This is a genomic window from Pseudomonas sp. App30, assembly GCF_047947025.1.
Classification (GTDB): Bacteria; Pseudomonadota; Gammaproteobacteria; order Pseudomonadales; family Pseudomonadaceae; genus Aquipseudomonas.
In genome coordinates this window covers 228,936-341,262 of sequence record NZ_CP133165.1, presented here as the reverse complement: position 1 = coordinate 341,262, position 112,327 = coordinate 228,936, and the positions used below count along the sequence as shown (strand labels likewise).

Here is a 112,327-nt window from a genome sequence, read left to right as displayed (position 1 = left end):
AAGTCAAGGGCACCGGCCGCCTGCAGGCCCAGCGTTTCGAGATCGATGGCGGCCTGTCCAGCCAGTACGTCTCGGCCCTGCTGATGGTCGCCGCCTGCGGCACCGCGCCCATCGACGTGGCCCTGACCGGCAAGGACATCGGCGCCCGCGGCTACGTGGACCTGACCCTGGCCTGCATGCGCGCCTTCGGTGCCCAGGTGGAGCAGCTGGACGACGTCACCTGGCGGGTGCAGCCTACCGGCTACGTGGCTGGTGACTACTTCATCGAGCCCGACGCCTCGGCGGCCACCTACCTGTGGGCGGCCCAGGCCCTGACCGGCGGGCGCATCGACCTGGGCGTGGCCGACGACGCCTTCACCCAGCCGGACGCCAAGGCCCAGGACTACATCGCCCAGTTCCCGCACATGCCGGCAGTGATCAACGGCTCGCAGATGCAGGACGCCATTCCGACCCTGGCAGTGCTGGCGGCGTTCAACGCCACGCCGGTGCGCTTCGTGGAACTGGCCAACCTGCGCGTCAAGGAATGCGACCGCGTGGCGGCGCTGGACGACGGCCTGAACGCCATTCGCCCGGGCCTGTCGACGGTGGAAGGCGACGACCTGCTGGTGCACGCCGACCCGGCCCTGGCCGGCACCACCTGTGACGCGCTGATCGACACCCATTCCGACCACCGCATTGCCATGTGCTTTGCCCTGGCCGGCTTGAAGGTGGCGGGTATCCGTATCCAGGACCCGCTGTGCGTGGGCAAGACCTACCCGCGCTACTGGGACGCCCTGGCTTCGCTGGGCGTGACCTACACCCACGGTTGAGTCAGAAGGTGCCGAAGCCACGCGCCATCAGCGTGGCCATCAACGGCACCAGCACCAGCAACGCCAGTTCCAGGCGGATGACCATCGTCATCTGCCGCACACTGGCCGCGCTCACGGCCGGTGCCCTGCCGGCCTTGACCGCTGCGCGCCAACCCAGGAAGCGCACGGTGGGCAGGATCGACAACAGGCCGATCAGCACGAACAGCGCCACCTTGGCGTGGAAGAAGCCATTGTGCAGATAGTAAGTCGGCCCCTTGGCGAACCACAGCAGGCGCGCCAGCCCCGTCAGCAGCACCAGCCCGGCAGCAATCCCGAACAGCATGTCCACGCGAATCAGGCTGCGTGCCTGGGCCAGTGTCGGCTCGGGCTTGAGCAGCACATGCTCCAGCGACAGCAGGGCGAACAGCGCGAAAATCGACAGGTAATGCAGGTAGGCGGCGATGGCTTGGCTCATGGCAGCGACTCGGCAACGAGGACACCCTTCACCGTAGCAGCTGCCGCAGGCTGCGTCCGGCCGCGCCGCGACATCCCTGCTGCACCGCGTAGGCCATGACGCGGCCGGTGGCCGCTGCTACAGGGATGTGTTGCGCTACGCCGCGGTATGGCTGTCATCAGCGGCTGGCGAGGAAGCTCAGCAGGGTGTCGGTGACGAACCCGGGGTTCTCCAGGTTGGAGATATGCCCTGCGTCGGGCACCAGCACCTGCGCGCAGCCAATCAGCCGGGCCATTTCCACCGTTTCGTGAGGTGGCCGGGGGATGTCGCGGTCGCCGCACATCACCAGGGTCTTGCGCGGGTCCAGCTCATGCAGGCGGTCGCGCAGGTCTTCGCGGCCGAAGATGATGCGCCCCAGGGGCGCGATGCTCTGGCGTGCCACCTCGGCGGGCATTGCCGCCAGCGCGGCACGGAACGCCCGGCACAGCGGCGACTGCAGGTCGGCGTCGGGGTGGAAGTACATGGGCACGACGATGTCCAGCAGCGCCGGGCTCATGCCGCCTTCATCCTCCAGCTGGCGCAGCAGCGAGAAATAATACTGGCGCTTGGGCTCGTCCTCGGCGCCCACGTAGGTGTCCATCAGCACCAGCCGGTCGATGCGTTCAGGCGCGTCCATGGCCAGCTTCGCGCCCCACATGCCGCCTACCGACAGGCCCACCAGGTTGCAGCGCTCGATGGCCAGGTGGTCTAGCAGTGCCATGACCTGGCGGGCCAGGTCGGTGAGCGAGCGGGTGCTGGCGGGCAGCGGCCCGGAGGCACCATGGCCCCAGAGCTCGGGCACGATGACCCGGTAGTGGCCCTGCAGGGCCTGCACCTGGGGCGCCCACATGTGCTGGTCCCACAGGTAGCTGTGGGCCAGCAGGATGACTTCACCCGTTCCCTGGTCGGTGTAGTGCAGCGGCTGGCCGTCGATGATGAAGTGGGGCATGGGCTATTCCTTCGTCCTGAAAATAATGCGCCCCGGCAAGGTTGCTCAGGGCATGTCCAGCCTATGCCGAAGCCGGCCGTTTTCCCAACGCACGCGCAGGCCTTTGTGTTTCACCAAGTAACCCAGGGCCACCGCCGCCGCCAGCAGGCCCGAGGCCGCGCCGATGCCCAGGGCCCAGCGAGGGCCGCAGACGTCGGCCACCCAGCCGACCACGGGTGCGCCCAACGGAGTACCGCCCACGGCGATGGCCAGCAGGATGGCCATCACCCGCCCCCGCATGGCCGGCTCGGTGGACAGCTGCACGGCGCTGTTGGCGGTGGTGGTGAAGGTTTGTGCAGAAATACCCACGGCCGTCAGGGTCAGGCCGAACCACCAGTAGCCGGGCATCAGCGCCGCCAGGCCGGTGCCCAGGCCAAACAACAGGGCGCCGGCCAGCAGCGCGCCCATGCGCGGCGTGGCGCGGCTGGCCGAGAGCAGGGCGCCCAGCACCGAGCCCACGGCCATGCACGAGGTGAGCACGCCGTATTCGCTGGCGCCCTGGTGGAACACCGTGACCGACATGGTGGAAATGAAGATCGGGAAGTTCAGGCCGAAGGTGCCGATCAGGAAGTACATCCACAGGATCGCCAGCAGGTCGGGCCGCCGCCACACGTAGGCGAAGCCCTCGGCCAGGCCGGCGCGGCTGCTCTTGGTGCGTTCCAGCGGGCGCAGGTCGGCCACCCGCAGCCAGCGCAGCGACACCAGCACGGCGCCGAACGAGGCAGCGTTGAGCAGGAACACCCAGCCGCTGCCGATGGCGGCGATGAGCACCCCGGCCACGGCCGGGCCGATCATCCGTGCGGCGTTGAAGGAGGTGGAGTTGAGCGCCACGGCGTTGGACAGCTCCTTGTCGCCCACAAGCTCAGCGACGAAGGTCTGGCGGGCGGTGGAGTCGAAGGCGCTGACGCAGCCAAACAGGAAGGCGAAGACGTACACGTGCCACAACTGCACGACGCCAGTCAGGGTGAGTATCCCCAACGCCAACGCCAGGGCGCCGGACAGCGCCTGGGTGGTCATCACCAGCTTGCGGCGGTCGAAATGGTCGGCGGCAAGGCCGGTGAAGGGCATCAGCAACAGGTAAGGGCCGAACTGCAGGGCCATGACGATGCCCACGGCGGTGGCGCTTTCGTGGGTCAGTTGCACCAGCACCAGCCAGTCCTGCGCCGTGCGTTGCATCCAGGTGCCGATGTTGGAGATCAACGCGCCGCTGGCCCAGACGCGGTAGTTGTAGATGCGGAGCGAGCGGAAGGTGCCTTTCACAAAACCGGTTCCCGAAGACTGGAGCGAAGACAGAAAGCCGTTAGCTTCCTATCTTCGATCTTCAGTGGCCCGGCGTCAGGCTGTCAAGCGCCGTGCTCAGTGCGCGCTGCTGGCCTTGTGTTCCAGGCGGCCCACCGGGCCCAGCCATTGGCCGGCCTGCTGGTCGAGCCATTGCTGGGCGGTGGGTGCGTGCTTGACCGTGGCGTCGAGCCAGGCGGTGCTGATGGCGGCCACGCTGGCGGCCTGGCGACGGTCCACGCCCAGGTCCACCGGCTTGGCGCCGCCACGGCCTTCGCCGCCAGGCCCGCCCGGGCCACCGCCTTCGGGGCCGCCACCGTGGCGGCGCTCACCCTTGCTCTCGCCGGGTTTGCTGCCGCCGCCGGCGTGCGCCACGGTGCCGGACAGGTCCTTGTGGCTGGCGTCCTGCAGGCGCAACTGGTAGCCGCCCTGGGTGCGCAGGCCGGCGAAGAAGGCGAAGCGCTGCTGGGCGCTGGCCACCCAGCTGAAGGGATCTTCGTCCATCGGGCCGGTGACGCTGAGCACCGGCGTGTCGACCTGGGCGAAGCGCGCAGGGTCGGCGCCGGCAGCCACGTAGGGGCTGAGGACGATGGCACCCAGCGGCCGCCACTCGGTCAGGCGCGGCTGCCCTGCGTCGCGCTCGCCGGCCAGGGCGGCGGCGGTCTGCGCGCCCAGGTCGTAGCCGGCGACCACGGTGCGCTGCACGTCCACGGCGTTGAAGCCGGCTTCACCGGCCAGGCCGCGGCGGCGCACCTCGGCGAGCACGGTCACCACCTCGGCGACCCGCGCCTGCAAGGCCTGGTCGCCGTAGCTGTTGGCGGCGATGCCACGGAAGGCGCCGGCCTGGGCGTCGGCCGATTTATAGACCGATGAGTCGTAACGGGTCGGCTGCACGGTCAGCACGGCGTAGCCGGCGTTGGCCCAGCTCTGGCGCCACAGCTGGCCGGCGCTGTCGTCTTCGCCGAGGCCCGGCAGGTAGACCACCAGCGGCACGTTTTTCTGGCCGGCGGGCACCAGCAGCGACAGGTTGACCTGGTGGGTGCCCCAGGTCCAGCGCGTGGCCCAGCCGTCGAGCTTGTTGGACTGGCCGGGGTTGTAGGCGGTCTTCAGGTATTCCTGCAGCGACACCATGCCGTCGTCATCGGCGGGCGGTGGGCTGGAACAGGCGCCCAGGGCGGCCAGCGCAACGGCGGCGGCCAGGGGGCGGAGGAAGCGGGCAAGGGTAGAAGGCAGCATTGACATAACGACTCTGCTTGAACAGGAAACGAAAGCGGCGATTATGCAGAACCCGCGGGCCAGATAGGGCGCGGGGCGGGTAAAAGCTGGGTAAATTTTTGCTACATGAACCGGGGATGTTGGATACATTCCTGTAGCCGCTGCCGCAGGCTGCGCTGGCCCTGTGCCTCGGCGAAGATCCCCAGTGCACTCGGGGGCCAGCGCAGCCTGGCGGCAGCGGCTACGGAAATCGCGGTGGCCGTTTGGCTTGCGTGTCGGCCCGGCTCGCCTAAGCTACAGCCGAGCCTGTTGAAAAAACTTACAAATTCAACGCCATAAGTCGGACCTTTCGCCCAGTCCTGTAGTCATTAGGGCGTCAATATGAAATGGAGGTGTACATGCTCATTCGGTCTCTGGCCCTGGCTGCCCTTGTAGCGCTCGCCGGCCCCGTGCTGGCCGCCGACAGCGACTCGCCGTTGGCGCAGGAGCAGGGCAAGACCCGGCCCTTGATCATCATCGCGCGCAGCTCGGTGGACCCCACCCTGGTGCATTTCCAGGACGCGCTGAAGGACCCGGCCAACAAGCAGGCCTTCGCCCAGCGCAGCCTGGTGCTGTACACCGTGGTCAACATGATTGGCCAGCGCGACGGCAAGAACCTCGACCCCCAGGCCACCATGGCCCTGATCCGCAGCCTGAGCCTGGGCGCCGGCGAGCTGCCCAAGACCATCCTGGTGGGCAAGGACGGCACCAAGAAGCTGGAGAAAAGCGGCCCGGTTGAGCTCAAGGAAGTGTTCGACACCGTGGACGCCATGCCCATGGCCGAGAAGGAAGCGGCAGCGCCAGCCCCGGCGGCGCCAGCGGCAGAGCCGGGCAAGCCCGCCAAGGGCGCCAAGGCGGGCAAGGCAGCGAAGGCTGCGGAGCCGCAGTCGCTGGACGATTGATGGCATGTGGGAGCTGGCTTGCCAGCGAGTTTTTGACAATCAAAGGCTCGCTGGCAAGCCAGCTCCCACAACTCGTTCAGGGAATCAACCGCTCCGCCCGCAACTGCGCGAACACATCGAAGAACGCCTGGTCACTGGCCTGGAAATCGACGAAGCCCAGCCGCCGGCTCTTGGACATGTCGGTCACCACTTCCACCGGCCGGCCCAGGTCGGCGTCGGTGTGCCACGGCGAAATCAGCCGCTCGATATCACGTTCCTGCAAGCCATGTTCCGCCGCCAGGGCGCTCCAGGTGGCCTGGTCGCCGGCCATCTGCGCGGCCAGGGGCATGGGCTGCTCGGGGAACGGCGCGGCCTCCAGGCCAAACCAGTCGGCAATGCGCCCCCACATCCAGCTCCAGCGGAACACGTCGCCGTTGGTGACGTTGAAGGCTTCGTTAGCTGCCGCCGGCGTGGTGGCGGCCCACAGCAGCTGGCGGGCGAGGATGCGCGCGTCGGTCATGTCGGTAAGGCTGTCCCACTGCACCCGCGAGCCGGGGAACACGAACGGCCGGCCCGTGGCCTTGCACACGCTGGCGTAGACGGCGAGGGTGGTGGCCATGTTCATGGCGTTGCCCACGGCCACGCCGGTGATGGTGTGCGGGCGGTGCACGCTCCAGGTGAAATGGTCGCGCTTGGCGGCGGCGAACAGCTCGTCTTCCTGGGCGTAGTAGAAGTTTTCCACGTCCAGGCGGCCCTGGCTTTCGCGGAACGGGGTCTGTGGCAGGCTGCCCTGGCCGTAGGCCTCGAACGGGCCCAGGTAGTGCTTGAGGCCGGTGACCAGCGCCACGTGGCGCAGGCTGCGGGCGCCGCGCAGGGCGTCGAGCACGTTGCGCACCATGCCGGCGTTGACGCGGATGTTTTCCGCCTCGCTGGCCTGGCGCGACCAGGTGGTGATGAACAGGTGGGTGGGTGACAGGCCGGCGAGGGCACTGGCCAGGGCGGTGGGGTCTTGCAGGTCGGCGGCAATGGGGATGATGCCCGGCGCCAGGTCCGGGTGGCGCGACAGGCCCGCCACCTTCCAGTTGGTGTTCTCGGCCAGCACGCGGGTCACCGCGCGGCCGACGATGCCACTGGCACCCACTACCAATGCAATTTCTGTCATGTCTGCCTCTGTGCAACAACAAATGTTGTTACACCTTAACGGCAGATGGCGTGCGATCCAACCCGTGCGGCCCTGGGACGCAGCCCCGTAGCAGCAACTGTCTCTGTGGGAGCTGGCTTGCCAGCGAGTTTTTAGGGCCTCAACAGCTCGCTGGCAAGCCAGCTCCCACAACAACGTCGCGTCCGGGCCTTCAATTCACCGCAACGGCCGCCCCCGCGCGCTGCAACAACTGCTGATTGCGCGCCGACAACTGCTCCAGCACAAACCCCTTGCCAGCCTTCTCATACCGCGCCGCCAGCGCTTCCAGCGCGGCAATCGCCGAATGGTCGGCCAGGTGCAGGTGGCGGCAGTCGACGATGACCTCATCCGGGTCGTTGCGTGGGTCGAACAGCGCCTGGAAGTGCGTGGTCGAGGCGAAGAACAGCGTGCCGTGGGGGGTGTAGCGCTTGCGCCCGGGCTGGCTGGCGTCGGCATCGGCGCGGATTTCCCGGGCGTGCTGCCAGGCAAACGCCAGCGCCGCGATGAGGATGCCGCACAGCACGGCCGTGGCCAGGTCAGTGAACACGGTGATCACGGTCACCGCCACGATCACCACCGCGTCCTGGCGCGGCACCTTGCCCAGCACCCGCAGCGAGCCCCAGGCGAAGGTCTGCTGGGCCACCACGAACATCACCCCGGCCAGGGCGGCCAGCGGAATGCGCTCGATCAGCGGCGACAGAAACAGAATGAACAGCAGCACCATGATGCCGCTCACCACCCCCGACAGCCGCCCACGGCCGCCGGAGCTGAGGTTGATCACGGTCTGGCCGATCATGGCGCAACCGCCCATGCCGCCGAACAGCCCCGACGCCACGTTGGCCACGCCCAGCGCCACGCACTCGCGGTTGGGCTGGCCCTGGGTCTCGGTCAGCTCGTCGGTGAGGTTGAAGGTCAGCAGGGTTTCCAGCAGGCCGACCATGGCCATCAGCACCGCATAGGGGGCGATGATCTTCAGCGTCTCAAGGTTCATTGGCACGCTGGGCCAGTGCAGGCTGGGCAGGCCGCCGGCGATGTGCGCCATGTCGCTGAGGGTGCGGGTGGGCAGGCCCAGGGCGTACACCAGCAGGCTGACGCCGACGATGGCCACCAGTGCCGGCGGCACCGCGCGGGTCAGCCGCGGCAGCAGGTAGACAATGGCCATGGTCAGCGCCACCAGGCCCAGCATGGTCGCTAGCGGCGTACCTTGCAGCCAGCTGCTGCCGACCTTGAAGTGCTCCAGCTGCGACAGCGCGATGATGATCGCCAGGCCGTTGACGAAGCCCAGCATCACCGGATGCGGCACCATGCGGACCAGCTTGCCCAGGCGCAGCAGGCCGAACAGCACCATGATCAACCCGCCCAGCACCACGGTGGCCAGCAGGTACTGCACGCCGTGCTGCACCACCAGCGCGACGATGACCACGGCCATGGAGCCCGCCGCGCCGGAGATCATCGCCGGGCGGCCGCCGAACAGCGCGGTCAGGGTGCAGATGATGAAGGCGCCGTAAAGGCCCATCAACGGGTTGAGTTGCGCCACCAGGGCGAAGGCGATGCACTCCGGCACCAGGGCGAACGATGACGTCAGCCCGGCCAGGACGTTGCCGCGAATGGAAGACAGGGACATGGGTTTCCTTGCGTGAACAGCCAAACCCGCCTGGGGACAGGCGAGCGCGTGAAAAGGGAATGGTGGCCATTTTAAAGAGAAATGGACCGGACCGACCACTTATTTTGACCGTCGGCGGTTGTCGTACCTCCGCCTGGATGGTTTAGACTCAGCCGTCCACCTTGCTGCCTGTCCATAACAACAAATCCCGATTGCAACAGGAGTCGCACCATGGAGCACCTTTCGCTGGGCCTCGTCGGCTACGGCAAGATCGCCCAGGACCAGCACGTGCCGGCCATCCTCGGCAACCCGGCCTGGCGCCTGCAGGCCGTGGCCACCCTGGGCCAGCCGTGCCCTGGCGTGGCCAATTTCCGCAGCCTCGACGCGCTGCTGGCCGACGGCCCGGCCGTGGCCGCCGTGGCTTTCTGCACGCCGCCCCAGGGCCGCTACGCCCAGGTGCGCGAGGCGCTGCTGGCCGGCAAGCACGTGCTGGTGGAAAAACCGCCGTGCGCCAGCCTCGGCGAGGCCATGGCGCTGGTGGACCTGGCCCGCGCCCAGGGCGTCAGCTGCCTGTTCGCCTGGCACTCGCGCTTCGCTCCGGCGGTGCAGCCAGCGCGCCAGTGGCTGGAGGGGCGGGTGCTGCGCAGCGTGGCCATCACCTGGAAGGAAGACGTGCGCAAATGGCACCCCAGCCAGGCGTGGATCTGGCAGGCCGGTGGCCAGGGCGTGTTCGACCCGGGCATCAACGCCTTGTCCATCGTCACTGCGCTGCTGCCCGAACCGCTGTTCGTCACCGCCGCGCAGCTGGACGTGCCGGCCAACCACCAGGCGCCCATCGCCGCGCGCCTGCAGATGGCCGACGCCCGTGGCCTGCCGGTGACCGCCGAGTTTGACTGGGACCACCCTGAGCCGGACATCTGGCGCATCGTCATCGAGACCGACGCAGGCGTGCTGCGCCTGGAGCAGGGCGGTGCGGCGCTCTTCATCGATGACCAGCCCCAGGCGCTGCCGCCGGAAGCCGAATACCCGTCGCTGTACGCGCATTTCGCCCAGCTGATCCAGCGCCAGGCCAGCGACGCCGACCTGCAACCGCTGCGCCTGGTGGCCGACGCCTTCATGGCCGGCAGCCGCACGCTGGTTGACGAGTTTCATGATTAACGCCGCATTGGTAGCCGCTGCCGCCAGGCTGCGCTGGCCGTCCCGCACGCCGGAGATCTTCGGTATGCTCAGGGGCCAGCGCAGCCTTCGGCAGCGGCTACAGGTTGTCTCAACATCCGTTCACATCGAGGGAGTCCCGTATGTACCCGCAAGTGCAGCTTTACATCAACGGTCAATGGCAGAACGCGGCGGACGGGCGCAGCATCCCCGTGGTCAACCCCGCCACCGGTGACACCATCGGCAGCGTGGCCCACGCCGACATCGCCGACCTGGACCAGGCCCTGGCCGCCGCCCAGCGTGGCTTCGAGACCTGGCGCAAGGTCAGCGCCTTCGACCGCTACAAGATCATGCGCAAGGCCGGCGAGCTGCTGCGCGAACGCGCCGACCACATCGCCACGCTGATGACCCTGGAGCAGGGCAAGCCCGTGGCCGAGGCCCGCGCCGAAACCCTGGCCGCCGCCGACATCATCGACTGGCTGGCCGAGGAAGGCCGCCGCAGCTACGGCCGCATCGTGCCGTCGCGCGCCCAGGGTATCGAGCAGCGGGTGATCAGCGAGCCGGTGGGCCCAGTGGCCGCCTTCACGCCGTGGAACTTCCCCATCAACCAGGTGGTGCGCAAGCTGTCCTCGGCCCTGGCCGCCGGCTGCTCGATCATCGTCAAGGCCCCGGAAGAAACCCCGGCGTCGCCTGCCGAGCTGATCCGCGCCTTTGCCGACGCCGGTGTGCCGGCCGGGGTGATTGGCCTGGTGTATGGCGTGCCGGCGGATATTTCCGGCTACCTGATCCCGCACCCGGTGATCCGCAAAGTTACCTTCACCGGCTCCACCCCGGTGGGCAAGCAACTGGCGGCCATGGCCGGCCTGCACATGAAACCGGCGACCATGGAACTGGGCGGCCACGCGCCGGCCATCGTCTTCGCCGACGCCGACGTGGAAAAGGCCGTGCAACTGCTGGTGGCTTCCAAGTTCCGCAACGCCGGGCAGGTGTGCGTATCGCCGACGCGTTTCCTGGTGCAGCGTGAAGTGTTCGAGACCTTCCTGACCCGCTTCGTCGAGCTGGCCGGCAAGATCAAGGTCGGCAACGGCCTGGAAGAGGGCACGCTGATGGGCCCGCTGGCCAACGACCGTCGCGCCCCGGCCTTGCAGGCCCTGGTGGACGACGCACGCAGCCACGGCGCTACCGTGCACCTGGGTGGCAAGGCCATCGACGGCCCGGGCTACTTCTTCGCGCCGACGGTGATCAGCGGCCTGAACACCGGCATGCGCCTGATGAACGAAGAGCCGTTCGGCCCGGTGGCGCTGATCGTGCCGTTCGACACGGTGGAAGAAGCCATTGCCGAGGCCAACCGCCTGCCGTTCGGCCTGGCGGCCTACGCCTTCACCAGCACCTCGAAAACCGCCCAGGCCCTGAGTGACGGAGTGGAAGCGGGCATGCTGTCGATCAACCACTTGGGCATCGGCCTGCCGGAGATTCCGTTCGGCGGCATCAAGGATTCCGGGCACGGTTCGGAAGGCGGCACCGAGGCGATCGAGGCGTACCTGGTGACCAAGCTGGTCACCCACCTGGGTTGACCCCCACCCCCGTAGCAGCTGCCGCAGGCGGCTGCGTCCTGTGGGAGCTGGCTTGCCAGCGAGCTGTTGAGGCCCGAAAAACTCGCTGGCAAGCCAGCTCCCACAAAAACAGTTGCTGCTACGGGCGCGTTTACAGCCCGTACAGCTCGCGGTACTCGTCCCAGCTCATGCCGGCCATCTCGGCCACTTCCTTATGCACCTCCAGGCGCTGCGCCTGGAATTCCTCTGGCGTCGCCGCCGTCAATTGCAACGTCAGCTCCCAGGCGAACAGGCCCTGGGCCTCGGCTTCCTGCTCGAACGCCTCGTGCAGGCGCTCGGCGCGGTACTGCGCGGCGGTCATGCCGGCGGCCTGGGCTTCCAGCGGGTTGAGGTGGTCCAGCTGCTGGCGGAGCTCGTCGTGGGCGGCCAGGAAGCGTTCCAGGGCGGCGGGGTGACGCTGTTCGGGGTCGATCATCATGTACCTGATGGGCAGTGGCAGTACCCCTAGTCTACGCCAGGCTTTCTTCCTGATGCACCGCCAGCGTGCCCTTGAGCAGGTCGCTGCGGCTGACCACGCCAATGACTTCGCGGCTCTGCGCATCACGCACCACCGCCAGGCTTTCCAGCCCCAGCGCCACCATCCGCCCAGCCACGGCGCGGCAGGTTTCCCGGGGCAGGGCGAACGCCTGGCCGGCCGCCAGCGGCACCTGCGCGTGGCTCATCACCTCGCTGACCTCGTGGCGCTCCAGCGGGTCCACCGAATATTCGCGGTAGATGTGCAGGCCGCGCCGGGCGATTTTCTCGGTCATGATCGAGCGCTTGGCAATCACGATGGTCACCGTGTACGCCACGGTCACGGTCAGCAGCAACGGCAACAACGCATTGAGGTCGTGGCTCAGGCCCAGGGCGAACACCACCGCCGTCAGCGGCGCGCCCAGCACCCCGGCCAAGGTAGCCGCCATGCACACCAGCGGCCACAGCGCGCCGTGGTCGCCGGGCAGCACATGGCCCAGCGCCGCGCCCAGGCCGGCGCCGAGCATCAGCAGCGGCGCCAGGACGCCGCCCGACGTGCCGGAGCCCAGGGCGATCACCCAGATCACCGCCTTCACCAGCAGCAACGCCAGGGCCGCGCCGAGCAGCAGGTGGTTGTGCAGCAGGTCGCCGATCACATCAAAACCGATGCCCAGCGCCCGTGGCTGGAAATAGCCGCCAATGCCGATGGCCAGGCCACCCAGGGCCGGCCACCACATCCAGTGCAGCGGCAGCTTGCCGAACAGGTCTTCCACGCGGTACAGCGACCACGACAGCAGCGTGCACAGCAGGCCGCTGGCGATGCCCGCGACCAGGCAACCGAACAGCGCCTCGGGGCCCACCGGCGCGGTTTGCACGGCGAACAGCGGCTCGCTGGCGATCAGCAGCGGGCGCAGGAAGCCGGCCACCGCGCAGGCGATAGCCACCGGCACCAGGCTGCGCGGGCGCAGTTCGAACAGCAGCAGCTCCACCGCCAGCAGCACCGCCGCCACCGGCGTGCCGAACACCGCGGTCATGCCCGCCGTGGCGCCGGCCACCAGCAGGGTCTTGCGCTCGGCGGCGCTGAGGTGAAAGCGCTGGGCAATCAACGAACCCAGTGAGCCGCCGGTCATGATGATCGGCCCCTCGGCGCCGAACGGGCCACCGCTGCCGATCACGATTGCCGACGACAGCGGCTTGAGCAGCGCCACCCGCAGGGACAGGCGGCTCTGGCCGAACAGAATCGCCTCGATGGCCTCGGGAATGCCGTGGCCACGGATCTTGCTGGAGCCGTAGCGGGCCATCAGGCCGACGATCAGCCCGCCCAGCACCGGCAGGCCGATCACCCACAGGCCCAGTTGGTGCTGCGCCGGCGAGCTGTTGGCGAACGAGAAACGCTGGTAGAAAAACAGGTTGCTGCACAGGTGGATCAGCCCCAGCAGCACCGCCGCCGCACCGACTGCCAGGGCGCCGATCACGGCGGCCAGCAGCACCTGGCGGAACAGCCGCCGGTCCACGGAAAAATCAGCCTTGTGCTGCATGGGCTTACTCCTGCTCGAACGGCACGCGCAAGCGCTTGCCGGCACTTTTCAGTTCTTCGCGGTGCAGGAAGGCCAGCTTCGCCAGCACCTCGTTGCCCTTGGCGGTGAGGCTGACGCGCACCTCGCGGCGGTCCTCGTCGCTGCGCTGGCGCTGCACCAGGCCTTGCGCCTCGCAGCGCTTGACCAGCGCCACGGCGCCGTGGGGCACCATCTGCAGGCGCTCGGCCAACTCGCCGACGGTGGCCCAGTCGCGGCCATCGAAGCCCATGGTGTGCAGCATCAGCAGGTACTGCTGGGGCGTGACCCCGTGGGCCTGCACGGCTTCCTCGGAAAAACGCAGGAAGCGCCGCAGCTGGTAGCGAAACTCCGACAGGGCTTCGAAATCGGTCTTGGCCAGGGCATCGCTCATGGGCGTGGCTCCGAATGCAGGCGGGCGAGGGTGGCGGTGACGATGGCTTCCAGGTCGTCGGCGTCGACGTCGATGAATTCGTCGCGTTCGTCCAGCACGGCCTGCAGCGCCTGGTGCAGCTGTTGGCTGGCGGGCGACACGGCACGGGCGGCGGCGGGCGCCGGCACGTGGCCGTGGGGGTAGCGGTGGCGGCTGAAGCTGTGGAACACCAGCGCCACGCCCAGCAGCACCGCCGAATTGAGCAGCACCGGGTCGAGGACGAAGGCGTAGCCGGCGGCATGAATACTCGGGCCGCCCAGCACGGCGGTCAACGCCACCGCGCCCGAGGGTGGATGCAGGCAACGCAGGGCCAGCATCAGCGCGATCGCCACTGCCACGGCGACGGCGGCCGCGATGATTTCGTTGCCGATGAACGCGGCGCAGGTGACGCCCACCAGAGAAGCCACCAGGTTACCGCCGATCAGCGACCAGGGCTGGGCCAGCGGGCTGGCGGGGGCGGCAAATAGCAGCACGGCCGACGCTCCCATGGGGGCGATCAGCAGCGGGATATCGGCGCTCAGGCCCAGGGCCCAGGTGCACAGGGCGGCGGTAAGGCCGATGCCCAACAGCGCGCCGAAGGCGGCACGCAACACTTCACGGGGGCTTAGGTGCAACGGCGCGGGACGCAGGCGTTGCAAAAGGGAGGGGAGCTTCACGGGGCGGGTACCTTGGCTGAAAACGCGGGCATTTATATCACGATGTGATGTATTTCCCAAGCGCACTTCGGTTGTCAGCCGCCGGTGTTGAAAACAGTCATGAGCATAAATGCATAGGTTTCAGTAATAGAAAACCTTTGTACATCAGTAGTTTATTCAATTTATTCCTGCTACTTACTTTCTGTCGGCAGTTTCTTCTGCTTAATGTTGACTCTTGTTGAGGTATACCCCATGACTGTCACGCGCGAACAAATCAATGCGTTGCTCGATGCTGTGCCCATCGACAAATATCCCGAGGTCTTCAATCTCCTGCAGCCCTTGGCGCAACCAGCGCCAGCGACGCCACCCGAGAACAGCGGCGGCGAGGTGAAGTTTGAGTTTCAGGCCAGGGACACGCTATAGCGGCACAGGACGGCAACCCCGTAGCAGCTGCCGCCAGGCGGCGTCCGGCACGGCGCGGTGTGACGCGGTGCGCTTGGACGCGGCCTCACGGCCGCTGCTACAGCACCACCACCTGTAGCAGCGGCCGTGAGGCCGCGTCCCTAGCTACACCGCGCAAACCGCAGCAAACTTCAGCTGTTGCTCCAGCAACATCACTTGTTCACTTTGCCCTGATCACGACGGCTCATCCCACGCAAACCCCTGTAAACCGGGCCTCCCACACCCGGCACGGGTTGTGCAATCACCCCCTCAGGATCATTCGCCGAGGGACGTCCGTGCATTCAACCTTCAAGACTTTCACCCTGGCCACGCTCTGCGTGGCGCTGGCTGCCTGCGACCGCAGCGCCCAGGTAGCGCAGCGCAGCAGCACGCCGGTCAGTGGCGGCACGCTGGTCTACGCCACCGACCGCGAGCCCACCTGCCTGGACCCCCACGTGGCGGGCGACATGCCCCAGGTGTTCATCGGCCAGCAGTACCTGGATTCCCTGGTGTCCATGGACGAGAACGGCAAGATCGGCCCCTGGCTGGCGGAAAGCTGGGAGGTGTCGGCCGACGGCACCACCTACACCTTCCACCTGCGCAAGGACGTGCACTTTACCGATGGCACGCCGTTCACGGCCGCGGCGGTGAAGGCCAACCTCGACCACATGGCCAACCCCAAGACCCAGTCCAGCACCGCCGGTGGCTATATTCGCCAGTACCGCAGCACCGACGTGGTCGACCCGTACACGGCGGTGGTGCACCTGGCCACGCCGTATGCGGCGTTCCTGGAGGTGCTGGCGCAAGGTTTCCTGGGCATCGAGTCGCCCACCGCGCTGCTGCGCTCGCGCGATGAGAACTGCGAGTCGCCGGTAGGCTCGGGGCCGTTCAAGGTGGTGCGCTGGGACCGCCAGAGCCAGGTAGAGCTGGTGCGCAACCCCGACTACCACTGGGCGCCGCCTACGGCCAAGCACAACGGCCCGGCGTACCTGGACCGCATCCTGTGGAAATTCATTCAGGAGCCGTCGGTGCGCTTCGCCTCGCTGCAGGCCGGCGAGGTGGACGTCATCGAGGCGCTGCCGCCCGAGTCCCACGAGGCTGCGCGGCACAACCCTGACCTGAGCATCCTGATTGCCCAGCGCCCCGGCAACCCCACCAACGGCACCCTGAACATCACCCGCGCGCCCTTCAACGACGTGCGTGTACGCGAAGCCTTCGTGCGCAGCGCCGACATCGACGGCGCGCTGAAAAGCGTGTACTTCGGCGAGTTCCCCCGCGCCGGCGGGCCGCTGAGCGTGGCCACGCGCTTCTACAGCCCCGACTTCGAACACGCCCAGGACTACGACCCGGCCCGCGCCGCCCAGCTGCTGGACGCCGCCGGCTACAGCCAGCGCGACGCCGAGGGTTACCGCATTAAGGACGGCAAGCGCCTGCAGGTGCACGTGGTGATGGGCAACCGCACCGCGCCGTCCGAGCAGACCCTGTGGGAGCAGGTGCAGGCCACCACGCGCGCCGCCGGTTTCGAGCTGATCATCGACCAGATGAGCGACACCCAGGCCACGGACCGCCAGTCCAAGTGGGACTACGACGTGCGCCTGGGCTACTGGAACACCAACACCGCCGACGTGCTGCGCATCATCTTCAGCTCGCAGTTCCTGGCGCCCGCCGGAGTAGGCGGGTACCACCAGAACACCGCCGGCTATAACGACGCACATTTCGACCAACTGGTCGAAAGTGCCCTGGCCACCCAGGACCCGGCCCAGCGCCAGGCCCTGTACTACCAGGCCCAGGCCCAGGCCAGCAAGGCCTACCTGGAACTGACCACCTACCCGCAAAGCACGCGCCTGGGCATCTACAAGACCACCCAAGGGGTGCGCATCGAGCCGTCCCTGGCGGTGACCTACCTGTATGACGCCTGGGTGGACAAAGGCCAGAACAAAGGAGTGAAGCCATGAATGCCATCGTGACGCTCGACAACCCCCGGCGCCAGCGCCTGGTTCACCTGGGCCAGCGCGCCGCCTGGCGCCTGGGCGGCGCGGTGCTGGTGCTGTGGGCCGTGGCCACCCTGACGTTCTTCGCCCTGCGGCTGATGCCCGGCGACCCGGTGCTGGCCATTCTCGGCGGGCCCAGCGGCAACCCCACGGCGGAAACCATCGCCGAGGCTACGCGCGAGTTTGGCCTGGACAAGCCGCTAGCCGTGCAATACGGCGTGTACCTGTGGAAGCTGCTGCACGGCGACCTGGGCGTGTCCTACTCCCAGCACCAGCCGGTGACCCAGGTGCTGGCCGAGCAGAGCGGGCCAACCCTTGAATTGCTGGTGCTGGCCCTGGTGCTGGCGTGGCTGCTGGTGCTGGCCTGGACCCTGGTTACCGCCGGGCGCCGCTCGTGGCTGAGCCAGCTGGGCTCGCTGGCCGAGACCCTGGCGGCGGCCTTACCGCAGTTCTGGCTGGGCATCGTGCTGCTGGCGGTGTTCGCCTTTGGCCTGAAGTGGTTCCCGCCGGCGGGCAGCGACGGCTTTGCCACCCTGGTGCTGCCGGCCTTTGCCCTGGCGTTTCCGCTGGCCGGGTTCATCGGCCAGGTCACCCGCGAATCGCTGGAATACACCCTGGAGCAGCCCTTCGTGCTCACCGCCCGCACCCGCGGCCTCAGCGACCTGGCGGTGCGCTTCAAGCATGCGCTGCGCCACGCCGTGCTGCCGGGGGTGTCGCTGTCGGGCTGGGCCATCGGCGCGCTGATCAGCGGCGCGGTGGTGGTGGAGGTGATCTTTTCCCGCAAGGGCCTGGGCCGCCAGCTGTACCAGGCGGTGCAGGCCCAGGACCTGCCCCTGACCATCGGCATCAGCCTGGTAGTGGCCGCCGGCTACGTGCTGGCCAACATTCTCATCGACCTGCTGTACGAATGGATCGACCCACGCCTGGCGGAGCAACGCCCATGAGCCAATTAGTCCTTGAAGCACCGGCGCTGGCCCTGTCGCGGCCACGCCTGACAGTCCGCTGGGGCACGCTGCTGGCCGGCCTGTTCATTGCCTGGCTGCTGGCCGCAGCGCTGGTGCCCGGCCTGTTCAGCCACGCCGATCCGTTGGCCATCGTGCCCCGCGACGCCTTCCACGCGCCGGGCTGGGCACACTGGTTCGGCACCGACCAGTCGGGCCGCGATATCTATGCGCGCATCGTCCACGGCGCGCGCCAGTCGCTGTTCATCGGCGTCGCGGCCACGGCGTTGGCCATGTCCATCGCCATCAGCCTGGGGCTGTTGGGCGGCCTGTTGGGCGGCTGGACCGACCGCGCCATCGGCTGGCTGCTGGAGGTGCTGTTCGCCTTCCCATCGTTGGTGCTGGCGCTGCTGTTCGTGGCGGTGTTCGGCAGCGGCATCGGCCCGCTGATCATCGCCACCGGCATCGGCGGTGCGCCGGGCTACGCGCGCATGGTCCGTGGCCAGGTGCTCAGCGTGCGCAACGCCGGCTACATCGAGGCCGCGCGCGCCCTGGGCCATCGCCCGGCGCGCATCATCCTCCGGCAGCTGCTACCCAACGCCCTGCGGCCGCTGGTGGTGACCATGACCATGGGCGTCGGCCAGGCCATTGTCTGGGCCTCGGCCCTGAGCTTCCTGGGCCTGGGCGCCAAGCCACCGGCACCGGAGTGGGGCACCATGCTGTCCATGGGCCGCGACTTCGTGGTCAACGCGCCGTGGCTGACCATCGTCCCGGGCCTGTTCATCGTGCTCACCACGCTGTCGACCACGGTGCTGGGCCGCTACCTGCAACAACGCCTGGAGGGCCGCCTGTCATGAGCCGCAAAACCCTGATTGTCGAAGGGCTGTCCATTCGCTTTGGCGAGCACAGCGTGGTCCGTGACCTGAGCTTCACCCTGGCACCGGGCAAGACCCTGGCGCTGGTGGGCGAGTCCGGTTCGGGCAAGAGCGTCACCGCGCGCAGCTTGATCGGCCTGGCCGGCGCCGGCGCGCAGATCAGCGCGCGCACCCTGCGCTACGGTGACCACGACCTGCTGAAGCTGTCCGAGCGCCAGTGGCGCCAGCTGCGCGGCCAGGCCATTGGTTTTGTGCTGCAGGACGCGCTGGTGTCCCTGGACCCGTTGCGGCCGGTGGGCAAGGAAATTCTCGAAGTGCTCACTACCCACCAGTGGGGCCCCGCCGCCAGCCGCCCGCAGCGGGTGCAGCAATTGCTGGAACGCGTCGGGGTGCCGGAGCCGGCGCTGCGTGCGCGCCAGCGCCCCGACCAGTTGTCCGGCGGCCTGCGCCAACGCGCGCTGATCGCCAGCGCCCTGGCCCTGGACCCGCACCTGGTGATTGCCGACGAACCGACCACGGCCCTGGACGCCACGGTGCAGGCGCAGATTCTGGAAGTGCTGCAGGCCATCAAGGCGCGGGGCGACTCGCTGTTGATCATCAGCCACGACCTGGCCGTGGTCGCGCAGCTGGCCGACGAGGTGCTGGTGCTGCGCCACGGCGAAGTGGTGGAGCAGGGGCCCACCGACCAGGTGCTGCGCCAGCCCAGCCACCCCTACACCCAGGCGCTGCTGGACGCGGTGCCTGGCGAGCACGGGCGCGCGGCGCGGCCGAACCAGGGTGAAGTGCTGTTGCGCGCCAGCGGCCTGGGCAAGCGCTACGTGGGCCCGGACCGCCAGGTGCGGCAGGTGGTCACCGACGTCAGCTTCGAGCTGCGCGCCGGGCAGACCCTGGGCATTGTCGGCGAGTCCGGCTCGGGCAAGACCACCGCCGCGCGCATCGCCCTGGGCCTGCTGACCCCGGACGCCGGCACCGTGAGCTTCGCCGGCCAGCCCTGGAACGCCGTTGGCGATACGGTCAGCGAGGCCCAGCGCCGCCTGCGCCGCCGCGACATCAGCGTGATCTACCAGGACCCGCTCAGCTCCTTCGACCCACGCTGGAGCGTCGGCCAGATCCTCGCCGACGCCCTCGACGTGGCCGGCGTGGCCAAGGCGGGGCAGGGCGCGCGGGTGGCCAAACTGCTTGATCAGGTGCGCCTGCCCGGCGCCCTGGCCAGCCGCCGGCCGCTGCAACTGTCCGGCGGCCAGCGCCAGCGCGTGGCCATTGCCCGGGCCATCGCCAGCAACCCCAAGGTGATTGTCTGCGACGAGCCGGTGTCGGCGCTGGACGTGTCGGTGCAGGCCCAGGTCCTGGATTTGCTGGCTGACCTGCAGGCCGAGCTGGGCGTGGCCTACCTGTTCATCTCCCACGACCTGGGGGTGATCCGCCAGGTCAGCGACCAGGTGCTGGTGATGCGCCACGGCCAGGTGGTGGAAAGCGGCCCGGTGGCGCAGGTGTTCGACCAGCCGCGCCATGACTACACCCGCCGGCTGCTGGCCGCCGTGCCGCGCCTGCCCGGCGCTGGCGTTGCATGGGTGGCACCGCCCCAGGAAGACGAAAACCCGCTGTGGCTCTTCGACGAGTCGCGGCTATGGAAGATTGCCATTTGAACTGCCCAGGAGTACCCATGACCGTTCAGGCCCTGAAAGACCGCATCAACGCCTTGCTGCCCGCCATCGAGGCCGGCGCCGGCGCCCGCGAACGCGACCGCCAGTTGCCCTACGACGCCGTGCGCCAGCTGGCCGAGGCGGGCCTCTACACCTTGCGCATCCCGCAGGCCGCTGGTGGCCCCGGCGCCAGCGTGCGCGACACCATCGAAGTGCTGCTGGCGGTGGCCAGCGTCGACTCCAACACCGCCCAGGCCCTGCGCCCGGGCCTGGCCTTTGTCGAAGGCCTGCTGGCCAGCAGCGCCGAGGACGCCGACGCCGAGCGCCAGCGTTGGTTCGCCCGCTACCTGGACGGCGCCGTGCTGGGCAACGCCGGTTGGGAGGTGGGCGGCGCCAACGGCGCCATCAGCGCGCGCATCGTGCGCCAGGGCGACCACTACCGGGTCAACGGCAGCAAGTACTACAGCACCGGCTCGCTGTACGCCGACTGGATCAGCGTCGTAGCGCTGGACGAGGACGACCTGCCGCGCTCCTTCGTGCTGCCCCGCGACCGTCAGGGCCTGGTGCTGCTGGACGACTTCGACGCCATGGGCCAGCGCCTCACCGCCAGCGGCACCACGCGCCTGGATGACGTGATCGTGTACCCGGACGAGTTGCGCACGCGCACCGTGGAAGAGGGCACCCGCACCATCGTCACGCCGTTCCTGCAGCTGTTCCTCGCCACCGTGCAGGCCGGCATCGCCCGCAACGCCTTCAACGACGCGGTGCGCTTTGCCCAGCACCATGCGCGGCCCATCAAGCACAGCAGCGCCACGCGCTCGGTGGACGACCCTTATGTAGAGCTGAGCGTGGGCGAGATCGCCGCTCGTGCCTACGCCGCCGAAGCCGTGGTGCTGCGCGCCGCCGACAGCATCGACCGCGCCTGGGCCGCCGGCCAGGCGCCGGCGCTGGTGGAACAGGCCGCGGTGGAAGTGGCCCAGGCGCAGTTCATCACCGCCGACAGCGCGCTGAAGGCCGCCGAGCGCCTGTTCGATGTGGGCGGCGCCTCCACCACCAGCCGCCAGCACAACCTCGACCGGCACTGGCGCAACGCCCGCACCGTGGCCAACCACAACCCGCGCGACTGGAAAGCCGCGGCGGTCGGCGCCTGGGCGCTGAAAGGCACGCCACCGCCGACCTCCGGGTTGTTCTAAAGGCAAACCGCGTTGCCTGTATCGCGACTAAAGTCGGCTCCTACCACGGGCAGCGTAGGAGCCGACTTTAGTCGCGATGCAGACGACGCGGTCCGCTTGGTGGACGTTTGTACCAACTCTGGCACATTTCATGATTGTCATGGTCGCCCCCGTATCCTGCGGATGACTTGCCAAGGAAGCGCTATCCCATGTCCCAGAGCACTGCAACGCCCGAAACATGGAAGGTCGACCACCTTCCGGGCACCCCGTTGGGCTTCGTCCTGTTGTTCCTGCGCCGTTTCAAGGGCTGGTACCTGGCCATCCTGCTGCTGCAGATTGGCGCAGCCGTGTGCACGATCCTGGTCCCCTGGGGCCTGGGGCGCCTGACCGGGCTGATCAGCCACCTGGCCGACATCCGCCAGGCCTTCGACGTTCTGCAAACGCCGCTGCTGCTGTTCGCCGGCCTGCTGGTGCTGGAAATGCTGATGCTGCGCATCGGCAACGGCTGCCACATCCACGTGGTGCCCATCCAGCGCCGCGCGGTCACCCAGACGCTGTTCGCCTACCTGCAGCAGCACTCCCACCGCTTCGTCAGCAGCGAGTTCGCCGGGGCCCTGGCGCATAAGGTGTCGGAGGTGTCGATGGGGGTGAACATGACCATCGCCATCGTCCTGTTCGACCTGATTCCGGTGGTTGTCACCCTCAGCGTCTCGGTGCTGTTGCTGTACCTGGCCGCCCCGGCGCTGGGCCAGTTCATGCTGGTGTGGGCGCTGCTATTCACCGGCATCAGCTACTGGCTGGCGCGCCGCAGCCAACCGCTGGCGCAGCAGTTTTCATCGGCGCGCAGCCTCAGCAACGGCAAGGTGGTGGACGCGGTCAGCAACCTCACCAACATTCGCCTGTTCGCCCGCCACGCCTATGAATACGACTACCTCAACGGCTACCTGAACCGCGAGATGAAGGCCGCCTACCGGGCGTTCATCTACATGGAGAAAATCCGCTGGCTGCTGTCGGGGCTGGGCGTGGCGCTGAAGCTGGGCATGGTGCTGCTGGCCCTGTACCTGTGGCGCGCCCAGCGCCTGGACCTGGCCGGTTTCGTCATGGCCACCAGCTTGTCGCTGCTGATCGTCAACGACGTGGGCAACCTGGCGCGGCGGCTGCTGGATTTCTTCGAGGCCGCCGGCAACATCGCCAACGGCGTACGCACCCTGGTGCGCCCCCACGAGGTCACCGACCAGGCCACTGCCGGGCTGCTGCAAGTGAAGCGCGGCAACATCGAGTTTCGCGACGTGACCTTCGGCTACCGCCCCGGGCAGGCGATTTTCCAGGGCTTCAACCTGAGCATTCCGGCGGGCCAGCGGGTGGGCCTGGTGGGCTCGTCGGGCTCGGGCAAGTCGACCCTGCTGAGCCTGCTGTTGCGCCTGTACGACGTGCAGGGCGGCGCGGTGCTGATCGATGGCCAGGACGTGCGCCAGGTCACCCAGCATTCCCTGCACGGGCAGATCGGCCTGATTCCCCAGGAGCCGGGGCTGTTCCACCGCACCATCCGTGAAAATATCCATTACGGCCGGCTGGACGCCAGCCACGAGGAGCTGGACGCCGCCATCCACCGCGCCGGCGCCCAGGGCTTCATCGGCGAGATGGAGCACGGCTACGAGTCGCTGGTGGGCGAGCGCGGGGTGAAGCTGTCGGGCGGGCAGCGGCAGCGCATCGCCATCGCCCGGGTGATCCTCAAGGACGCGCCGATCCTGGTGATGGACGAGGCCACCTCGAGCCTGGACTCCATCACCGAGCGCTTCATCCAGGACAAGCTCGACGAGATCATGGACGACAAGACCGTGCTGGTGGTGGCCCACCGGCTGTCGACGGTGGCGCACCTGGACCGCATTCTGGTGCTGGACCACGGGCGGCTGGTGGAGGATGGCAGCCATGAGCAGCTGTTGGCCCAACGCGGGCACTATTACCGGTTGTGGAGCCGCCAGGCCCAGGCCGAGGTAGAACTCACCTCTTGAGAATTGCGTTGCCTGCATCGCGACCAAGGTCGGCTCCTACCGCGTGCGTGGTAGGAGCCGGCCTTGGCCGCGATGACGCCGGATCGTTCCACGCGCAAGCACATCGACATATTCTTTGCAGGAATATCAAAAGCACAATCAATTCCTTTTGATTTTAACCGGGCTGGGGCACAGTAAACCCATCGCGGCACTGGGCCGCAGCTTTCATCACAAGGGAATCGTGCCATGACCATCAAAGCCATCAACGTACGCAACCAGTTCAAAGGCGTGATCAAGGAAATCATCGAAGGCCCGGTGGTGTCGGAAATCGACGTGCAGACCGCTTCGGGCATCGTTACCTCAGTGATCACCACGCGTTCCATCCATGAGCTGGAACTGAAAGTGGGCAGCGAAGTGATCGCGTTCGTGAAGTCCACCGAAGTGTCCATCGCCAAGCTCTGACCCTGTACCGGGCAGCTATCCATTGACCGCGCGGCGCCACGAGACGAAGATCGTGGTGCAGCGAGGCACAAGGAGGCTGGCCATGAACAAATTCGCCCATTACGCGCGCAACCCCAGTGGTCGCGACTTTGCCGTGGGCGATATCCATGGCCACTTCGGCCGCCTGCAAGCCACCCTCGACCGCGTGGGCTTCGACCCGGCCACCGACCGCCTGTTCAGCGTCGGCGACCTGGTGGACCGCGGCCCGCAAAGCGAAGCGTGCCTGGAGTGGCTGGACCGCCCCTGGTTCTTTGCCGTGCAGGGCAACCACGAGGCCCTTGCCATCCAGCACCAGGCCAATATCAGCGTCGACGAGCGCATGTACCGCGCCAGCGGCGGCGCCTGGTTCATTGACGCCAGCGCGGAAAAACAGCAGCTCTACGCCCAGCGCTTCAGCCAGCTGCCGGTGGCCCTGGAAGTGGAGACCAGCCGCGGCCTGGTGGGCCTGGTGCACGCCGATTGCCCGTTTCCCACCTGGCGCCAGTTGCGCGACTTCCTCCAGCACCGCTGGCCCGGCGAAACCTACACCGACGAGGGTTGCCAGTGGTCGCGCGCGCGCATCAAGCGCGGCGACGGCAGCGGCATTCGTGACGTGCGCGCGGTGATCGTCGGCCACACGCCGTTGCGCCGGCCGCGGCGCCTGGGCAACGTCTGGCACATCGACACGGCAGGCTGGAGCGAAGGCTATTTCACCTTGATGGAGCTGGGTGCCCTGGAGCCTTTGAACGTGCCTGCCCCCGTGGCGCGCTAAGCGTCAGACCTGCTGCGGCTCCGGCTGCACCTGGCGCTGGGGTTGCGGTGGGTAGAGGCGGTTGCGGCCGTGGTGCTTGGCCTGGTACAGGGCCTGGTCGGCCGCCTGGATCAGCAGGTGCGGCTGGGTGTCCTCGCCCTCGGGCACCCACACATGCACGCCGGCGCTCAGGGTCACCAGGCCACCGTCGTTGCCGGCATGGTGGATGGTCAGTTCACGCACCCGTTCAAGGATGTTGTTGGCCACCAACCAGGTGCCGGCCCAGTCGCTTTCCGGCAACACCACCAGCAGTTCCTCGCCGCCGTAGCGCACCACCAGGTCGCTGCTGCGGCCCACGCAGTCCAGCACCGCGCGGCCCACGGCGCGCAGGCACTGGTCGCCGGCGGGGTGGCCGTACAGGTCGTTGAAGCGCTTGAAATGGTCGACATCGAGCATGATCAGCCCCAACGGCTTGCCGTTGCGCCGGGCGCGGCCGATCTCGTGGGGCAGGGCGGCGTCCAGCTGGCGGCGGTTGGCCAGGCCCGTGAGGGCGTCCTGCATGGCCAGGATCTCCAGCGCCGCGTGGGCGTTGCGCAGTTGCGCTTCGGTGCGCTGGCCGTGGCGCAGCTGGCGAATCAACGCCACGCCGAACACCGACAGCGCCGCGCCCACCACCAGGATGAACGCCGCCGAGCGCAGCAGGTTGGCGTGCCAGGTGGCGTAGATGGCGTCCTTGGACTGGGCGGCTTCCACCACCAGCGGGTATTTGTCCAGGGACTTGTAGCTGAACAGCCGCGACACGCCGTCGATCAGCGATGGCATCATGCTGCTGCCCGACGGCTGGTTGGGCAGCAGCTCGCTGAACACCCGGCCCTTGGCCAGGCTGGTGCCGATCACGTGCTCGTCGAAGGGCCGCCGGGCCAGCACTGTGCCGTTGGCCAGGGCCAGCACGATCACGCCCTGGCGGTCGAGGTCGAACGACTGGTAGAAGCGGTTGAAGAACTCCAGGTCCAGGGTCGCCAGGGCCACGCCGGTAAAGGCGCCGTCCGGGCCTTCGATGCGCCGTGACACGGGGATGATCAGCTGGTTGTTGGTGCGGCTGCGAATCACCGGGCCGATGTGCACGGCGTTGCCGCGGTTGAAGCGGTGGAACTGGAAGTATTCGCGGTCGGCGTTGTTGACCCCAGCTGGGTCAACGTCGTTGGAGGTCACCAGCCAGCGGCCGTCCTTGTCGTAGATGAACAGGCCGTGCAGTTGGGTGAGTTCGTGGGTGCGCGCCTGCATCAGCCGGTGCAGCCGGGCCAGTTGCGCCGGGCCGGTGCCGTCGGCCTGGACCCGTTCGGTGAGGTCGGCCAGCACCGTGTCGGCTTCCTGCACGGTGCTTTCGGCGTGCTGGGCCAGGGAGCGGGCGAGGTTGGCGGTGTGGGTCTGCGCCACCCGCAGCGCCTGGGTGCGGGCGGTCCAGCTTTGCCAGGTGTCCAGGCCCAGCAACGACAGCAGCACCAGGGCCATGAAGCCGATGGCCAGGCGCTGGGCCGAGGGCCGAGCCTTGAGAATGATGCGCTGCTGCAGATTGTCCAGCATCGGCGGCCATATGAGCGAATGGGCGTCTGCCCAGTGTAGCAGCGGCCACGAGGCGCGGTATCCCTGGGAATACGCGGCGCCTGCGGACGCGGCCTGGCGGCCGCTGCTACGGGGTGTGGTGTTACGGGTAGTGGTGGAAACCGCGGCCGGCCTTGCGGCCCAGGTAACCGGCAGCGACCATTTCGCGTAGCAGGGGGGCTGCGCGGTATTTGCTGTCGCCGAAGCCTTCCAGGAACGCGTCCATGATCGCCAGCAGGGTGTCCAGGCCGATCAGGTCGGCAAGGGCCAGCGGGCCGATGGGCTGGTTGCAGCCCAGGCGCATGCCGGTGTCGATGTCCTCGGCGCTGGCCAGGCCTTCGCTGAGCACCAGGATGGCCTCGTTGATCATCGGCACCAGGATGCGGTTGACCACAAAGCCCGGACGGTTGCCGGCGCTGATGGCGGTCTTGCCCAGGCGCCCGCTCACCTCCAGCGCCAGCGCATGGGTGGCGTCGCTGGTCTGCAGGCCGCGGATCACCTCCACCAGGGCCATCATCGGCACCGGATTGAAGAAGTGCAGGCCGATGAAGCGGTCCGGCGCGTTGACGCTGGCCGCCAGTTGGGTCACCGACAGCGACGAGGTGTTGGTGGCGATGATGCACTGCTCGCTGACCTGCTCGGCGATCTGCTTGAGAATCTTCACCTTCAGCCCGAGGTTCTCGGTGGCCGCCTCGATCACCAGCTGGGCCTCGGCCAGCCGCGCATAGTCGGTGCTGGTGGTGATGCGCACCAGGGCCTGGTCGGCCTGCGCCTGGGTCAGCGTCTGCTTGCTGACCTGGCGTTGCAGGTTCTTGCCCAGGGTGGCCAGGCCCTTTTCCAGGGCGGCGTCGCTGATGTCCAGCAGAGTGACGCTGTAGCCGGAGAGGGCGCACACCTGGGCGATGCCGTTGCCCATGGTGCCGGCGCCGATGACGGCGATGTGTTGCACGGTCATGTCATGTTCCTTCAATTAAACGCGTTCGAACAATACGGCGATACCCTGGCCGCCACCGATGCACATGGTCGCCAGGCCGTAGCGGCCCTGGATGCGGTGCAGTTCGTGGATGGCCTTGGTGGCGATGATCGCGCCGGTGGCGCCCACCGGGTGGCCCAGGGAGATGCCCGAGCCGTTGGGGTTGACCTTGGCCGGGTCGAAGTCCAGTTCCCGGGCCACGGCGCAGGCCTGGGCGGCGAAGGCTTCGTTGGACTCGATCACGTCCAGATCCTGCACCCGCAGGCCGGCCTTGAGCAGCACCTGGCGGGTGGCCGGAATTGGCCCCAGGCCCATCAGCGCCGGCTCCACGCCGGCGTGGCCGTAACCCACCAGCCGCGCCAGTGGCACAAGGTTGTGGGCGCGCACGGTCTCGGCGGTGGCCAGCACCAGGGCGGCGGCGCCGTCGTTGAGGCTGGAGGCGTTGCCCGGGGTCACCGTGCCGTCCTTCTTGAACGCCGGCTTCATCTTCGCCAACTGCTCGGCGTCCACGGCGCGCACGTTCTCATCCTCGGCGAAGGTTACCGGGCCTTTGCGCGTGGCAATCTCGATGGGCACGATCTGCGAGGCAAACCGCCCCTCGGCAATGGCGCGGGCGGCGCGCTGCTGGCTGACCAACGCCAGTTCATCCTGCATCTGCCGGGTGATGCCGTACTTCTCGGCAATGTTCTCGGCGGTGATGCCCATGTGAATGCCAGCGAACGGGTCGTGGAGCACGCCGAGCATGTAGTCCAGCGCCTGGATATCGCCCATGCGCGCGCCCCAACGGGTCTGCTGCAGGAAGTACGGGCCACGGCTCATGGACTCGACACCGCCGGCCAACACCGCGCCGGCGTCGCCCAGCAGCAGGCTCTGCGCCGCCGAAACGATGGCCTGCAGGCCTGAACCGCACAGGCGGTTGACGTTGAATGCAGGGGTTTCTTGAGGAATGCCGGCGTTGACCGCCGCCACCCGCGACACGTAGGCGTCGCGCGGCTCGGTGGGGATCACCGTGCCGAACACCACGTGGCCGATGTGCTCGGGGGCCAGCTTCGCCCGCTCGAGGGCGGCACGGGCCAGGTCGGTGGCCAGCTGGGTGGGCGGTACATCCTTGAGCGAACCGCCAAAACTGCCGATGGCCGAGCGCGCGGCGCTGACCACGAAGATTTCCGGGGTGGACATGGGGAGGGCTCCTGACTGGGCGTGTTGTTTTTTGCCCAGTCTAGAGCGCCCCGGGGGGATTTGTCTCTTGCGGGAACTCAACGGTCCCGGGGCGAACCGCGAGTCAGGCCTGGGGCACCATGGCGAAGCCCACGCCGAAGCGGTTCCAGGCGTTGATCGTGGCAATCGCCAGGGTCAGGTTAGCGACTTCCGCTTCGTCGAAGTGTTCAAGCAACGCCTCATATTGATGCTGTGGCGCGTGATGAATGGACAACTGCGTCAGGCTTTCCACCCACGCCAGCGCCGCACGCTCGCGCGGGGTAAAGAACGGCGTTTCTTCCCACACGGTCAGGGTCTGCAAGCGGGCTTCGGTTTCGCCGGCCTTGCGCGCATCGTTGGCGTGCATGTTCACGCAGTAGGCGCAGCCGTTGAGCTGCGAGGCGCGCAGGCGCACCAATTCCAGCAGCGAGTTCTCCAGGCCGGACTTGGCCAGGGCCATTTCCAGGCCAACCATGGCCTTGTAGGCGTCGGGCGCGGCTTTGGCCCATTCGATGCGCTTGTTCATTTCAGTGTCTCCGGGGTAGGTGTCGTGTGGGAGCTACCTTAACGCCGGGGCCAATCGCGCCGAATAGCCAATGCGGCGCTTTACCGGGGGGCCAATTGCTGGAAGATGTCGCGCACCCGGTCCAGGGCCGGGTCGATGTCCAGCAGGTCGATGGCGCCAAAGCCCAGCAACAGGCCAGGCACCGGCGTTTGCCGGCTGTAGAACGGGGTGATCGGGTACAGGCCCACCTCGGCCTGGCGCGCCACTTTGATCAGCACGCCCAGGTCTGCGTCCGACTGGCTCAGGGCAGTCAGGTGGTAGCCGGCAGTGGCCGGCACGGCGGCCAGCCAGGGCGCCAGGTCACCGGCCAGGCGCTGCAGAATGCGTTCGCGGCGGGCGCTGTACACCTCGAAGCAGCGGCGCACGTGCTTGAGCAGTTCGCCCTCGCTGATGAACTTGGCCAAGGCCCACTGGCTGAGGGTGGGCGTGTGCCAGTCGGTCAACTGCTTGGCCACTTTCACCGCTTGCAAAATGGCCGCTGGCAGCACCGCGTAGCCCAGGCGCAGCTCGGGTAGCAGGGTCTTGGAGAAGGTGCCGATGTAGGCCACCAGGCCGTACGGGTCGAGGCTCTGCAGGGAATCCGTCGGTGGCCCTTCGTAGCGGAACTCGCTGTCGTAGTCGTCCTCGATGATGATCGCCCCCAGCTCGGCAGCGCGGGCCAACAGTGCCTGGCGGCGGGCCAGGCTCATGGGCATGCCCAGGGGGAACTGGTGCGAGGGGGTGACGTAGATCAGCCGGGTGCCCTCGGGGATCAGCTCCACGCACAGGCCTTCCTCATCCACCGGCACGTCCACCACGTCGGCGCGCTGGGCGGCGAACAATTGGCGGGCGAAGGGGTAGCCGGGGTCTTCCATGGCCACCTTGCACCCGGGCTCGATCAGCACCCGGGCGATCAAATCCAGCGCCTGCTGCGCACCGTTGGTGATCAGCACGCTGTCGACGCTGGCGCGCACCCCGCGGGCAAAACCGATGTGGCGGGCTACGGCTTCGCGCAGTTCCGGCAGGCCCTGGGGGTCGCCGTGCAGGGCACGGGAGCGGTTGAACTGGCGCAGGGCGTAGAGGGTGCAGCGCCGCCACTGGTCGAAAGGGAAGTGGGTTTTCAGCGAGGCGCCACCGATGAACTCATAGCGGGCCCGGCCCTGGGCGGCGGCATGGCTGAGTGGCATGGGCATGTCGCGCCACAGCGCCAGCACGGCGGCGCTGGCCAGCGGCGAGGCCGGCTGTACTTCTGGCTGGGTGATGGGCCGGGCGTTGACGAAGGTGCCGCTGCCCACGCGGCCGCTGAGCAGGTTGTCGTAGGTCAGGCGTGAATAGGCGTCGGCCACGGTCTTGCGCGACACGCCCAGTTGCGTCGCCAGCAGGCGCGTGGGCGGCAGCTGCGTGCCGGCGGCCAGCAGGCCGCTGTCGATGGCGTCGTACAGCTGGCGGTAGAGTTGCTCGGCCAGGTCCTTGCGGGTGGGGAAGGTGATGTGCAGTTCCATGGGGGCAGGCAGGCAGCGGATGATCCCGCCATCGTAGCAGCTGCCGAAGGCTGCGTCCGGTGGCGGTCCTGCGTTGCTCCAGGACGCGGCCTTTGGCGGATGGCCGCCCCGCCGCTGCTACCGGTGCGATGTGCGCAGGACTTCGCGTAGCCGCTGCCGCCAGGCTGCGCTGGCCCCTGAGTTCACTGAAGGTCTCCAGCGAGGCTGAAGGCCTGCGCAGCCTGCGGCAGCGGCTACAGATTCGCGTAGCAGCTGCCGAAGGCTGCGTCCGGTGGCGGTCCTGCGTTGCTTCAGGACGCGGCCTTTGGCGGATGGCCGCCCCGCCGCTGCTACAGGTGCGATGTGCGCAGGATTTCGCGTAGCCGCTGCCGCCAGGCTGCGCTGGCCCCTGAGTTCACTGAAGGTCTCCAGCGAGGCTGAAGGCCTGCGCAGCCTGCGGCAGCGGCTACAGATTCGCGTAGCAGCTGCCGAAGGCTGCGTCCGGCGGCGGTCCTGCGTTGCTCCAGGACGCGGCCTTTGGCGGATGGCCGCCCCGCCGCTGCTACAGGTGCGATGTGCGCAGGATTTCGCGTAGCCGCTGCCGCCAGGCTGCGCTGGCCCCTGAGTTCACTGAAGGTCTCCAGCGAGGCTGAAGGCCTGCGCAGCCTGCGGCAGCGGCTACAGATTCGCGTAGCAGCTGCCGAAGGCTGCGTCCGGTGGCGGTCCTGTGTTGCTCCGGGACGCGGCCTGCGGCCGCTGCTACGGGGCAGCGGGGTCAATCCCAGTGGGGGGCGACGCTGGCGGGGCTGGTCAGGCGTTCGCCGCGGTCCAGGGCGGCGATCTCGGCCATGTCGGCGTCGCTCAGGCGCAGGCCCACGGCGGCCAGGTTGCTGGCCAGGTTGTCGCGGCGGGTGGAAGAGGGGATCACCGCATAGCCCAGCTGCATGGCCCACGCCAGGGTGACCTGGGCGGTGGTGGCCTGGTGGCGTGCGGCGATGGCGGCGATTACCGGGTCATTGATGACCTTGCCGTAGGCCAGGGTCATGTACGAGGTGACCTGGATGCCCTGGCTGCGGGCGAACTCGGCCACCTTGCGGTTCTGCAGGTAGGGGTGCAACTCGATCTGGTTGGTGGCGATCTCGCCGGCACCGACTACGGCGATGGCTTGTTGCATCAGGTCGATGGTGAAGTTCGACACGCCGATCTGGCGGGTCAGCCCGAGCGCCTTGGCTTCGGCCAGGGCGGTCATGAACTCGCTCACGGCCACGGCGTTTTTCGGCGATGGCCAGTGGATCAGGGTCAGGTCCACATGGTCGGTGCGCAACTTGGCCAGGCTCTCGCGCAGGCTGGGAATCAGCTTGTCGGCGGCGAAATTGTCGACCCAGATCTTGGTGGTGATGAACAGTTCGTCGCGGGGCACCTGGCTGTCGGCGATGGCCTGGCCGATCTCGGCCTCGTTGCCGTAGATCTGCGCGGTGTCGACGGTGCGGTAGCCCAGTTCCAGCGCGGTGCGCACCACGTCGATGACAACCTGGTCTTTGAGGCGGAAGGTGCCGAGGCCGAAGGCGGGGATGCTCATGGGGCGTTTCCTGTGACAGTGATAGAAGGTAGGCGCCCAGTATCGAATCCATCCCGGCAGGGAAACAGAGTGGCTGCGGCATTTGATATTTGCGTAGCGGTCACGAATACGTGCGCACGCCGGTGACGGCGCACCAATACGAGTCCTGACCGATCGGACAGCAACCGTGCCATGTCCAACCTCTGAAAATAATGCCAGTGGCATCAGGAGCTTGCAGCGGGTGTGGGACAGGGTGCCTGTGCACGGCACGGTAATTGATAGCCCATGGCGTCACAACAACCCTTCAAGGACGCGGCCATGCACCCCACCCAATCCACCGTCACCGAGCGTGACGGCCTGTTTGAGCTGCACGCCGGCACCGATGTGCTGGACAGCCCCCGCTACAACGCCGATATCGCACCCACCAAGGTTCATGAGCGTACCTGGAACCAATGGCACATCACCGCGTTGTGGGTTGGCATGTCCATCTGCGTGCCGACCTATACCCTTGGCGGGGTCCTCACCGCCTATTTCGGCCTGACGGTAGGGGAGGCGCTGCTTGCCATACTGTTGGCCAACATCATTGTGCTGGTGCCCCTGACCCTCAATGCTTTCGCCGGCACTAAATATGGCATTCCCTTCCCGGTGTTGCTGCGCGCCTCGTTCGGGGTCATGGGTTCCAACGTGCCGTGCCTGATCCGCGCCCTGGTGGCCTGCGGCTGGTTCGGCATCCAGACGCTGTTCGGCGGCCTGGCCATTCACCTGTTCCTGGGCTCGGTGTTCGAAGGCTGGAAGGCCCTGGGCGGCACTGGCGAGGTGATCGGCTTCCTGCTGTTCTGGTGCCTCAACCTGTGGGTGGTCATCCGCGGCGCCGAGTCCATCAAGTGGTTGGAGACCCTGTCGGCGCCGCTATTGGTGTTGGTGGGCGTCGGCCTGCTGGTGTGGGCCTTGCCGAACATATCCCTCACCGAGCTATTGGCACAGCCGCCCAAGCGGCCGGAGGGCGCCAGCGTTGTCAGCTATTTCTGCGCCGGGCTCACCGCCATGGTCGGCTTCTGGGCAACGCTGTCACTGAATATTCCCGACTTCAGCCGCTACGCCAAGAGCCAGAAGGCGCAAGTTGTCGGCCAGATCCTCGGGTTACCGCTGACCATGTTCCTGTTCGCCTCCCTGGGCGTGGTCATGACCGCCGCCTCGGTGTCGCTGGTGGGCGAGATGGTGTCCGACCCGGTCAGCCTCATCGGCCACATCAAGAGTCCCGCCTGGGTGGCGGTGGCCATGGCGCTGATCATCGTTGCCACGTTGTCTACCAACACGGCGGCCAACATCGTCTCGCCCACCAATGATTTCCAGAACCTGGCGCCCAAGCTAATCGGCCGTACCCGCGCGGTGTTGCTGACCGGCGTGGTGGGGCTATTGCTGATGGGGCATGAGTTGCTGAAGAAACTTGGCTGGATTGTCTCGGACGTCAGCCTTGAGAAAGTGTTCTCGAACTGGCTGTTGGGCTATTCGAGCCTGCTGGGGCCGATTGCCGGGATCATGGTGGTGGACTATTTCCTGATCCGCAAACAGCAACTGGACCTGGCCGGGCTGTACAAGGATGGCGTATATCCGGCGTGGCATTGGCGCGGGTTCGTGGCGTTCGGGGTGCCTGCGGTGTTGACACTGCTGTCGCTGGGAAGCTCGGCGTTCAGCTGGTTTTATGACTATGGCTGGTTCACCGGTTCGGCGTTGGGTGGCGTGTTGTATTACGGCTTGTGCAAAATTCGTGAGCCGTCCGCCGTGGTAGTGGCGACCCCGTAAACTCCCGACAGAGGCGGCCAGGAGTCAAATGGCATAAACAAAACGCATGCCCCCCTCAAACGAACGCATTTCCCCAACAAAATCCATCCATGCAAACCTCGGGAGACATAAAAACAACAACGAGGTACACCCATGAAATGGCTTGGCAAGCTATATGTCCAGGTGCTCATTGCCATGGCCCTGGCCATCGCCCTGGGGCTGCTGGCACCTGACACCGCCGTGCAGATGAAGCCCCTGGGCACGGCGTTCATCGCCCTGTTGAAGATGCTGCTGGGGCCGATCATCTTCTTCACCGTGGTCCACGGCATCGCCCACATTGGCGATTTCCGCCGCCTGGGCCGTATTGGCATCAAGACCCTGGTGTATTTCGAAGTGGTCAGCACCCTGGCCATGCTCACCGGCTTCGTGGTGGTGTCGCTGGTGCGGCCCGGTGACGGCCTGCACCTGCACATGGCCGACACCCTGACCGGCGAGGCGGCCGGGCAGACCGCCGCCCTGGCGGCCGACAGTTTCAGCCTCAGCCACTTCATGCTGTCGATCATCCCGCGCACCCTGGGCGCGGCCTTCGTCGATGGCGAGATTCTGCCGGTGCTGTTCGTCTCGGTGCTGGTGGGCGTGGCCCTGGCCCAATGCGCCAAGCCCGACTGGGTGGGCCTGCGCCTGCTCAATGAAGGGCAGGTGGTGATCTTCAAGCTGCTGGGCTACATCATGCGCCTGTCGCCCTTGGGCGCGTTCGGCGCCATGGCGGCGGCCGTGGGCAGCTATGGGCATTCGACCCTGCTGTACCTGCTGCGCTACGTGCTGACCTACTACGCCAGCGTGCTGATATTCATCTTCCTGATTTTGGGCAGTGTCGCGGCACTGGCGGGGTTCTCGCTGCTGAAGATTCTGCGGGTGATCAAGGAAGAAGCGATCATCGCCATGGGCACCGCCTCCAGCGAAGCGGCGTTCCCGCGCTTGGTGGACAAGCTCAAGCAGGCCGGCTGCGACGAGGCAGTGGTGGGCTTCGTGCTGCCCGCCGGCTACAGCTTCAACATTGACGGCGCCTGCCTGTACATGGCTTGCGGCCTGGGCTTCCTGGCCCAGGCCACCGACACCTCGTTGTCCTGGGGCCAGCAGCTCAGCCTGCTGGCGGTGATGCTGCTGACCTCCAAGGGCGGCGCCGGCTCGGCGGGCGGCGCGGTGATCAAGCTGGCCGCCACCCTGCAGACCGTGCGCGTGCTGCCCATGGGCGCCGTGGGCTTGCTGTTCGGCATCGACCGGGTGCTGGCCATCGCCACCTCCACCACCAACGTCATCGGCAACAGCGTGGCGGTGTTTGTGATCTGCCGCTGGGAAAAACTCTTCGACCGCCAGCGCTTCGACGCCTACCTCGCTGCCCCTGAACGCGCCGCCACGGCGCCCGTTGCCACTTTGCCAGAGAGCTCAAAATGACAGACCACAGCCTTCGCATTGCCCTGATCGGTTTCGGTGAAGCCGGCGGTATTCTTGGCCACGACCTGGCGGCCCAGGGCCTGGCCGTTCGCGCCTGTGACCGCCTGGGCGAGGCCCTGCGCGCCAAGGCCACGGCCAGTGGCGTGGCCCTGTGTAATACGGCCGCCGAAGCCATTGCCGGCGCCGACCTGATCATCAGCGCTGTCACCGCCGGCTCCGCCCTGGGCGTGGCCGAGCAGGTGGCCACGCTGATCGCGCCGGGGCAGGTGTTCATGGACATCAACTCGGTGGCGCCCAACACCAAGCGCAGCGCCTGCGCGGCCATCACGGCTGCCGGCGGCAGCTACATCGACGCAGCGGTGATGGCGCCGGTGCCACCGCAACGGCTGCAGACGCCGATCCTGCTCGGCGGCGAGCGCGCCGAGGAAGTGGCCGGCTGGTTGGCGCCGTTGGATTTCAATGTGCGCGTGGTCGCCGAAGACGTCGGCGTGGCCTCCGCCATCAAGATGTGCCGCAGCGTGATGATCAAGGGCCTGGAGGCGCTGACCACCGAGTGCCTGTCCACCGCCCGGCAATATGGCGCCGAGGACGCGGTGCTGGCGTCGCTGCACAAAAGCTTCCCCAACATGGGCTGGGACGCCGAGCTGCCGCATTACCTGATCAGCCGCGTGGCCGAGCATGGCCGCCGGCGTGCCGAGGAGATGGAAGAGGTGGCCAAGACCGCGGCCGATGTCGGCGTGGCGCCGAACATGAGCTTGGCCATTGTCGCTACCCAGCGTGGGTTGGTGGAGCGCATGGCGGCGCAGGGTATGACCTATGCCGATACGGTGCCGTTTGATTGGACGCGGTTGGTGGATGCGCTGATCGACTGACGCAGCTCACTGCTTGGGCAGGAACGGCGCCAAGGCCGAGTGCAGGCGCCGGGCATCCCCCAGGGTGCGCAACTGGGCCTTGGCCGCCTGCCAGTCCTGGGGCCGTGGCGCACGGCCGCTGGCCTCGATGTTGGCCATCATCAGCACCGCGCGTTGTTGGTCGTGCAGCGGCGTGGCGTCAGGCATCGGCTGCGCTGCCAGGCCGGCCACGGCCGCTTGCAACTGAGCGATTTCTGCCTTCAGCGAGGGCCAGGGCCTGGGCTGGGTGAGCGGCAACACCGGCGCCAGGGTCGGCGCCGCGGCAATGCGCGGGCTGGGCAGCTGTTGTTTGAACGCGGTTTGCAGGCCCAGCCAGTCGCGCACCGTGGCCAGCACCGAGGTGTGGTCGAACGGCACTCCCGTGGCACTGCGGAACACGGCGCCCTGGGGCGTGTAGGAAGACATCACAATGGCTGGCACGCGCACGCCGAAGCGGTCGAAGGCGAACGGCTGGCCATCGGTTGGCGCCGTGGCATAGGGCAGCGGCGGCTGCGCACCGCAAGGTGGTTGCACGTGGTCGAACGTCCCGCCATGTTCGTCGAACAGCAGCACGAACAAGGTGCGATCCACCTTGGGGCTGCTGGCGATCATCTCGTAGACCTGGGCCAGCAGCAGTTCGGCCGGGCGCACGTCGTAGGGCGGGTGGTAGCTGCGGTCATGCCCCAGGTTTTCCGAGAGGCCGAAGCTGGGTTCCAGGAAGGTCAGCGGCGGCAACGTGCCTTGGCTCACGGCGTGCTGGAACTCGTCCAGCTTGCCGAAGTTGTGCGTGTTGTCGAAGTAGTTCTCGGCGAACAACGTCTTGACCAGGGAGGGCAGGGTGCCGGCGTTATAGACCTTCCAGTCGATATTCTGGCTGCCCAGCACGTCGAACACCGTGGTCAGCTTCCACGGCCAATGGTCATTGTTGACCTGGCCGAACGACGAGCCGGTCAGCAGGAAACTGCGGTTGGGCCAGGTCTGGCTGGGCACCGAGGCGTGCCAGGCGTCGCTGACGGCAAAGGCCCTGGCCAGCTTCGACAACACCGGCAACTGCGCAGGGCTATAGCTTTGCATGATCTGGCCGGTATCGGTGGGTGTGCTGGGCAGGCTGGCGTAATCCTTGAGGAACCCGCCCATGTTGTTCGCGACCTGGGCGCTGACGTGGTCGAACTCCTCGCCCGGGTCGGGCGTGGGCACCGTCCAGCCGCTGGCACCGCAGCACGCCGCCAGCGGCTTGCCGCCGTTGACACCCGGCGCGGTATTGCTGGCGGGGCTGTAGGCCAGCCCGCGGAAATCGGCGTTGGCCGCCGGTGGAATGTTAAGCGCAGGCGGGTGTGTGGGGCTGTAGAGGTAGCCCAGCACGTTATCGAACGAGCGGTTTTCCATCATCATCACGATCACGTGGTCGATTTGCGCCAGCGCCCGCTGGCCGATGGAGAATTGCACGTTGTCGTAGCCCAGGCCCTGGCCCTGGTAGGTGCCGGTGATGCTGTAGTGGCGGTTGTCCTGGCCTGGGAAGTCGAGGCTGACATTGGCGTCGCCGGACCATGGGGTACTGTTCCCGCCAGCGCTGATGCGGATCAGGATCGTGCTGCCGGCAAAGGTGCCGGTCAATTGCGCCTGCAATTGCACCGCTACGTTGCCCAGGGTCAGGGTGCTGGTGAAGAGCCAGGTGTGGCCGTCGGTGATCCCTTCGTCGCGGTTCATCCACCACACCGGCTGGTGCAGCAGGGGTGGCAGCTGGGTGTTGTTCACGCCCCAGTCGGCAGCGCTGAGCGCGGGGCTGACCACTGTGGTCGTGGCCAGCGCCGAATCGAGGTTGTTGATCAGGTAGACTTGGGTCGTCATGACGGCTGCTCCGGGTGGAACAACCAGCATAGATCACGGGGGTTCAGGCTTAGTTGTACGATGACTGACCGTCTGTCGTGCACTGGCAGGCAGATGTGGAATTAACCAAATAGTACATGTAAAATCGCCAGCATTCGGCCAACAGAGCCGCAGGAGCACGCCTCCTTCCTTCTTATAAAAAAGCCCGTCCATGCGACGGGCTTTTTCGTTTCCGCTTTTTGATTCACAGCCGCGCACGGACTGCGCCCCCCTGTACCTTTTAGAGAGACTGAAAACCCATGTTGCGCCTGGTCCTGCTTTTCCTGTTGCAAACGTTCCGCCGCCTGTTCAGCGGCACCTCCGTCAGCCCGCGCGCCGAACTGCAGGGCGCCCACGAAGAGCACGACGAAGGCCGCTGGACCGCCACCTCCATCGCCATCATCTGCGCCCTGGTGCTGTACATCATCGGCGGCCTGGGGCTGTACGGCAAAACTCACATCTGGGACACCCTGACCCCTGCGCAGAAAGACTTTATTGTGCAGTCGATGATTACTGACCAGCAGGTGCTTTAAGCGCGCCTCCGGTGCGCCAGCACGCGTCCCAGAACGGGTAGTCGGCAGGCCACGCCACGATCCCTGCGCGAATCGGATTGGCGACCACATAACGGGCCATGCGCATGAGATCCTCTTCCTGGCGCAGGGCATGGTCGTGATAACCCTGTTGCCAGACGGGGCCCGAGGTGCCGCCAGCCCGATTGATACCAAGCGTTGATCGAGACTTAAGGCGCCCCATCAGCCCAGCCAGGGTGCCTTGGCGCAGCTCTGCCAGCCAATGTAGGTGATCAGGCATCAGTACCCAGCAGAGGGTGCGTACGGCTTGCTCGCGCTCGGCTGTTTTGATTGCATCGATCACCGGGCGTGCAAGGTGCGGGTGCGTGAAAAGCGTCTTGCGATCGAGAGTGACCGTGGTCAACAGGTAAACGCGATTCAATTCCGAGAAGCGACCGTTCCGCAGGTTGGGTGATTTGTGCATGGGGGAGTGCCTCCTTGGCAAAACCCAAACCTAGTGCATACGGGCGCGTCGCGGGGGGTTGAAATAGCTTCCGATTATTGCCGGCTCGGCGATTCGCGGTGGCTGCCCCTACGCCGGTTGGCGGTTGGCGACGACGCTGATTGCATGACCGATTGATTCGCGGTGCGTGCATCGCGACCAAGGTCGGCTCCTACCACGGTCGGCGGTAGGAGCCGGCCTTGGCCGCGATGGCCACGACGCCGGTTGCATGGCAGGTTCATTTGCGGTGTGTGCATCGCGACCAAGGTCGGCTCCTACCCGGTGGGCGTTAGGAGCCGGCCTTGGCCGCGATGGCCGCGACGCCGATTGCATGGCAGGTTCATTCGCGGGGGCTGTATCGCGACCAAGGTCGGCTCCTACCACGGTCGGCGGTAGGAGCCGGCCTTGGCCGCGATGGCCACGACGCTGATTGCGCGGCAGGTTCATTCGCGGTGTATGCATTGCGACCAAGGCGGATGGCCGCCCCGTGGCTCCTACCGGCTCGACTTCAACCCACTGCGCTGCCCATGCCGCTCCAACGCCAATTCAATCAACCGGCTCACCAGCTCGGTATACGTCATACCCGCCGCCAGCCACAGCTGCGGGTACATGCTGATGCGGGTGAAGCCGGGCAGGGTGTTGAGCTCGTTGATGATCACCTCGCCGCTGTCGGTCAGGAACACGTCCACCCGCGCCAGGCCGCTGCAGCCCAGCACCTGGAACGCTTCCACCGCCAGCCCGCGGATGCGCTCGCTGGCCGCTGCGGGGATGTCCGCCGGCACCAGCACCTGGGCGGCATCGCCGTCGATGTATTTGCTGTCGTAGGAATAGAAGCCGCCCTTGACCACGATCTCGCCGCAGCCGCTGGCCAGCGGCTCGTCGTTGCCCAGCACGGCGCATTCGATTTCGCGGCCCTTGACCGCGGCTTCCACCAGCACTTTCTCATCGAAGGCCAGCGCCAGTTCCACGGCCTGCCAGTAGCCGGCCTCGTCCTCGACCTTGCTCACGCCCACCGACGAGCCCAGGTTCGCCGGCTTGACGAACAGCGGCAGGCCGAGCTCGGCCTGCACTTGGGCGAAATCGCGGCGGCGGGCGGTGGCGCGGTTGAGGCTAATGAAGGGGGTGATGGCCAGGCCCGCGTCGCGCAGCAGGCGCTTGCTGACGTCCTTGTCCATGCACACCGCCGAGCCCAGCACGTCCGAGCCCACGAAGGGCAGGTCGGCCATGCGCAGCAGGCCCTGCAGGCAGCCGTCCTCGCCCTGGGTGCCGTGCACCACCGGGAAAATCACGTCGATGTGCGCCAAGGCCGAGGCGCCGGTTTCCACCAGTTGGTGCTGGGCCTTGCCAGGCACCAGGGCCAGTTCGCGGTTGGAGCGGTTGAGGGCGATCAGCGCCGGGTCTTCCTGGTTCAGCAGGTAATTGGAGGCATCGTTGAGGTGCCACTGGCCGTCCTTGTCAATGCCGATCAGCACTGGCTCGAAGCGCTCGCGGTCCAGCGCCTCGACGATGTTGCGCGCCGACTGCAGCGACACCTCATGCTCGGCCGAACGGCCCCCGAAAATTACCCCTACGCGCAGCTTGGCCATGATGGTTCCCTTGATGAATGCGAGGCCCTGGCAGGCACTGTTACAATAGCTGCAAGAATGCATTGTCAAAGCCGATTTGTCCTCAACGCCGGACAGGCATAATCTGACGCACTGAATTGTCATCTTCAACACAGGATTTCCGATGTCCCAGTTCCCTATCGCTCGTCCACGGCGCCTGCGGCGTTCCGAGAACCTCCGTTCGCTGTTCCAGGAAACCGAGTTCAGCCTGGACGACCTGGTGCTGCCGATTTTCGTCGAGGAAGAGATCGATGACTTCGTGCCCATCACCAGCATGCCGGGCGTGATGCGCATTCCCGAATCGAAGCTTGCCGGCGAGATCGAGCGCTACGCCCGCGCCGGCATCAAGTCGGTGATGACCTTCGGCGTGTCGCACAAGCTGGATGCCGACGGCAGCGACACCTGGCAGGAAAACGGCCTGGTGTCGCGCATGGCGCGCATCTGCAAGGACGCCGTGCCGGAAATGATCGTGATGGCCGACACCTGTTTCTGCGAGTACACCTCCCACGGCCACTGCGGCGTGCTGTGCGACCACGGCGTGGACAACGACGCCACCTTGCGCAACCTGGGCAAGCAGGCCGTTGCCGCCGCCCGCGCCGGTGCCGACTTCATCTCGCCGTCGGCGGCCATGGACGGGCAAGTGCAGGCTATCCGCAGCGCCCTGGACGAGGCGGGCTTCATCGACACCTCGATCATGGCCTATTCCACCAAGTTCGCCTCGGCCCTGTACGGCCCGTTCCGCGAAGCCGGCGGCTCGGCGCTCAAGGGTGACCGCAAGGCCTACCAGATGAACCCGATGAACCGCCGCGAAGCCGTGCGCGAGTCGCTGATGGACGAGCAGGAAGGCGCTGACGCCATCATGGTCAAGCCGGCCGGTGCGTACCTGGACATCATCCGCGACATCCGCGAAGCCTCGCGCCTGCCGCTGACCGCCTACCAGGTGAGTGGCGAATACGCCATGATCAAGTTCGGTGCCCAGGCCGGTGCCATCGACGAAGCCCGCGTGGTGCGTGAAAGCCTGGGCGCCATCAAGCGCGCCGGTGCCGACCTGATCTTCACCTACTTCGCCATGGACATCGCCCGCGACGGCATCTGATCCGTTGAGGTCCCTGTGGGAGCTGGCTTGCCAGCGAGCTTTTCAGCCCTTGAAAGCTCGCTGGCAAGCCAGCTCCCACGCTTTTGCGTTCCGGGCGAATAGCCTTTTCATCCTGCGGAATAATCATTCCGCATCTGTGTGTGACAATTGCAGCTTCACCATCCAAGAGGCATTCGATGGACACTCTGCAAAACATGCGCACCTTCGTCTGCGTCGCCGAGGCTGGCAGTTTCAGCCATGCCGCCAAACAACTGAACGTGGCCGTGGCCACCGTCTCGCGCAGCGTCGCCGCGCTGGAGACGCACCTGCGCGCCCGGCTGCTGAACCGCAGCACCCGCCACGTCGCCCTCACTGAAGTGGGCCAGCGCTACCTGGCCCGCTGCGAACAGATCATCGCCCACGTCGACGAAGCCGAAGTCGAAGCCGGTGACACCCAGCTGCGCCCCAGCGGCCGCCTGCGCGTGCATTCGATGATGGGCGTGGGCCGCCACTACGTGGTGCCGGCCATCGCCGACTACCGCCAGCAATACCCCGACGTCAGCTTCGAGCTGACCATGGCCAACCGCATGCCGGACCTGATCGAGGAGGGCATCGACGTCGCCATCGTGCTGGCCCCGCAACTGCCCGACTCGGGCTACGTCAGCCAGCGCATCGGCCAGTCCTACAGCGTGCTGTGCGCCTCACCCGACTACATCGCCCGCCATGGCGCGCCGGCCACGCCCCAGGCGTTGCAGCGCCACGAGTGCCTGCGGCTGGTGAACCCCAGCAGTGCCAGCAACCAGTGGGAGTTTCATGGGGACGAGGACGTACAGCGCATCACCCTGGGGCCGTCGGCGTTCCAGGTGAACATGGGCGATGCCATGATCGAGGCGATCGAGTCGGGGATGGGGATAGGCTCGCTGCCGGTGTTCTCGGCCCAGAAGGGCATCGACAATGGCAGCCTGGTGCGGGTGTTGCCGCAGTATCGGTTGCAGTGCCTGAACGTCTATGCGGTGTACACCAACCGGCGCTACCTGGATGCCAAGATCAAAGTGCTGATCAGCCATCTGCGGGCGGTATTGCCGGGTGGGCAGGCGTCGTTGCAGTAGGCGTCAGTCTTGGGCGCGGGTGTGCTGCGAAGCCACCAGCGCCCGGCGACGGGCCTGACCGCGGCGGTACTCGCGGCGATGATCGACGGCAATGCCGCACGAAATCAACAGCAGCAGTGCGTAGGCGACGAGACGAAGCATGGGCGTTCCTTACAGGTTCTTTCAATCCGGCGCTACTCTACCAACGGCTAGGGTGCGACGCTAGGTCGCAGGTCGTAAGTCTGTTTTCCAAATCAGGTAACAATCGCCCTCCGTTCCCGTAGCAGCTGCCGCAGGCTGCGTCCAAGCCCTGACGCCGAACAAAGGACAACCCATACCGCCCAGCTCCCAATCACCGCCCCAGCCATAGGCGCCCACCCCCGCGCCCGCTACCATCAACGCCATCCCTACACGGCTGGAGCCCTGCATGTCGTTGCCTGAAACACCCCTGGCCACCCGTTCCCCGGTGCGTGCCACCGCCGCGCTGGTTTTCGTGGTACTGCTCACCGGCGTTGGCGCCGGCCTGGGCGGCATGCTGCTGGCGTTGCTGCTGCACGGTATCCAGCACCTGGCCTACGGCTACAGCCAGGACCACCTGGTGGGCCATGAAAGCTTCCTGTTCGGCGTAACCGCCGCTGCGCCCGAGCGCCGTGTGGCTGCCCTGGCGCTGTGCGGCCTGGTCGCGGGGCTGGGCTGGTACCTGCTGTACCGCTTTGGCAAACCCCTGGTCAGCATCAAAAAAGCCGTCAGCACTGCCGAGGCGCGCATGCCCGGCAAGGCCACCCTGGTGCACGTGCTGCTGCAGATCATCACCGTGGCCCTGGGCTCGCCCCTGGGCCGCGAAGTGGCGCCCCGCGAACTGGGCTCGCTGATCGCCGACCGCCTTTCGCGCTGGAGCGGCCTGGACAGTGACACCCGCCGGCTGATGATCGCCTGCGGCGCCGGCGCGGGCCTGGCGGCGGTGTACAACGTGCCGCTGGGCGGTGCGATGTTCGTGCTGGAAGTGTTGTTGGCAAAGTTTGCCTGGCGGGAGGCAATCATTGCCTTGACCACCTCGGCCATCGGCGCATCAGTGGCCTGGCTGGGGCTGGGTGCGGAGGCGCAGTACACGGTGCCTGCGTTCGTCGTCAGCCCTGGCTTGATCACCTGGGCCGTACTGTGCGGGCCGTTGTTCGGCCTGGCGGCCTACGGTTTCACGCGCTTGACCGGCGCCGCCCGCGGGCGCGCCGCGCGGGGCTGGCAATTGCCGCTGCTGTCGCTGATCAACTTCACCCTCATCGGCTGCCTGGCCATCTACCTGCCGCAGGTGCTGGGCAACGGCAAGGGCCCGGCGCAGCTGGGCTTCGACGATCAACTCACGATTGGCCTGGCGGCGATCTTGCTGCTGGCCAAACTAGTGGTCACCAGCAGCAGCCTGCGTGCCGGTGCCGAAGGCGGCTTGCTGACCCCGGCGCTGGCCTGCGGGGCCTTGCTGGCCGTGATACTGGGCGGCGCCTGGAACCTGCTGTGGCCCGGCGTGCCGCTGGGTGCGTTCGCCATTGTCGGTGCGGCGGCGTTCCTGTCGTCCTCCATGAGCATGCCGCTCACAGCCATTGTGCTGGTGGTGGAATTCACCCGAATCGAGCACGACTTCCTGGTGCCGATCATCCTGGCGGTGGTGGGCTCGGTGTGCGTCAGCCGCTTGTGTGCGCGGCTGGCGGCGCGCTGATCAGCCCTTGTCGCAGCTGTCGCCCAGGCGGGTGTAGTTCAGCTCGTGCTGCACGCCCTTGCTGTCGATGTAGGTCATGTGGCCTTGCACCGGGCCACACTGGTTGCCAGGCGCGGTGTTCATGCGCACCACCTTGGCAATGTCCAGGTCCTGGGAGTAGTCATAGCCAGCGCTGGCCTGGGTTTGCACGGCGGCCTGCACCGGCGCCGCTTCAGCGGCGTGGGTGAAGGAGCTGAACGCGGCCAGTACGGACAGCGCGAGTGCGATCAGGTATTTCATATCAAGGCCCTCCATTCGGGTATGGCGCTATTCTACGAAGGCGCCATGCCGGGGTTGAAATGGAGGGTGTCGATATCGGGCATCAGTGAAAGTGATGTCGACGCCTACGTACTGGGCACCACATGAATCGTGCCCACCATCTGCGGGTGCACCGTGCAGAAATACTGGAACGTACCCGCCGTGGTAAAGGTCCAGGAAAAGGTGTCATCGGTATCCAGCGCCCCCGACCTGAACAGATGCCCACTCTCCGCCACCGTATGCGGGATGGGGTCGTGGTTGACCCAGGTCACCGTGGTGCCGGTGGCTATCTGCAGCGGCTGTGGGTCGAACATGAAGCCCTTGATGTCGATGCGCACCTCGGCGGCCTGGGCGCTGCCGGCCAGCAGCAGCGCCAACAACAGCCAGGGTTTCATGACGTCACCAGGGTGGCGTCGAGCAACGCCAGCGGGTGGTCGCCCTGGGTGGCGCGCACCTCGGTCAGGCCCAGGTAGTTGCGCAACTGGTCGGCGGCCACGGTCATGGGCCCGGGGTTGGGCGCCGCGCCCGGCGCCGGTTGCGGGTAGGCGGTGCCGCGCGCGGTGTGGAAGGTGATGTTGCCTTCCACCTTCTGGATCACCTGGTGGATGTGGCCGTTGAGCACCGTCACCGAACCGTAGTCGCGCAGCAGGGCGATGGCCTGGGCGCCGTCCTCGGTGCCCCAGCCCCAGGGCTGGTAGATGGTCCACAGCGGGATGTGCGTGTACACCACCACCGGCGTGCTCTTGCTTACCGCGCGCAGGTCGTCGGCCAGCCAGGCCAGCTGGTCGCTGCCCAGGGTGGCCTCGTGGCCGGCCTGGAAGTTGAACACGTTCACCAGCGCGATGAAGTGCACGCCGTGGTCGTCGAAGCTGTACCAGCCGTTGCCCTGGGTGCCTTTGCCGTAGCGCTGCAGGTACAACTTGCCGCCGCCTTCGTCCAGGGTGTCATGCTCGCCGGGCACGTAGTGCACCGTGGCGGGCAGGGCCTTGAAAGCCTGGTCGGCCAGATCGAACTCGTCCGGCCGCGACAGGTGGGTAATGTCGCCGGTGTGCAGAATCAACGCCGGGCGCACGGGCAGGGCGATGACCTTGTCGATGGCGATTTGCAGGGTTTTCAGCGGCTCGGGGTTGGCCTCCTTGTTGAAGCCGATGTGCGAGTCGCTCAGCTGCACGAACTGAAAGCCCGTGGCCAGCGCCTTGGGGTCAGAAGGCTGGCCGCTGCTGTCGAGGGCAAAGGCACGGGGGATGCCGCCGCTCAGCGCCCACACCACGCCCGCGCCGGCCCAGGCCGAGCATTTGAGCAACTCGCGGCGCGAGGGGGCGTAGGCGGCTAAGCTGTCGGTGCGGGGGTGCCGGGTAGGGTGTCGGGTGGTCATGGCAAGGCTCCGTCGCAGGCTGCAGCCGGGGTGGCTGACAGTCATCTAAACGGGGCAGGGGTGGGCTTTATTCCGCACATTTTTTTTATTTTTGCGGGAATAAAACCGTGCCCTTGGCGGTTACTTCACACAGGTCAGGTCAAAAGCCGCCATGAAGCGCTTCGAAGCCTTGTTCGCCCCGCACCTGCCAGCGGCCTACAACCTGGCACGCTGGCTGACCGCCAGCGACGCAGCCGCCCACGACGTGGTGCAGGAAAGCGCCTACCGCGCCTTCAAGTACCTGGACAGCTTCGACGGCGCAAACCCGCGCGCCTGGTTCCTGAGCATCGTGCGCAACGAGAGCATGAGCTGGCTGCGCCTGGCCGCGCACACGCCGTGGGTGGCCATGGACGACGACATCAGTGACGAGGCGGCGCTGAACCCCGAGGGCATGGCCATGCAGGCCGAACACGCCCATTTGCTGCAACAAGCCCTGCAGGCGCTGGCGCCTGGGTACCGGGAGGTCATCGTGTTGAAAGACCTGGAAGGCCTGCCGTACAAGGACATCGCCCAGGTGACGGGCGTGCCCATCGGCACCGTGATGTCGCGGCTGGCCCGCGCGCGGGCAGCGTTGCGCGTGCACTTGCAGGGGCTGCAGCCATGATCGACCACAGGGCGTGCCAGGCGTTGTTGACGGCCTATGTGGACCAGGAACTGGCGCCCCAGGAGCGTGACAGCGTGCAGGCGCACCTGGCGCAGTGCCCTGACTGTGCGCGGCAAATGGCCGAGCTGACACGCTGGGTGGCCAGCGTGCAAACCACTGCGCCACGCTTCGCCGTGCCGGGCGACCTGAAGGTATTGCTGCGCGACATGGACGCGCCAGTTGCCGCCAAACCCTGGCGGCAGTGGTTCGCGCCGCTGGCCTCGGCGGCCATGCTGGCCCTGGCACTGGTGCTGTACATCCACACGCCCAGCACCGCGCCCGACCTTGTCGACGAAGCCGTCTCCAGCCACGTGCGGTCGCTGATGGGCCAGCACCTCAACGACGTGGTGTCCTCCGACCGCCACACCGTCAAGCCCTGGTTCACCGGCAAGCTGGACTTCGCGCCGCCGGTCACCGACTTCGCCGCGCAAGGCTTCCCGCTGCTGGGCGGCCGGCTGGACTACCTGCAGCACCAGACGGCGGCCGCGCTCACCTATGGTCACGGGCAGCACACCATCAACCTGTTCGTGATGCCCAGCGCGCAGCCCGACAACGCGCGCCAGGCCCTCAGCAGCCGTGGCTTCAACCTGGTGACCTGGCGGCAAAACCACATGCAATTCATCGCCGTCTCCGACGTTGAACCCGCCGAACTGCAGCACCTGGCGCAACTGCTCTCCCCGTAGCAGCTGCCGCAGGCGGCGTCCGGGCCCAACGCGTAGTTAACTGATACACCGCTGACGCAGCCTTCGGCAGCTGCTACGTGTTCTCGTCGGCTATCCGGCGCTACCGGCGAAGCGCATTTCGCGTGTAGGCAGGGAGTGACCGGCGGCAACGCCGGCAGCCGTTTCCGGGTCTATCGTTAACCCTGACACCCCCAAAACCAGGAGTTGCACGATGGACCTCAACCGTCGTCAGTTCTTCAAGGTCGCCGGCATCGGCCTGGCCGGCGCCAGCATCGGCGCGCTGGGCATGGCGCCGGCGCCGGCGTTTGCCGAGCAGGTTCGGCATTTCAAACTGGCCCACACCAAAGAGACCCGCAACACCTGCCCGTACTGCTCGGTGGGCTGCGGGTTGATCATGTACAGCCAGGGCGACGCGGCGAAGAACGTTGCGCAGAACATCATTCACATCGAAGGCGACGCCGACCACCCGGTGAACCGCGGCACGCTGTGCCCCAAGGGCGCCGGCCTGCTGGACTTCATTCATAGCCCCGACCGCCTGCAATACCCGCAGGTGCGCAAGCCCGGCAGCAACGAGTGGACGCGGGTGAGCTGGGACGAGGCGCTGGACCGCGTGGCGGCGCTGATGAAGGCCGACCGCGACGCCAATTTCGTCGAGAAGAATGACAAGGGCCAGACGGTGAACCGCTGGGTTACCACGGGTTTCCTCGCAGCGTCGGCTGCGTCTAACGAAGCAGGCTACCTCACCCATAAGGTGGTGCGCAGCCTGGGCATGCTGGGGTTCGATAACCAGGCGCGTGTCTGACACGGCCCGACGGTGGCAAGTCTTGCCCCGACGTACGGCCGCGGTGCCATGACCAACACATGGACCGACATAGGCAACGCCAACCTGATTCTGGTGATGGGCGGCAACGCGGCCGAGGCGCACCCGTGCGGTTTCAAATGGGTGACCGAAGCCAAGGCGCACAACCAGGCGCGGCTGATCGTGGTGGACCCACGCTTTACCCGCACGGCTTCGGTGGCCGACTACTACGCGCCGATTCGCACCGGCAGCGACATCGCCTTCATGGGCGGGCTGATCAATTTCCTGCTCACCGAGGACAAGATCCAGCACGAATACGTGCGCAATTACACCGACGTGTCGTTTATCGTCAAGGCCGGCTTCGGCTTCGAAGATGGGCTGTTCACCGGCTACGACGCGGCCAAGCGCACCTACACCGACAAGTCCACCTGGGGCTACGAGCTGGGCGACGATGGCTTCGCCAAGGTCGACCCGACGCTGCAGGACCCGCGCTGCGTGTACCAGCTGATGAAGCAGCACTACAGCCGCTACACCCTGGAACTGGCCAGCCAGACCTGCGGCATGCCCATGGACGCCATGCGCAAGGTCTGGGACGAGATTGCCACCTGCGCGGTGCCCGGCAAGACCATGACCATCCTCTACGCCCTGGGCTGGACCCAGCACTCCATCGGCTCGCAGATCATCCGCAGCGCGGCCATGGTGCAGCTGCTGCTGGGCAACGTCGGCATGCCCGGCGGCGGCGTCAACGCTTTGCGCGGGCACTCCAATATCCAGGGGCTGACCGACCTGGGGCTGCTGTCCAACTCCCTGCCGGGCTACCTCACCCTGGGGCTGGACGCCGAGCAGGATTACGACGCCTTCATCACCAAGCGCACCCAGAAGCCACTGCGGCCGGGGCAGTTGTCCTACTGGCAGAACTACAGCAAGTTCCACGTCAGCCTGATGAAGTCGTGGTACGGCGCCAACGCCACGGCCGACAACCACTGGGGCTACGACTGGCTGCCGAAGCTGGACATTCCCAACTACGACATCCTGAAAATGTTCGACCTGATGGGCCAGGGCAAGGTAAACGGCTACATCTGCCAAGGCTTCAACCCCATTGCCGCGTTGCCCGACAAGAACCGGGTGATGAAGGCCCTGGCCAAGCTGAAATGGCTGGTGGTGATGGACCCACTGGCCACCGAGACCTCGCAGTTCTGGGAGAAGGTGGGGCCGTTCAACGACGTCGACACCGGCGCCATCCAGACCGAGGTCATCCGCCTGCCCACCACCTGTTTCGCCGAGGAGGACGGCTCGCTGGTCAACAGCAGCCGCTGGCTGCAATGGCACTGGAAAGGCGCCGACGGGCCGGGCGAGGTGCGCACCGACGTGTCGATCATGAGCGCGCTGTACATGCGCCTGAAGGCCATGTACCAGGCTCACGGCGGCGCGTATGCCGAGCCGCTGCTGAAGCTGTCGTGGCCGTACAAGGTCCCCGACGAGCCGTCGCCCGAAGAGCTGGCCAAGGAGCTCAATGGCGCGGCGGTGGTGGACTTCACCGACGCCACCGGCGCGGCCGTCAAGGGCGGCAGCCAGCTGGCCGGTTTCGCCCAGCTCAAGGACGACGGCAGCACCGCCTCGGGCTGCTGGATTTTCTGCGGCAGCTGGACCGAGCAGGGCAACCAGATGGCCCGGCGCGACAACAGCGACCCCTACGGCATGAAGCAGCACCTGGGCTGGGCCTGGGCGTGGCCTATGAACCGGCGCATCCTTTACAACCGCGCCTCGGCCGACCCTGCGGGCAAGCCCTGGGATGAGAAAAAACGCTTGATCTGGTGGAACGGCAAGAGCTGGGGCGGCACTGACGTGCCCGACTACAAGGCCGACGTGCCGCCGGAAGCGGGCATGAACCCGTTCATCATGAACCCCGAGGGCGTGGCGCGTTTCTTCGCCGTGGACAAGATGAACGAGGGGCCATTCCCCGAGCATTACGAGCCGTTCGAGACGCCCATCGGCATCAACCCGCTGCACCCGGGCAACAAACAGGTGGTCAGCAACCCGGCGGCGCGCATCTTCGACTCGGTGTGGGACTCGCTGGGCCAGGCCAAGGACTTCCCGTACGCGGCCACCAGCTACCGGCTCACCGAGCACTTCCACTTCTGGAGCAAGCACTGCCGCCTCAACGCCATTGCCCAGCCCGAGCAGTTCGTGGAGATCGGCGAGGTGCTGGCGGGCGAGAAGGGCATTGCGGCCGGCGACCGCGTGCGCGTCAGTTGCAAGCGCGGCTTCATCGAGGCGGTGGCGGTGGTGACCAAGCGCATCCGGCCGCTGCAGGTGAACGGCCAGGTGGTGCACCACATCGGCATCCCGCTGCACTGGGGCTTCACCGGGGTGACGCGCCACGGCTTCCTCACCAACACCCTGGTGCCGTTCCTGGGCGATGGCAATTCGCAGACCCCGGAATCCAAGTCGTTCCTGGTCAACGTGGAGAAAATCTAGATGGCCATTCAAGACATTCTCGCGCAGTCGGCCACCACCACGCCGCCTTCGTCGGTGCGCCAGCTGGAGGAGGTGGCCAAGCTCATCGACACCACCAAGTGCATCGGCTGCAAGGCCTGCCAGGTGGCGTGCTCGGAGTGGAACGAGCTGCGCGACGAGGTGGGGCACAACCACGGCACCTACGACAACCCCATGGACCTCACGGCGGAAAGCTGGACGGTGATGCGCTTCACCGAACACGAAAACACCGCCAGCGGCAACCTCGAGTGGCTGATCCGCAAGGACGGCTGCATGCACTGCGCCGACCCCGGTTGCCTGAAGGCCTGCCCCAGCCCCGGGGCCATCATCAAGCACGCCAACGGCATCGTCGATTTCAACCAGGACCACTGCATCGGCTGCGGCTATTGCATCACCGGTTGCCCGTTCAACATCCCGCGCATCTCGCAAAAGGACCACAAGGCCTACAAGTGCACGCTGTGTTCGGACCGGGTGGCGGTGGGCCTTGAGCCGGCCTGCGTGAAAACCTGCCCCACGGGCGCCATCGTCTTCGGCACCAAGGCCGACATGAAGGAGCATGCCGCCGAGCGTATCGTCGACCTGAAAAGCCGCGGCTTTGACCAGGCCGGCCTGTATGACCCGGACGGCGTCGGCGGCACCCACGTGATGTACGTGCTGCACCATGCCGACCAGCCCGCGCTGTACGCAGGCCTGCCCAACCAGCCCACCATCAGCCCGCTGGTGGGGCTGTGGAAGGGCGTGACCAAGCCCTTGGCGCTGCTGGCCATGGGGGCTGCGGTGCTGGCCGGGTTCTTCCACTACGTGCGCGTGGGCCCGCAACTCACCGAAGAGGATGAAGAACCGCATGCCGACCCGGCCGTGCACCAGGTCGACCCGGCGGTGCACACCTACGACCCCCGCGGGGAGGACCGGCCATGATGCCCAAGCAGATCCTGCGCTACACCGCCAACCAGCGCACCAACCATTGGCTGGTGGCGATCCTGTTCTTCATGGCCGGGCTGTCGGGCCTGGCGCTGTTCCACCCGGCGCTGTTCTGGCTCAGCAACCTGTTCGGCGGCGGGCCGTGGACGCGCATCCTGCACCCGTTCATGGGCGTGGCCATGTTCGTGCTGTTCATGGGCCTGGTGATTCGCTTCTGGCGCGCCAACTTTTTCATCCACAACGACAAGCTGTGGCTCAAGCGCATCGACCGGGTGATGCTCAACGAAGAGGAGGGCGTGCCGCCCATCGGCAAGTACAACCCGGGGCAAAAGCTGCTGTTCTGGACCTTGCTGGCCTGCATGCTGGTGCTACTGTTGAGTGGCGTGGTGATCTGGCGGGTGTACTTCAGCCAGTGGTTCGGCATCACCACCATCCGCCTGGCGGTGCTGGCCCATGCCGCGGCCGCCTTCGTGCTGGTGACCAGCATCATCGTGCATATCTACGCCGGTATCTGGATCAAGGGTTCGGTGGACGCCATGCTGCATGGCTGGGTCAGCCGGGCGTGGGCGCGCAAGCACCACGCGTTGTGGTACCGCGAGGTGACCGGCGACAAGGTCACCGATCATCCCCCCAGGAGCAAACCTTGAGCAGGATTCTCGAACCGCAACACATAGCCGCCTCCAGCAGCACGCCGCCGTTGTTCAGCCTGCCGCCGGCGGGGCTGTTCAGCCACCGCGCCGCGCGCTTGCACAGCCTGGCGGCCGGGCACGCGCTGGGCGAGTACCTGAACCTGGCGGGCGACCTGTGCCAGGTGCAGCAGAGCCTGCTCGACCACCCACCGGCAGCACCGACGCCTGCGCCCGAGCGCCTGCAGATGTGCCACCAGCACGGCCTGCCGCCGCTGGTGTTCGACAGCCTGGTGCGCGAAGGGGCCTGGCAGCCGTGGCTGGACGCCTTGCTGCTGCGTTATTCGCCGCCGGCGCAACCCGCGGTGCAGCAGGCGTTGCTGCAATTGGAAGGGGCCAGCACTGACCAGCGCAAGGTCTGGGCCCTGGGCCTGCTGAGCGGGCAATACAGCGCGGTGCCTGCTGCCGTGGCGCCGTTCCTGGGCGCGGCCCTGCAGGCTGCGTGGACCCACTGGCTGCTGGACATGCCGGGCATGGCGCTCACGCCCGGCCCGCACCTGAACCAGTGCCCGGCCTGCGGCTCGCCGGCCATGGCCGGGGTCATCCGCCACCGCGGCGCGTACAACGGCCTGCGCTATCTGGTGTGCTCGCTGTGCGCCTGCGAATGGCACGCGGTGCGGGTCAAGTGCATCTACTGCGAGAAAAGCCAGGGCCTGCAATACACCAGCCTTGCCACCGACCGCCACGCCCCGGGCACGGCACCGCTGCGCGCCGAAACCTGCCCCCATTGCGGCAGCTACCTCAAGCTGCTGTACCTGGAGCACGACGCCGACGCCGAAGCGTTGTCGGCGGACCTTGCCAGCCTGCCGCTGGACCTGCGCCTGGACGAAGAAGGCTACCAGCGCCAGGCGCCAAACCTGCTGCTGTCCCCCGGCGCGTCCTGACGCGGCATTTCCCGTAGCAGCAACTGTCTTGAAATGGCGTCGTCTGCATCGCGACTAAAGTCGGCTCCTACACTATTCGTGGTAGGAGCCGGCCTTGGCCGCGATGCAGGCGACGCGGTCCACGGGGTATCCACGTTCGCGTAGCAGCTGCCGAAGGCTGCGTCTGGCCCCCCGGTGTTTAAAGGAATACGCGGCGCTTTCGGACGCGGCCTGCGGCCGCTGCTACGGCACCTGGGTCCAGGCGCAGATTTGCGTGGGGCCCAGCAATTGCGCGTGGGCCTGCACGCAGGCCGTGCGCAAGCGGTGCTCCAGGCTCGCCACATCGGCCTCTGCTTCGCACGTCACCCCCAGGCGCACCAAGTGCGGCAACACGCCATGAATGGCCTCCGCTGCCCAACGATAAAAGGGTGACTGCGCTCCACCGCCCACCGGCCTTTCGCAGAGCAGCCCCGGTTGCGGCAACCCGGCTTGGGCAAAACACTCGATCATTCGCCCCGCCACCTCGCAATTTGGCGCCCCCGCGCGCAAGGCCGTGACGAACCACCGGCCCAGCTGGTCCCACAGTGCAACGCCGGGGTGGGATTCAACGATCGGTTCCATGATCAGCAGTTCATGCAAGCCCATCACGCCCCCCGGCCATAGAAACCCCGCCGCCTTGCGCAGGAACGCCACGGGGTTCGCCTGGTGCACCATCACGTAACGGCCAATCACTGCATCAAAAGGCTGGCGGCTGGTGAATGTGTCGATTTCGTCGACGACAAAGCTCGCCTGCGTCAACCCCGCCAGCCTGGCACGGTGGCGGGCCAGTGCCACGGCCTCGGCGCTGCGATCAATGCCCATGACCGCGCCCCCACGCCCCACCCATTCGCTGACCAGCAGGGTCACGTCGCCCGCGCCGCAGCCCAGGTCCAGGACGCGCATGCCGGGCTCGATGCCCATCTGCTGGATCAGGCGTGTGGTTAAGGGTTCCAGCACCTGGGCCTGAAACATCAGGCGCTCCAGCTCCTGGGGCGAATGGCCAAATACATAGTCCACCATGATGATGCCTCCTCCGATGTTTCAGGGCTGGGGCGCCAGGCGCGCGCGTTGCCGTTGCACCAGATGCTTCATGTGCACCAGGTTCGCTGGCGACAGACGCAACGCGGCGTCCACCCACTGGGCGGTGATGGTCAGCAATTCCTCATGGCTGATGGGCATGGCCACCTCTCGCGCCGCATGCATCGCCGCAAGGCCGTTGTGGCGTGCCTGGGTTTCGTCGACGAAGGCGTGTAGCGCGGCCACGCCCGTGCCGGTGGGCACCACCCGGTCGACAACCCCCATGGCCAGGCACGCCTTGGCCGAGTAGGTAGCGCCGCCACCTATCATTGCCTCGGTGGCACGCATACCGATGCGTCGGCACAGTAGGCTGTAGCCGCCCATGCCGGGGAACAGGTTGAACAGGATTTCCGCAAAGCCGAAGGTGGCGTGCTCCTCGGCTATCAGCACATCATTGGCCAGCGCCGCTTCCAGCCCACCGCCCAGCGCCGGGCCTTGCACCAGTGCCAGGGTAATCAGCGGCGAAGCCTGATAGTGCATTATCCGCCGGTGCAGGATATCCACGCACTGCGTCGCGTAGGCCAGCAAAACGCCGTGGTCGCGCCGTTCGATGCAGTCGACGAAATGTGCCAGGTCGCCACCCAGGCTGAAGTAGCCTGGTGTTCGCGAGGCCCAGGCATAGTAATTCACGGGCTGAAAGGCACTGGTACGAAGCGGGCCTTCGGCGGTGTCCAGCGATTGCTCGTGCGCCTGCACATCGTCCAGCAGCTGGGGCGTGAAACTGGGCACCGCCAGCGGGGCAAAATACCCCCACAGCAAACGTCGTGCTCCGTCGTAGTGGGTAAGATATTGCATGGCGCGCCCTCGGTGTGGGGTTCGCCATACCGTAGAGAAACGGCGCCGGGCGCGATACTGGTAGGTTTGACAGGAGGCCACAGGCCAGCATTGACCTGGCGGCCGCTGCCAGGGGACGTAGGTTGCAGGTTCTGACAGGTTACGAGATACCCGCCCCTTGCTACGGTACGCCTTCCACCCACTGGAGGCAGCCGCGATGAACCGTCCAACCCACCCAGCACGCGCTGGCAGCTTGAAGCCTGAGTTCGGTGGCGGCCACGTCAACCTGGACCATACGGGCAGCAATGCATTGGTGCGTGCCTTGATACCCAGCAACGAAGGCGGCCTGTTCGCGTTGTCGCAACGCCCGTCCCTGGCGGGGGACTATGTAACGAAATTCACCTCGACAGGCGAGCTGGATGCAGCCTTCGTACGCGGTCGTGGCTTCTTCCATGACGCGCTGGGCAACGGCAACCATTTGCACCTGCTCGCCGACGAGCGAATCCTGGTGACCGGCGCATTGGGCAACGAGTTGATCGTTACTTGCTACAACGCCGATGGCACCCACCATACGCCTTACGGAGTCGGTGGGCGGGTGCGTCTGCGGGTGTCGGAACTGGTGGTTCATGAGCACAAGCGTGCACGGTTGGTTGAACCGACGGTTTCTGACCCACAGGCAAATGGCACGTCTGGCCTGCCTGGCAGGGCTGGCTCACTCACCCAAAGCCTGGTCGCCGGTGACAAGCTCTACCTGATATTCCCGGTCAGGTGGGACGGGGATGGAGCGACGATGTCAGTCGTGGTCCGCCTTGATGGCAGGGGCGGCGTGGACAGGGCGTTCAACCAGACCGGGTACTGTGTGGTGACCATGGCCGGTACAGGCGTGGCGGATAATGCTCCCATCGACGCAGTGGTACAGCCGTCCGCACACCCCGATCACCAGGCGATCGTCCTCCTGGTAGCAGAGCTGGTTGGCCTGTCACAGGAAAGAAAGTACCTGCTATGCGTAACCGCCCAGGGGCTGGACTACGGGTTCGGCCAATCGGCTCTTTTGCCGGGCTATGTGCTGGTGCCACAAAGCTCGGGGTTCACGGCCGCTGCGTTATTAGGCGGTGAGGGCGGACTTCGGGTCATTGGCGGCACAGGGTATACGGACAACTTCGCTGGCATCGTGTTCGGCTTTACCGCGCGGGGGGCAGTGGCTCCGGATTTCAACCACGGTGAGCCGTTGCTCACGCCCGGTGAAAATGGCTGGGTCCAAGGCGCCTTCCATGGCGAAGGTGAAGCCGAGCGAATGGTGCTCATGACGTATCTGTTCCAGAATGGATCGAAAGTGGCCCTGGTACGGCTCCTGGCCGATGGGCAACCAGACACGGATTTTGGTGATGGCGGCACTGTCGCTATTGCCTATGTCGTCTCCGGCTGGGCCAGTGCCCCACAGATGCGCGTCACGAGCGCGCCCGCCAGGGATGTGCTTCTGGGATTCCAGGCGGATGTCTACTGGTTGCTGGGCAGTTAAAACCCAGCCCTGTAGCAGCGGCCACCAGGCCGCGTCCGGTAACCGCGCCGGTCCCCGGACGCGGCCTGGTGGCCGCTGCTACAGGGTTACGCGTGCAGGTACCTGGCGCGCAGGGCTTGCACTTTTTCCTCAGCGGCGGGAACGATTCGCGGGGTGTCTGCGGTGGTCTGCGCCACGCTGAAGCTGACATGCAGTTTCAGGTCCAGCCCGATCAATGCAGTGATTTGGCCGGTGCTGAGGCCAGTGGGATCGATTTTGAATTCGACCTGGCCAGTGGGGGTGTACGCATCAAACCAATCTTCTTGAACCTCCTCCAGAAAGTAGCAGAAGGCGTCCCTGTTGGGCGTCAGTACGTCATCGAGGTTGAAGGTGCCGTTCAGAGGTTGGTCGGCGGCGCCGCGGATATACAGCCATACCGCATGACTTTCCCCAATGTGCCCGCGCTTGTAGTAAGCCCGTAACACCCAGTCGGTGCCGTTATGGGAGAAACTGACTTCGTCGGCTTGGTAGCCATTGCCACCCTCGAACTCCCAGCGTACGTCGTCGACGGCCTGTGCGTTGCGCAGTTGTGTAGACATGGTATTGCTCCTGATTGATGAGGGTTCATTATCCGGGGCGCCCCCGAGCACCGCCCCTTGCAGAACCAACAGGCAGGAAAGCTGTCACCGGCTACGCTGTGGGGGTATTTACACCGGAGCCCCCTGATGCCACCGCGCCTGCCCTCGGTCGACAGCCTGTTGCGCCATGCTGCCTGCCTGCCTTTGCTCGACCGCTATGGCCGCCCGGCCACCCTAGAAACATTGCGCGGGCTGCTCGATGACCTGCGCCAAGGCGAGCCTTCGCAAGCCGCCGAACTGTCAGCCGAGGTGCTGCTGGGCCGCGTCAGCGAGCGGCTGCACGTGCAGCACCAGAGCCGCGTGCGCCGGGTGTTCAACCTCACCGGCACGGTGCTGCACACCAACCTGGGGCGGGCGCTGTTGCCCGAGGTGGCGGTCGAGGCGGTGCTGGCCGCGGCCCGCTACCCGTTGAACCTGGAATTCGACCTGGCCACCGGCAAGCGCGGCGACCGCGACGACCTGATCGAGGGCCTGATTCGCGAACTGACCGGCGCCGAGGCGGTGACGGTGGTCAACAACAACGCCGCCGCCGTGCTGCTGGCCCTCAACAGCCTGGGCGCACGCAAGGAAGGCATCATTTCGCGCGGCGAGCTGATCGAGATCGGCGGCGCCTTTCGCATCCCCGACATCATGGCCCGCGCCGGGGTGAAGCTGCACGAGGTGGGCACCACCAACCGCACCCACGCCCGCGACTACGAGGCCGCCATCAACCCGCGCAGCGGCCTGGTGATGCGCGTGCACAGCAGCAACTACAGCATCCAGGGCTTTACCGCCCAGGTGCCCACCGCCGAGCTGGCGCAGCTGGCCCACCAGCACGGCCTGCCGCTGCTGGAGGACTTGGGGAGCGGCAGCCTGCTGGACCTGACGCGCTGGGGCCTGCCCGCCGAGCCCACGGTGCGCCAGGCCCTGGCCGACGGCGCCGACATTGTCACCTTCAGCGGCGACAAGCTGCTGGGCGGGCCACAGGCGGGGCTGATCGTGGGCCACAAGAACCTGATCGCGAAGATCAAGAAAAACCCGCTCAAACGCGCCCTGCGGGTCGACAAGCTGACCCTGGCGGCGCTGGAAGCGGTGCTGGGCCTGTACCGCGACCCCGACCGCCTGGCCGAGCGCCTGCCCAGTTTGCACCTGCTGACCCGCCCGCCAGAGCAGCTGCTGGCCCAGGCCGGGCGCCTGCTATCTGCCGTGGCGCAAGCGGTGGGGCAGGGCTGGACCGTGTCCGTCGAACCGGCGCTGGGCATGATCGGCAGCGGCAGCCAGCCGGTGGCGCGCTTGCCCGGCGCGGCGCTGTGCCTGCGCCCGCAGGTGTCCAAGCGCCTGCGCGGGCGCCAGTTGCTTGGCCTGGAGGCGCGCCTGCGCGGCCTGCCGATTCCGGTGCTGGGGCGCCTGGACGACGACGCCTTGTGGCTGGACGTGCGCCAGTTGGACGATGAACCGGCGTTCCTGGCGCAGTTGCCCGGGTGGGCCGCACCGTGATCATTGGCACCGCCGGCCACATCGACCACGGCAAGACCGCGCTGCTGGCGGCGCTCACCGGGCAGGCCGGCGACCGCCGCCGCGAGGAGCGCGAGCGCGGCATCACCATCGACCTGGGCTACCAGTACGCGGCGCTGGAACGTGACGCCCCGCTGACCGGCTTCATCGACGTGCCCGGCCACGAGCGCTTCGTCCACAACATGCTCGCCGGCGCCCAGGGCATCGACCTGGTGCTGCTGGTGGTGGCCGCCGACGACGGCATCATGCCGCAGACCCTGGAACACCTGGCCATCGTCCAACTGCTGGGCATTCCCCAGGCGCTGGTGGCCATCACCAAGTGCGACCGGGTGCCGCCGGAGCGCGTGCGCGAAGTGCAGGCCCAGGTAGATCGGCTGTTGGCCGACGGGCCCTACGCGGCGGCGCGGCGCATTCCTGTGTCCAGCGTCACCGGCGCCGGCATCGATACGCTGCTCAAGACCCTGGTGATGATGCAGCGCGAAATGCGCCAGGCCCGCGACAGCGGCGGCTTTCGCCTGGCCATCGACCGCGCGTTCACGGTGCAGGGCGCCGGCATCGTGGTGACCGGCACGGCCATCGCCGGCCAGGTGCAAGTGGGCGACGCGCTGCTGCTGGGGGCCGAAGGCCGCCCGGTGAAAGTGCGCGGCCTGCACGCCCAGAACCAGGCCGCCAGCCAGGCCCTGGCCGGGCAACGGGTGGCACTGAACCTTGCCGGCGAGCGCCTGGCCCTGGCGCACATCCACCGCGGCGACTGGCTGGTGCCCGAATGGTTGTTCGCGCCCAGCCAGCGCATCGACATCGAGCTGCAGCTGCTGGCCAGCGAAGCCAGGGCCTTCGAGCATTTCAGCCCGGTGCACGTGCACCTGGGCACCCAGGACGTCACCGCGCGGGTGGCACTGCTGGAGGGCAGCAGCCTGGCCCCCGGCGCCAGCATGCTCGCGCAACTGCTGGTGAACGCGCCCATGCAGGCGGTGCGCGGCGACCGCCTGGTGCTGCGCGACCAGAGCGCCCAGCGCACCCTGGGCGGCGGCCGCGTGCTGGACCCGTTCGCGCCGTCACGCCAGCGCCGCAGCCCGGCAAGGCTGGCGCAGTTGCAGGTTTTGGCCAGCGCCACCAGCCTTGAAGGCGCCTTGCCGATGCTGCTGGCCCACAACGGCAGCGGCCTCGACCCGCAGCGCCTGGAGCGCCAGTTCAACCGCCTGCGCGAAACCTGGCGGCCGCCGCCCGGTGTGCGGGTGGTGGCTACGCGGCAGGGGCCGTTGCTGTTCAACGAACAGCGCTGGCAGTCGCTGAAGGTGGCGCTGCTGGCACACCTTGAACGCTTTCATGAGCTGGAAGCCGACCAGATGGGCCCCGACCGCGACCGGCTGCGGCGCTTCGCCGCCTTGCCGGTGGAGCGCCCGGCGTACATCAGCCTGCTGGAGGAATTGCTGGGTGAAGGGGCGCTGCTGGCCAGCGGGCCGTGGCTGCACCTGCCCGGCCACCAGCCGCAATTGAACGCTGGGGACGATGCCTTGTGGCAGCACCTGCGGCCGTTGCTGGAGGCGGGCGGCCTGGACCCGCCCTGGGTGCGCGAGCTGGCCAGCGCCAGCGGTCACGACGACGCCAGCGTGCGCCTGCTGCTGCGCAAGCTGGCGAGGCTTGGGCAGGTGCACCAGGTGGTCAAGGATCTGTTTTACCCCGACGCTACGTTGCGGCAAATGGCGGCTATGCTGAGGCAACTGCACGGGCTGGGGCCGGATATCCAGGTCACCGCGTTTCGTGACCGGGTGGGCCTGGGCCGCAAGCGCAGCATCCAGGTGCTGGAATTCTTCGACCGCATCGGCCTGACCCGCAGGCTGGGCGAACACCGCCGCCTGCGCCTGGAAAACCCCTTGGCGCAGGACGGCTGAACGCTTTACAGGAAGGCAATCGCGCCCGGTGGCGCGGCCGGGCTTCAAACCCGGTTGGGGACGGCAGCCGTTCCCGGGCAGGTTCGACTCCGGCTGCCTTCCGCCATTTTCGTGTGGGCCCTGGGACGCAGCCTTCGGCAGCTGCTACGGGGGGATTTGGGTGGGGCTTGGACGCGGCCTTTGGCCGCTGCTACGGGGCTTCTCGTAGCAGCGGCCGCAGGCCGCGTCCGCAGGCAACGCGGTGTTGGTCAATACCCGCGTACGCGGTCAGCCAGGTTGTGCAGGGGCTGTTCGGTGAGGAAACGGTCGAGGTTATCCAGCAGGATATCGGCAATCGCCTCGGCGCCGCGGGTGGAGATGGCCGAGGTGTGCGGCGACAGGCGCACCTTGGGGTGGCTGTACAGGCGGTGGCCGTCGGGCAGCGGTTCGGGCTCGGTGACGTCCAGGGTGGCGAAGCCCAGCGGCCCATGGTCCAGGGCGTGCAGCAGCGCGTCCTGGTCCAGCAATCCGCCACGGGCGATGTTGATCAGGTGCAACCCCGGCTTGGCGCTGGCCAGCACTTCGGCGTTGATCAGGTGGCGGGTGTCCGGCGTCAGCGGCGCGGCCACGACCAAATGATCTGATTCGGCGAACAGGTGGTGAATGTCACGCGCCGTCTCCACGCCAGCCACGCCCAGCGGCGCGTCGCTCTGGCGCAGGGCAACCACCCGCAGGCCCAGGGCCTGGGCCTTGTGCGCCAGCGCCGTGCCAATGGAGCCGAAACCAAGAATACCCAAGGTCTGGCCCTTCACCGGCGTCAGGGCGGTGAACTGCCAGTCGGCGTTGTTCACCCAAATGTCGGGCAGGTGCTTGTTGCGGGCGAAGATCGCCGCCAAGGCGAACTCGGCAATCGGGTCGCTGGCACTGCCGCGCGCGGTGGTCACCGGCAGGCCGTCGAACAGCCACGCCGGGTAGAAATCGATGCCCGAGGACGCCAGCTGAATCCAGCGCAGGCCGTAGGGCCAGCCCGGCGGCGGGGTGTCCGGGGCCTGGTAGCCGCGCACGTTGATGGGCCGGCCCATGAGAATGCGCGCCTCGGGCGGCAGGTCGCTGGGCACGCCCACCGGCACCTCTATCACCTTCACGCCGGGGTGGGTGGTGGCCAGGCGCGCACGCAGGGCCTGGTTGAACGGCGCGTCCAGCTGGCTGGCGATGACCAGGTCGCTCATGGCGTGACTCCTGTGCTTGACGCGGCGAAGGCGGCCTTGCCGACGCCGGTGAAAATGGCGTCGTTCTGCGGCGTGTGCACGCGGCTGCAGAGCACGTCGCGGTAGTGCCGTTGCAGCGGGTTGTGGCGCGACAGGCCGGGGTTGCCCGAGGCCTGGATGGCCAGCTCCACCGCGCGGATGGCGTTGTCGGTGACCAGGTACTTGATCTGCGCCGCGTGCTGCGGCGCTGTCAGGCCTTGGGCGGCGGCGTCCAGCAGGCTGCGGTTGTTGAACAGCAGGGTGTCGATCTGGCCGACGGTCTCCTGGAAGCGCGGCAGGCTCGACAGCGGCGCGCCGAGGTTGGACGGCGTGCGCTCGGTGAGCCACTGCACCAGCCAGTCGCGGGCCGACTGCGCCACGCCGTCGTACACGGCAGACAACAGCACCGCCATCCACAGCAGGCCCTGGGCGTCCAGTTCAGCCGCCGGGGCGCTGGCCGGGCTGACGCTGACGGCGTGGTCCAGCGGCACCAGCACGTCATCGAAGGTGATCTCATGGCTGCAGGTGGCGCGCATGCCCAGGTGGTCCCAGGTGTCGACGATGGCGATGCCCGGGGTGTCGCGGTGCACCAGCCAGGCGCCCACCAGCGGGTCGGCGTCGTCGCTTCGCGCCCACACGCTGTACCAGCTCAGGCCGTGGCTGCCGGTGGAATAGATCTTGGTGCCGCTCAGGCGCCAGCCCTCGGGCGTGCGCCGGGCGATGGTCGCCGGCAGGCCGCCGCGCGCCGGCGTGCCCAGGTCGGGCTCCACGCGCAAGGCGTTGATCAGCGCGCCGTTGCGCACCGCGTCCTCGCTCACCTGTTGGCGCAGCGCCTCGGGCCAGTTGCTGAACGGCAGCCGCGCATGCTGCAGGTATTGCATCACCAGGATCAGCGCCGTGGACGGCTCGCCACGGGCCACGGCGGCGATCACGTCGCGCGCCTGGGCCAGGTTAGCGCCGCCACCGCCGTAGGCCGTGGGCACGGTGTAGCCCAGCAGGCCATGGCGGTGCAGCAGGGCGAAGTTGGTCGCCGGGAACTGCCCGGTGCGGTCGTGCAGCTCGGCGCTGGCGGCCAGTTGCGCGGTCAGCGTCGGCAGCAGGGTGCGGTAGCTGAATTCGCTCATGCCAGTTCTTCCTCGGCAGGCGCCCTGGCGGCGGCCGGCGCGGCGTTGCGGTTGGCCGGCACGGCCAGGCCCAGGTGCTCGCGCAGGGTGGTGCCGGTGTAGGCGTCGCGGAACAGCCCGCGCTGCACCAGCACCGGCACCACCAGTTCGGTGAAATACTGCAGGCCATCGGGCAGCACCGAGTTGATGATGAAACCATCGGCGGCGCCGGCCTTGAACCAGTGTTCGATGTGGTCGGCCACCTGCGCAGGCGTGCCGACGAAGTCACGCTTGGGCCGCGAGAAATACAGCGCCACCTCGCGCAGCGTCCAGTCGTTCTCGCGCGCCAGTTCGATGATGCGCTCGCTGCTGCCCTTGTGGCTGTTGGCGCCCAGGTGGCCGACGTCGGGGAAGGGCGCGTCCAGCGGGTATTGGCTGAAGTCATGGTCGTTGAACGGCCGGCCGAGGGCGACGATGGCGTCCTCGATGCTGACCAGGTCCACGGCCTGCTGGTAGCGGCTTTCCACCTCGGCCTCGTCACGGCCGACGATGGGACGGATGCCAGGCAGGATGGCCAGTTTGTGCGGGTCGCGGCCGGCCTCGGCGGCGCGGCGCTTGAGGTCCTGGTAGTAGGCGCTGGCCTGTTCGAAGTTCTCGCCGTGAACGAAGATCGCGTCGGCGTTGCCGGCGGCGAAGTGGCGGCCGTCTTCCGAGGTGCCGGCCTGGAAGATCGGCGGCTGGCCCTGGGGCGAGCGGGCGATGTTCAGCGGGCCCTTGACCGCGAAGAACTCACCCTTGTGGCCCAGGGTATGCAGCTTGGCCGGGTCGAAGAACTGGCCGGTCTGCTTGTCGTAGGTGAAGGCGTCGTCTTCCCAGCTGTCCCACAGGCCCTTGACCACGTCCACGTGCTCGCGGGCGATGCGGTAGCGGGTGGCGTGGGCCGGGTGCTCGGGCTTGCCGAAGTTGTCGGCGGTGCCGCTCAGCCACGAGGTCACCACGTTCCAGCCGGCGCGGCCGCCGCTGAGCAGGTCCAGGGAGGCGAACTGGCGCGCCACCTGGAACGGCTCGGTGTAGCTGACGGTGACGGTGGCTACCAGGCCGATGTGCTCGGTGGTGGCCGCCAGCGCCGAGAGAATGGTCAACGGCTCGAAGCGGTTGAGGTAATGCGGGCTGGACTTTTCGTGAATGTGCAGGCTGTCAGCGATAAAGGCGAAGTCGAACTTGGCCGCTTCCGCCAGCTGCGCCTGCTGCTTGTAGAAGGCCAGGCTGGTGCTGGCGTTGGGCAGCGCCTTGGGGTGGCGCCATTCGCCCCAGCCGTGGCCGACGCCGTGGATCATGGCTCCGAGTTTGAGTTGGCGTTGCTGGGTCATGGTCATACTCCTTTGATCAATCACTGGGCGCTGGCGGCGAGGGGGGTGCTGGCGTTGAAACTGGGGTCGAAGCCGTGGGACACGTCCACCGCTTTGGTGAGGATGCCTTCGCTGCGGTACAGGTCGGCGGTCTGCTGCAGGCCCTTGATGACCTGGGCGTCGATGGGCACGCGTTCCATGTGGGTGTTCTGCGCGGCCGCCAACTGGATCTCCAGCGGCAGGCCGGTGACCTTGGCCATGGCGGCGGCGTATTCACGCGGGTGGCCGTTGGCCCACTGCCAGGCGCGGTCGACGCGGGCGACGAAGTCCTGCAGCTGCACGCGCTTGTCGGCGATGGCCTGGCTGGTGGCCGCCAGGTACAGGTGGTTGGTGAGCAGCGTGGCGCCACTGACCAGCACCCGCTCCTGGCCGCTGGCGGTGGCCACGGTGGTGTACGGGTCCCAGGTGGACCAGGCGTCGACGCTGCCGTTTTCCAGCACCACCCGCGATTCGCTGGGCAGCAGGAAGGCGAAGGTCACGTCGCTGGTTTTAAGCCCCGCTTCGTGCAAGGCCTTGATCACCAGCAGGTGGCCGATGGAGCCCTTGGTGGTGACGATGCGCTTGCCCTTGAGGTCGCCCACCTGCTGGATGGGCGAGTCCTTGGGCACCAGCAGGGCGGTGGTGTAGCGGCCGTTCATGTGGGTGATGCTCACCACTTTCAGCGGCGCGCCGGCGCCCAGGGCGAACACGTAGGGCGCATCGCCCAGGGCGCCGACGTCAACGGCGCCGGCGTTCAGCGCCTCGCCCAGGGGGGCGGCGGCAGGGAATTCGGAAAAGTCGATGGTGTAGGGCACGTGTTCAAGCTCACCGGACACCTGCAGCAGGGCCTTGATGGTGGACTTCTGGTTGGCGACCTTCAGCGGTTGCAGGTCGGCGCCGTGGGCCAGGGTGGCGGCCAGGCACAGCAGGGCGGTGGACAGCAGGCGAGGCAAGGGCATGTAGATGCTCCATAGGGCGTGTAGCAGCGGCCGCCAGTGTGGGAGCTGGCTTGCCAGCGAGCTGTTGAGGCCGAAAAGCTCGCTGGCAAGCCAGCTCCCACATTTATTTTCAGGGTTTTTAGATCACGTGGAAGCCGTGGGTGCCGTCGCGGGCCAGTTGCTCGACCAGGCCGAACTCCCAGTCCAGGTACGCCTGCATGGCCTCGCGCGGGGCGTCGGTGCCTTCGTATGGGCGGCGGTAGCGGTCGATGCGCGGCGAGGCCAGGTGGCTGTCGCCGCTCTCGGTGGGCAGGCCCGCCGCCAGCCAGCTGGCGGTGCCGTCGCGCAGCACGAACACCGGCTTGCCGGTCAGCGCCTGCACCTGGCCGACGGCAAAGCGCGCCAACAGGCTGCTGCCGCAGGTGAGCACGTAGCGCTCGGCGGCCGGGAGCTTCTCCAGCACGTTGGCGAGATCTGCACGCAGGGCCCACCAGGCGCCGGGGATGTGCTGCTTCACATGGTTGGCGCTGGTGGTGAAGTCCAGCAGCTGGGTGTCGCCCTGGGTCAGCCAGTCGGCCAGGGTGTCCGGGCTGATCACCTCATAGGAAGGCACCGCCGGGATGGCCGGCTTCCAGGCACCGCGCTCTGTGAAGGCGCTGGCCTCGACGCCGTCCAGCACGTGCACGTCCCAGCCCAGCTGGGCCAGCCACGAGGCGCTCATGTTGGCGCGCACGCCGTCGTCGTCCACCAGCACCAGGCGCGCACCGCGCACGCTGGCGTAGTGGTCGGTTTCCTGCACCAGCTGGCCGCCGGGGGTAGAGCGGGCGCCAGGCAGGTGCCCGGCCTCGAATTCCTGGGGCGTGCGCACGTCGAACAGGTAGTGGGTGCGGCCGGCCTCGGCCTGCCATTGCTGCCAGGCTTTGAGCGAGGCGCGCTTGACCCCGGCCTGGTCGGCCACGCGGCGGGCGTCGGCGCTGGCCAGCTGGCGGGTGGCTTCGCTGGTGGCGGCGAACTGGCGCGCCTGGCCGTGGTCCAGGGTTTGCCCGGCCAGCAGCCAGCCGATGGTGCCGTTGCGCAGGGCCGAGATCGGGTTGGGCAGGCCGGCGTTGACCAGCGACTGGGTGCCGATGATGCTGCGCGTGCGGCCGGCGCAGTTGACGATGATGCGGGTGGCCGGGTCCGGCGCCAGTTCACGGGCACGCAGCACCAGTTCGGCGCCTGGCACGCTGATGCCGGTGGGAATGCTCATGGTCTGGTATTCGTCGAAGCGCCGGGCGTCCAGCACCACCACGTCGGCCTGGCGGTCGAGCAGTGCCTTGACCTCTTCGGCGGTCAGCGACGGCGTGTGGCGCTGGTGCTCCACCAGCTCGCCAAAGGCCTTGCTGGGCACGTTGACGTCGATGAACAGCTCGCCGCCGGCGTCGCGCCAGCCCTGCAGGCCGCCTTCCAGCAGCGCCACGTCGCTGTAGCCCAGCTGCGCCAGGCGTTCCACGGCCCGTTGCGCCAGGCCTTCGCCGTCGTCGTAGACGGTGATGGCGGTGTCCAGCCGGGGAATGCGTGGGTAGACCTCCACCTCCAGTTTCGACAGCGGGATATTGGCCGCGAACAGCGGGTGCGCCTGGGCAAACGGCGCCTCTTCACGCACGTCCACCAGCGCCACTTCCTGGCGTTGCAGCAGGGCGTGGCGAATGTCGGCGAAGGAACGAGTCAGGGGGTGGCTCATAGGCTGTGGTTCTCTTTGGAAAGGTCCCAGATGTTGGGTAGCGTGGTGTTCGAATAGCCGGAGATGAACAGCTTTTCAGTGCCGTCGGGCTGGTACACCGCCCGGTGCACGGCGCCGATGTTGGCGCCGTACACGTGAATGCTGATGGACACTTGGTCGGCAAACGCGTTGCTGACCTGGTGGATGTCGCCACTGCGCGGCGACAGCGGCTCGACGTCGCCGGGCTGCAGGCGGATCGGCGCGCCGTCGGGCACCAGCGCGCCGCTGTCGGTGCGCCGGTAGTTCTGCGAGTCTTCGGCGCCGCGCAGCATGCCGATCAGGCCCCATACGCGGTGGTCATGAATCGGCGTGCGCTGGCCCGGGCCCCAGACGAAGCTGACCACCGAGAAGCGCTGGCGCGAGTCGGCGTGCAGCAGGAACTGTTGGTAGCGTTCCGGTGACGGCTGCGCGTACTCATCGGGCAGCCAGTCGTCGACGCTCACCAGTTGCTGCAGCAGTTGGCCGCCGCGGTGCAGCTTGTCGCCTTCGCGCGGGTCGCTGTCGAGCAGCTCGGCCAGGGCGCCGATAAAGGCGCGCAGGCGTTCGGGGTGACGAACCTGGGACATCTTCACTCCTTGTTTCAGGCGGTTTTTCAGGCAACGCGGGCCTGACGTTGGGCCACCAGCTGGCGGGTCAGCGGGATCAGCTTCTTGCCGTAGTCGATGGCGTCTTCCAGCGGGTCGAAGCCGCGGATCAGGAAGGTGGTGATGCCCAGGTCGTAGTAGTCCAGTAGGGCTTCGGCCACCTGTTCCGGGGTGCCCACCAGCGAGGTCGAGTTACCCTGGGCGCCCAGCAGGCCGGCGATGCCGGTCCACAGGCGCTTGTCCAGGCGCGAGCCTTTGGCGGCGGCGGCCAGCAGGCGGCGCGAGCCTTCGTTGGGCGGCTCGCGGCGCACGAAGCCGCGCTGCTCGGCCAGGGCGGTGGCCTTGGCCAGGATGCTCTCGGCGCGGGCCCAGGCCTTCTCTTCGGTGTCGGCCAGGATGGGCCGCAGCGACAGGCTGAAGCGCACGGTGCGGCCGTGCTTGGCGGCTTCGGCACGCACCTGGGTCACCACTTCCTTCACCTGTTCGTAAGTTTCGCCCCACAGGGCGTAGACGTCGGCGTGCTTGCCGGCCACTTCGATGGCGGCTTTGGAAGAGCCACCGAAGTACAGCGGGATCGGCTGCGCGGTTTTCACCGCCGAATGCGCGCCTTCGAATTCATAGTAGTCACCCTTGAAGTCGAACGGCTGGTCGGCGCTCCATTCCTGGCGCAGCACGGTCAGGTATTCGTCGGTGCGCGCGTAGCGCTCGTCCTTGCCGATGAAGCTGCCGTCGGCGCGCAGCTCCTTGTCGTCACCGCCGGTGATGATGTGCACGGCGGTGCGGCCGCCGTTGAGCACGTCGAGGGTGGCGAACTGGCGGGCGGCGAGGGTAGGGGCGGCGAAGCCGGGGCGGTGGGCAATGAGGAATTGCAGCTTTTTGGTCACGCTGGCGGCGTGGCTGGCAATCAGGGTGCTGTCGGGGCTGTTGGAGTGGAACGCCACCAGAGCGCGGTCGAAGCCGGCTTCCTCGTGGGCGCGGGCGACTGTCTCGATGTAGTCGGCCTGCAGGACCGGGCCGCTGGCCGGGTGGATTTCGGAGCTGTGGTGACCGCCAATGTAGCCGATGAACTCGATGCTCATGGGTGCTTCCCTTATGAATGGAGCGTTATCAAGGGCCTCCGCCTGGCGTGGGGTCGGTCGTTGATGAAGAACATAAAGGTAGGATGTGGCGCTGTGAAATTCGATTTTGTTCTAAGGTAATTATTAATTTAAGGAATCTAAAGCTTTTTAGATATTACATAGTTGCATATTCACGTCCGCCATGGCGGCTACGGTATACTGCAGGCCCGCTTTGCTCACAGGCACCCCATGGTTTCCGAGGTAGACCGCTACATCGCCGCCGGCACCCGCGAGAACACCCGGCGCAGCTACCAGTCGGCCATCGAGCATTTCGAGGTGACCTGGGGCGGCTTCCTGCCCGCCACCAGTGACGCCATCGCCCGTTACCTGGCCGCCTTCGCCGGCAAGCTGTCGCTCAACACCTTGCGCCTGCGCCTGGCCGCGCTGGCCCAGTGGCACAGCAGCCAGGGCTTCCCCGACCCGACCAAGAGCCCCCAGGTGAAGCAGGTGATGAAGGGCATCCGCACCCTGCACCCGCAGCAGGAAAAGCAGGCCGAGCCCTTGCAACTGCTGGGCCTTGAGCGCTGCGTGCGTTGGCTGGACGGGCAGATCAAGGACGCGCTGGCCGCCACCGACGCCAAGCGCCTGCTGCGCTGCCGACGCGACAAGGCGCTGATTTTGGTGGGCTTCTGGCGCGCGTTCCGCAGCGAGGAGCTGTGCCGGCTGGACGTGCAGTTCATTCAAGCCCGGCGTGGCGAGGGGCTGCAGTTGTTCCTGCCGTGGAGCAAGGGCGACCGCAACAACCGGGGCACCACCTACAGCGTGCCGGCCCTGGAACGCCTGTGCCCGGTGGATGCGTACTGCGACTGGCTGGAAACCGCGGGTATCGCCCACGGGCCGGTGTTTCGCGGCATCGACCGCTGGGGCCGGCTGGGCGACCGTGCGTTGCACCCTTACAGCGTGATGCACCTGCTGCGTGAGGCGCTGATGGGCGCCGGGCTGGACGGCGAGGCCTACAGCAGCCACTCCCTGCGCCGCGGCTTCGCCAACTGGGCCAGCCAGAGCGGCTGGGACCAGAAGTCGTTGATGAGTTACGTGGGCTGGAAAGACAGCAAGTCGGCGTTGCGCTACGTCGACGCGCGCGCCGATTTCCGCCTGCCGCCGGCGGGTAGCTGAAGGATCGATGGGGCGGCCGGACGCAGCCTGTGGGAGCTGGCTTGCCAGCGAGCTGTTGGGGCGATAAAAGCTCGCTGGCAAGCCAGCTCCCACAAGGACGGTTGTTGCTACGAGGCCGCGTCCCGGCCCGCCACCGTCAAAACCGATAATCCGCCGTCACGAACAACGACCGCGGCTGCCCCATCTGCCACTGCGCGCCGTCGTTCTGCTGCGACACCGCATAACGCCGGTCCAGCAGGTTGTTGACCTGCAACCCCAGGCGCACGTCCGGCAGCGCCTGCCAGCCGAGGTTGGCATCCACCACCGTATACCCCGGCACCTGCGCACTGTTGGCGGTGTTGGCGTAGCGCGCAGCCACGTAGCGCAGGCCGGCCCCGGCGTCGATGCGCTCGGTGATGGCCTTGCTCAGCCACAGGTTGGCGCTGCGCCGGGGCACATCGGTGGGGCGGTTGCCGGCGCGCGACAGCACCTGGCCATTCACCGCTTCATCGAAGTCATCGTAACGGGCGCGCACCACCGCGGCGTTCGCCGACAGCTGCCAATGGTCGGCCAACGCCAGTTCCAGGCTGGCTTCCAGGCCGTTCGAGGACTGCTGGCCCACCTGCAGGGTGTCGCGGGTGATGGGGTCGGTGGTCAACAGCTTGCGCTTGACGATGTGGTAGGCGGCCAGGGTCCAGGCGCCGCGGCCATCCCAGAACTGCTGCTTGAGGCCCACCTCGGTCTGTTTTGCCCGGGCCAGGTCCATCTGCTGCTGGGTGGGGTTGAGGGTGACCAGGTCGCTGACGCCGTCCTGGCTGGTGCTGTACTGGCCGTATAGCGACAGTTGGTCGGTGACCGCGAACACCAGCCCGGCGCGCCAGTTGCCGCCGTCCAGATTGACGTCGCTGCGGGTGCTGGTGCGCGCGTCGTCACGCTGGATGTGGTTCTGGTCGCGGCGCACGCCGGTCACCAGCGCCCAGCGCTCGGACAGCTGCAGGCGGTTCTCGGCGAACAGCGCGAAGGTCTGGGTGGTGCTCTGGCTGAGGGCCTGGAACGGCGACTGGCTGTGGAACCAGCCCGGCGCCGGCGCCCAGGGGTCTACGTAGTCGCCACCGACATCGGTGTAGGGCGAGTTGTTGGCCAGGCCGAAGCGGATGCGGTTGTACTCGGCGCCCACCACGGTCTTGCTGGCCAGGCCGAACAGGCGGTGGTCGAAGGTGAAGGTCTGGCGGTCGCCCAACTGTTCTTCGTGGTGCTTGATTTCCAGGTAGCTGCCTCGCAGCAGCTGGCCCTGGCTGCTGTCCCAGCTGTAGCTTTCGGCGTTGCGCCAGTGGCGGCGGCTCTTGATGTAGTACAGCTCGTTGCTGGCGCTGATGGCATCGCTCAGGGACCAGTCGCTGGTCAGCCGGGTCCATTGGTCGTCGTAGTGCTGCACGGCGTTGCGCACGTTGTAGTTCTTGTCGCGCAGGCTGTCGTGGTAGTGGCCGTCGATCAGCGGCGTGCCCAGGTAGCTCATGGGGCGGCTGTCGCCCTGCTCATGGGCCAGGGTGAAACTCAGGTCGTCGCTGGCTTGCCAGCGCAGGGCGCCGCTGAAGGCCAGGCTTGAGGACTGGCCACGGTCTACCCAGCCATTGCTGCTTTGCTGGTCCAGGGTCAGCCGGTAGCTGAGGCGCTCGCCCAGCGAGCCGCCGCTGTCGAACGCGGTCTGCTGGCGGTCGTCGCTGCCGTAGCCCACGCGCAGGTGGTTGCTGATGGCGCCCTCGAAGGGCTTCTTGGGGATCACGTTGATCACCGCGCCGGTGGCACCTTCGCCGTTCAGCACCGAGGCCGGGCCGCGGATCACGTCGATGCGCTCCACCATCCACGGGTCCACCGGGAAGGTCTGGGTGCCGGCGCCGGTGTACAGGCGCGCGCCGTCGAATAGGGTCATCACTGACTCGTGGCCGCTGAAGCCGCGCGCCGACAGCGCCGTATTGCCGTTGCCCGGCGCGGCGATGCTGGTGATGCCGGGCGCACGGGTGGCGGCTTCCTGCACCGTGAGGTTGTTGCGCTGGTCGATGGCGTCTTCGTCGAGGCTGCTGATACTGGCCGGGGTTTGCAGCGGCGTCAGGTTCAGGCGCGAGCCTGCGGTGCCAGGGGTGGCCAGCGCGGTGTCGGCGCGTTCGCTGATGGTGGTGGCCGGCAGCGCCAGCTCATCGGCGGCGTGCACGGGCAAGGACAAGGCCAGGCACGGGGCCAGGCGGTGAAGCAGGGAAGTGCGGGACATGCTGTTCCAACTACAGTCAGGAAAAGATGAACCCGGAGGGACACGCATGGCAAATCGCGGGCGCAAACGCCCACGGAAACCGGCCTGCGCCCGCCCACCGCGGGTTGCCAATTGAAGCGTTTGCAGGCCGGTCTCCGGGCTTGCGAGGGGCATGAACGCGCCGCCTTCCCATGCACGATGCACAGTGGCCTGTTGACGCGTTCGCTCGCTTACCGTTGCGGGGGCAGCGCCGGACTGATCACCAAAGTGACGCACCGGCTTCCCGTTTCACCCTGAGCACGGCGGCTGAGGGCACCTGAAACTGGCGCGCATTCGACCACTGATGTGGATCCAGGTCAATGTCTGCGCCTCGATACAATCCTGTAGCCGCTGCCGAAGGCTGCGCTGGCCGGCATGAACACTGAATATCTCCAGTGCATGAAAAGGCCAGCGCAGCCTGCGGCAGCGGCTACGCAGCGTCGCGCCAATGGGGTATATTGCGCGCCATTACAGAATACATACCGCAGTACACTTCAAAGGAGCAGGCATGGCACGGGGTGGGATCAACAAGGCAGTGGTGCAAAAGGCGCGTGAGGCGCTGCTGGCGCGGGGCGAGAACCCCACCATCGACGCCGTGCGCGTGGCGTTGGGCAACACCGGTTCGAAGACCACCATTCACCGCTATCTCAAGGAGCTGGAAGAAACCGACCAGCGCCGCCAGGCCCCGCGCGAGCACCTGACCCAGGAGCTGGGCGAACTGGTAGGCCGCCTGGCTTTGCGCCTGAAAGAGGAGGGCGACGAGTACGTGCAGCAGGCCCAGGCGCGTTTCGACCTGCAGAAAGCCGTGCTCGAAGCCGACCTGGCCGAAGCCGCCAAGGCCCACGCCGCGTTGCTGCAGCAGTTCGAGATCCAGGCCGAGGCCCTGGCCAGTGAGTCGGAGCAGCTGGCCACCTGCCGCACCTCGTTGCAGGCCGAGCACACCCGCAACGCGCGGTTGGGCCAGGAATGCAGCGACCTACAACTGCGCGTGCAGGAGAAGGACGAACACATCCGCTCGCTGGAAGACAAGCACCAGCACGCCCGCGACGCCCTGGAGCACTACCGCCAGGCGGTGAAGGAGCAGCGCGACCAGGACCAGCGCCGCCACGAAAGCCAGGTGCAGCAGGTGCAGGTGGAAGTGCGGCAGTTGCAGCAGAGCCTGATCGTCAAGCAGGACGAGTTGATGCGCCTGAACCGCGACAACGAACGCATGCTGGTGGAGGCACGCCAGGCGCGCAAGGATCAGGACACCGCCACCCAGGCCCTGGCCGACAAGGCCGCCGAGGCCACGGCCCTGGCCACGCAATTGGCTCAGGCGTTGGGCGCGCGCGAGGCCCAGGCCCAGCAGATCGAGGTGCTGCGCCAGGAGCAGGCGGCCCAGGCTAAGGCCAGCAAGGCCCAGGTGCTGCGCGAGGCGCGCCTGGAGCAACAGCTGCAACAGGCCAACGCCACCTTGGCGCAGTGGCGCGCCGACCGCGCCGCGGCCAGCGCCGAGTAACGCCGCTCAGGGCTCGGAAGGGGTATCGTCCGGGCCCACCGGGTGCAGGCCGCTGCGCAGGATGCGCCGCACCCGCTGCATCTTCTCCACCGAGCCGGGCACACCGTTGCCCATGTCCAGCAGGGCCTGGGCGCACAGCTTGGGGCCGTAGCCGTCGAGCTTGGCGAATTCCTCGCCGGACATGTGAATGGTCTTGAGGGCAAAGGCCAGCAGGTTGTCGCCGGGGTTGGGGCCGTTGAGGATGCCCTGGATCATGTACGCCAGGGCCTGGCGGTACTGGCCCTGGGTGTGGATGGCGGCGCAGTCGATGTCGGTGCCGGCGAAGGTCTGCACCATCAGCCGGCGCATGACCTCGTCGAGCAGTGCCGGTTCGCTGCCGTCGTCCTCGAACACCTTGGTGCGGCGCAGGGGAATGACGTTGTCGTCGTGATCGCTCATGGGTACTCCTTGTGGTGACGCTACAGGGAAAGTATGCGCCATTGCGTTGCGCTGTCCATAATCCGCGCGGCGCTGTCCAAGCCAGGCACCGCTGCCGGCGGGCACACTGCAGGTCTGCCTTTGCCATCAGGAGCCCCTCCATGACCGAGTACGTGATTGCCCCACCGCCCGCCGCCAGCGTCGCCATTGCCGGCGACAGCCGCCGTTTCCCCGTGCGCCGGGTGTTCTGCGTGGGCCGCAACTATTCCGAGCACGCGCGGGAAATGGGCCATGATCCGGACCGCGAGCCACCGTTCTTCTTCTGCAAGCCCGCCGACGCCGTGGTGCCGGCCGAGGGCGTGATCGCCTACCCGCCGCTGACCGCCGACCTGCACCATGAGGTGGAACTGGTGGTGGCCATCGCCGAGGGCGGCGTCGACATCGCCCCCGAGCAGGCCCTGGCGCATGTGTGGGGCTACGGCGTGGGCCTGGACCTGACCCGCCGCGACCTGCAGGCCCAGGCCAAGAAGCAGGGCCGGCCGTGGGACTGGGCCAAGGGCTTCGACGAATCGGCGCCGTGCACCGCGCTGATCCCGGCCAGCACCCTGGGCCACCCGGCCAGCGGCGCCATCTGGCTCACGGTGAACGGCGAGGAGCGCCAGCGCGGTGACCTGGCGGACCAGATCTGGGCGGTGCCTGACGTGATCGCCTACCTGTCGCAATCGGTGGCGCTGCAGCCCGGCGACCTGATCTTCACCGGCACCCCGGCCGGCGTCGGCGCCTTGCAGCCCGGCGACCAGGTCAGCGCCGGCATCGACGGTGTCGCCCAGTTCCAATTGCGCATCGGCCAGCGCTGACAGCCGCCGCGCCGCGCTTTAGACTGGCGGCGTCTTTCCGGCTTTCGAGGTTGCTGCCATGTCGTCCCTGTCCCGCGTGCCCACCTATGGCATGCAGCAGCGCAGCAACCGCGAGGATTTCTACATCCGCGACAAGCAGGAGCGCGAGGCGCTGACCTCGCCGCACCGCCACGAATACTTCCAGATCCAGGTCAACCTGGGCGGCGACACCGTGCAGCACATCGGCGGCGCGGTGCGGCCGTTCCCGCGCAACGCCCTGAGCTTTATCCTGCCGCACCGCCTGCACTTGATCCCGCACCCCGAGCACGGCAACTTCATGCTCATCAACTTCGCCCAGGGTTTCCTGCTGCCGCACCTGGCCTGCGACCCGCTGGACCTGGAGGACGTGCCCCTGGGCCAGGCCCCCGAGCTGGCGCCGTTCCAGTGCCAGGAGCACCTGGACTTCATTCTCGACGACCACGCCTTTGCCGAGGTACAAGCCTTGCTGCTGCGCCTGCGCGAGCTGGACCGCACCCGTGACTTCGGCACCACCACCTTGCTGCGGGCCGGGCTGTTGCAGCTGATCGGCCTGGTCAGCCAGCGCTTCGCCCCGGCGTTGCAGCAACTGGCCAGCGACAAGGCCGCACGGCGCGGCCGCCGCGACGCGCTGGCGCGGGTGACGGCCTATATTCGCGAGCACATCGCCAACCCGGAGCTGACCCTGAAGGACGCGGCCGCCGCGGCGTTCCTGTCGCCCAACTACCTCACCCACCTGCTGCGCAAGGACACCGGCAGCACCTTCAGCGAGCTGGTGCTGGAGCGGCGCATGCGCCTGGCGCGCACCCATCTGCTCAACAGCGACGAGCCCATCAGCCACGTGGCCCAGCGCTGCGGTTTCAGCGACGAAGCGTACTTTTCGCGGCGCTTCCGCCAGACCCAGGGCCTGCCGCCCGGGCAATTCCGCCGACAGCAGCGCGAGCATAGCGCCCATCAATGATGGTTAGCGTTGTGGCCGGGCTTTGCTAGGGTAGGTGAAAGGTTCAGACGAGCATGGACGATGAAGGCCACACAACAACGCACCCTGGCGGTCAATGGCATCACCCTGAGCGTGCACGTCGCCGGGCCCGAACACGGCCGGCCCATCTGGCTGCTGCACGGTTTCCCCGAGTGCTGGTACTCGTGGCGGGCGCAGATCGCGCCGCTGGTGGCCGCGGGTTATCAGGTGTGGATGCCGGAGATGCGCGGCTACGGCGCCAGCTCCGCGCCCCAGGCAGTGGAAGCCTACGACCTGCTGACCCTGTGCGCCGACATCCAGGGCGCCATGGACCTGCTGGGCCAGCGCCAGGTGTGCGTGGTGGGCCACGACTGGGGCGCGCCGGTGGCCTGGCACCTGGCGCTGCTGGAGCCTGAGCGGGTGCAGGCGGTGGTGGCCTTGTCGGTGCCTTACGCCGGGCGGCCGAAGCAGCCGGCGATAGAGCTGATACGCGCGCACTTCAAGGACCGTTTCAACTACATCCTGTATTTCCAGAACCCGGGGGTGGCCGAGGCCGAGCTGGACGCCGACGTCGCCCACACCCTGCGCATGTTCATGCAGGGCGGCGCCAACGGCGACCTGATCCTCAAGGACAAGCCCGCCAGCGCCACGCTGTTCGACGGCATCAACCAGCCCGACCGGCTGCCGCCCTGGTGCAGCGCCGAGGCGTTCGAGGTGTACGTGCAAACCTTCGCCGGCCGCGGCTTCCATGGCGCGCTGAACTGGTACCGCAATTTCGAACGCAACTGGCAGCGCACCGAACCCCTGGCCGAGGCCTGCGTCGAGCAGCCGGCGCTGTTCCTGCTGGGCGACCTGGACCCGGTGGGCGTGCTGGAGGCGCACACGCTGCTGCGCATGCCCAAGCGCGTGCCACGCCTGGAGCAGCACATCGTCAAGGCCTGCGGGCACTGGATACAGAGCGAACAACCCGACATCGTCAATGGGCATTTGCTGCGCTTTCTGGCAAGCCATTTTCCCGTGTGACGTGCACAGGTGGGAGCTGGCTTGCCAGCGAGCTTTTGAGCCTCAACAGCTCGCTGGCAAGCCAGCTCCCACAATGAAGATTAATTTAACCTTCCAACCTGTTGATCCATAAGATTTTGCTCAACGTCACGCAGCACCAGCATATGCCTTTTCCCTAGGCACTTATGACCCCGCCCGGCATATCCATAGGCCAACTCCGTATTTTTGAACCAAAACGTACATTCCTACACTCCGCCGTCCCTGACCCCACCAAGGACGTCCGATGTACCGTCAAGCCTTCCCCCTGGCCCTCAGCGCCGCTTTGTTCAGCCAGCCCCTGTGGGCCGATGGTTTCCTCGATGACAGCAAGGCTGACCTGACCCTGCGCAACTTCTTCATCAACAACGACAACCGCAGCGGCACGGCCACGCCGTCCAAGCAGCAGGAGTGGGGCCAGGGCTTCATCCTCAATTACACCTCGGGCTTCACCAACGGCCCGCTGGGCTTGGGCCTCGATGCCCTGGGCATGCTCGGCCTGCGCCTGGACTCGGGCAAGGGCCAGGCCTACAACAGCGGCAGCAGCGGCGGCGGCATTGTCTTCCCCAGTGAGAGCGACGGCCGCGCGGTGAACGACTTCGCCAGCCTGGGCCTGACCGCCAAGCTACGCTTCTCGAAGACTGAGATTCGCCATGGCACCCTGCAGCCGCACCTGCCGGTGATAGGCATCAACGACGGGCGCCTGCTGCCGCAGACGTTCCAGGGCACCCAGGTAACCAGCCGCGAGTTCGACAACCTGACCCTCATCGGCGGCAAGATCACCTCGGTGAAGGGCCGCAACTCCAGCAACCAGGCGTCGCTGTCGATCGCCGGCGCCAACAGCCTTACCGGCCAGCGCAGCAACGCCTTCTACTACGCTGGCGCCGACTACAAGCTGGACCCGCACACCACCGCGCAGTATTACTTCGCCAACCTCGACGACTTCTACGACCAGCATTTCGTGGGCCTGACCCACAGTACCAAGCTGCCGCGCGGCACCTTGCAGACCGACCTGCGCGGCTTCATCAGCAGCAGCCAGGGCGAGAACGCCAGCGCGGCCGGGCGGTTGGCCGGCTACAAATCCAGTGGCGCGGTGGGCAGCAACGGCGAGGTCGACAACCGCACCTGGAGCGCGCTGTTCACCTACACCCTGGGCAGCCAGTCGCTGGCGGCGGGGTACCAGCGCGTCAACGGCAGCAGCGACTTCCCGTTCATCAACCAGGGCGACGGCAACGCCCCGTACCTGATCACCAGCCGCCAGATTGGCCGCTTCCAGCACGCCGGCGAGCGCACCTGGCTGGCCCAGTACAGCTACGACTTCGCCGGCCTGGGCCTGTCGGGGCTGAGCGCCTCGGTGGTCTACCTCAACGGCGACCACGTGCAGGCGGCCAGCACCGGCGGTGAGTGGGAGCGCGACGTTGCGCTGAATTACGTGGTGAACCAGGGCCGGTTCAAGGGCCTGGGCTTCAGCTGGCTGAACGCCGCGTTCCGCACCGAAGTTGCCGGCCAGCGCAGCCAGGATGAAAACCGCTTGATCGTCAGCTACCGCTTCGCACTGCTGTAGCAGCGATTGCTTTTGTGGGAGCTGGCTTGCCAGCGAGTTTTGCTGGCCTCAACAGCTCGCTGGCAAGCCAGCTCCCACAGGACCGTTGCAGCCACGGATTGCCGGGAGGCCACTGGTGCTCTTATGCTTCGGGCCATGAAAAATCCTGACCTGAACCTGTTGTACGCGCTCGATATCCTGCTCGAAGAAGGCTCGGTAGCCGGCGCGGCGCGGCGCCTGAACCTCAGCGCACCCGCCACCAGCCGCATCCTTGGAAGGATTCGCGAGGCCTTCGACGACCCGATTTTCGTCCGCTCCCAGCGCGGCCTGGTGCCCACGCCCAAGGCCCTGGCCCTGCAGCAGCAGGTGCGCGGCGCGGTGGAACTGGCCCGCGGGGTGTTCCAGCAGAGCCAGGGCCTGGACCTGGCTACCCTGGAGCGCACCTTCAGCCTGCGTGCCAACGACGTGTACATCGGCGCCTACGGCAGCGCCTTGCGCGAGTTGCTGCGCGAACAATGCCCACGCTGCGTGCTGCGCTTCGTGCCGGAAAGCGACCTGGACCACGACCCGCTCAACCAGGGCAGCATCGACCTGATGATCGGCTCGCGGCGCGCGTTCGGCCCCGACATCAAGGTGCAGCGGCTGTTCGACACCGAGTTTGTCGGCCTGGCCCGGCGCGGCCACCCGATCTTCCAGCAGCGGCTGGACCTGCACAGCTTCGTCGCCTACGACCACGTCACCGTGTCGCGCCGCGGCCTGGCGCGCGGGCCGCTGGACGACGCGTTGCAGGCCCACGGCCTGAGCCGGCGGGTGGCGTACATCACGCCCACCTTCCACAGCGCGCTGTTCGCGGTGGCCGAATCCGACCTGCTGTTGCCGATCATGCCGGTGAACATGCTACCTACACTGGAACGCCTGGGCCTGCCGTTGCAAGCCTTCGCGCTGCCGGTGGCGCTGCCCAGCGTGGAGATTGTCCAGGCCTGGCACCCGCGCCTGGACAACGACCCCGCGCACCGCTGGCTGCGGCGCGCGCTCAAGCACCTGGCCGAGCCGGCGCCGTAGCCTGCCAGCCACCGCCCAGGCTGCGGTACAGGTCCACCAGCGCCAATGACACTTGGGCGCTGCTGGCCACCTGGGCTGCCTGGTTGTCCAGCAGCATGGCCTGCACGGTCAACACGTTGAGGAAATCGACACTGCCCTGGGCGTACTGCAGCTGGGCGCTGCGCAGGGCACGCTGGCTGGCGGCCACGGCTTGCCCAAGGCTTGCCTGGCGGCGTTGTTCGGCCTGGTAGGCGGACAGCGCGTCGGCCACCTCATGCCAGGCGCCGAGCACGGTCTTGCGGTATACGATGGCCGCTTCCTGTTGGCGACCTTCGCTCAGGCGCAGCGCCCCTTGCAACCGGCCGCCCTCGAACACCGGCAGGCTCACCCCCGGGCCTGCAGCAAAACTGCGCGAGGCCCAGTTGCCCAGGTTCGCCAGCTGCATGGCCTGCAGGCCGACGTCGGCGCCCAGGGTAATGCGCGGGTAAAAGTCGGCCTGGGCCACGCCGATGGCGGCGGTGGCGGCGTGCAGCTGCGCCTCGGCCTCGCGGATGTCCGGGCGCCGCTCGGCCAGTTCGCTGGGCAGCCCGGCCGGCACCTGGGCCGGGCCGTGGGGCACGGGCGCCGGTGCACCGAGTTGCGCCTTGAGGGTGTCCGGGGCCTGGCCGATCAACAGGCTCAGGGCGTTGATCAGCACGCTTTCGCGTTGTTCCAGGGCCGGCAAGCGCGCCTCGATGGCCGCGCTCAGGGCCTGGGCCTGTGCCACCTGCAGGTCGGTGGCCACGCCTTGGGCGCGTTGGGCCTGGGTCAGTGCCAGGCTGTGGCGAGCAATGGCAAGGTTGTCGCGGGTGACCTGCAGGGCGCTCTGGCTGCCGCGCAATTCAATGTAGTCGCGCGCGGTCAGGGCCACGATCGCCAGTTGCACGCCGTGCTGCTGTTCCTGCACCGCCTGCACGCTGGCGTCGGCAGCCTCGACGCTGCGGCGCACGCGGCCCCACAGGTCGGCCTCCCAGCTGATGGCAAGGCCTGCGTTCCAGACGCTGTAGGCGCGCGTGCCGTCGTAGCCGGAAATGTCCATCAGGCCATCCTGGCTGTTGCGCGCCCGCTGGTAACTGGCGCTGGCATCGACGCTGGGCAGGCGCCCGGCCGCCACCGTGGCGCGCAGGGCCTGGCTCTGGCGGACGTGGCTGGCGGCGATGGCGAGGTCCAGGTTGCCGGCCCGGGCCTGGGCGATCAGCGCCGACAGTTGCGGGTCGTTGAAGCTGTCCCACCAGTGCAGGTCGACTTCACCGCCAGCGGCGCGCCAGTGTTGCGGCAAATCCGCCGCCGGGCGCTTGAAGTCCGGGCCCTGGGTGCAGCCTTGCAGCACTGTCACCAGTACCAGCAGGGCAAGCGAACGGCGGCTCATCGGGCACCTACCTTGGCCTGGGTGTCGCCGGTGTCGATGCGTGCCTCCACTGACATGCCCACCCGCAGGCGCTGGGCCAGCGGCTGGTCGGCATCGAGGACGATTTTCACCGGGATGCGCTGCACTACCTTGGTGAAGTTGCCGGTGGCGTTGTCCGGGGCAATGGCGGCAAAGGTCACGCCCGTAGCCGGGGCGATACTGTCGACGTGGCCGTGCAGGGCGTGGCCGGGGAAGGTGTCCACGGCAATGTCGGCGCGCTGGCCGGGCACCACCTCGGTGAGCTGGTTTTCCTGGAAGTTGGCCACTACATAGGCCTGGCTGCGCGGCACCACGGCCAGCAGCGGGTCGCCGGGCTTGACGTAGCTGCCCACGCGCACGCTGCGCCGGCCCACTTCGCCGGCCTGGGGGGCGCGCAGGTCGGTGTAGCTGAGGTCCAGTTGCGCGCGCTCGACTTGGCTTTGCGCTTGTCGCACCAGGGCCTGGGCCGTGGCCTGCTGGGCCTGCAGCACGTCGGTCTGCTTGAGCACGGCGGCCACCGCCGCGCGGTGTTCGGCAGCCACGGCGCGCACGCTGCGCAGGCGCGCCTGGGCCTGCTGGAAGCGCTGCACGGTGCCCGCGCCCTGGCCGGCCAGGGCCTGGTAGCGCTGCTGTTCGTGCTCGGCAAAGGCTACCTGGGCGCTGTCGGCGTCGAGCACCGCGCGCGCCTGGTCAACCATGGCCTGCTGGCGCAGCAGCGTTGCTCGGGCGTCCTCGGCGCGGGCCTGGGTGGCGGTCAGGGCTGCCTGCGCAGCTTGCAGGGCGTTGCGGTAGTCGCGGTCGTCGATGTGCACCAGCGGCTGGCCGGCGCTGACGGCCTGGTTGTCGTCCACCAGCACGCGGTCGACGATGCCGGCCACCTTGGGCGCCACCAGCATCAGGTCGGCCTGCACGAAGGCGTCGTCGGTGCGCTGCACCGGGCCTTGGTTGCACAGCAGGTAGCCGGCGCCGGCGGCCAGCAGGGCGCCACCGACCAGTACGGCGGTCAGGGGTTTTCGGGAGGTAATGTCAGTCATTAGCAATGTCCACACAAGGTTCAGGAAGCGGCGCGTGGCGGGTAGACACGCGTCGGCAGGATCGGAATCAGCACAATCAGCAACAGCGCCAGCACGCCCATGGCCCGGTACAGGTCGGCGGCGGTGAGCACTTCGGCCTGGCGGTGCAGGCGCGCGGCCAGCTCGCTGCCGGTGGCGCCCGGCCACAGGTTGCCCAGGCGGTCCACCAGCATCGTCGAGTGCAGGTGCAGGCGGTGCAGGCTCAGGGTTTCCAGCGTGCTGCCGGCGGCCACCGCGGCGAAGCCCTTGACCGTGTTGAACCAGGCCGAGGCGAACGGCCCATCCGCCGGTTGCAGGCCGCCGGTGGCCAGCATCAGCAGCGGGATCACGGCCATGGGCTGGGCGATGATCTGGATCATCTGCAAGGGATAGAAGTCGCCGCGGTGCCAGGCCACCGTGAGCTGCGAGCCGAGCAAACACACCAGCGCCATCAGCCCCAGGCCGGCGGCCAGCACCCAGCGGCAATCCACCACGCGGTTGTTCAGCAAGGCCACCACCAGTGGCAGCGAGACCAGTTGCGGCAGCGCCACCCACAGCAGCACCGGCGCGGTCTGCAGCGGCCGGTAGCCCTGCACGCTGGCCAGGTAGTTGGCCGGGATGATGATCACCGCCAGCAGCACGAACAGCACGCCGCCCAGGGTGACCAGCGCATGGCTGAGGTTGCGCAGGCGCAGCATCTGCACCTTGAAGAACGGCAGCGGGTGGAACCATTCATTGATGAAGAACAGCACCAGCAGGCCCAGGCCGCCGCCCACCAGGGTGCGGATCAGGCTGGAGGCGAACCAGGCCAGGCGCTCGCCCTGTTCCAGGCCCAGCACCATCAGGATCAGCCCGGGCAGGCCCAGCAGCAGGCCGCGCCAGTCCAGTTGGCGCAGGCGTTCCAGGCGCAGCGGGTCCTGGGGCAGGCCCCAGGCCACGGCGGCCATGGCCAGCAGGGTGGTGGGGATGACCTGCCAGAACGCCCAGCGCCAGCCCAGGTACTCCACCGCCCAGGCGGCCAACGGCAGGCCGAAGCTGGGCCCGAAAGTGGCGGTCAGGGCGTAGCCGCCCAGGCCGTAGAGCTTGATGCCCGGCGGCAGGAAGCGCAGGGCTACCGACATCAGCATGGGCGGCAGGGCCCCGCCGGCAAAACCCTGGAGCACGCGCAGCAGCAACAGGCTCGGGTAGTTGGGCGCCAGCGGGCACAGCAGGCCCAGCAGCACGAAGGCGCCCATGGCCCACAGGGTGAAGCGGCGCAAGGTGAAGGTGGCGGCGCACCAGGGGGCGAAGGCCATGGCGGCCACCGATGTCGCCGCGTAGCTGGCCAGCAACCAGCTGGCGTCATCCAGGCCGATGCCCATGGCGCCGCGAATGTCGGCCATGGCGAACTTGGTGACGCCGTCGTTGAAGCCTGACACCAGCACGGCCAGCAGCACGCCCACCAGCCCGGTGGCGATGCGCAGGCCGAAGGCCGCCGGGCCTGGCGCGGCGGCTGGCCGCACCGGTTCGGGCAGTAGGGTGGGAAGGGGCGCGAGGAGGGCGCTCATGAGGTGGCTCCGCAGTCAGTGACGATGCGGGCAGTCTAAGCAGCGCTTCCGATTACCAATATTGCTGTTTTGGCACTTTCAACCTGCGTTTTTTGCACGCTGGTCAGTGGCCGTCCACCGAGTAGCGCCCAGGGCCGGTGACCACCAGCAGCAACAGGCCGCCGATGATGGCGATGTTCTTGAAGAAGTTGATCTGGTTGGCCATGCGTTCGGCGCCTTCCATGTTCCAGAACGGGTGGCCGAGCAGCGCCGTGCCCAGCACGAACAGCGCCATCAGCGCGGCCAGCGGGCGGGTGTAGAAGCCCAGCACCAACAGGATGCCGACGAAGAACTCCATGAGCACCGCGATGGCCGCCGCCACCTCCGGCACGGGCGCGCCGAGCGAGGCCATGTAGCTGACCGTGCCGGCAAAGCCGGTGAGCTTGGCCCAGCCGGTCAGCAGGAACAGGAGCATCAACAGAATTCTGGCGGTCAGGATGATTTCGTTGTGTTGGCGCGCGAAGAGGTTGTAACGCATGGCATTTTCCCCACAAGAGGTGTTCCCTAACTGTAGCAGCTGCCGCCAGGCGGCGTCGGGGCCCGTGACGGTACGGTGTGCAAAGGATTTCGCGTAGCCGCTGCCGCCAGGCTGCGCTGGGCCCCGCGTGCGCTGAAGTTCTGCAGCGTGAAAAAGGGCCAGCGCAGCCTGCGGCAGCGGCTACGGAGACGGTGTCAGGACGGGGGCTTGTCGTGGAGGTAGTGCTGGGTGGCATCCAGCACTTTCACGATGGCGTCGATGTCCTGGGTGATGTCGGCCACAAGCTTAGGGTCGTCCACCAGGGTCAAGCGTAGCTTGAGCCGCGACAGCGGTGTGCGCAGGTCGTGGGACACGGCGCCGAGCATGCGCCGGCGCTCGTCGAACTTGTCGCGGATGGCCTGTTGCATGCGGTTCAGCAAACCCGCCACGTGGCGGGCCTCGACGCTGCCGGTTTCGGCCAGGGGCTGGCTGTCGAGGTCGTCGCCCAGGCGCTCGGCGGCCTGGCTGAAGCGCTTGAGCGGGCGGGTCAGGGAACGGCTGATGTACCAGGCGATGCCTACCAGCGCCAAGCCCTGGAACGCCAGCATCGCCTTGGGCCACACCAGCAGGTAGTGGGAGCTGGCCGCCAGCGCCAGCGCCGACGTCTCGGTCTGCGGCGTGAGGCCCAGGCGCGGCGGGGGCGGGATGCGGTAGTGCACGATCCAGATATAGGTCAGGGCGTGGGCAAGGAAGATCGCACCGAGGGAGACGGTGAACAGGCGGGCAAACAAGGTACGGGACTTGATCATTGCAGGGGCCAGGCAGGCACTTTTTTAAAACCATAACACTGTCTGGCCGCTTCGACGTATCCCGATGGTAACGGCGACCCTGTTCGGCCCGGCGCCACCCTATACTGAACAGAACCCCTTGTACCCGAACCGATACGGAGCTGCGGTGGTGACCCTGCGTGCACTGGTCGTTGCCCTTGTCCTGCTGCTGACCGCCTGCGCCGGCGGGCGCCTGGCGTTGCAGGCGCCGCCGGTCAGCCCGGCCACCTGGCAGCAGGTGGACGCGCAAATCCTGCGCGGCTCCAGCGACGCCCGCGAGCAGGCCCGGGTGTTCGCCCGCGGCTCCATGGAGCACTGGCGCCAGCGCGTCTACGAGCAGACCGAGGAGGTATTCATTCCCTGGTTCGACAGCTACTGGACCCAGGAATGGCTGTCCATGCGCGTGAGCTGGTACACCCTCAGCGGCAGCAAGACCGACCCGGACGCCTCGGCCAAGCGCCTGGAAGCCTACCTGCAGGACCAGTACCACCGCCGGGTGCTGGCCCCGGTGGCGGTGGAGATCGAGCCCAACGCCATCGCCGTGCAGGCCACCGACTTCTATGTGCAACTGATGACCACCCAGGTGCTGGCCATCGCCGAGCAGTACAAGCTGCCCAACCAGCAGTTCGCCCAGCACCTGGAGGGCATCGGCGTGCTCGAAGGCGCCAACCTGCAGCAGCTCACCCACGTGGTGCCCACCACCAAGGTCCCGGCCTACGCGGCGCTGTTGCAGCGCCTGCGCGCAGGCGCCGAAGCGTCGCCCGAAGGCCTGGCCGACGTGGCCAAGGCCACCAACACCAAGTTGCAAGGCCAGATGACCACCCGTGGCGCCGGCAGCTTCGCCGCCGCCGTGGCCGGCAAGATCGCCGGGCCGCTGATCTCCCTGGGCATGGCCGGCATTCGCGCCATCGCCCATGCCGGCGAGCGGCCCGACACCGAGGCGCAGTTGCGCAAGAACCTCGGCGCAGCCTTCGACCAGGCCTGGTTCAAGGTGCTCAACGACCCCAGTGGTGGTGTCATGGCCGGCGTCTACCGCCTGGCCGATGGCCTGGAAGTGCAGCTCGCGGCGCGCAGCGTTGCGCAACGGCTTGAGAATCGCTCAGGGGCAGCCGGCGGGTTTTCTGGCACCATGGCGCCCATCGCCGATTCAAGGAACGAGCATGGGCTTTGAAGCATTCTGGTACATCGATCTGCTGGGCACCTTCGTCTTCGCCCTGAGCGGCGCGCTGGCCGCCATCGACCGGCGCCTGGACCTGTTCGGCGTGGTGGTCATCGCCTTCGTCACCGCCTGTGGCGGCGGGGTGATCCGCGACCTGTGCCTGGGGGCGCTGCCACCGGCCGGCCTCACCAACCTGGCGTACCTGGCCGTGGTGGGCCTGGCCGTGGCCCTGGCCGGCTGCCTGCAGACCCAACTGCTGCGCCTGGCCCAGCCCACGCTGTTCTTCGACGCCATTGGCCTGGGTTTCTTCGCCGCCTTCGGCGTGCACAAGGCCTACACCCTGGTGCCGGACATCGAACTGGCGATGCTGCTCGGCGTGGTCAGCGCCGTCGGCGGCGGCATCCTGCGCGACGTGCTGCTGGGCCGCGTGCCAGTCATTCTCAGCAAGGACATCTACGCCTCGGCGGCGCTGCTGTGCGCGCTGGTGCAGCTGTGCGGCGAACTCACCTGGCTGGACCCACAGCTCAGCGCCTGGCTGGGCATCGGCCTGTGCACGGCGCTGCGGATGCTGTCGCTGCGCTACGGCTGGAACTTGCCGGCGATCAGGAAGGTGCAATGATTTGCAGGTGTTTCTTGAGAATCGCAGCGCTTGCTGACGCGGCCTGGCGGCCGCTGCTACGGATATCGTGTACGCAAACCCCGTAGCAGCGGCCGTCAGGCCGCGTCCGGCCTCAACGCGGAAAGCCTATGCGTTGCATATGCCTGGGTTTGCGGCCATACTGCATAGGTCTGACATAGGTCGAGGCCACCTCCATGCGCACAGTGTCCATTTTCAAGAACGGCAAGAACCAGGCTATTCGCCTGCCCAATGACATGGCCTTCGACGGCCTGGGAGAGCTGGAAATCAGCCGTGAGGGCGACACCATCACCCTGCGGCCGGTGCGGCCTTCGTGGCAGTCATTTGCAGAACTGCCCCATGCCGATGATGACTTCCTGCAAGAGCGGCCCGACGTCATGGACGATGATGGCAGGTTCACCTTATGACGACCTACATGCTGGACACGTGCATTTGTTCGTTCATCATGCGTGAGCGTCCTGCTTGTGTGCTCCAGCGTCTCACCGAAGCCGCCACGCGTAACGATCGAATCGTTATTTCCGCCATCACCTATGCGGAAATGCGCTATGGCCAGATAGGCAAGAAGGCGTCGCCCCGGCATAAAGCCCTGGTGGACGAATTCGTCAGACGGCTGGATGCCATTTTGCCGTGGGGAGCAGCGGCTATTGATCGGACCATTGAGATCAAGGTGCACCTCGCGGAGGCCGGTACCCCAATTGGGCAGAATGATACGGCGATCGCCGGCCATGCCTTGGCGGAGCAGTGCACCCTGGTGACCAACAATACCCGCGAGTTTGCGCGCGTGCCGGGGCTGATCTGCGAGGACTGGGTTCATTAACCCTTAGTGAATACTCGAAGCCAACTCGAAAATCGGGATATACATCAAGATCACGATCACCCCGATCAGCAGCCCGATGAAGGTCATCAGCAACGGCTCGAACAAGCGCACGAACCACTCGATCCAGCGGCCCACCTCTTCGTCGTAGAAGTCCGCGCTGCGTTCCATCATCTGCCCCACGTTGCCTGACTGTTCCCCCGCGCGCAGCAGCCGCAGTGACACTGGCGTCACCAACTGGTTGGCTTCCAGCGCGGTAGACAACGCCTGGCCTTCGCGCACCCGTGCGGCCGCCTGGTCCAGGCGCCGGGACGACTGCGCGGTCAGCAGGCCGCGGGCCATGTCCATGGCGGTGAGGATGGGGATGCCGCCCTGCAGCAGGATGCCCAGCGAGCGGTAGAAGCGCGCCAGTTCATACATGACGATGCGCTGGTGCACCGCCGGCAGCTGCTCCAGCAAGCGCCCCAGCGCCCGGCGCACGGCTGGCTGGCGCTGACCCAGGGCGACGACCACCACCAGCGCGGCCAGCGCCAGGCAAAACTCGCCCTGGTGGGCGTGCAGGAACATGCCGGTGTTCATCAGCACCTGGGACAGCCACGGCAGGTTGTCCCCCAGGCCTTCGAACACCAGGCTGAAGCGCGGCACCACGTAGCCCATCAGGAACAGCACCACGCCGCCGCCGACGATCAACAGCAGCAGCGGGTAGATCGAGGCGCTGACGATCTTCTGCCGCACCAGGTCCATGCGCTGCCGGTAGGAGACATAGCGGGTGAGGGCGTCGCTGACCGCGCCGGTCTTTTCGCTCGATTGCACCAGCGCCACGTACAGCGCGGGGAATACCGTCGGCAGTTGGCTCAAGGCCAGGGAGAAGGACTTGCCTTCATATAACAGGCGCACCACTTCCTCCAGGGTCTTGCGTGCCTGGGCGCCGGCTTCTTTTTCCGCCAGGCTTTCCAGGGCGTCAATCAGCGGCAGCCCGGCGTTGAGCAGGGTGCTCAGCTCCTGGCTGAACAGCACCAGGTTGAAGGTCTCCCGGCCCTGGGGCCGCCAGCGCCGCCAGCCGTGCTCGGCGCGCACGCTGACCACGCGCAGGCCCTGGTCTTCGGCGATGCGCCGGGCGTCGGCAGCAGCGTTGGCTTCCACCGCCAGGGACACGACCGCCCCCTTGCTTAGGGCCTTGAGTTGAAAGCGCATGGCAGGCCCTCGCTATTGCCAGTTGGTGACTTCGGCGTTTTCACCCTCGCCACCGGGTTGGCCGTCCTTGCCCAGGGACATCAGGTCGTATTCGCTGTTTTCGCCGGGGTAGCGGTAGATGTAGTTGCGGCCCCAGGGGTCCTGGGGCAGCTTTTTCTGCAGATAGGGCCCGGTCCAGTGGCTTTCCTCCGGAGGCGCCGTCACCAGCGCCTGCAGGCCCTGTTCGGTGGAGGGGTAGTGGCCCACTTCCAGCCGGTACAGGTCCAGGGCCTTGCCCAGGCCTTCGATCTGCGCCTTGGCCACCTTGGTTTCCGAGCGCCCCAGTTGGGCGAAGTATTTGGGGGCGACGATGCCGGCCAGCAGGCCCAGCACCACCAGCACGACCAGCAGTTCCAGCAGGGTAAAGCCGCGGTGGCGTGCGCGGGCACGCAGGCTTGTCTGTTTCATGATGACCTCGTGGGGATGGATACCGGTGCTGGGGTGATGCAATTGCCATGCAAACGCCCCACGCCATGACCAAACCCTTTGCATATCAGCCACTTGTAAAACGGGCACGGCCCTTGCGTACCTCCTCTGCAACCGCTGCCACTGGGGCATAACCCCCAACTTTCGGGGGGCGGAGCAGGGGAGAACGACCATGCGAACCACCATCACGCTGTTGCTGGCCGGCCTGGCCATGAGCGGCGCGGCCCAGGCCGATATGTACGTGTCCCGCGATGCCCAGGGCGGTTATGTGCTGTCCAACGTGCTGCGCCCCGGCCGCCATTACGAACGGGTGATCCACGAGCCCGCCGCCGTGGCCGGCGCCGCGCCCGTGGCCAGCAGCGCCTTGCCGCAGATGATCGCCAGCCCGCCGTTCGCCGAAGCCGTGCAGGCGGCGGCGCTGGCCAACCAGTTGCCGGCGGCCTTGCTGCACGCGGTGATCGACACCGAGTCCCACTACAACCCCAACGCCCGCTCGCCCAAGGGCGCCGGCGGGCTGATGCAGCTGATGCCCCAGACCGCGCGGGAGATGGGCGTGGCGGACGTCTACGACCCGGCGGCGAACATCCGCGGCGGCGCCCGCTACCTCAAGCAATTGATGACGCTGTTCGACAACGACGTGGCCCTGGCCGTGGCCGCCTATAACGCCGGCCCCGAAGCGGTGCTCAGCCACGGCCGGGTGATACCGCCGTACGCCGAGACCCAGCGCTACGTGCCCAGCGTGCTGCGCCAGTACCGGCGGCTGCAGGGCCTGGCCCAGGACTGAAACTGGGGAAGCGGGTGGGGCATATGCCCCAACGCTTCAACATGTATTCGCAAGTGGTTGAAAACCAAAGGCTGTTTGGCTGGCATGGCGATTGCGTAAACGATTGCGTCGGGTGCCATTGCAGATGAGGTGCGACATGTCCCGGGGGCCGGTGTCATGGTTGTTGAGTGTGTGCGTGCTGGCGGGCGCCTGCGCCCCCGGCCAGCGCCTGGAGAATACCCGGGTCAACTTCGCCGACGTGCCCCTGGTGGACCAGGCCGGCCAGCGGGTGAACCTGGGGCGCGACCTGATGCCCCACAAGATCGTGGTGCTGGGTTTCGTCTACAGCCAATGCAGCGGCCCCTGCGCCCAGGTGCCCCAGGTGATGACGCAGCTGCAGCAGGCCCTGGGCGGGCGCGTGGGCCGCGACGTGCAACTGCTGTCCCTGAGCCTTGACCCCTGGCGCGATGACCCGCCGGCGCTGGCCGCCTACGCCCGGCAGTTCGGCGCCGGCCCCGGTTGGCGCTGGCTCACCGGCGAGCCGCGGGCCGTGCAGGCGACGGTGCAGGGCCTGGTGGGCCGGCCGTTGGGGATGGATGAGGCGTTGCCGCTGATCCTCGTCGGCGATGGTGACAAGCCCCAGTGGATCGGCTTCTACGGGCTCACCGAACCTGCGCCGCTGGTGCGCGAGGTCGAGACCCTGAGCAGCCTCAACCGCGAGCGCCGACGCAGCGTGATAGCCCGATCGAACGCCAGGGGCGGGCCTCTGGTCGAAGTTTTTCCGATGCCCTGCGCGGACAGGTCTATTTTGTCTGAGGATTGCCCCCACTAATGGGGAATATCATATGGCCATCACTCAGGTCTTCCCCACATGTGGGGGAAGCACTCAGAGACGAAAATAAACGGGCGTTGAATCAACGGGTTAGCGCGGTAAAAAACGTCATCATGTCTGGCATGAAGTGTGCTCAAGCCTTATCAAGGGCGCGCTTCGACCGGTCACACGACCTGAAGTTTCACGGAGTCGACCTTGGTTAACAAAGTACTGGTTGTCGAAGATGAACAGATCCTTGCGCAAAACCTGGAAGTCTACCTCCAGGCGCAAGGCCTGGACGTCCGTGTAGCCCATGACGGGGCCAGGGCCATCAGCCTGGCTGCAACCTTCGCCCCCGATGTGATGGTGCTCGATTACCGCTTGCCCGACATGGAAGGCTTTCAGGTACTCGATGCCGTCCGCCAGGACAGGAAATGCCATTTCGTGCTGATCACCGCTCACCCGACCGCCGAGGTCTGCGAGCGGGCCCGCGACCTGGGGGTCAGCCACATCCTGTTCAAACCCTTCCCCCTGGCGGAACTGGCGCGAGCCGTGTGCGACCTGGTCGGTTTCAAGCGCGAGCCCAAAGCGGGGGTGACCATGTCCGAAGGGTTCGTCGAACGCCGCCAGAGCAAGAACGAGAGTTTCCCGCTGCAGTTGTATGACGGCAGTTGGGTGCTGGGGGATCGCCGCCGCCATGGCGCGCTGGACCTGGCATCGGACGACGGACAATTGCTCACCGGGGATTAGTGACGCGCTCGGACGTTCCGGCCTAGGCCGCATGCCCCGACGCGTTGAGCGGGCCATGGGCCCCGGGCGTTGGAGAGCAGGTCATGGAACGTTTGTCCCTTGCCGTGGAGCCGCCGTTGCCGGCGCCCGCACCGACTCGATTCAGCCGTGAACAACTGGCCCAGGCCAGGGCCGACGCCGCCCACTCTGGCGAGCGCATGCTGCACACCCTGCACGCCTTGAGCGAACTGCCCGGCGCCGCCTTCGTCGACTGCCTGGGGCAGACCCTGCATTACCCGGTGCTGGCCACCGACAGCCTGTTCGCCGCCACCCCGGCGTTCGAACGCATCAGCCTGGCCCAGGCCATCAAGCGCGAGTTCGTGCTGCTGCACCTGGGCGATCAACTGATCGGCGTGTTCGCCGACCCCTTCGACCCGGCGCGCCTGAGCTGGATCGACGAGGCCCTGCGCGGCGCGCCGCTGTACCTGGCCCAGGCCGATGATCTCAAGGCCTACCTGGCGCGGCACGAGGAAAGCTTCCACGCCGTGGATGCGCTGGACGCCCAGGCCGAGGCCGGCGCCAGCAACGACAGCCTGCACAGCTTGTCCCTGGCCAGCATCAGCGAAGACGCCAGCGTGGTGGTCAAGTTGGTCAACTCCACCCTGTACGACGCGCTGAAGATGCACGCCAGCGATATTCACCTGGGCACCACCGGCACGGGCCTTGCGATCAAGTACCGCATCGACGGCGTGCTCAACAACATCAGCAAGATCCAGGGCACCGAGTTCGCCGAGCAGGTGATCTCGCGGGTCAAGGTCATGGCCGAACTGGACATCGGCGAGAAACGCGTGCCCCAGGACGGCCGCTTCAAGGTCGGCATCAACGGCCGCCAGATCGACTTCCGCATCTCCATCATGCCCAGCATCTTCGGCGAGGACGCGGTGCTGCGGGTGCTGGACAAGCAGGACCTCAGCGACAAGGTCAGCGGCGTGCAACTGCAGGCCCTGGGCTTCGCCGACCACACCCTGCACAGCCTGCGCCGGCTGGCCGCCGAACCCTACGGCATGGTGCTGGTGACCGGCCCCACCGGCAGCGGCAAGACCACCACCCTGTACGCCATGATCACCGAGATCAACCACGGCGTGGACAAGATCATCACCATCGAAGACCCGGTGGAATACCAGCTGCCCGGCGTGCTGCAGATCCCGGTCAACGAGAAGAAGGGCCTGACCTTCGCCCGCGGCCTGCGCTCGATCCTGCGCCACGACCCGGACAAGATCATGGTCGGCGAGATCCGCGACCCCGACACCGCGCAGATCGCCGTGCAGTCGGCGCTCACCGGCCACCTGGTGTTCACCACCATCCACGCCAACAACGTGTTCGACGTGATCGGCCGCTTCACCCAGATGGATATCGACCCCTACAGCCTGGTCTCGGCGCTCAATGCGGTGCTGGCCCAGCGCCTGATCCGCCTGGTGTGCAGCCACTGCAGCGCGCCAGTCAGCCCCGGCGACGAACTGTTGCAGGCCTCGGGCCTGGACCCGGCCCGGGTCGGCCATTACCACTTCGTCCACGGCAAGGGCTGCGGCCACTGCCGGGGCACCGGCTACCGCGGCCGTACCGCCATCGCCGAACTGCTGCACCTGGACGACGAGCTGCGGCAGATGATCGTCGAACGCCAACCCATCGCCCGCATCAAGGCCCTGGCCTGCAGCCGCGGCCTGCGCCTGCTGCGCGAATCGGCGCTGGAACTGGTCTGCGAAGGCCGCACCACGCTGGAGGAGATCAATCGTGTCACTTTTGTCGCGTGATCAAGTGATTGCCGTGCTCGGCGCCAGCAGCGTCGGCCTGGGCGTGCGCAGTGGCGGCCAGTTGCGCTGGCTGGGCAGCGTCGGCTGCATCGACGAAGGCCCCGGCGCCTGGGGCGTGGCCCTGGACACCCTGCAACGCCTGCTGGCCGAGCACGCCCCGGCGCGCGCCAGGCTGCACGTGCTGCTGTCGGCCCAGGCGTGCCGGTTCTGCCGGGTGCCCTGGAGCGACCAGATCCAGCACCCGGCAGAGCTGGCGGCCTTTACCCACGCGTGCCTGGAAGACCTGTACGGCGCCCCTGGCCAGCCCTGGAGCCTGGCCATTAACGCCGCACCGGCGGGCCACGACCGCCTGGCCTGCGCCATGCCCCAGGCGCTGCTGGCGCAGCTGCGGCAGATGGCCAAGGCCCGGCGGCTGCGGCTGGTGGCCGTGCAGCCATACCTGATGGCGGCGTTCAACCGCTTTGTGCGCCCGCAGGCCGGCGATGATTTCCTGTTCGTGCTGGCCGAGCCCCAGCGCAGCGTGCTGCTGACGGTGCGCCAGCGGCGCCTGGTCAGCGTGCGCTCGGTGGGCAGCGCCGACACCGACGCCGCCCTGGCGGCCTTGATCGGCCGCGAAACCCAGCTGCTGGCCGACGCCGCGCCGCAGCTGTTGCTGCATGCCCCCGGCCGCCTGGACACGCCGCCGCAACTGCCGGACGTACAGCTGTGCGGCCAGCTCGACAGCCCCGTGGACGCCCGTGACGGCTTGTACGTCATGGCGCGGGCGGTGGCCTGACATGCGCGCCCTGAACCTGGACTTCCAACCCCACCCATGCTTCGCCGGCCTGGGCTGGTGCCTGCTGGGCCTGGCCATCGCCCTGGGCCTGGGCTGCGCGCTGGCCAGCCATACGCTCGACGGCCTGGCCCGCGAGCAGCAACAGCAGTTGCACCAGGCCCGCCAGCAACTGGGCGACGACACCGCCGCCAACCTGAAAAGCAGCCTCACCCCGGCGCAGTTACGCGAGCAGGAACAGAACCTGGCCGAGATGCGCAAGGTGTCGCAACAGCTGCGCCGGCCCTGGGAGCGCCTGTTCGCCATGCTCGAGGCGTTGCCACGAGGCGACGTGGCGCTGTTGAGCCTGACCCCCGACGCGCGCAAGGGCCAGCTGCGCATTACCGCCCAGGCCCGCAACCTGGAAGCGATGCTGGCGTTCCACCGCCAGCTCGAAGCCAGCGACGAGCTGCGCGACGTGTCGCTGCTCAACCACGAGATTGACACCGAGGCCCCCGAGCATCCGGTGCAGTTCAACCTATCGGCCACCTGGGAGATCGGCGATGGCGCTCTCTAGACTGATTGTCCACGAGCATTTGCGCGGCATGGGCCTGGCGGGCCTGGGCGCGGTCGTGCTGTTGCTGGTGGTGGGCGCCTACGGGGCGCTGACCCTGGTGCCGGGCTGGCAGGCCCTGGCCCAGCTGCGCGAGCAGACCCGCCAGGCCGATGACCTGCTGGCGCGGGTGGAGCAGGGCAGCGCCACCGTGCCCGTGGTGCCCCAGCGCCAGCTGGACGAGTTCCATCGCCGCCTGCCGGCGCAGCCCGAAGCCACGGTGGCCATCGACAAACTGTACGCCCTGGCCGCCGAAGAACACATCACCCTGGCCCGCGGCGATTACGCCCTGGGCATCGACCCCAAGACCCACCTGGCGCGCTACCAGATCCTGCTGCCGGTGCGCGGCAGCTACCCGCAGCTGCGGCGCTTCCTGCACGCGCTGCTGGGCCAGTTGCCAGCGGTGGTGGTGGAAGACCTTGAGCTGCAGCGCAAGCGCATCGGCGAAACCGACCTGAGCGGAAGGATCCGCATGACCCTCTACCTGTCGAGGTCATGATGAATACCTCTCGCATCCTGGGCTGGGGCGCGTTCCTGGCCGTGGCCGCCGGCCTGGCCGGGTACCCCGAGCTGTTCCCGCGCCAGGACGACCTGGCGCCGGCGGCGCAACGGGCGCCGGCCACCGCCAGCCGTGCCGTCGCCACCGCCGCCGCGCCGCTGCGCGACCTGGCGCCGGGCGCCGACCTGTTCGCCGCCCAGACCTGGGCCGTGGTGCCGCCGGCGCCCACCGCCGAGCAACTGGCCGCGCTGCAACAACAGCAACAGGCGCCGCTGCCCCCCAGCGCGCCGCCGCTGCCGTTCCAATTCATCGGCCGGCTGGCCGATAGCCGTGACCTGCAGGTGTTCCTGCAGAACGGCGAAAAACTCTACGTCGTGCGCAAGGGAGATGTGATCGACGACACCTGGCGGATCGAGAGCATTAACGACAAGGCCTTGAGCCTGGTCTATCTGCCGTTGCATTTGACCCAGACCTTGTCTGTGGGGAGTAACCCATGAACGCACCTCGCTTGATGCTCAGCAGTCTCGCCCTGTGTGTGGCCCTGGCCGCCTGCAGCAGCGCCAAAGTGGCCAACCAGGAAGGCAACGACCTGATCGAGCACGGCCAATACGAAGCCGGCCTTGCCCGGATCGAGGAAGGCCTGCGCGCCAACCCGCGCGACACCCAGCTGCACCTGGCCCTGAGCAACGGCCGCGTGCGTTCGGTGAAGGAATTGATGCACCAGGGCGACGTCGCCCGCGCCGACCATGACGTGGCCAGCGCCCGCCAGGCCTACGGCCGGGTGCTGAACATCGAGCCGGCCAACGGTCGCGCCAAGGACGCCCTCAACCAGCTGGACTACCTGCGCACCCTGGATGAGAAAATCGAACTGGCCCGTGGCGACCTGCGCCGCGGCGACGTGTTCACCGCCGACCGCCAGGTGCGCCAGATCCTCGAGCTGGACCCGCGCAACGAAGGCGCGCAGGAGCTGCGCAGCCAGATCCAGCTGGTGCAGAGCCGCACCGAGATCACCTACCCGCAGCTGCGCACGCGCCTGGACCGGCCGGTGACCCTGGAGTTTCGCGACGCTAACATCAAGTCGATCTTCGAGGTGCTGTCCCAGGTGGCCGGCCTCAACTTCATCTTCGACAAGGACCTGCGCCCCGACCTGCGCGCCACCATCTTCGTGCGTGACGTGCGCATCGAGGACGCGGTGCAGATGCTGCTGTCGCAGAACCAGCTGCACCAGAAGGTGGTGAACGAGAACACCCTGCTGATCTACCCCGACTCGCCGCAGAAGGTCAAGGATTACCAGGAGCTGGTGATGCGCACCTTCTACCTCACCAACATCGACGCCAACACCGCGCTGAACATGGTCAAGACCATGCTCAAGACCCGCGACGTGTTCGTCGACGAACGCCTCAACACCCTGACCATGCGCGACACCGAGGACGCCGTGCGCATGGCCGAGAAGCTGCTGCAGGCCCAGGACCAGTCCAACCCCGAGGTGGTGCTGGAGGTGGAAGTGATGGAAGTGGCCCGCCAGCGCATTCTCGACCTGGGCCTGCAATGGCCCAGCACCTTCGGCGTGATCAACGGCGACGGCAGCGCGGTGAGCGTGCTGTCCCAGCTGCGTGGCATCAACGCCGGGCGCATCTCCATCGCGCCCTCGCCGCAGCTGAAAATCAACGCCCAGGACAACGGCGTCAACACCCTGGCAAGCCCGGTGATCCGCGTCAGTAACCGCGAGCAGGCGCGCATCCACATCGGCCAGCGCGTGCCGATCATCAGCGCCACCTCGGTGCCGTCCACCCAGGGCCCGGTGATCACCGAAAGCGTCACCTACCTGGACGTGGGCTTGAAGCTCGAAGTACAGCCCATCGTGCACCTGAACAACGAAGTGGCGATCAAGATCGCCCTGGAAGTCAGCAACGCCACGCCGCTGGAACCCACCCGCCAGGGCACCATCCCGGTCCAGGTGGACACCCGCAACGCCCAGACCACCCTGCGCCTGCACGACGGCGAAACCCAGGTGCTGGCCGGCCTGGTGCGCAATGACCACGCCGACACCGGCAACAAAATCCCCGGCCTGGGCGACATTCCTGGCATCGGCCGGCTGTTCGGCAGCAACAAGGACACCTTCGCCAAGTCCGAGCTGGTGCTGTCGATCACCCCGCGCATCGTGCGCAACCTGCCGTACCAGAGCCCGTCGGACATGGAGTTCTCCACCGGCACCGAGACCAGCATGCACGTGCAGGCCCCGGACCGTTCGATGCAGAGCGCCGAACAGCCGCGGGCCTTGCCTGCGCCGAGCGCCGCCACCCCGGTGGCGGTGACCGTGCCGGCGCCCGCCAGCGAGAGGCCCTGAGCCATGAAGCGCGCAGCGGGCGGTTTCACCCTGATCGAGGTGGTGGTCACCCTGGCCCTGATCGGCCTGCTGGCCGGCATGGCCGCGCCACTTACCGAGACCCTGGTGCGCCGCGGCAAGGAACAGGACCTGAAAAACGCCCTGTACCAGATCCGCGACGGCATCGACGCCTACAAGCGCGCCTATGACGCCGGCTACCTGGAGAAGTCCCTGGACAGCAACGGCTACCCGCCCAACCTGGCAGTGCTGGTGGACGGCGTGCGCGACGTGCGCAGCGCCAAGGGCGGCAAGTTCTATTTCCTGCGGCGCATCCCCCGCGACCCGTTCGCCAGCAGCAAGCATGACGACAACGGCGGCTGGGGCCTGCGCAGCTACGACAGTTCGGCCGACAACCCGCGCGACGGCGAGGACGTCTTCGACGTTTACTCCCAGGCGCGCGGCACGGGCCTCAACGGCATCCCCTACCGGGAATGGTGAACCTATGCGCCGGCAAACGGGTTTTACCCTGATTGAACTGATGGTGGTGATGGCCATCATCGCCACCTTGATGACCATCGCGCTGCCGCGCTACTTCAACAGCCTGGAAGCCTCGAAGGAGACCACGCTGCGGCAGAGCCTGTCGGCCATGCGCGAGGCGCTGGACCACTACTACGGCGACACCGGGCATTACCCCGACTCCCTGGACCAGTTGGTGGAACAGCGTTACCTGCGCAACGCGCCGGTGGACCCCATTACCGAGCGCAACGACCAGTGGGTGCTGGTGCCGCCGCCGGCCGGTGTGGCCGGTGGCGTGGCAGACGTGAAAAGCGGAGCAGACGGGAGGTCGCGCGATGGCAGCCCGTACGCTCAGTGGTAAGGCCGCCAGTGCCGGGTTCACCTACCTGGGCGTGCTGGTGTTGATCGCGATCATGGGCGCCAGCCTGGCCAGCACCTGCCAGCTGTGGTCGACCCTGGCGCGCCGCGCCCACGAACGCGAACTGCTGTGGGTGGGCACCCAGTACGCCGAGGCGCTGCGCAGCTACTACCGCGCCTCGCCGGGGCTGGCCCAGTACCCCAAGGAGCTCGACGAGCTGGTGCTGGACAAGCGCTTCCCGAGCCCGCGGCACCACCTGCGCCGGCTCTACCCGGACCCGATCACCAACAGCAGCGACTGGGGGCTGCTGCGGGGCCTGGACCAGCGCATTACCGGGGTCTACAGCCAGGCCCAGGAGCAACCGCTCAAGCAGACCGGCTTCGCCGCGCAATGGTCGGAGTTCGACGGCATGGAGCACTACAGCGACTGGCAGTTCGTGGCCGAGAAAGCCACCGCCGATGGCGCTACCCAGCCGGCGGCGGCCAGCCCGCTGAAGGGGCTGGCGCCATGAAGCGCCTGGCGATGGCGATGCTGCTGGTGGCGCTGGCCGGCGCGGCGCAGGGCAACGAGGAAGACGAAATGATGGGCTTTATCGTCGATGACGCCATTTCCCATGTGGGGCACGACTTCTACTACGCGTTCACCGAACGCCTGCGGGCCACCAGCCGCATGGATTTCAACCTGGTGGTGCGCGAGCGCCCCGACCCGCGCTGGGGCAGCCTGATTACCGTGGAATATCAGCAACGCGTGATCTACCGGCGCTTCCTGCCGCCGAACACCGTGGCATTACAGGACACCGCCGCCGAGGCGGCCGACCTGGTCAAGGCGCAGATCATCCAGCGCAAGCTGGAAACCTTGTTGCAGGACACAACCGACCTGGAGAAGGACGAACTATGAATAATAAAAAACGCTACGCCTGCGCCTTGTCCTGCCTGCTGGGGTTGGGCGCCGCCCACGCCACGGAGCTGGTGTACACGCCGGTCAACCCCTCGTTCGGCGGCAACCCGTTGAACGGCACCTGGCTGCTCAACAACGCCCAGGCGCAGAACGACTTCGACGACCCGGACCTGAAGAAGTCCACCCCTGCGGGCAGCACGGCCCTGGAGCGTTTCACCAGCCAGTTGCAGTCACGGTTGCTGGGGCAGGTGCTGGACAACATTTCCACGGGCAATTCGGGGAGCCTGTCCACCGATGCCTTCATCGTCAACGTCATCGACAACGACGGCGCGCTGAGCATCAACGTGACGGACCGCAGCACGGGCGAAGTGTCGGAAATCAAGGTCAATGGCCTCTCCCAGTAAGGGACTTGGGCTACCTGGGGAGTGTGTGTGATGAAGAAACTGATCCTGGCCATGACCATTATGGCCACCCTGCAGGGCTGCGGCCTGCGCGAACCCATGTCCGCCGAACAGGACACCGCCATCCCGACGCTGACGCCAAGGGCGTCCACCTATTACGACCTGCTGAAGATGCCGCGGCCACGGGGCCGGTTGATGGCGGTGGTGTATGGCTTCCGGGATCAGACCGGGCAGTACAAACCCACCCCGGCCAGTTCGTTTTCCACCAGCGTGACCCAGGGCGCGGCGAGCATGCTGATGGACGCCATGCAGGCCAGCGGCTGGTTCGTGGTGCTGGAGCGCGAGGGGCTGCAGAACCTGCTGACCGAGCGCAAGATCATCCGCGCCTCACAGAAAAAGCCCAACGCCCCGGAGAACATCTCCGCCGAGCTGCCGGCCCTGCAGGCGGCCAACCTGATGCTCGAGGGTGGCATCATCGCCTACGATACCAACGTGCGCAGTGGCGGCGAGGGCGCGCGTTACCTGGGCATCGACCTGTCGCGTGAATACCGGGTGGACCAGGTGACCGTCAACCTGCGCGCGGTGGACGTGCGCAGCGGCCAGGTGCTGGCCAACGTCATGACCACCAAGACCATCTATTCGGTGAGCCGCAGCGCCGGGGTGTTCAAGTTCATCGAATTCAAGAAACTGCTGGAAGCCGAAGTCGGCTACACCACCAACGAACCGGCGCAGCTGTGCGTGCTGTCGGCGATCGAAGCGGCGGTGGGGCACCTGGTGGCCCAGGGCATCGAACGGCACATGTGGACCGTGGCCGGCGACAACAGCGGCGCCGGCAACGAGACCCTGGACCGCTACCTGAGCCAGAACCACCCGCAGGAACCCGAAGAATAATTCCTGGCGCCGTGTCCCCGAACGCGGCCTTCGGCCGCTGCTACATCCTGTGGGAGCTGGCTTGCCAGCGAGCTGTTGAGGCCCTGAAAACTCGCTGGCAAGCCAGCTCCCACAAAGACAGTTGCTGCTACGCAGCTCCCTGTGGGAGCGGGCTCTGCCCGCGATAGCTACACCGCGCAGTATCAGACAGACCGCAGTGTTCTTTTCGCGGGTAGAACCCGCTCCCACAAGACAGTTGCTGCTACAGATTCCCGCCCGTAGCAGCTGCCGCAGGCGGCGTCACGCGGTATGCCTGGAGAAACGCGGCGCCTCCGGACGCGGCCTTTGGCCGCTGCTACATCCTGTGGGAGCTGGCTTGCCAGCGAGCTGTTGAGGCCCTGAAAACTCGCTGGCAAGCCAGCTCCCACAAAGACAGTTGCTGCTACGCAGCTCCCTGTGGGAGCGGGCTCTGCCCGCGAAAGCTACACCGCGCAGTATCAGACAGACCGCAGTGTTCTTTTCGCGGGTAGAACCCGCTCCCACAAGACAGTTGCTGCTACAGATTCCCGCCCGTAGCAGCTGCCGCAGGCGGCGTCACGCGGTATGCCTGGAGAAACGCGGCGCCTCCGGACGCGGCCTTTGGCCGCTGCTACATCCTGTGGGAGCTGGCTTGCCAGCGAGCTGTTGAGGCCCTGAAAACTCGCTGGCAAGCCAGCTCCCACAAAGACAGTTGCTGCTACAGGTTCTCGCCCGTAGCAGCTGCCGCAGGCGGCGTCCAAGTGCAACGCGGTGTGGCTGCAACACGCAAAAAAAACCGCAACCCTGGGGCTGCGGTTTTTGCGCTTGCCGGGTTCAGCGTTGCAACACGGTCGCCTGGTTGGCGCTGCCGTACTGCTGCACGTTGGCGCTCTGGGCCTGGCCGGCCTGGTCGACGCTGGCGGTGTTGGCGGTGCCGCCCTGGGTGACGTACGCCACGTTCAAGCTGTCGGCCTGCTTGATGGTGATCTGGTTGTCGCTGCCGTACAGCTGGGCGGTGTAGGCCTGGTTGTTGCTGCCCGTCTGGTCGAAGCTGGCGCTGTTGCCGCTGCCAGCCTGGGTGCCCTGGGCCAGGTTGCTTTCGCCACGCTGGTCGGAGATCAAGATGTTGTCGCTGCCGTTCTGGTCGAAGTACAGCTCGTTGTAGCTGTCAGCCTGCTTGATGGTGGCCTGGTTGCCCTGGCCGGTCTGGTTCAGCTGGGTGACATGGCTGACCCCATCCTGGGTGAGGGTGGCGACGTTCTGGTTGCCGTTCTGGTTGAGGTAGGCGCGCTGGCCAGTGCCGCTCTGGCCGCCGACCATGCTGCCCTGGTACAGGTTGGCGTTGATCTTGTTGCCGTTGCCGCTGGTGCTGGCGCTCAGGTACTGGTTGCTGCCGGTCTGGTAGGTGTAGTGGGCGTTGCCATTGCCGCTCTGGTACAGCGACAGGGTGGCGCCGGTGGCCTGGAACTGGTCGGCGTAGACGGTGTTGGTGTCGCCGTTCTGCTGCACCTGGGCCGTGTTGTCGTGGCCGAAGCTCTGGTCCACGGTGGCGTCGTTGAGGCTGCCGTACTGGCTGACGCTGGCCTGGGTGCCACCGGTCTGGCTGTCCTGCCACACGGTGGCGGCGTTCTGGTAGCCGCCCTGGTCGATGCTCAGCTTGCCGCCGATGCCATCGCCCTGTTCGCCGTAGGCAATCTGGCCGTCGCCGCTCTGGTTGATGCTGATCTGCCCGCCCACATGGTCCAGGTGCTCGGCGCGGGCGCTGTGGTTGTCGCCGTGCTGGTTGATGACCGCATTGTTGTTGATGCCGCCGAACACCTGCTGGATGCGCGCGCTGTTGGAGTTGCCAGCCTGGCTGGTGCTGGCCTGGCTGCCGTTCTGGGTGTCCTGGTAGACCTGGGTGTAGTTGTTGTCGCCGTTCTGCTGCTGGCTGGCCTGGTTGCCCTGGCCGCTGGACTGGCTGGCGTCGACGGTGTTGTAGCTGCCGCTCTGCACTTGATAGAGATGGCTGGCGCTTTCGTCGATCTGTTCGGCGTAGCCGCTGTTGTAATGGCCGTCCTGGTTGAGCTGCATCAGGCTGTCGGTGCCTTGCTGGAAGGCGCTGGCGTAGTTGCCCTGGCCTTGCTGGGCCTGGCTGGCCTTGGCGTGGGCCGCCTGCTGTTGCTCGACGCTGGCGATGTTGCCGTCGCCGTTCTGGGTCTGCACCGAGGTGCTGTTGCTGGCCATGGCCTGGGCGCAACCCAGGGCCAGGATCGCCGCGGCGAGGGGTTTGAGTGTGAACATGGTGATGCCTCCTGAGGACTTCAAAGGTCGTTTCAGCGGTACTGCTTGATGGAAACGCTCATACCGTTGCCTGACTGCGTGACGGCGCTTTGCAGCCCCGTGCCGGCCTGTTCGATGCTCGCGTTGTTGTTATTGCCGTTCTGGTCGATCTGCGCGCGGTTACTGCTGCCGCGCTGGTTGATGCTGGCGACGTTCCCCGAGCCCTGCTGGTTGATCGACGCCATCAAATCGTTGCCTTGCTGCAGGATGTACGCCTCCTGGTTGCTGCCCACCTGCACGATGTTGCCCAGCAGCGACTGCCCCTGCTGCTGCAGGTGCGCCTCGTTGGCCTGGCCCTGTTGGTTGATCAGTGCCTGCTGGCCCACCGGTGGCGGCAGTTCGCCCAGGTCGCTGGCGGGTGCCAGGTCGCTGTTGTCCATCAGGTCGTCGGCCAGGCACAACGGCGCGTGGGCGGCGAGCAGGCAGAGCAGGGCGGTCGTCAGTAGGCGCATGGTCAAACTCCTGATTCAGTGGCTGCCCGCCAACCGCAAGGCTGGCGGGCAAGCGGGCCTACAGCGTGGTCACCGACACCGAGCGCACCGAGCCCTGGGAGCTGCGGATGGTCGCGGTGGGGTTGGCCGACGGTGCCACCGGGCTGTTATTGACGGTCAGGCGCCAGCGGCCGGTGGCCGGTACCGTGGTGGTGCCCAGCGTCACCAACCCGGTCGGCGTGGTGACCTGCACGGTGATGGTGTTGCCGGTGACCACCGACGAGGTGCCGGCGAAGTCCCAGACGAAGCGGTTGCCCGATTTCGCCTGGACGCTGGCGGTGGTCACCGTGAAGGTTTCCGCCGCCGGTTTCGGCGACACCTGCACTGTCACCGTGGCCGGGGTGGACAGGGCGCCGAAGCTGTCCCGGGCCACGTAGGTGAAGGTCGTGGTGAAGGCCGCGGTGACCGTGGCGGGTGGGTTGTAGGTGACCTGGGTGCCGTCGGTGGTCACCGTGCCGCGGCCGGCGGCCGGTTGCGTCACGCTGGCCACGCCCAGGGGCACGTTGCCTTCGGGGTCGGTGTCGTTGGCCAGCACGTTGATCACCAGCGGTACGCCCAGGGTGGCGCCGGTGTCGGGGTTGGCCACCGGTGGCCGGTTGGGGGCGACGTTGACCGTCACCGTGGCCGGCGTCGAGGCCAGGCCCTTGCTGTCCTGGGCCATGTAGGTGAAGGTCGCGGCGATGGGCGCGTTGACCACTGCCGGTGGGGTGTAGACCACCTGGGTGCTGCCGTTCAGGGCCACGGTGCCCTGGCCGGTGGCCGGCTGGGTCAGGCCGGTGACGCTCAGGGGCACGTTGCCGTCGGGGTCACTGTCGTTGGCCAGCACGTTGAGGGTAATCGGCACGCCGAACCCGGTGGTGGCGGTGTCGGCCACGGCAACCGGCGGTTGGTTGTCCCCACTGTTGGGGGCGTTGCCCACCACCTTGACCCACTCGGTGTCGCTGCCGCCAGCGGCGGACTTGACCGTGACGCTGGCCGGCGGTTGCGCCAGGTCCGCCACGGTCAGGCGCTGCAGGGTGCCGCTCTTGGACAGGCGGCCGAAGCCGGCGGCGACCATGTCGGGCACGTTGACCTCATCGGTAGAGGTGGCCTCGATCACCAGGGTCTTGTTGCTCCAGGTGTAGGTCGCGGTCTGGATCTTGACCAGGTCAATGAGCTTGCTCGACACCGAGGTGGGGCGCGTGGTGCCCGCAGGGTTGCTGGCGGTGACCACCACCACGGCGGGCAGGCTGCTGGTACTGAGCAGATGCTGGCCGAAGAACAGCCCGTTGTTGTCGCCCACCATGGCGGTCTGGCACGGCGTGGCCGGGGTGCCGGGCACCAGCGCCAGGGTTTCGCGGAAGCACAGGCTGGAGCTGTTCGGCGAGCTGGCGAAGACCTCGACGCGGGTGCTGGGGCTGCCGCCGTTGCTGGTGCGCCGGTAGGTGATGCGCTGGGCGTCCACCGGGGTTTGCGCACGGTTGTCGTAGACCTTGCCGGTCAGGTTGAACAGGTTGGTCTGGATAGTCCCGGCCGGGCCGCTGATGCGCACGAAGTTGGTGCCGTTGGGGCTGCCGGTCACCGCTTCCGCCAGGTTGGGGTCGCCGACGAAGGTCTCGCTGGCGCCGGTCTCCGGGTTGACCTCGATATAGGGGCCGTTGACGCTGTGCAGGAACGGGCCCACGGCACCGTTCAACGCGCCGGTGAAGTTGCCGGGGGCGGCAACGCCGATGTCACGCGTGACGTTGATGGCCCGGCGCCCCGGCGTGGTCACGTTGAAGGTCTCCACGCCGTAGGGGTGGGTGACGGTGTAGGTACCGGCCTGGGGCACGTCGATGCGCAGGCGGATGCGCGCGAAGCTGATCTGCTGGCCGTCCACCGGGTCAGGGGTGGTGAACGCCGCCTCGACGCCGGCCACGTAGGCTTCCAGCGCGTAGCCGCTGGTGCCCACCGCCGGGATCTTGGTCTCGGCCACGGTCCAGAAGGCCTCGGGCGGCCAGTTGTCGGGGAACACCATGGGCAGGGTGTCGTCGAACACCCCCGGCTCGGGCAGGATGGTGCACATGTACGAAGGCGTGCCGGGCACGCTGGGCACGCGGGAACTCAAGGCCTTGGACTGGCACAGTTCCAGTTGCAGGTTGGTCGAGTCCTGGTACCACGCCGGAAAGCGTCCGGTGGCGGCGGTATAGGGACCGGTGTCGACGGCCGACAGCACCGCGTGGGCGTTGCCTGACAGCGTCAGTGCAACCGCCAGGGCGCTCAGGGCCAGGCTTGGGCGTTTGTTCATGGTGCCTCCTGAAGCAGATCTGGGCCGTTGGGCGTTCATTGCACGATGACCACTTCTTCAACGTCGCTGCCGCCGTTGGACGAAGTCACGCGCACCTTGGCCGGCGGGATGGGCGAAATGCTGGTGGCCAGGGTTTTCACCGCGCCGTCGCCGCCCAGGGCGCCGATGGTGGCGCCGCCCAGGGTGGTGGCGGTGAGCACCGGTGGCGAGGTCTCGTCGCTGGTGGCCGCCACCACGGTCAATTGGCCGGTGCTCAGGCTGTATTCGGCGCGCTGGATGATCACCAGGTCCGCCAGGGGCAGGCCCAGGCTGGTGGGGGTGCTGGTGGCGATGGCCAGGTGGTTGTCGGCGGTGAGTTGCAGCACGCTGGGCAGCGTCGGGTTGCTGGCGGACTGGCCGTACCAGTTGCCGGTGGCGGTGGTTTCGGTGAGGGCCAGGGCCGGGCTGTTGCTGGTCAGGGTGACCGTGGCGGGCTGCGGCGGCGCCTGCACGAACACGTCCTGCTGGGCAATCGGCGCGCTGGTGCCGGGGCGGCGGGAGTAGGTGCCGCGCTGGGTGATCAGCGGGGTGGGCCGCACGGTGGCCGACAGCTTGCCGGAGATAGCGAACAGCGTGGTGCGCACGTCGATGCCGTTGGGGCCTTCGATGCGCACGTAGTTGGTGTTGTAGGGGCTGCCGGTGGCGGCCTCGGTCAGGTTGGGGTCGCCGATGAAGCTCTCGGCGGCGCCGGTCTGCGGGTTGGTCTCGGTGTAGGGGCCATTGATGCTACGCAGGAACGGGCCGATGTCGCCGGCCAGGGTGCCGGTGTAGACCTTGGGCGCGCCAATGCCGATGTCGCGGGTCAGGTTGATGGCGCGCCGGCCCGGGGTGGTTACCGTGAACGCCTCGACCCCATAGGGGTGGGTGACGATGTAGGTACCCGCCACCGGCACGTCGATGCGCATGCGGATGCGCGCGAAGCTGATCTGCTCGCCGTCGGCGGGCAGGCCGCCGCTGAACGCCGCTTCCACCGCCGAGCCATAGTTGAGGTTGACGCCGGTGGCCGCGTCGTTGAACGCGGCGTCAGCGGTGAACCAGAACGCCTCGTCCGGGAAGTTGGTGGGGAAGACGATGGCCTTGGTGTCGTCGAATACCCCGGGGTTGGGGATCAGCGAGCACATGTACGACGGCGTGCCGGGGGTGCTGGGCACCCGCGAGCTGAGGGCCTTGGACAGGCACAGGTCGAGCACCCGGCCATGGGTGTCCTGGTACCAGTTGGCGAAAAAGCCCGTGGGTGCCGCGTAGGGCCCCGGGTCCACGTCGAACAGCGCCCCACGGGCCACGCCCTGGGCCAGGCAGGTCACCACCAGCACGGTGGCGGTCTTGGAAAGTAAAGGGTGCATGGGTTATCCCTCTGGCAAAGGCCCGGTCCTGTGGGGACGGGTCAGTTGCTCAGGTGCCGGCAACTCCCATGCCAGTGGTGGTGAAAGCCTTGCGCCAGAGCCCTGCAAGCCTGGTGAGCCGGCAACGCCGACAGGCGCCGCTGGGGTGTTTGCCCCAACTGTGGGGGCAATGGCGGCAGGCCGGGCAATTGCCTGGGGGTGGTCTATACCCATAGGGTCGAGACGGGAAACCACGCCCCATGAAATGGCCCTTTCGCAGGACCCGCGACGCCCAGGCAGACGCCGCGTCGCCCCCCGCCACCTTTAACCTGTTGCGCTCTTTCTCCGTCACCAGCATGGCGATCATCCTCCTGGTGGCGCTGGGGCTGGGGCTGGTGTCCACGCGCTTCGTGATCGGCCAGAGCGTGGAGCGCGACGCGCTGTTGACCGCGCAGTTCGTGCAGTCCATCGCCGCCACCGAGGTGCGCCACGCCCAGATCGACGACGTGCCGCCCATGGGCGAACTGCTGGACCCGCGCCAGGACGGCAAGTTTCCCGGCATCGACCCGGCCTTGCGCGACAAGGTGCGCGGCGAGTTCTTCGACCACATCGCGCAGCTGCCCGACGTGCTGCTGGCCAATATCTATGCGCCGGACAAGCAGGTGATCTGGTCCACCAACCCCAGCCTGATCGGCCAGTACATCCTGGGCGACGACGACCTGGAACGCGCCTTCGAGGAAAAAGTGCCGGTGTCCACCAGCTACCACGACATCGACGACGCGCGCATGGAGCAGAAATTCATCACCCCACCGGACTTCATCTTCATCGAGAACTACGTGCCGCTGTTCAACGCCACCGGCGACCAGGTGATGGCCATGGTGGAGATCTACAAGGAGCCCAAGGACCTGATCGGGCGCATGGAGCGGGGGCTGTTGCTGATCTGGCTGGCCACCGTGGCCGGCGGCGCGCTGATTTACCTGGGCCTGTACTGGATAGTGCGCCGCGCCGCCATGCTGCTGGCGGTGCAGCAGCAGAAACTGGTCACCAACGAGACCTACGTGGCGCTGGGGGAAATGTCCTCGGCGGTGGCCCACAGCCTGCGCAACCCGCTGGCCACCATTCGTTCCAGCGCCGAACTGGCGCTGGAGTTCGACAGCGGCGTGGCGCACAAGAACATCGGCGACATCATCAACCAGGTGGATCGCATGTCCAGCTGGGTGCGCGAGCTGCTGCAGTCCCTGCGGCCGCTGAGCGACGAGCCGGAGCCGGTGAACCTGTTGGCCTGCGTGCACGACAGCCTGCTGGCCTTCGAACAGCAGATCGCCCGCGCCCAGGCCCGGGTGGTGTTCGAGGTGCAGCAGGCGCCGCTGGTGGTGAACCAGCAGGTGCAGGTGACGCAGATCCTCAACAGCCTGATGGCCAACGCCCTGGAGGCCATGGGCAAGGGCGGCACCCTGACCATCACCGTGGCCAGCCCCGACAACCGCTGGGTGTGGCTGAGCCTTGCGGACACCGGAAAGGGCATGAGCGCCGAGCAGCGTGCCCTGTGCTTCAGGCCGTTCTTCACCACCAAGCAGGGTGGCCTGGGGGTGGGGCTGGTGCTGGTCAAGCGGATCATGGAACGCTTCGGCGGGCGGGTGGAACTGCAGAGCCAGGAAGGCGAGGGGACCTGTGTGAGCCTGGGGTTTCGCGCGGTGAGCGGGTAGGGCAACCTGCACGCTGGCGGCAGCCACGAACTGGGTGTGAACTTTCCCCGCAAGCGGGTGTCATTCCCCAGTCGCCCCGGCCTGTTCCTACCGGTTTGTAAGGCCAATCCATTGTTTCCATTGAGTTTTAGGTGCGGCTGAAAAACTGGCCGGCTAATTGCTCCATCGTCATCACCCCTTCACGACTTGAGGCGGATGACGATGAACATTACCCACTGGCTTGCATTACGGCGCTGCGCCCGGCTGACGCCCTTGAGCCTGGCCCTGGCCCTGGTTATCCACGGGGCCTGGGCCGGGCCTATCGACGACGAAAGCCAGCCGCCCAGCGCTGACCCTTCCGCCTACCAGGATGAACCTGCCGATGAAACCTCGGCACTGAACGCTATCCTGGCCGACCCCGAGGCCAACGAAGACGCGCTGGACCTGCCCGACGCCGTCAAGGGCACCAAGGCCACCACCCGCGTCGAGAACGTGCTGCCGCCAGCGGCGCAGACCAGCTTCAACTACCCCACCAACGGCAAGCCCAGCCCCTTGTACGGGGCGCAGCCGTTTACCCAGCAGCTGACCCTGTTCGAGGAGTTCGGCCCGGAAAAGCTCGACCCCACCACGCCACCGGGGCCGCTGCCGTTCCCGGCGCCGGTGAAAGGGCCGGCGCCGCAGCAAGACCCGCTTACCGATGCCCGCAGCGGCCCACCCAGCGCCGCGCTGGATGCCTTCTTGCGGCAACCGGGGCTCACGCCGTTCCCCAGTCAGGTGTCCAACACCGTTGACCGCAACCCCTGGCAGGCGCAGATCGAGGTGTTCCTCAACCGCCGCATCGGCTCGTCCGCCGAAGGCCGGCCGCCAGGAAAGGGCTGGTCGCACCAGCGCTGGAACGAGTTCTACCCGCAGTACGCCTACAAGACCGTGCAGACCGGCGTGCGCACCAACGGCGGCCTGCGTGACAGCAGGCAGCGCCACGGCTACCAGCTGGGCGAGTTCGGCCCCGGTGGCCTGTACCACAACGTGGCGGGCATGCCGGCCACCGATGGCACGGCCAAGGGCGTGGATGCGCGCTTCCACCCCAACATGCCGGTGCAGAACCACAACTCGGTGTGGACCTTCGACGGCACGCTGCCGCCCAAGCTGCTGATGGTGCGCTACGGCCAGCCGGTGCTGATGCGCCACTACAACGGCCTGCCCATCGACCCGTCGGCCAACAAGGGCTTCGGCCTGCACACCATCAGCACCCACGAACACAACGGCCACGCGCCAGCGGAAAGCGACGGCTTCGCCAACGCCTTCTTCTTCCCCGGCCAGTACTACGACTATCGCTGGCCCATCCAGTTGGCCGGCTACGACACCATCAACACCAACGCCCAGGACCCGCGCGCAGCGTTTCCCTGCGCGCCGGGCGAGACCCTGTGGGTCAATGACGCCAGCCCCGGCCTTAAAACCTGCGACCACGGCACCATCAAGATCCGCGGCGACTGGCGCGAAACCATGAGCACCCACTGGTTCCACGACCACATGCTCGATTTCACCGCCCAGAACGTCTACAAGGGCAACGCGGCAATGATGAACTACTACAGCGCCCTGGACCGCGGCAACGAGGCGGTGGACGACGGCGTCAACCTGCGCTTCCCCAGCGGCAGCGCCTTGCCGTGGGGCAACCGCGACTACGACGTGAACCTGGTGATCGCCGACAAGGCCTGGGACCAGGACGGCCAACTGTGGTTCAACCCCTTCAACACCGATGGCTTCCTGGGTGACCAGCCCATGGTCAACTGGCAATGGAAACCGGTGCTCGACGTGCGCGCCCGCAGCTACCGCTTCCGCATCCTCAACGGCTCGGTGTCGCGCTACATCAAGCTGGCCCTGGTGCGCGAAATCAAGGGCACCAGCGGCGAGTTCCAGGGGCCCAAGGGCTCGGGGCTGTCCTACGCGCGGGTGCCGTTCCACATGATCGCCAACGACGGCAACATCATGGAACACGCCGTGCCGTTCGACGGCAGCATGGACCTGGACGCCGATGGCGACAAACAGAACCACAACGCCATCCTGCCGACCCAGGGCATCGCCGAGCGCTTCGACATCATCGTCAACTTCGCCAAGAACGGCGTGAAGGCGGGGGACAAGCTGTTCCTGGTCAATGTGCAGTCCCATGAAGACGGCAAGGGCCCCAAAGAGGTCATTCCCCTGGCGGACATCCTGTCCGAGAAGTACCTGCCGGTGATCAAGCAGACCAGCAAGGGCCCGCAGTGGGACAAGGGCGACCCGGTGGTGGGCAAGATCCTGCAGCTCAACGTCAAGGCCTACACCGGCCAGGACCTGGCCATGGACCCGTCGCTGTATGAACCGGCCAAGCCGGGCAAGGCCGAGGGCAAGGTGATGATCCCGCTGAAGATCCACCGCGACAACCCGGCTGACAAGGCCATCCTCGCCAAGGCGCGCCACCGCACCTTCATCTTCGGCCGCTCCGACGGCACCGATGAAGCGCCCTGGACGGTCAAGACCGATGGCGGCTTCGGCTACCACATGGACCCACGCCGGTTGAACGCCGCCACGCAGTTGGCCAACGGCCCCACCGACGCGGGCTATGGTGGTATCGGCACCCTGGAAGTGTGGAAGATACAAGCCGGCGGCAAGGGCTGGAGCCACCCGGTGCACGTGCACTTCGAGGAAGGCATCATCCTCAGCCGCGGCGGCAAGGCGCCACCCGAGTGGGAAAAATGGGCCCGCAAGGACGTCTACCGCATCGGTTCGGAAGCCGACGGCCTGGACAACGTGGAAATGGCGATCAACTTCCGCGAGTTCGCCGGCACCTACATGGAGCACTGCCACAACACCCAGCATGAGGACAACTCGATGCTGCTGCGCTGGGACCTGGAAAAACCCGGCCAGCTACAGCTGATGCCCACGCCGCTGCCCAGCTGGGACGGGGTGCGGTACGTGAACTCGGCCGCGCTGCCAACCTTCCGTACCGGCGACGGCGTCGGCCCGCAAGTGAACGTGAAATAAGGAGGCCCAGGCCATGAGCAAGCACGACACCCGCCACGCTGCGCTGCAACTGCACTGGATACTGGTGCTGGTGGCGTGCCTGCTGGCCAGCCGGGCCCTCCACGCCCACGAAGGGCATGTGCACGAGGTGGCCACGCCGCCCGCCGCGGCGGACACCTCGGCCACGCCCTGGGGCGGCGATTACTTCCCCAACACCGTGCTGACCAACCAGGACGGCCAGCCGGTGCACTTTTTCGACGACCTGATCAAGGGCAAGGTGGTGGTGATCAATTTCATCTTCACCTCGTGCACCGACTCCTGCCCGCTGGAAACCGCGCGGCTGCGCCAGGTGCAGAAGCTGTTGGGCGACCGGGTGGGCAAGGACGTGTTCTTCTATTCCATCAGCATCGACCCGGACACCGACACCCCGGCGGTGCTCAAGCACTACATGGACAAATTCAAGGTAGGGCCGGGCTGGCAGTTCCTCACCGGCAACAAGCAGGACATCACCCAGCTGCGGCAGAAACTGGGGCTGTTCATCGAAGGCGTGGACAATGGCCGCAGCAAGGACCACAACCTCAGCCTGATCGTCGGCAACCAGGCCAGTGGCCGCTGGATGAAAGCCTCGCCGTTCGAGAACCCGTGGATCCTGGCCGACCAGCTGGCCAACACCCTGCAGAACTGGAAAACCCCCAGCACCGAGCAGAGCTACGCCAA

General features: G+C 67.1%; 104 protein-coding genes, 1 tRNA gene and 1 riboswitch (2 of these 106 only partly in view). Of the genes, 59 read left to right on the top strand and 46 right to left on the bottom strand.

All coding sequences use genetic code 11. From position 1 onward, the window contains the following. Positions 1 to 809: the 3' portion of a 3-phosphoshikimate 1-carboxyvinyltransferase gene (aroA, locus tag RAM80_RS01540; protein WP_416424473.1), read on the top strand. It extends 451 nt beyond the left edge of the window; 809 of the gene's 1,260 nt are visible here — the last part of the coding sequence; the start codon falls outside the window, past its left edge; its stop codon occupies positions 807 to 809. Between the two features lies 1 nt (position 810). Here the strand turns inward: aroA and RAM80_RS01535 are convergent, their stop codons facing one another. The 4 genes from RAM80_RS01535 to RAM80_RS01520 form a co-directional block, all read right to left on the bottom strand. Beyond that, on the bottom strand, positions 811 to 1,263 hold the full coding sequence (locus RAM80_RS01535) for a DUF2214 family protein (RefSeq protein WP_416424472.1): 453 nt from the start codon (positions 1,261 to 1,263) through the stop codon (positions 811 to 813). 157 nt (positions 1,264 to 1,420) lie between these two features. Then, entirely contained in the window at positions 1,421 to 2,230 is an 810-nt protein-coding gene (locus tag RAM80_RS01530) for an alpha/beta fold hydrolase (RefSeq protein ID WP_416424471.1), read from the bottom strand. Positions 2,231 to 2,275: 45 nt separating this feature from the next. Beyond that, positions 2,276 to 3,529: an MFS transporter gene (locus RAM80_RS01525; protein WP_416424470.1), complete on the bottom strand. Its 1,254-nt coding sequence runs from the start codon at positions 3,527 to 3,529 to the stop codon at positions 2,276 to 2,278. 96 nt (positions 3,530 to 3,625) lie between these two features. Further along, positions 3,626 to 4,789: an alpha/beta hydrolase family protein gene (locus RAM80_RS01520; protein WP_416424469.1), complete on the bottom strand. Its 1,164-nt coding sequence runs from the start codon at positions 4,787 to 4,789 to the stop codon at positions 3,626 to 3,628. Positions 4,790 to 5,160: 371 nt separating this feature from the next. Between RAM80_RS01520 and RAM80_RS01515 the strand changes: the two genes are divergently transcribed. Next, complete coding sequence (locus RAM80_RS01515; RefSeq protein ID WP_416424468.1) at positions 5,161 to 5,703, top strand: DUF4174 domain-containing protein; 543 nt, start codon at positions 5,161 to 5,163, stop codon at positions 5,701 to 5,703. Positions 5,704 to 5,779: 76 nt separating this feature from the next. On the opposite strand, the gene RAM80_RS01510 is transcribed toward RAM80_RS01515, so the two are convergent. Next, positions 5,780 to 6,844, bottom strand: a complete 1,065-nt coding sequence (locus RAM80_RS01510) for an SDR family oxidoreductase (RefSeq protein WP_416424467.1) — start codon at positions 6,842 to 6,844, stop codon at positions 5,780 to 5,782. Positions 6,845 to 7,034: 190 nt separating this feature from the next. After that, the gene (locus tag RAM80_RS01505) at positions 7,035 to 8,486 is read right to left on the bottom strand and encodes a SulP family inorganic anion transporter (RefSeq protein WP_416424466.1); all 1,452 of its coding nucleotides are present in this window, start codon (positions 8,484 to 8,486) and stop codon (positions 7,035 to 7,037) included. Between the two features lie 210 nt (positions 8,487 to 8,696). Between RAM80_RS01505 and RAM80_RS01500 the strand changes: the two genes are divergently transcribed. Beyond that, positions 8,697 to 9,623: a Gfo/Idh/MocA family protein gene (locus RAM80_RS01500; protein ID WP_416424465.1), complete on the top strand. Its 927-nt coding sequence runs from the start codon at positions 8,697 to 8,699 to the stop codon at positions 9,621 to 9,623. A 140-nt stretch (positions 9,624 to 9,763) separates the two neighbouring features. Beyond that, positions 9,764 to 11,194 carry an NAD-dependent succinate-semialdehyde dehydrogenase gene (locus tag RAM80_RS01495; protein ID WP_416424464.1) on the top strand — a complete coding sequence of 477 codons (1,431 nt, stop codon included), beginning with the start codon at positions 9,764 to 9,766 and terminating at the stop codon, positions 11,192 to 11,194. A 130-nt stretch (positions 11,195 to 11,324) separates the two neighbouring features. On the opposite strand, the gene RAM80_RS01490 is transcribed toward RAM80_RS01495, so the two are convergent. Genes RAM80_RS01490 through RAM80_RS01475 form a run of 4 tightly spaced genes read right to left on the bottom strand, consistent with a single transcriptional unit; the run spans position 11,325 to position 14,328 of the window. Next, positions 11,325 to 11,648, bottom strand: coding sequence for a DUF6388 family protein (locus tag RAM80_RS01490; RefSeq protein ID WP_416424463.1), 324 nt, complete (start codon positions 11,646 to 11,648; stop codon positions 11,325 to 11,327). Positions 11,649 to 11,682: 34 nt separating this feature from the next. After that, positions 11,683 to 13,224, bottom strand: a complete 1,542-nt coding sequence (locus RAM80_RS01485) for a chloride channel protein (RefSeq protein ID WP_416424462.1) — start codon at positions 13,222 to 13,224, stop codon at positions 11,683 to 11,685. Between the two features lie 4 nt (positions 13,225 to 13,228). After that, positions 13,229 to 13,633 (bottom strand): MarR family winged helix-turn-helix transcriptional regulator, encoded by a 405-nt coding sequence (locus RAM80_RS01480; RefSeq protein ID WP_416424461.1) that lies wholly within the window; start codon positions 13,631 to 13,633, stop codon positions 13,229 to 13,231. Continuing rightward, on the bottom strand, positions 13,630 to 14,328 hold the full coding sequence (locus RAM80_RS01475) for an HPP family protein (protein WP_416424460.1): 699 nt from the start codon (positions 14,326 to 14,328) through the stop codon (positions 13,630 to 13,632). Before RAM80_RS01475 ends, RAM80_RS01480 begins: the two co-directional genes overlap by 4 nt. A 231-nt stretch (positions 14,329 to 14,559) precedes the next feature. Here RAM80_RS01475 and RAM80_RS01470 point away from each other — a divergent pair, with 231 nt between their 5' ends. The 9 genes from RAM80_RS01470 to RAM80_RS01430 all read left to right on the top strand — a co-directional run bounded on the left by RAM80_RS01470 (position 14,560) and on the right by RAM80_RS01430 (position 24,613). Further along, positions 14,560 to 14,730, top strand: coding sequence for a hypothetical protein (locus tag RAM80_RS01470; protein ID WP_416424459.1), 171 nt, complete (start codon positions 14,560 to 14,562; stop codon positions 14,728 to 14,730). 314 nt (positions 14,731 to 15,044) lie between these two features. Then, positions 15,045 to 16,703 (top strand): ABC transporter substrate-binding protein, encoded by a 1,659-nt coding sequence (locus RAM80_RS01465; RefSeq protein WP_416424458.1) that lies wholly within the window; start codon positions 15,045 to 15,047, stop codon positions 16,701 to 16,703. Then, positions 16,700 to 17,683, top strand: a complete 984-nt coding sequence (locus tag RAM80_RS01460; protein WP_416424457.1) for an ABC transporter permease — start codon at positions 16,700 to 16,702, stop codon at positions 17,681 to 17,683. The genes RAM80_RS01465 and RAM80_RS01460 overlap by 4 nt, the downstream gene beginning before the upstream one ends. Next, positions 17,680 to 18,537, top strand: coding sequence for an ABC transporter permease (locus tag RAM80_RS01455; protein WP_416424456.1), 858 nt, complete (start codon positions 17,680 to 17,682; stop codon positions 18,535 to 18,537). The genes RAM80_RS01460 and RAM80_RS01455 overlap by 4 nt, the downstream gene beginning before the upstream one ends. Beyond that, the gene (locus RAM80_RS01450) at positions 18,534 to 20,201 is read left to right on the top strand and encodes a dipeptide ABC transporter ATP-binding protein (protein ID WP_416424455.1); all 1,668 of its coding nucleotides are present in this window, start codon (positions 18,534 to 18,536) and stop codon (positions 20,199 to 20,201) included. The genes RAM80_RS01455 and RAM80_RS01450 overlap by 4 nt, the downstream gene beginning before the upstream one ends. Before the next feature lie 17 nt (positions 20,202 to 20,218). Further along, entirely contained in the window at positions 20,219 to 21,391 is a 1,173-nt protein-coding gene (locus tag RAM80_RS01445) for an acyl-CoA dehydrogenase family protein (RefSeq protein WP_416424454.1), read from the top strand. 188 nt (positions 21,392 to 21,579) lie between these two features. Continuing rightward, the gene (locus RAM80_RS01440) at positions 21,580 to 23,382 is read left to right on the top strand and encodes an ABC transporter ATP-binding protein (RefSeq protein ID WP_416424453.1); all 1,803 of its coding nucleotides are present in this window, start codon (positions 21,580 to 21,582) and stop codon (positions 23,380 to 23,382) included. Positions 23,383 to 23,607: 225 nt separating this feature from the next. Then, positions 23,608 to 23,823, top strand: coding sequence for a TOBE domain-containing protein (locus RAM80_RS01435; RefSeq protein ID WP_008370939.1), 216 nt, complete (start codon positions 23,608 to 23,610; stop codon positions 23,821 to 23,823). A gap of 82 nt (positions 23,824 to 23,905) precedes the next feature. Beyond that, positions 23,906 to 24,613 (top strand): metallophosphoesterase, encoded by a 708-nt coding sequence (locus RAM80_RS01430; protein WP_416424452.1) that lies wholly within the window; start codon positions 23,906 to 23,908, stop codon positions 24,611 to 24,613. A gap of 3 nt (positions 24,614 to 24,616) precedes the next feature. On the opposite strand, the gene RAM80_RS01425 is transcribed toward RAM80_RS01430, so the two are convergent. From RAM80_RS01425 to dkgB, 6 genes are all read right to left on the bottom strand, one after another. Next, positions 24,617 to 26,176 carry a diguanylate cyclase domain-containing protein gene (locus RAM80_RS01425; protein WP_416424451.1) on the bottom strand — a complete coding sequence of 520 codons (1,560 nt, stop codon included), beginning with the start codon at positions 26,174 to 26,176 and terminating at the stop codon, positions 24,617 to 24,619. Positions 26,177 to 26,297: 121 nt separating this feature from the next. Beyond that, on the bottom strand, positions 26,298 to 27,149 hold the full coding sequence (locus RAM80_RS01420) for a 3-hydroxybutyryl-CoA dehydrogenase (protein WP_416424450.1): 852 nt from the start codon (positions 27,147 to 27,149) through the stop codon (positions 26,298 to 26,300). 15 nt (positions 27,150 to 27,164) lie between these two features. Beyond that, a complete protein-coding gene (locus RAM80_RS01415; protein WP_416424449.1) occupies positions 27,165 to 28,346 on the bottom strand; it encodes an acetyl-CoA C-acyltransferase family protein in 1,182 nt (393 codons plus the stop codon). 103 nt (positions 28,347 to 28,449) lie between these two features. Then, entirely contained in the window at positions 28,450 to 28,890 is a 441-nt protein-coding gene (locus RAM80_RS01410; protein WP_416424448.1) for a carboxymuconolactone decarboxylase family protein, read from the bottom strand. A gap of 80 nt (positions 28,891 to 28,970) precedes the next feature. After that, complete coding sequence (locus RAM80_RS01405; protein ID WP_416424447.1) at positions 28,971 to 30,410, bottom strand: PLP-dependent aminotransferase family protein; 1,440 nt, start codon at positions 30,408 to 30,410, stop codon at positions 28,971 to 28,973. A gap of 754 nt (positions 30,411 to 31,164) precedes the next feature. After that, on the bottom strand, positions 31,165 to 31,968 hold the full coding sequence (gene dkgB, locus RAM80_RS01400) for a 2,5-didehydrogluconate reductase DkgB (protein WP_416424446.1): 804 nt from the start codon (positions 31,966 to 31,968) through the stop codon (positions 31,165 to 31,167). A 297-nt stretch (positions 31,969 to 32,265) separates the two neighbouring features. On the opposite strand from dkgB, the gene RAM80_RS01395 reads away from it, so the two are divergent. The 3 genes from RAM80_RS01395 to RAM80_RS01385 all read left to right on the top strand — a co-directional run bounded on the left by RAM80_RS01395 (position 32,266) and on the right by RAM80_RS01385 (position 36,056). Further along, complete coding sequence (locus tag RAM80_RS01395) at positions 32,266 to 33,750, top strand: NCS1 family nucleobase:cation symporter-1 (RefSeq protein WP_416424445.1); 1,485 nt, start codon at positions 32,266 to 32,268, stop codon at positions 33,748 to 33,750. A gap of 132 nt (positions 33,751 to 33,882) precedes the next feature. After that, positions 33,883 to 35,184: a cation:dicarboxylate symporter family transporter gene (locus RAM80_RS01390; protein ID WP_416424444.1), complete on the top strand. Its 1,302-nt coding sequence runs from the start codon at positions 33,883 to 33,885 to the stop codon at positions 35,182 to 35,184. Beyond that, positions 35,181 to 36,056: a DUF1932 domain-containing protein gene (locus tag RAM80_RS01385; protein WP_416424443.1), complete on the top strand. Its 876-nt coding sequence runs from the start codon at positions 35,181 to 35,183 to the stop codon at positions 36,054 to 36,056. Before RAM80_RS01390 ends, RAM80_RS01385 begins: the two co-directional genes overlap by 4 nt. A gap of 6 nt (positions 36,057 to 36,062) precedes the next feature. Here the strand turns inward: RAM80_RS01385 and RAM80_RS01380 are convergent, their stop codons facing one another. Further along, a complete protein-coding gene (locus tag RAM80_RS01380) occupies positions 36,063 to 37,922 on the bottom strand; it encodes an alkaline phosphatase family protein (protein ID WP_416424442.1) in 1,860 nt (619 codons plus the stop codon). A 278-nt stretch (positions 37,923 to 38,200) separates the two neighbouring features. Here RAM80_RS01380 and RAM80_RS01375 point away from each other — a divergent pair, with 278 nt between their 5' ends. Beyond that, the gene (locus RAM80_RS01375) at positions 38,201 to 38,473 is read left to right on the top strand and encodes a hypothetical protein (protein ID WP_416424441.1); all 273 of its coding nucleotides are present in this window, start codon (positions 38,201 to 38,203) and stop codon (positions 38,471 to 38,473) included. Here RAM80_RS01375 and RAM80_RS01370 read toward each other — a convergent pair. Next, positions 38,451 to 38,933 (bottom strand): REP-associated tyrosine transposase, encoded by a 483-nt coding sequence (locus RAM80_RS01370; RefSeq protein WP_416424440.1) that lies wholly within the window; start codon positions 38,931 to 38,933, stop codon positions 38,451 to 38,453. The genes RAM80_RS01375 and RAM80_RS01370 overlap by 23 nt on opposite strands. A gap of 512 nt (positions 38,934 to 39,445) precedes the next feature. Then, complete coding sequence (gene ddlA / locus RAM80_RS01365; protein WP_416424439.1) at positions 39,446 to 40,537, bottom strand: D-alanine--D-alanine ligase; 1,092 nt, start codon at positions 40,535 to 40,537, stop codon at positions 39,446 to 39,448. 142 nt (positions 40,538 to 40,679) lie between these two features. Here ddlA and hemB point away from each other — a divergent pair, with 142 nt between their 5' ends. Both hemB and RAM80_RS01355 read left to right on the top strand, forming a co-directional pair. Further along, positions 40,680 to 41,651, top strand: coding sequence for a porphobilinogen synthase (gene hemB / locus RAM80_RS01360; RefSeq protein ID WP_416424438.1), 972 nt, complete (start codon positions 40,680 to 40,682; stop codon positions 41,649 to 41,651). A gap of 176 nt (positions 41,652 to 41,827) precedes the next feature. Then, positions 41,828 to 42,739, top strand: coding sequence for a LysR family transcriptional regulator (locus RAM80_RS01355; protein ID WP_416424437.1), 912 nt, complete (start codon positions 41,828 to 41,830; stop codon positions 42,737 to 42,739). 3 nt (positions 42,740 to 42,742) lie between these two features. On the opposite strand, the gene RAM80_RS01350 is transcribed toward RAM80_RS01355, so the two are convergent. Then, entirely contained in the window at positions 42,743 to 42,880 is a 138-nt protein-coding gene (locus RAM80_RS01350; RefSeq protein WP_416424436.1) for a hypothetical protein, read from the bottom strand. A 265-nt stretch (positions 42,881 to 43,145) separates the two neighbouring features. Between RAM80_RS01350 and RAM80_RS01345 the strand changes: the two genes are divergently transcribed. Continuing rightward, positions 43,146 to 44,426 carry a chloride channel protein gene (locus RAM80_RS01345; RefSeq protein WP_416424435.1) on the top strand — a complete coding sequence of 427 codons (1,281 nt, stop codon included), beginning with the start codon at positions 43,146 to 43,148 and terminating at the stop codon, positions 44,424 to 44,426. On the opposite strand, the gene RAM80_RS01340 is transcribed toward RAM80_RS01345, so the two are convergent. The 3 genes from RAM80_RS01340 to RAM80_RS01330 all read right to left on the bottom strand — a co-directional run bounded on the left by RAM80_RS01340 (position 44,427) and on the right by RAM80_RS01330 (position 46,098). Further along, entirely contained in the window at positions 44,427 to 44,705 is a 279-nt protein-coding gene (locus tag RAM80_RS01340) for a DUF2790 domain-containing protein (RefSeq protein WP_416424434.1), read from the bottom strand. A 104-nt stretch (positions 44,706 to 44,809) separates the two neighbouring features. Further along, positions 44,810 to 45,118, bottom strand: coding sequence for a plastocyanin/azurin family copper-binding protein (locus tag RAM80_RS01335; RefSeq protein ID WP_416424433.1), 309 nt, complete (start codon positions 45,116 to 45,118; stop codon positions 44,810 to 44,812). Then, on the bottom strand, positions 45,115 to 46,098 hold the full coding sequence (locus tag RAM80_RS01330) for a metallophosphoesterase family protein (RefSeq protein ID WP_416424432.1): 984 nt from the start codon (positions 46,096 to 46,098) through the stop codon (positions 45,115 to 45,117). The genes RAM80_RS01335 and RAM80_RS01330 overlap by 4 nt, the downstream gene beginning before the upstream one ends. Positions 46,099 to 46,249: 151 nt before the next feature. On the opposite strand from RAM80_RS01330, the gene RAM80_RS01325 reads away from it, so the two are divergent. The 6 genes from RAM80_RS01325 (at position 46,250) to fdhE (ending at position 53,249) form a co-directional block, all read left to right on the top strand. Next, on the top strand, positions 46,250 to 46,741 hold the full coding sequence (locus RAM80_RS01325; RefSeq protein ID WP_416424431.1) for a sigma-70 family RNA polymerase sigma factor: 492 nt from the start codon (positions 46,250 to 46,252) through the stop codon (positions 46,739 to 46,741). Next, entirely contained in the window at positions 46,738 to 47,463 is a 726-nt protein-coding gene (locus RAM80_RS01320; protein WP_416424430.1) for an anti-sigma factor family protein, read from the top strand. The genes RAM80_RS01325 and RAM80_RS01320 overlap by 4 nt, the downstream gene beginning before the upstream one ends. A 211-nt stretch (positions 47,464 to 47,674) precedes the next feature. After that, positions 47,675 to 50,740, top strand: a complete 3,066-nt coding sequence (gene fdnG / locus RAM80_RS01315; protein ID WP_416424429.1) for a formate dehydrogenase-N subunit alpha — start codon at positions 47,675 to 47,677, stop codon at positions 50,738 to 50,740. After that, positions 50,741 to 51,676, top strand: a complete 936-nt coding sequence (fdxH, locus tag RAM80_RS01310) for a formate dehydrogenase subunit beta (protein ID WP_416424428.1) — start codon at positions 50,741 to 50,743, stop codon at positions 51,674 to 51,676. After that, a complete protein-coding gene (locus RAM80_RS01305; protein WP_416424427.1) occupies positions 51,673 to 52,326 on the top strand; it encodes a formate dehydrogenase subunit gamma in 654 nt (217 codons plus the stop codon). Before fdxH ends, RAM80_RS01305 begins: the two co-directional genes overlap by 4 nt. Continuing rightward, positions 52,323 to 53,249 (top strand): formate dehydrogenase accessory protein FdhE, encoded by a 927-nt coding sequence (gene fdhE / locus RAM80_RS01300; protein WP_416424426.1) that lies wholly within the window; start codon positions 52,323 to 52,325, stop codon positions 53,247 to 53,249. The genes RAM80_RS01305 and fdhE overlap by 4 nt, the downstream gene beginning before the upstream one ends. A gap of 222 nt (positions 53,250 to 53,471) precedes the next feature. Here the strand turns inward: fdhE and RAM80_RS01295 are convergent, their stop codons facing one another. Further along, complete coding sequence (locus RAM80_RS01295; protein ID WP_416424425.1) at positions 53,472 to 54,287, bottom strand: class I SAM-dependent methyltransferase; 816 nt, start codon at positions 54,285 to 54,287, stop codon at positions 53,472 to 53,474. A 21-nt stretch (positions 54,288 to 54,308) separates the two neighbouring features. Beyond that, positions 54,309 to 55,139 (bottom strand): crotonase/enoyl-CoA hydratase family protein, encoded by an 831-nt coding sequence (locus RAM80_RS01290; RefSeq protein WP_416424424.1) that lies wholly within the window; start codon positions 55,137 to 55,139, stop codon positions 54,309 to 54,311. A 196-nt stretch (positions 55,140 to 55,335) separates the two neighbouring features. Here RAM80_RS01290 and RAM80_RS01285 point away from each other — a divergent pair, with 196 nt between their 5' ends. Then, positions 55,336 to 56,637, top strand: a complete 1,302-nt coding sequence (locus RAM80_RS01285) for a hypothetical protein (protein ID WP_416424423.1) — start codon at positions 55,336 to 55,338, stop codon at positions 56,635 to 56,637. An 86-nt stretch (positions 56,638 to 56,723) separates the two neighbouring features. Here RAM80_RS01285 and RAM80_RS01280 read toward each other — a convergent pair whose 3' ends face one another. Next, the gene (locus tag RAM80_RS01280) at positions 56,724 to 57,215 is read right to left on the bottom strand and encodes a hypothetical protein (protein WP_416424422.1); all 492 of its coding nucleotides are present in this window, start codon (positions 57,213 to 57,215) and stop codon (positions 56,724 to 56,726) included. Between the two features lie 123 nt (positions 57,216 to 57,338). On the opposite strand from RAM80_RS01280, the gene selA reads away from it, so the two are divergent. The 3 genes from selA to RAM80_RS01265 all read left to right on the top strand — a co-directional run bounded on the left by selA (position 57,339) and on the right by RAM80_RS01265 (position 60,746). After that, positions 57,339 to 58,730, top strand: a complete 1,392-nt coding sequence (gene selA / locus RAM80_RS01275) for an L-seryl-tRNA(Sec) selenium transferase (RefSeq protein WP_416427394.1) — start codon at positions 57,339 to 57,341, stop codon at positions 58,728 to 58,730. After that, entirely contained in the window at positions 58,727 to 60,640 is a 1,914-nt protein-coding gene (gene selB, locus RAM80_RS01270) for a selenocysteine-specific translation elongation factor (protein ID WP_416424421.1), read from the top strand. The genes selA and selB overlap by 4 nt, the downstream gene beginning before the upstream one ends. Before the next feature lie 10 nt (positions 60,641 to 60,650). Then, positions 60,651 to 60,746 (top strand) — tRNA-Sec (locus RAM80_RS01265). A gap of 142 nt (positions 60,747 to 60,888) precedes the next feature. Here the strand turns inward: RAM80_RS01265 and RAM80_RS01260 are convergent. The 7 genes from RAM80_RS01260 to RAM80_RS01230 all read right to left on the bottom strand — a co-directional run bounded on the left by RAM80_RS01260 (position 60,889) and on the right by RAM80_RS01230 (position 68,720). Then, the gene (locus tag RAM80_RS01260) at positions 60,889 to 61,848 is read right to left on the bottom strand and encodes a D-isomer specific 2-hydroxyacid dehydrogenase family protein (protein WP_416424420.1); all 960 of its coding nucleotides are present in this window, start codon (positions 61,846 to 61,848) and stop codon (positions 60,889 to 60,891) included. After that, positions 61,845 to 62,990, bottom strand: coding sequence for an acyl-CoA dehydrogenase family protein (locus RAM80_RS01255; protein WP_416424419.1), 1,146 nt, complete (start codon positions 62,988 to 62,990; stop codon positions 61,845 to 61,847). The genes RAM80_RS01260 and RAM80_RS01255 overlap by 4 nt, the downstream gene beginning before the upstream one ends. Beyond that, entirely contained in the window at positions 62,987 to 64,339 is a 1,353-nt protein-coding gene (locus RAM80_RS01250; protein WP_416424418.1) for an LLM class flavin-dependent oxidoreductase, read from the bottom strand. The genes RAM80_RS01255 and RAM80_RS01250 overlap by 4 nt, the downstream gene beginning before the upstream one ends. A 20-nt stretch (positions 64,340 to 64,359) precedes the next feature. Beyond that, positions 64,360 to 65,316: an ABC transporter substrate-binding protein gene (locus RAM80_RS01245; protein ID WP_416424417.1), complete on the bottom strand. Its 957-nt coding sequence runs from the start codon at positions 65,314 to 65,316 to the stop codon at positions 64,360 to 64,362. Between the two features lie 118 nt (positions 65,317 to 65,434). Next, a complete protein-coding gene (locus RAM80_RS01240; RefSeq protein ID WP_416424416.1) occupies positions 65,435 to 67,018 on the bottom strand; it encodes a rhodanese-related sulfurtransferase in 1,584 nt (527 codons plus the stop codon). Continuing rightward, positions 67,015 to 67,623, bottom strand: a complete 609-nt coding sequence (locus RAM80_RS01235) for a cysteine dioxygenase (protein WP_416424415.1) — start codon at positions 67,621 to 67,623, stop codon at positions 67,015 to 67,017. Before RAM80_RS01235 ends, RAM80_RS01240 begins: the two co-directional genes overlap by 4 nt. Positions 67,624 to 67,649: 26 nt before the next feature. Continuing rightward, positions 67,650 to 68,720, bottom strand: a complete 1,071-nt coding sequence (locus RAM80_RS01230; protein ID WP_416424414.1) for an LLM class flavin-dependent oxidoreductase — start codon at positions 68,718 to 68,720, stop codon at positions 67,650 to 67,652. A 228-nt stretch (positions 68,721 to 68,948) separates the two neighbouring features. On the opposite strand from RAM80_RS01230, the gene RAM80_RS01225 reads away from it, so the two are divergent. Continuing rightward, positions 68,949 to 69,875 (top strand): site-specific integrase, encoded by a 927-nt coding sequence (locus tag RAM80_RS01225; protein WP_416424413.1) that lies wholly within the window; start codon positions 68,949 to 68,951, stop codon positions 69,873 to 69,875. A 136-nt stretch (positions 69,876 to 70,011) separates the two neighbouring features. Here RAM80_RS01225 and RAM80_RS01220 read toward each other — a convergent pair whose 3' ends face one another. Next, positions 70,012 to 72,120 (bottom strand): TonB-dependent receptor, encoded by a 2,109-nt coding sequence (locus tag RAM80_RS01220; RefSeq protein ID WP_416424412.1) that lies wholly within the window; start codon positions 72,118 to 72,120, stop codon positions 70,012 to 70,014. Between the two features lie 107 nt (positions 72,121 to 72,227). Beyond that, positions 72,228 to 72,434, bottom strand: a riboswitch (cobalamin riboswitch). A 212-nt stretch (positions 72,435 to 72,646) separates the two neighbouring features. On the opposite strand from RAM80_RS01220, the gene RAM80_RS01215 reads away from it, so the two are divergent. Continuing rightward, a complete protein-coding gene (locus RAM80_RS01215) occupies positions 72,647 to 73,636 on the top strand; it encodes a DNA-binding protein (protein ID WP_416424411.1) in 990 nt (329 codons plus the stop codon). Between the two features lie 6 nt (positions 73,637 to 73,642). On the opposite strand, the gene RAM80_RS01210 is transcribed toward RAM80_RS01215, so the two are convergent. Beyond that, the gene (locus tag RAM80_RS01210) at positions 73,643 to 74,074 is read right to left on the bottom strand and encodes a hypothetical protein (protein ID WP_416424410.1); all 432 of its coding nucleotides are present in this window, start codon (positions 74,072 to 74,074) and stop codon (positions 73,643 to 73,645) included. A 140-nt stretch (positions 74,075 to 74,214) separates the two neighbouring features. Between RAM80_RS01210 and RAM80_RS01205 the strand changes: the two genes are divergently transcribed. The 5 genes from RAM80_RS01205 to RAM80_RS01185 all read left to right on the top strand — a co-directional run bounded on the left by RAM80_RS01205 (position 74,215) and on the right by RAM80_RS01185 (position 79,526). Continuing rightward, a complete protein-coding gene (locus tag RAM80_RS01205; protein ID WP_416424409.1) occupies positions 74,215 to 74,910 on the top strand; it encodes a fumarylacetoacetate hydrolase family protein in 696 nt (231 codons plus the stop codon). Positions 74,911 to 74,968: 58 nt separating this feature from the next. Further along, positions 74,969 to 75,886, top strand: a complete 918-nt coding sequence (locus RAM80_RS01200) for a helix-turn-helix transcriptional regulator (protein WP_416424408.1) — start codon at positions 74,969 to 74,971, stop codon at positions 75,884 to 75,886. Positions 75,887 to 75,946: 60 nt separating this feature from the next. Beyond that, entirely contained in the window at positions 75,947 to 76,906 is a 960-nt protein-coding gene (locus RAM80_RS01195; RefSeq protein ID WP_416424407.1) for an alpha/beta fold hydrolase, read from the top strand. Positions 76,907 to 77,168: 262 nt separating this feature from the next. After that, on the top strand, positions 77,169 to 78,485 hold the full coding sequence (locus tag RAM80_RS01190) for an OprD family porin (RefSeq protein WP_416424406.1): 1,317 nt from the start codon (positions 77,169 to 77,171) through the stop codon (positions 78,483 to 78,485). Positions 78,486 to 78,620: 135 nt separating this feature from the next. After that, positions 78,621 to 79,526: a LysR family transcriptional regulator gene (locus RAM80_RS01185; protein WP_416424405.1), complete on the top strand. Its 906-nt coding sequence runs from the start codon at positions 78,621 to 78,623 to the stop codon at positions 79,524 to 79,526. On the opposite strand, the gene RAM80_RS01180 is transcribed toward RAM80_RS01185, so the two are convergent. The 5 genes from RAM80_RS01180 to RAM80_RS01160 form a co-directional block, all read right to left on the bottom strand. Further along, on the bottom strand, positions 79,498 to 80,913 hold the full coding sequence (locus tag RAM80_RS01180; protein ID WP_416424404.1) for an efflux transporter outer membrane subunit: 1,416 nt from the start codon (positions 80,911 to 80,913) through the stop codon (positions 79,498 to 79,500). The two genes, RAM80_RS01185 and RAM80_RS01180, sit on opposite strands and share 29 nt — an antisense overlap. Beyond that, positions 80,910 to 81,965, bottom strand: coding sequence for an HlyD family secretion protein (locus RAM80_RS01175; RefSeq protein WP_416424403.1), 1,056 nt, complete (start codon positions 81,963 to 81,965; stop codon positions 80,910 to 80,912). The genes RAM80_RS01180 and RAM80_RS01175 overlap by 4 nt, the downstream gene beginning before the upstream one ends. 20 nt (positions 81,966 to 81,985) lie before the next feature. Then, positions 81,986 to 83,530: an MFS transporter gene (locus tag RAM80_RS01170; RefSeq protein ID WP_416424402.1), complete on the bottom strand. Its 1,545-nt coding sequence runs from the start codon at positions 83,528 to 83,530 to the stop codon at positions 81,986 to 81,988. Between the two features lie 103 nt (positions 83,531 to 83,633). Beyond that, positions 83,634 to 84,047, bottom strand: coding sequence for a DoxX family protein (locus RAM80_RS01165; protein WP_416424401.1), 414 nt, complete (start codon positions 84,045 to 84,047; stop codon positions 83,634 to 83,636). 194 nt (positions 84,048 to 84,241) lie between these two features. After that, positions 84,242 to 84,835 carry a HAMP domain-containing protein gene (locus RAM80_RS01160; RefSeq protein WP_416424400.1) on the bottom strand — a complete coding sequence of 198 codons (594 nt, stop codon included), beginning with the start codon at positions 84,833 to 84,835 and terminating at the stop codon, positions 84,242 to 84,244. A gap of 148 nt (positions 84,836 to 84,983) precedes the next feature. On the opposite strand from RAM80_RS01160, the gene RAM80_RS01155 reads away from it, so the two are divergent. The 4 genes from RAM80_RS01155 to RAM80_RS01140 all read left to right on the top strand — a co-directional run bounded on the left by RAM80_RS01155 (position 84,984) and on the right by RAM80_RS01140 (position 87,466). Then, on the top strand, positions 84,984 to 86,024 hold the full coding sequence (locus RAM80_RS01155) for a hypothetical protein (RefSeq protein WP_416424399.1): 1,041 nt from the start codon (positions 84,984 to 84,986) through the stop codon (positions 86,022 to 86,024). After that, positions 86,014 to 86,631 carry a trimeric intracellular cation channel family protein gene (locus RAM80_RS01150; RefSeq protein WP_416424398.1) on the top strand — a complete coding sequence of 206 codons (618 nt, stop codon included), beginning with the start codon at positions 86,014 to 86,016 and terminating at the stop codon, positions 86,629 to 86,631. Before RAM80_RS01155 ends, RAM80_RS01150 begins: the two co-directional genes overlap by 11 nt. Positions 86,632 to 86,825: 194 nt before the next feature. Next, positions 86,826 to 87,056, top strand: a complete 231-nt coding sequence (gene vapB, locus RAM80_RS01145) for a type II toxin-antitoxin system VapB family antitoxin (protein WP_416424397.1) — start codon at positions 86,826 to 86,828, stop codon at positions 87,054 to 87,056. Next, the gene (locus tag RAM80_RS01140; protein WP_416424396.1) at positions 87,053 to 87,466 is read left to right on the top strand and encodes a type II toxin-antitoxin system VapC family toxin; all 414 of its coding nucleotides are present in this window, start codon (positions 87,053 to 87,055) and stop codon (positions 87,464 to 87,466) included. The genes vapB and RAM80_RS01140 overlap by 4 nt, the downstream gene beginning before the upstream one ends. Before the next feature lie 3 nt (positions 87,467 to 87,469). Here the strand turns inward: RAM80_RS01140 and RAM80_RS01135 are convergent, their stop codons facing one another. Together RAM80_RS01135 and gspG are read right to left on the bottom strand one after the other, a co-directional pair. Next, on the bottom strand, positions 87,470 to 88,657 hold the full coding sequence (locus RAM80_RS01135) for a type II secretion system F family protein (protein ID WP_416424395.1): 1,188 nt from the start codon (positions 88,655 to 88,657) through the stop codon (positions 87,470 to 87,472). Between the two features lie 12 nt (positions 88,658 to 88,669). Then, positions 88,670 to 89,104 (bottom strand): type II secretion system major pseudopilin GspG, encoded by a 435-nt coding sequence (gspG, locus tag RAM80_RS01130; protein ID WP_416424394.1) that lies wholly within the window; start codon positions 89,102 to 89,104, stop codon positions 88,670 to 88,672. A 190-nt stretch (positions 89,105 to 89,294) separates the two neighbouring features. On the opposite strand from gspG, the gene RAM80_RS01125 reads away from it, so the two are divergent. The 15 genes from RAM80_RS01125 (at position 89,295) to RAM80_RS01055 (ending at position 100,488) form a co-directional block, all read left to right on the top strand. Next, the gene (locus tag RAM80_RS01125) at positions 89,295 to 89,906 is read left to right on the top strand and encodes a lytic transglycosylase domain-containing protein (protein ID WP_416424393.1); all 612 of its coding nucleotides are present in this window, start codon (positions 89,295 to 89,297) and stop codon (positions 89,904 to 89,906) included. A gap of 136 nt (positions 89,907 to 90,042) precedes the next feature. Beyond that, the gene (locus tag RAM80_RS01120; protein ID WP_416424392.1) at positions 90,043 to 90,717 is read left to right on the top strand and encodes an SCO family protein; all 675 of its coding nucleotides are present in this window, start codon (positions 90,043 to 90,045) and stop codon (positions 90,715 to 90,717) included. 195 nt (positions 90,718 to 90,912) lie between these two features. Beyond that, entirely contained in the window at positions 90,913 to 91,446 is a 534-nt protein-coding gene (locus RAM80_RS01115) for a response regulator (protein ID WP_416424391.1), read from the top strand. Between the two features lie 83 nt (positions 91,447 to 91,529). Continuing rightward, the gene (locus RAM80_RS01110; protein ID WP_416424390.1) at positions 91,530 to 93,236 is read left to right on the top strand and encodes a GspE/PulE family protein; all 1,707 of its coding nucleotides are present in this window, start codon (positions 91,530 to 91,532) and stop codon (positions 93,234 to 93,236) included. After that, a complete protein-coding gene (locus RAM80_RS01105) occupies positions 93,217 to 94,011 on the top strand; it encodes a hypothetical protein (RefSeq protein ID WP_416424389.1) in 795 nt (264 codons plus the stop codon). Before RAM80_RS01110 ends, RAM80_RS01105 begins: the two co-directional genes overlap by 20 nt. 1 nt (position 94,012) lies before the next feature. Next, entirely contained in the window at positions 94,013 to 94,564 is a 552-nt protein-coding gene (locus tag RAM80_RS01100) for a PilN domain-containing protein (RefSeq protein WP_416424388.1), read from the top strand. After that, positions 94,551 to 95,099 carry a GspMb/PilO family protein gene (locus RAM80_RS01095; RefSeq protein WP_416424387.1) on the top strand — a complete coding sequence of 183 codons (549 nt, stop codon included), beginning with the start codon at positions 94,551 to 94,553 and terminating at the stop codon, positions 95,097 to 95,099. The genes RAM80_RS01100 and RAM80_RS01095 overlap by 14 nt, the downstream gene beginning before the upstream one ends. After that, positions 95,099 to 95,596: a hypothetical protein gene (locus tag RAM80_RS01090; protein WP_416424386.1), complete on the top strand. Its 498-nt coding sequence runs from the start codon at positions 95,099 to 95,101 to the stop codon at positions 95,594 to 95,596. Before RAM80_RS01095 ends, RAM80_RS01090 begins: the two co-directional genes overlap by 1 nt. Continuing rightward, a complete protein-coding gene (locus RAM80_RS01085; RefSeq protein ID WP_416424385.1) occupies positions 95,593 to 97,446 on the top strand; it encodes a secretin N-terminal domain-containing protein in 1,854 nt (617 codons plus the stop codon). Before RAM80_RS01090 ends, RAM80_RS01085 begins: the two co-directional genes overlap by 4 nt. A 3-nt stretch (positions 97,447 to 97,449) precedes the next feature. Beyond that, positions 97,450 to 97,923, top strand: coding sequence for a type II secretion system protein (locus RAM80_RS01080; protein WP_416424384.1), 474 nt, complete (start codon positions 97,450 to 97,452; stop codon positions 97,921 to 97,923). A 4-nt stretch (positions 97,924 to 97,927) separates the two neighbouring features. Continuing rightward, the gene (locus tag RAM80_RS01075; RefSeq protein WP_416424383.1) at positions 97,928 to 98,302 is read left to right on the top strand and encodes a type II secretion system protein; all 375 of its coding nucleotides are present in this window, start codon (positions 97,928 to 97,930) and stop codon (positions 98,300 to 98,302) included. Next, positions 98,277 to 98,810 carry a type II secretion system protein gene (locus RAM80_RS01070; protein ID WP_416424382.1) on the top strand — a complete coding sequence of 178 codons (534 nt, stop codon included), beginning with the start codon at positions 98,277 to 98,279 and terminating at the stop codon, positions 98,808 to 98,810. The genes RAM80_RS01075 and RAM80_RS01070 overlap by 26 nt, the downstream gene beginning before the upstream one ends. Next, entirely contained in the window at positions 98,807 to 99,196 is a 390-nt protein-coding gene (gene csgE / locus RAM80_RS01065) for a curli production assembly/transport protein CsgE (protein ID WP_416424381.1), read from the top strand. Before RAM80_RS01070 ends, csgE begins: the two co-directional genes overlap by 4 nt. Then, positions 99,193 to 99,600 carry a curli assembly protein CsgF gene (locus tag RAM80_RS01060; protein ID WP_416424380.1) on the top strand — a complete coding sequence of 136 codons (408 nt, stop codon included), beginning with the start codon at positions 99,193 to 99,195 and terminating at the stop codon, positions 99,598 to 99,600. The genes csgE and RAM80_RS01060 overlap by 4 nt, the downstream gene beginning before the upstream one ends. A 30-nt stretch (positions 99,601 to 99,630) precedes the next feature. After that, entirely contained in the window at positions 99,631 to 100,488 is an 858-nt protein-coding gene (locus tag RAM80_RS01055; protein WP_416424379.1) for a CsgG/HfaB family protein, read from the top strand. Between the two features lie 831 nt (positions 100,489 to 101,319). Here RAM80_RS01055 and RAM80_RS01050 read toward each other — a convergent pair. Genes RAM80_RS01050 through RAM80_RS01035 form a run of 4 tightly spaced genes read right to left on the bottom strand, consistent with a single transcriptional unit; the run spans position 101,320 to position 106,946 of the window. Beyond that, on the bottom strand, positions 101,320 to 102,768 hold the full coding sequence (locus RAM80_RS01050) for a curlin (RefSeq protein WP_416424378.1): 1,449 nt from the start codon (positions 102,766 to 102,768) through the stop codon (positions 101,320 to 101,322). 32 nt (positions 102,769 to 102,800) lie between these two features. After that, a complete protein-coding gene (locus RAM80_RS01045) occupies positions 102,801 to 103,259 on the bottom strand; it encodes a curlin (protein WP_416424377.1) in 459 nt (152 codons plus the stop codon). Positions 103,260 to 103,317: 58 nt separating this feature from the next. Continuing rightward, the gene (locus tag RAM80_RS01040) at positions 103,318 to 105,564 is read right to left on the bottom strand and encodes an Ig-like domain-containing protein (RefSeq protein ID WP_416424376.1); all 2,247 of its coding nucleotides are present in this window, start codon (positions 105,562 to 105,564) and stop codon (positions 103,318 to 103,320) included. A gap of 35 nt (positions 105,565 to 105,599) precedes the next feature. Then, entirely contained in the window at positions 105,600 to 106,946 is a 1,347-nt protein-coding gene (locus tag RAM80_RS01035; protein ID WP_416424375.1) for a hypothetical protein, read from the bottom strand. 239 nt (positions 106,947 to 107,185) lie between these two features. On the opposite strand from RAM80_RS01035, the gene RAM80_RS01030 reads away from it, so the two are divergent. From RAM80_RS01030 to RAM80_RS01020, 3 genes are all read left to right on the top strand, one after another. Continuing rightward, entirely contained in the window at positions 107,186 to 108,631 is a 1,446-nt protein-coding gene (locus RAM80_RS01030; RefSeq protein ID WP_416424374.1) for a sensor histidine kinase, read from the top strand. 201 nt (positions 108,632 to 108,832) lie between these two features. Next, positions 108,833 to 111,631, top strand: a complete 2,799-nt coding sequence (locus tag RAM80_RS01025; RefSeq protein WP_416424373.1) for a multicopper oxidase domain-containing protein — start codon at positions 108,833 to 108,835, stop codon at positions 111,629 to 111,631. Positions 111,632 to 111,644: 13 nt separating this feature from the next. Continuing rightward, positions 111,645 to 112,327: the 5' portion of an SCO family protein gene (locus tag RAM80_RS01020; RefSeq protein ID WP_416424372.1), read on the top strand. 412 nt of this gene lie beyond the right edge of the window; the window shows 683 of its 1,095 coding nt (coding positions 1-683); it begins with the start codon at positions 111,645 to 111,647; its stop codon lies beyond the right edge, outside the window.

Bases quoted from the DNA above. Each gene is read 5' to 3' on its own strand.
- RAM80_RS01535 (WP_416424472.1), bottom strand. From the start codon at position 1,263: ATGAGCCAAGCCATCGCCGCCTACCTGCATTACCTGTCGATTTTCGCG.
- RAM80_RS01530 (WP_416424471.1), bottom strand. From the start codon at position 2,230: ATGCCCCACTTCATCATCGACGGCCAGCCGCTGCACTACACCGACCAG.
- RAM80_RS01520 (WP_416424469.1), bottom strand. From the start codon at position 4,789: ATGTCAATGCTGCCTTCTACCCTTGCCCGCTTCCTCCGCCCCCTGGCC.
- RAM80_RS01515 (WP_416424468.1), top strand. From the start codon at position 5,161: ATGCTCATTCGGTCTCTGGCCCTGGCTGCCCTTGTAGCGCTCGCCGGC.
- RAM80_RS01510 (WP_416424467.1), bottom strand. From the start codon at position 6,844: ATGACAGAAATTGCATTGGTAGTGGGTGCCAGTGGCATCGTCGGCCGC.
- RAM80_RS01505 (WP_416424466.1), bottom strand. From the start codon at position 8,486: ATGTCCCTGTCTTCCATTCGCGGCAACGTCCTGGCCGGGCTGACGTCA.
- RAM80_RS01500 (WP_416424465.1), top strand. From the start codon at position 8,697: ATGGAGCACCTTTCGCTGGGCCTCGTCGGCTACGGCAAGATCGCCCAG.
- RAM80_RS01495 (WP_416424464.1), top strand. From the start codon at position 9,764: ATGTACCCGCAAGTGCAGCTTTACATCAACGGTCAATGGCAGAACGCG.
- RAM80_RS01490 (WP_416424463.1), bottom strand. From the start codon at position 11,648: ATGATCGACCCCGAACAGCGTCACCCCGCCGCCCTGGAACGCTTCCTG.
- RAM80_RS01485 (WP_416424462.1), bottom strand. From the start codon at position 13,224: ATGCAGCACAAGGCTGATTTTTCCGTGGACCGGCGGCTGTTCCGCCAG.
- RAM80_RS01480 (WP_416424461.1), bottom strand. From the start codon at position 13,633: ATGAGCGATGCCCTGGCCAAGACCGATTTCGAAGCCCTGTCGGAGTTT.
- RAM80_RS01470 (WP_416424459.1), top strand. From the start codon at position 14,560: ATGACTGTCACGCGCGAACAAATCAATGCGTTGCTCGATGCTGTGCCC.
- RAM80_RS01460 (WP_416424457.1), top strand. From the start codon at position 16,700: ATGAATGCCATCGTGACGCTCGACAACCCCCGGCGCCAGCGCCTGGTT.
- RAM80_RS01455 (WP_416424456.1), top strand. From the start codon at position 17,680: ATGAGCCAATTAGTCCTTGAAGCACCGGCGCTGGCCCTGTCGCGGCCA.
- RAM80_RS01450 (WP_416424455.1), top strand. From the start codon at position 18,534: ATGAGCCGCAAAACCCTGATTGTCGAAGGGCTGTCCATTCGCTTTGGC.
- RAM80_RS01445 (WP_416424454.1), top strand. From the start codon at position 20,219: ATGACCGTTCAGGCCCTGAAAGACCGCATCAACGCCTTGCTGCCCGCC.
- RAM80_RS01440 (WP_416424453.1), top strand. From the start codon at position 21,580: ATGTCCCAGAGCACTGCAACGCCCGAAACATGGAAGGTCGACCACCTT.
- RAM80_RS01435 (WP_008370939.1), top strand. From the start codon at position 23,608: ATGACCATCAAAGCCATCAACGTACGCAACCAGTTCAAAGGCGTGATC.
- RAM80_RS01430 (WP_416424452.1), top strand. From the start codon at position 23,906: ATGAACAAATTCGCCCATTACGCGCGCAACCCCAGTGGTCGCGACTTT.
- RAM80_RS01425 (WP_416424451.1), bottom strand. From the start codon at position 26,176: ATGCTGGACAATCTGCAGCAGCGCATCATTCTCAAGGCTCGGCCCTCG.
- RAM80_RS01420 (WP_416424450.1), bottom strand. From the start codon at position 27,149: ATGACCGTGCAACACATCGCCGTCATCGGCGCCGGCACCATGGGCAAC.
- RAM80_RS01415 (WP_416424449.1), bottom strand. From the start codon at position 28,346: ATGTCCACCCCGGAAATCTTCGTGGTCAGCGCCGCGCGCTCGGCCATC.
- RAM80_RS01410 (WP_416424448.1), bottom strand. From the start codon at position 28,890: ATGAACAAGCGCATCGAATGGGCCAAAGCCGCGCCCGACGCCTACAAG.
- RAM80_RS01405 (WP_416424447.1), bottom strand. From the start codon at position 30,410: ATGGAACTGCACATCACCTTCCCCACCCGCAAGGACCTGGCCGAGCAA.
- dkgB (WP_416424446.1), bottom strand. From the start codon at position 31,968: ATGAGCATCCCCGCCTTCGGCCTCGGCACCTTCCGCCTCAAAGACCAG.
- RAM80_RS01395 (WP_416424445.1), top strand. From the start codon at position 32,266: ATGCACCCCACCCAATCCACCGTCACCGAGCGTGACGGCCTGTTTGAG.
- RAM80_RS01390 (WP_416424444.1), top strand. From the start codon at position 33,883: ATGAAATGGCTTGGCAAGCTATATGTCCAGGTGCTCATTGCCATGGCC.
- RAM80_RS01385 (WP_416424443.1), top strand. From the start codon at position 35,181: ATGACAGACCACAGCCTTCGCATTGCCCTGATCGGTTTCGGTGAAGCC.
- RAM80_RS01380 (WP_416424442.1), bottom strand. From the start codon at position 37,922: ATGACGACCCAAGTCTACCTGATCAACAACCTCGATTCGGCGCTGGCC.
- RAM80_RS01375 (WP_416424441.1), top strand. From the start codon at position 38,201: ATGTTGCGCCTGGTCCTGCTTTTCCTGTTGCAAACGTTCCGCCGCCTG.
- RAM80_RS01370 (WP_416424440.1), bottom strand. From the start codon at position 38,933: ATGCACAAATCACCCAACCTGCGGAACGGTCGCTTCTCGGAATTGAAT.
- ddlA (WP_416424439.1), bottom strand. From the start codon at position 40,537: ATGGCCAAGCTGCGCGTAGGGGTAATTTTCGGGGGCCGTTCGGCCGAG.
- hemB (WP_416424438.1), top strand. From the start codon at position 40,680: ATGTCCCAGTTCCCTATCGCTCGTCCACGGCGCCTGCGGCGTTCCGAG.
- RAM80_RS01355 (WP_416424437.1), top strand. From the start codon at position 41,828: ATGGACACTCTGCAAAACATGCGCACCTTCGTCTGCGTCGCCGAGGCT.
- RAM80_RS01350 (WP_416424436.1), bottom strand. From the start codon at position 42,880: ATGCTTCGTCTCGTCGCCTACGCACTGCTGCTGTTGATTTCGTGCGGC.
- RAM80_RS01345 (WP_416424435.1), top strand. From the start codon at position 43,146: ATGTCGTTGCCTGAAACACCCCTGGCCACCCGTTCCCCGGTGCGTGCC.
- RAM80_RS01340 (WP_416424434.1), bottom strand. From the start codon at position 44,705: ATGAAATACCTGATCGCACTCGCGCTGTCCGTACTGGCCGCGTTCAGC.
- RAM80_RS01335 (WP_416424433.1), bottom strand. From the start codon at position 45,118: ATGAAACCCTGGCTGTTGTTGGCGCTGCTGCTGGCCGGCAGCGCCCAG.
- RAM80_RS01330 (WP_416424432.1), bottom strand. From the start codon at position 46,098: ATGACCACCCGACACCCTACCCGGCACCCCCGCACCGACAGCTTAGCC.
- RAM80_RS01325 (WP_416424431.1), top strand. From the start codon at position 46,250: ATGAAGCGCTTCGAAGCCTTGTTCGCCCCGCACCTGCCAGCGGCCTAC.
- RAM80_RS01320 (WP_416424430.1), top strand. From the start codon at position 46,738: ATGATCGACCACAGGGCGTGCCAGGCGTTGTTGACGGCCTATGTGGAC.
- fdxH (WP_416424428.1), top strand. From the start codon at position 50,741: ATGGCCATTCAAGACATTCTCGCGCAGTCGGCCACCACCACGCCGCCT.
- RAM80_RS01305 (WP_416424427.1), top strand. From the start codon at position 51,673: ATGATGCCCAAGCAGATCCTGCGCTACACCGCCAACCAGCGCACCAAC.
- RAM80_RS01295 (WP_416424425.1), bottom strand. From the start codon at position 54,287: ATGGTGGACTATGTATTTGGCCATTCGCCCCAGGAGCTGGAGCGCCTG.
- RAM80_RS01290 (WP_416424424.1), bottom strand. From the start codon at position 55,139: ATGCAATATCTTACCCACTACGACGGAGCACGACGTTTGCTGTGGGGG.
- RAM80_RS01285 (WP_416424423.1), top strand. From the start codon at position 55,336: ATGAACCGTCCAACCCACCCAGCACGCGCTGGCAGCTTGAAGCCTGAG.
- RAM80_RS01280 (WP_416424422.1), bottom strand. From the start codon at position 57,215: ATGTCTACACAACTGCGCAACGCACAGGCCGTCGACGACGTACGCTGG.
- RAM80_RS01260 (WP_416424420.1), bottom strand. From the start codon at position 61,848: ATGAGCGACCTGGTCATCGCCAGCCAGCTGGACGCGCCGTTCAACCAG.
- RAM80_RS01255 (WP_416424419.1), bottom strand. From the start codon at position 62,990: ATGAGCGAATTCAGCTACCGCACCCTGCTGCCGACGCTGACCGCGCAA.
- RAM80_RS01250 (WP_416424418.1), bottom strand. From the start codon at position 64,339: ATGACCCAGCAACGCCAACTCAAACTCGGAGCCATGATCCACGGCGTC.
- RAM80_RS01245 (WP_416424417.1), bottom strand. From the start codon at position 65,316: ATGCCCTTGCCTCGCCTGCTGTCCACCGCCCTGCTGTGCCTGGCCGCC.
- RAM80_RS01240 (WP_416424416.1), bottom strand. From the start codon at position 67,018: ATGAGCCACCCCCTGACTCGTTCCTTCGCCGACATTCGCCACGCCCTG.
- RAM80_RS01235 (WP_416424415.1), bottom strand. From the start codon at position 67,623: ATGTCCCAGGTTCGTCACCCCGAACGCCTGCGCGCCTTTATCGGCGCC.
- RAM80_RS01230 (WP_416424414.1), bottom strand. From the start codon at position 68,720: ATGAGCATCGAGTTCATCGGCTACATTGGCGGTCACCACAGCTCCGAA.
- RAM80_RS01225 (WP_416424413.1), top strand. From the start codon at position 68,949: ATGGTTTCCGAGGTAGACCGCTACATCGCCGCCGGCACCCGCGAGAAC.
- RAM80_RS01220 (WP_416424412.1), bottom strand. From the start codon at position 72,120: ATGTCCCGCACTTCCCTGCTTCACCGCCTGGCCCCGTGCCTGGCCTTG.
- RAM80_RS01215 (WP_416424411.1), top strand. From the start codon at position 72,647: ATGGCACGGGGTGGGATCAACAAGGCAGTGGTGCAAAAGGCGCGTGAG.
- RAM80_RS01210 (WP_416424410.1), bottom strand. From the start codon at position 74,074: ATGAGCGATCACGACGACAACGTCATTCCCCTGCGCCGCACCAAGGTG.
- RAM80_RS01205 (WP_416424409.1), top strand. From the start codon at position 74,215: ATGACCGAGTACGTGATTGCCCCACCGCCCGCCGCCAGCGTCGCCATT.
- RAM80_RS01200 (WP_416424408.1), top strand. From the start codon at position 74,969: ATGTCGTCCCTGTCCCGCGTGCCCACCTATGGCATGCAGCAGCGCAGC.
- RAM80_RS01195 (WP_416424407.1), top strand. From the start codon at position 75,947: ATGAAGGCCACACAACAACGCACCCTGGCGGTCAATGGCATCACCCTG.
- RAM80_RS01190 (WP_416424406.1), top strand. From the start codon at position 77,169: ATGTACCGTCAAGCCTTCCCCCTGGCCCTCAGCGCCGCTTTGTTCAGC.
- RAM80_RS01185 (WP_416424405.1), top strand. From the start codon at position 78,621: ATGAAAAATCCTGACCTGAACCTGTTGTACGCGCTCGATATCCTGCTC.
- RAM80_RS01180 (WP_416424404.1), bottom strand. From the start codon at position 80,913: ATGAGCCGCCGTTCGCTTGCCCTGCTGGTACTGGTGACAGTGCTGCAA.
- RAM80_RS01175 (WP_416424403.1), bottom strand. From the start codon at position 81,965: ATGACTGACATTACCTCCCGAAAACCCCTGACCGCCGTACTGGTCGGT.
- RAM80_RS01170 (WP_416424402.1), bottom strand. From the start codon at position 83,530: ATGAGCGCCCTCCTCGCGCCCCTTCCCACCCTACTGCCCGAACCGGTG.
- RAM80_RS01165 (WP_416424401.1), bottom strand. From the start codon at position 84,047: ATGCGTTACAACCTCTTCGCGCGCCAACACAACGAAATCATCCTGACC.
- RAM80_RS01160 (WP_416424400.1), bottom strand. From the start codon at position 84,835: ATGATCAAGTCCCGTACCTTGTTTGCCCGCCTGTTCACCGTCTCCCTC.
- RAM80_RS01150 (WP_416424398.1), top strand. From the start codon at position 86,014: ATGGGCTTTGAAGCATTCTGGTACATCGATCTGCTGGGCACCTTCGTC.
- vapB (WP_416424397.1), top strand. From the start codon at position 86,826: ATGCGCACAGTGTCCATTTTCAAGAACGGCAAGAACCAGGCTATTCGC.
- RAM80_RS01140 (WP_416424396.1), top strand. From the start codon at position 87,053: ATGACGACCTACATGCTGGACACGTGCATTTGTTCGTTCATCATGCGT.
- RAM80_RS01135 (WP_416424395.1), bottom strand. From the start codon at position 88,657: ATGCGCTTTCAACTCAAGGCCCTAAGCAAGGGGGCGGTCGTGTCCCTG.
- gspG (WP_416424394.1), bottom strand. From the start codon at position 89,104: ATGAAACAGACAAGCCTGCGTGCCCGCGCACGCCACCGCGGCTTTACC.
- RAM80_RS01125 (WP_416424393.1), top strand. From the start codon at position 89,295: ATGCGAACCACCATCACGCTGTTGCTGGCCGGCCTGGCCATGAGCGGC.
- RAM80_RS01120 (WP_416424392.1), top strand. From the start codon at position 90,043: ATGTCCCGGGGGCCGGTGTCATGGTTGTTGAGTGTGTGCGTGCTGGCG.
- RAM80_RS01110 (WP_416424390.1), top strand. From the start codon at position 91,530: ATGGAACGTTTGTCCCTTGCCGTGGAGCCGCCGTTGCCGGCGCCCGCA.
- RAM80_RS01100 (WP_416424388.1), top strand. From the start codon at position 94,013: ATGCGCGCCCTGAACCTGGACTTCCAACCCCACCCATGCTTCGCCGGC.
- RAM80_RS01095 (WP_416424387.1), top strand. From the start codon at position 94,551: ATGGCGCTCTCTAGACTGATTGTCCACGAGCATTTGCGCGGCATGGGC.
- RAM80_RS01090 (WP_416424386.1), top strand. From the start codon at position 95,099: ATGAATACCTCTCGCATCCTGGGCTGGGGCGCGTTCCTGGCCGTGGCC.
- RAM80_RS01085 (WP_416424385.1), top strand. From the start codon at position 95,593: ATGAACGCACCTCGCTTGATGCTCAGCAGTCTCGCCCTGTGTGTGGCC.
- RAM80_RS01080 (WP_416424384.1), top strand. From the start codon at position 97,450: ATGAAGCGCGCAGCGGGCGGTTTCACCCTGATCGAGGTGGTGGTCACC.
- RAM80_RS01075 (WP_416424383.1), top strand. From the start codon at position 97,928: ATGCGCCGGCAAACGGGTTTTACCCTGATTGAACTGATGGTGGTGATG.
- RAM80_RS01070 (WP_416424382.1), top strand. From the start codon at position 98,277: ATGGCAGCCCGTACGCTCAGTGGTAAGGCCGCCAGTGCCGGGTTCACC.
- csgE (WP_416424381.1), top strand. From the start codon at position 98,807: ATGAAGCGCCTGGCGATGGCGATGCTGCTGGTGGCGCTGGCCGGCGCG.
- RAM80_RS01060 (WP_416424380.1), top strand. From the start codon at position 99,193: ATGAATAATAAAAAACGCTACGCCTGCGCCTTGTCCTGCCTGCTGGGG.
- RAM80_RS01055 (WP_416424379.1), top strand. From the start codon at position 99,631: ATGAAGAAACTGATCCTGGCCATGACCATTATGGCCACCCTGCAGGGC.
- RAM80_RS01050 (WP_416424378.1), bottom strand. From the start codon at position 102,768: ATGTTCACACTCAAACCCCTCGCCGCGGCGATCCTGGCCCTGGGTTGC.
- RAM80_RS01045 (WP_416424377.1), bottom strand. From the start codon at position 103,259: ATGCGCCTACTGACGACCGCCCTGCTCTGCCTGCTCGCCGCCCACGCG.
- RAM80_RS01040 (WP_416424376.1), bottom strand. From the start codon at position 105,564: ATGAACAAACGCCCAAGCCTGGCCCTGAGCGCCCTGGCGGTTGCACTG.
- RAM80_RS01035 (WP_416424375.1), bottom strand. From the start codon at position 106,946: ATGCACCCTTTACTTTCCAAGACCGCCACCGTGCTGGTGGTGACCTGC.
- RAM80_RS01030 (WP_416424374.1), top strand. From the start codon at position 107,186: ATGAAATGGCCCTTTCGCAGGACCCGCGACGCCCAGGCAGACGCCGCG.
- RAM80_RS01025 (WP_416424373.1), top strand. From the start codon at position 108,833: ATGAACATTACCCACTGGCTTGCATTACGGCGCTGCGCCCGGCTGACG.